This is a genomic window from Pseudochelatococcus sp. B33 (assembly GCF_053570585.1).
On the sequence record NZ_JBSEFH010000013.1, the window covers coordinates 1 to 113376 of the forward strand.

Here is a 113376-nt window from a genome sequence, read left to right on the forward strand (position 1 = left end):
CACCCCCGCCCGGCCGGGAGCGGGTGTCGAGATCATCGGAAGCTAGGGAGGGTGGGAAAGACATGCGTGGGTTGAGTTTTGGTGGAAGCAGCACGATCGAGTTCCTGGATGTGCCCGATCCCACGCCCGGCGAAGGGGAAGTCGTCCTTGAGATGAAGGCTTCCGGCATGTGCGGAAGTGACCTCAAGATGTACAAAGCTCCGCGGGGAACGCTGACAATCGCCCGCGTGGCGATGGCCAAGCCCGTCATCGCCGGCCATGAGCCCTGTGGCGTCGTCGCCGCGATCGGGCCGGGCGTGTCCAAGGAGCAGGCGCGGGTCGGCGACAGGATGATGGTGCACCATTATGCGGGCTGCACCGTCTGCGATCACTGCCGGAGCGGCTGGGAGCAGATGTGCGATCACCAGACGCCACTCGTCTACGGTATCGGCGCTCACGGCGGGCACGCGCCGTATATGAAGGTGCCCGCACGCACGCTCGTACCACTTCCCGACGAGCTTTCCTTTGAAGCCGGAGCGGCGATCTCCTGCGGCACGGGAACGGCGTTCCAGGGGCTCAAGCGGGCGGGCCTGTCGGGGGATCATACGATCGCGATTTTTGGGCAGGGGCCGGTCGGGCTGGCCGCGACTCAGCTCGCGGCCTTCATGGGCGTGCGCGTCATCGCGCTGGACCTGTCACCCGAGCGGTTGGCGCGGGCGCGCGAACTCGGCGCCCACCACGTCGTCCATCCACGCCAGGAGGATCCGGTCGAGGCGATCAAGGCGCTCACGGGCGGAAAGGGTGTCCAGGTCGCCATGGAGGCGTCGGCCTCGCCGGAGGCGCGCTCCGCCGCGCTCGGCGCTCTAGCGCCCTGGGGTACGCTGGTGCTGATTGCCGGCACGACCGGATTCCATGTCGATAATGTCAGCACCATCACCTCGCGCCAGCTGACCATTATCGGCTCGTGGACTTTCTCGAAGGTGGGTCAGGCGAGCTTTGCGCGCTACGTCGCCGAACGCGGCATCCCGGTGGACAAGGTCTTCACCGACCGGTGGCGTCTGGATCAGGGAGACGAGGCCTACCGCAACTTCGCTCAACAGAGCGGCGGCAAGGGCGTCTTCCTGATGTAGTTCATGAAGACAGGTGAAGACAGGCGGCCTCGTGCTGTCCGCGCCGCTTGCTCCGGGGAGTCCAAGTGGCGTCACGTGAACGCGGAATATGGAGACGAACATCATGAAGCATGAGGAAAAGATCGAACTGGGCCGGCAGATCCGGGCCGAGGTGCTCGGGCAGGCCTATGTTAGTCAGCCGGACTCCGATCCGTCCAAGTTCAAGCTGGCATTCCGGGAGTTCACGACAGAGACCTGCTGGGGCAATGTGTGGGTGCGGCCTGGGCTGGAGCGCAAGACGCGCAGCATGCTCAATATCGCCATGCTGGCCGCGATGGCTCGCTGGCACGAATTCGAGATTCACGTCCGGGGCGCCCTGAACAACGGGGTGAACGAGGACGAGATCATCGAGATCGTGCTTCAGGCCGGCGTCTATGCCGGCGTCCCGATAGCCGCGGAGGGGATGAAGGTCGCAGAGCGCGTGGTGACGGCCTACAAGGCGGAATAGCTGGTGTCCATGGGATGATCACGGCTCGGCCATGCGGTTTGCGCGGCTGCCGGAGGAGCGCCGCCCGCAACTACAACGCCGGAGCCGACGAGGGCGGCGCCGAGAACTGCATTTCTCGGCATCACCAGTGGCTCCCGTTGTCGAACTTCCATTGTGTTTTTCGGATGCGCTCTCCTGCTCCGGCTGACGCCGAATGCCGGACGGGCGTCGTTCCGGCGAAGGGCAATCGAGCTTTCCACCACCATGTGGGCCGCATACCCGTTTATGCCTAAACGGCGAGCTCTGATTGGAGAAATGCGGCCAGCAGAGTATAAAGCTATCTCTTTAATGGCGGTGCTAAAGAGCGAAGTCAGGCCGCTTCGCGAGGGGAAGTAGCATGGCAGTCTTGCGGTTCGGGCAGTCGATAACGCGGCGCGAAGATTACCGGCTCACACGCGGGGAGGGCCGCTACATCGCCGACCTGGCATTCCAGGATATGCTATATGCCGTCATGGTTCGCAGCCCGCACGCGCATGCGCGCGTCCTTTCCCTCGACGTCGATGCGGCGGCCGCTCATGAGGGCGTGGTGGCGGTTCTGACCGGAGCCGATGCCCTTGCAGACGGTTTCGACGGCAGAGCGGCGGCGACAAAGTTTTGCCGACGCGACGGGGCGCCGGCGGCATCGACGCCACGTCCTCTTCTCGTGGCCGACACCGTGCGTTTTGTGGGGGAGCCGGTAGCCGTCGTCGTCGCGACATCGCTGGCGCTCGCACGGGACGCGGCCGAAAGCGTCCTTGTCGAGTACGAGGAACTGCCCGCCGTCTCCACCATCGCCGAGGCGACTGCGGACGCGGCCCGGCCCGTTTGGGATAATGCCCCCGATAACGTCGCTTTCTATTGGTCGCATGGCGATCAGGAGTCGGTCGACGCCGCGCTGGCCGCTTCGCACCACGTCACGGAGGTTCGCTCGCGCGTTTCACGCGTCGCGGCGATGCCGATCGAGCCTCGCGCGGCCGTTGGCATAGTGGACGCCGAGCAGCAGTATACCCTCCACATGAGCCACCAGAGCCCGTACGCGATGCTGGCACCTCTCGCGGACGCGCTTGGGATCGACGCATCGAAGCTGCGCTTGATCGTGCATGACATTGGTGGCTCGTTCGGCATGAAGGGCGGGTTCCTGCGCGACGAGGCAATCGTCCTCTGGGCGGCCCGCCGCGTCGGGCGACCGGTGCGCTGGGTGTCGGACCGCTCCGAGGCGTTCCTGTCGGACGAGCATGGGCGGGACGCGGAAATACACACAACGCTCGGTCTGGACGAGGACGGCAACTTCACTGCGCTTAAGGTCGCCTATCGCGTCAATATCGGCGCGTATTTCGGTGCGCGTTCGGCCTCTCACGTGATGAACTTCGGGGGTATCGCGGGCGTCTACCGCACGCCGCTGATCTTCGGCGAGGCTTCGGGAATCCTGACGAATACGCAGCCGACCGCGCCCTATCGCGGAGCGGGGCGCCCGGACGCGACCTACGCCCTCGAGCGCGCCATCGATTGCGCGGCGCGCGAACTGGAGATCGACCCTTTCGAGCTTAGGCGTCGCAACCTGATCCCGTCCGAGGCGATGCCATTCCAGACCGGATTTCTCTACAAGTACGACTGCGGCGATTTCGCCCAGAACATGGAGAAGGCGGCCGAGGCGGTGGATTACGCCGGCTTCGCGGCGCGGCGCGAGGAGTCCTTGAGGCGCGGGCGGCTGCGAGGCATCGGCATCGCCAACCCTATCGAAGTGGCCGCCGGTCCGTTCGGCGCCGTGAGCACGGATTACGGCCGGATTGAAGCCGAGCCGGACGGCTGCGTGACTATCTATTCGGGCACGATGTCGACGGGGCAGGGGATCGAGACGACCTTCGCGAACATCGTCGCCCAGGGACTCGGCATTGCGCCGGAGAAAGTCCGCTACCGGCAGGGAGACACGGCGGCACTAAAGAAAGGGAAGGGGAACGGTGGATCGGCGGCGCTCGTCCTCGGCGGTTCGGTCATGACGCAGAACGTCGAACGCCTGATCGAGCGCGGAAGGGCGCTCGCTGCCGACCATTTCGGCGTTTCGCCCGAGGCCGTTACCTTCTCGGAGGGCGTCTTCAGGCTGCGCGAGACCAATCAGTCGCTGTCGCTTGCGGAAGCAGCGCAGATTGCCGCCGCCATAGCTCCGGGGGCGAGCAGCGGGCTGGCCGGCGAGAGCGCCTTCACGGCGCCCGCGCCGACCTACCCCAACGGCTGCCATATTTGCGAGGTCGAAGTGGACCCCGAGACCGGACTGGTCGAGGTCCTAAACTATGTCAGTGTCGAGGATGTCGGCACCGTTCTCAACCCCCTGCTTGTGGAAGGGCAGATTCACGGCGGTGTCGCGCAGGGCATGGGCCAGGCGCTGAAGGAGCAGATCGTCCACGAGGCCGGCTCCGCCCAACTCCTGACCGGCTCGTTCATGGACTACGGGATGCCGCTCGCAACAGACATCCCGAATATCCGGTGCGAGAGCGTCGAGGTTCCAACGACCATGAACCTTCTCGGCGTGAAGGGCGTGGGCGAGGCCGGGACGGTCGGCGCGCTCGCGGCAACGATGAACGCCATCTGCCACGCGCTCGCTCCGGTCGGCGTCCGACATGTCGATATGCCGGCCACGCCCGTCCGGATCTGGGATGCGATCCGCGCGGCAGCGGCGGAGGATAAGACGCTCCGGCCCGCGGCCGAGTGACTCCGCCTCAGCCATCCTCCACGATTTATACAAGGGCAGACCCGCGGCCCACGGTTACAAGGAGCATGTCAGGGCGGGGGCAAGCCCACGACCCGGATGGGCGGCAACCGGTTCAATACCGAGCACCGTGGTGCCCGGTATTGCGTCAGGGACGTGATGGTCTCGGTGGCCGAAGTTGCCTGGCACCGGACCCGGGAGCGTGAGTTCACCGGGTCGTTCTACGACAGCGCCCGCTACGTTGAGTTACTCGCAGATTTCATCGGCATTTTTGACGACATTACGGACGAACCTGCATACGCGGCGCTCACTCCGGATCCGGCGCGCTCGATGCGTCCCAGGCCTATATCGTCAGGCTCGACAGGATGTCGTCCGCGAAGGAAGGGCAGTGCGCAGCGGTGGCTGCGGTCACGGCGCGTGCGGAGTGATCCGCGCAGGGCAGGCGCTCGGCGGTGTCGTCCACAAAGGACAGGAAGGGCAGGGTACCGTCCCGCAATGCCTGGGCACGCATGTCGGCGGAAGGTTCCACCCCGGTGATGACGATATCGTCAGGCAGCACCGCGCACAACGCGCGCGAGAAGATGCCGTTGCCACAAGCGGCCCTGGCATGACACCCTCTGGATCAGACCAGATGACAAGCCACCCTGTAGCCGTCCGAAATGTGCTTCGCGGCGGGCTCCACCGTTCGGCACTTGTCCATGGTGAACGGGCAGCGCGTATGGAAGCGGCACCCTGCCGGCGGATTGATCGGCGAGGGGGTTTCGCCCTTGATGACCATGTTCGCGACGTCGTCGTCCGGATGGAGCGAGAGCGAGGCGGCGAGAAGCGCCTGGGTATAGGGATGGAGCCGCTTGCTGAACAAGGTCTCGGTCGGCCCGTATTCCACGAACTGCCCCAGATACATGACCGCGATCTGGTGCGCCATGTAGCGGACGGTAGCCAGGTTGTGGGCGATGATTACATAGGCGACCCCGGATTGCTCCTGAATGGACTTCAGAAGGTTCATCACCTGCGCCCGCACCGACACGTCGAGCGCGGATACGGGCTCGTCCAGCACGATCAGCTTAGGATCGGGGGCGAGTGCAGCGGCGATGGCGATGCGCTGCCGCTGGCCGCCGCTGAACTGGTGCGGATAGCGGGAAGCCATGGAAGGATCGAGACCAACCTTGGTCAACAGTTCCGCGACCCGGGCCTCGATCTCCCGCTTGCTCGGCTTCGAACGGACCGTGATGGCCTCGGCGACGATGTCGCGGACAATCATGCGCGGGTTGAGCGAGGACCAGGGATCCTGAAACACGGCCTGGATGCCAAGCCGTGAAGGCGAAAGCGTCGTCCGCGTGTCGTTATCGATCTTCCGGCCGTTGAAGCGGATCGTCCCGGAGGTCGGGCTGTCCAGTCCAAGCAGCATGCGGCTCGTCGTCGTCTTGCCGCATCCGGACTCGCCGACGATGCCCAGCGTTTCGCCGGGCGCCAGCGAGAAGGATATGCCGTCAACCGCGCGTACCCTTCCGATTTCCTTGGGAAACAACAGTCCCTTGGTGACCAGAAAGTGCCGGGTTACGTTCTCAGCTTCAATCACGGCTGTGTCCATGACGGATCCAATCTCCAACAGGCGGCAACATGATCCGGCCCGATCGTGTAGATATCGGGATAGGCTTGCCGGCAGCGATCCCGGGCGTATCTGCATCGCGGCGCGAAGCGGCATCCTTCGGGCATGTTCGAAAGCATCGGCGGCTGCCCTTCGATGGACTGGAGCCGGTCGACGCGCTTTTCGACATCCGGAACCGCCGCCAGAAGCGCTTCCGTATAAGGGTGCTGCGGATTGTCGAATATCTCTCGGACCGGCCCTTGCTCGACGATGCGCCCCGCATACATCACCGCAACGGAATCGCACATGCGGGCGACGACGCCGAAATCATGGGTGACGAAGATGATCGCCGTTCCCGTTCGTCGCTGCAGCTCCCGCAGCAGTTCCAGGTACTGAAGCTGGATCGTGACGTCGAGCGCGGTGGTCGGCTCGTCCGCGACGATGACGCTGGGTTCTCCGGCGATGGCGATCGCTCCGACGACGCGCTGTTTCATGCCGCCGCTCATCTGGTGCGGATAATCCTTCAGCCGTTGCTCGGGAGCGGCGATATTCACCTGCCGCAGGAGTTCGACCGACCTCGCGCGCGCCGCGCTGCCGCGCAGGCGGACGGCTTCCCGAACCTGGTTGCCGATAGTGAAGACCGGATTGAGCGAGGTCTGCGGATCCTGGAGGATCATCGATATCCTGCGGCGGCGTATTTCGCGCATCTCCCGGTCCGACTTCTGCGCGATGTCTTCCCCGTCGACGATGATCTGGCCGCTGACCACCCGGCCGCCGGGCCGCGGCAGGAGGCCGAGCAGAGACAGGCTCATCATGGTCTTTCCAGACCCTGATTCTCCGACGATACCGAGAGTCTCGCCGCGGCGAACCTTGAAACTGATGCCGTCGACCGGACGAAGCACGGCAGTGTCGGTGAATATGCAGCTGTGAAGGTCCCGGACTTCGATTGCGATGTCGTCGCGTGGCGTCTGGTACAGCATCGGCTAGCGGTCCTTCTGCTTGGGGTCGAGACGGGTGTGCAGCCAGTCGCCCAGAAGGTTCATCGACAACACTGTCAGGAGGATTGCCAGGCCCGGGAAGAATGCGACCCACCAGGCCTCGATGATGATGTCGCGGCCGTCGGCGACCATCAGGCCCCATGCCGACAGCGGACGCGGAATGCCCACGCCGAGGAAGCTCATGGTGGCTTCCAGCAGGATGACCTGGCCCACTTCGAGCGTCGCGATGACGATGATCGTGTTGGCGACGTTCGGCAGGATGTGGCGCACCAGGATCCGCCAGGTCGGCACGCCGGAGATCTTGGCCCGGGCCACGAAATCGCGGGAACGGATCGCCAGCACCTCTCCCCGGACGAGGCGGGTGTATCGATCCCAGTAGACCAGGCTGATGACGGTCACGACGGTATGAAGGCCCGGCCCGATCACCACCGAAAGCACCAGCGCCAGGATGATGGTCGGGATCGCCTGAGTGAGATCGACCATGCGCATGATGACATGGTCCCACCAGCCCCCGAGATAACCGGCAAGCAGGCCGAGGATCGTTCCGACCGTGCCGGCGACGGCGATACAGAGCGCCGCGACGACGATCGAAACGCGGGCTCCGTAGATGATGCGGCTCAGCACGTCGCGGCCGACCTTGTCGGTGCCGAGGATGTGCTCCCAGTTGCCCCCCGGCTTGATCTGCACTCCGTTCAGCATGGTCGGTTCCGCCCAGGCCGGCGGCAGCAGCCGGGCGCTCAGGTTTCCCGCTTCCGGGTTGTGGACGAAGGGCAGGTGGGCCCGCAGCACGTCGGCGAGAAGTGCCGGACCGACCAGCACCACGACAAGGATCAGGGCCGGAAGAACGGGATAGCGCGTCAGGCGGCGGAAAACGCCCCGCAGCCCGCTGGTCCGTTTCCGATGGGCCGCGATGGCCGCCTCCACCGCGGGATTGGGCTTGACCGGCGTTCCCGGCATCCGGCGATCGGTCACCTCAGTCATAGCGGATCCTTGGGTCGAGATAGGCATAGAGAATGTCGACGACGAGGCTCGAAGTCAGGTAGAGAACGGAAAAGAAGATCACGATCGCCTGCACCACCGGGATATCCCGCGCCTTGATCGCCTCGATGGAAAGCAGGCCGAGACCCGGCCAGGCGAACACGGTTTCGATGACGACGGCTCCGGAAATCCAGCCGCCGACGATCATTCCGAAATAGGTGAGCGGCGCGATGCTGGCATTGCGCAGGCAATGCTTCCAGATCACCTTCCATTCCGGCAGGCCCTTGATGCGGGCGAGCTTCACATATTCGGCGTTCAGTGCCTCGATCATCGACGATCGCGTGATGCGGGCGACTGCGGCCACCTGGAACAGGCCGAGAGCCACGGCCGGCATGATGGCATGGAGGAAGGATCCGCGGCCGGACGTCGGCAACCAGCCGAGATGGACCGCGAAGAGCCAGATCGCCATGGTGCCCAGCCAGAACGACGGCATGGACTGGCCGAGCAGGGCAAAGATCTTGGCACCGCTGTCGACCAATGTACCCTTTCTGACCGCGGAAATGACGCCGATCGGCAGCCCCACCAGCGATGCCGTCACCAGCGCGTACAAGGCGAGCTCCAGCGTTGCCGGCAGGCGCTGGAGGATCAGCATATCGACCGGTTGCCGCCATTTGAGCGACACGCCGAAATTCCCCTGCAGCATGTTGGCTAGGAAACTGAAATATTGCTCGACCAGGGGGCGGTCGAGACCCCAGATGTGGCGAAGTATCTCGCGGTCGGCATCCGTCGCCTCCGGCGGCAGCATGGTTTCGATGGGGTCGCCGATCAGCCGCGAAAGGATGAATATGATCACGCTGACGGCCAGCAGCGCGAACAACATATGCAGGAGCCGCATGGCGATGTAGCGCTGCATTCAATCACTCCGGATAAAGGTCAGAACGCGAAGGGTGTCCACTCGCCTCCTATGCGATCGGCGCATCGCCATAGATGGCCGGCGCCGGCGGCGTTGCACGTTGGATGCCTTTGAGACGGACGGGCTTGTTCACCACTGTGTGGGTCGCCATACAGATGTTACCGCTCGAATCGACGGCCAGCTCACGGGAGTCCACGGCCACGCCGCTGTTGTAGAGATCGGGCGGAAAGCTGCCCCGGTTCGGAATGAACTCATATCCGTGGTCGCCCGACCCGACGATACGCCGCTCAGTTTGCTGAAGCCGATCCATTTTTTCCTCCTCGGCCGACGGCCGGGCCGGGCGGTTCTTCGACCGCCGGCTGATAATCCTGAGGTCGGCCGCTCACTCCTCCGCCGACGAAATTCCTCATCGAAGACCTTAGGCGGCGGCTTCGGGAGATCGCAAATACAAATTGGCACGCGTCGCATAAGCCCCGCTTATGGCAGGAGGTCCGCGGCACCCGTCATAAGAACGGCCTATACCGGCTCATGCCAATTGTATTTTACTCCCGAAGCCAGCCCGCGGTACGCCTTGCTGTAAAGACAATCGGGAGAGAGTTGATGGCGGGGGAGCGGATGGACGACTTCGACGTGGTGGTCGTCGGAGGCGGAATTGCTGGATTATGCGCGGGCGTCCGCGCGGCGGAACTGGGTCTCGGGACGGTCGTCATGGAGAAGGCAAGCGATCCGTCCTATCCCTGCAGCAGTCGCATTTCCGGCGGCGTGTTCCATGTCGCGCATGAAGACATCCGAATGCCGCCCGACCATCTTTTCAGGGCCATCGAGCGGTCGACCTGCGGTCACGCCGATCCAGCGCTCGCCGCAACGCTGGCGAACGATGCCGGCAGCACCATAGACTGGCTGAGCCGTCAGGGCGTACGGTTCATCAACTCGGGACCGCATGCGCGCAACACGGCCATGGCCGCGCCGCCGCGACCCTTGGACGACGATCTCGACTGGCTTGAAAGCTGGAAGGGGCGTGGCCCGGACGTTCTTCTCGATACTCTGGCGAAGCGTCTGGAAGCTCTCGGCGGAAAGCTGATGCTGGGAAGCCGGGCCACGAAACTGCTCATGCGCGATGGCCGCTGCACCGGAGTCGCAGCGATGACGACTGCAGGCGAGCTGCGCCTTTCGGCAAGGTCCGTGGTTCTTTGCGACGGCGGCTTTTCCGGAGATGCCGGCAGGCTCGCGGCCGCCATCGCGACGCAACCGCACAAGGTGCTGCAACGCAATGCCGGGACAGCGAACGGAGACGGGCTGAGGATGGCGGAGACCGCCGGGGCGGGCATCACCTCTCTCCTCGGCTTCTACGGCCATGTTGTCAGCCGGGATGCCCTGACGAACCGGCAACTCTGGCCGTACCCGCTGCTTGACGAGCTGTGTGTTCGCGGCATCGTGGTGGATGCCGCCGGACAGCGGTTTTGTGACGAAGGGATTGGCGGTGTCTACGTTGCCAACAGGATCGCGGCCCTCGATGACCCGCTTTCCGCCGTGGTCATCAGCGACGACGCGACCTGGAACGACATCACTGTCCGCAAACACGTATCGATCCCCAATCCCAAACTCGAAAAGCTCGGCGGGACCATTCATCGGGCAAACAGTATCGACGAATTGGCCGAAAGGGCCGGGCTCCCGCTCGAGCCTCTTCGGCGAACGATCGAGGCGCACAACCGGGCGATCGCGACCGGTGACTGGCAGGACGTGCATCCGGCACGCTCGTCGGACCAGCACACGCCGCGGCCGATCCTCACGCCGCCTTTCCTGGCGATCCCCGCGGTCGCCGGCCTGACGTTCACCATGGGCGGAATTCGGATCGACGGCGATGCGCGGGTCCTCGACCGCGAGGGAAAGATTATCGAGGGACTTTATGCAGCGGGGTCCACGACCGGCGGGTTGGAAGGGGGCGAGCGCCATTCCTATGTAAGCGGGCTTGCGAAGGCTGCGGTCTTTGGAAAGCGCGCCGCCGAGCACATAGCCGCTTGCCTCGGCCGCCGGACAACCGAATCCGCCGCTCCCCCCACGAAGGCTTCCGCCGGCCCGCGCCGATATCCCACGCTGGCGTTCATCGTGCGCCACGGCGCGAGGCTGGCCGCCGCGATCGCCTGCCTCCCGCTGCTCGCGCTTGCGTGGGGTCTGTGGACCATTCCCGAACACGCCGTTGTCATGACGGTGGCCGCGCTTGCAGGCAGCGGCATCACCTATCTTCTCGCGCGGAGCTACGTGGAATTGGTCGCAGTCGTCGTCGACATGCTCCTGCCGCACTGACGCCTGTGTCGCTTAAAGCCGGACGTCGTCGGCGCATCCGCAGGACTTCAGCCATAACCTTCGCTGATGGTGGCCCATCCAAATTGTATTTGTCCGGAGGAACGGCTGCTGCGCAACTAGAGGCTGTCAGTGACTATGGATAGGGCCTGGACGTTCTCGCGCCCGGCAAAGGATTTCAGTGCGCCGATTGCAGCTATGCGAGTGCCCATGAGAAACAGCGAACGACTGCACCACACGCTTTATCCCTCCGGCCAAGCCGCCGCGGGCAAGCTCCTTCTGCTCCATCCTCTGGCCTCGAACGGCACGTTCTGGAACCGGATGATCGAAAAGCTGCCCGGTCACGTAGACGTGCTCACCGTCGATCTCAGGGGCCACGGGCAGTCGCCGCGGGTCTCGGGACATTGGCTGGCGGAAAGCCATGCGGACGATCTCAAGGATATCCTCGATCATGTCGGATGGTCGAAAACGGTGATCGCCGGCGCGTCGATGGGCGGCTGTGTCGCTCTTTCCTTCGTCGACCGCTATCCCGAGCGCGTCAGCGGGCTGGGACTGATCGACACGACCGCATGGTACGGTGACGGCGCGCCCGAGCGCTGGCGGGAACGGGCCCTGCGGGCCCGGCGAGGCGGCATGGCGGCTCTGAGCGAATTCCAGCTCGACCGCTGGTTTTCCGAGGAGTTCCGGCAAAGCGGGAATCCGGTGGTGGCGGAAATGCTCGACATCTTTCTTGCGAACGACGTGCCTTCCTATGAATCCGCCTGCCGGCTGCTCGGCGAATTCGACGGCCGGAGAGCGCTCGGCGCGATCGATTGTCCGACAACGGTTATCGTCGGCGAAAACGACTATGCCACACCTCCGGAAATGTCCCGTCAGATTGCCGCGGCCATTCCCGGCGCGCGTCTGGTGATCCTGCCGAAGGTCCGGCATTTCACGCCGCTTGAAGTGCCAGAGGAGATCGCGGCATGCCTGCTTCCGCTCGTGAAGACGCAAACCGCGGGCCGGAAGAGCCTGCGCAGTTAGGTTCTAGCCGTCCAAGCGTTGCCAATGCAGCACGCCACGGTCGGCGTGGGTCCGAACCAGCTTTATCACCAGCGCCGTGAGGTCGGCCATCTCATGCTCGCGGTTGCGCGCACATCCGAAACAGAGTGTCCGAACCAGCTCCGGTTCGACGATCCGCCTTGCCCGCAGCGTGCCCGCGGCAAGCTCTTCGGCGTAAAGTCCCACGGGACCGACCGTAGACCGGTCATTGCGGGCAATGACCTCCTTTTTTACCGGAATGGAACTTGCGGTCACCACATCGAGCGTCAGACCCCGCTCGGCAGCGGCCTCGTCGACCAGGCGCCTGCCGATCATGCCGGTGCTTTCGAGGACGAGCAGCAAGGTCGCCAGTTCCTCGAACCGGATGACATCGGAAGCAACCCCGGCGAAAAGCTTGGGAGCGGCTATGGCGAAGAGCGCTTCCCGGACCAGCGCGATCGACGCGATGGAGCGGCCCGGGTCGGGAGTGCCGTAGAACAGCGCGCAGTCCAGCTCTCCGAGAGCGACCATCCTGTGCAGATCGTCGCTGAAGGCTTCGCGGATATCGATTTCGAACCTGCCGGACCTGGTGCAGGCGTCGATAAGATCCGCGGCCAGGGCTCTCGCCGGCGTCGGCGCGATGCCGAAGGTGACATGGCGTTTCGCCGGCCCGCGGAAGCGCATGAGCGCGGGCTTTATGGCCTCCATTTCTGTCAGCACGGCTTCGGCCTTGGCGAGCAGAACCTCGCCCGCGGGCGTGAGCGAAATGCCGCGCGGATTTCGTTCGAGCAATTTGACGCCGAGTTCCTCTTCCATCTGCTTCAGCTGATAGGTGAGCGCCGGTTGCGAGATATGCACGTGGTTGGCTGCGGCCGTCACCGTGCCGCAGCGTGCGACCGCCACGAAATACCGAAGATGACGAAGTTCCATTCGATCGCTACCCAGGGTTTCCATATCAAGGTTGCCTTCACCAATGTCGAGCGGACATCGGAGGCTCCGGCCGACACGCAGATTGTGAGGAGAACCGGAATCCATAATTCGCATTTATGGCGTGGTCGTCAAATTGTATTAGCTGTGCCAGGTGTCCTTGCTACACTGAATGATGAAAACAAAAGGGTTGGGAGGACCGAATGTACGACAAGTTTCCTATTTCGCGGCGCAGCTTGATGAAGGCTTCGGCCGCCCTTGCCGTCGCCGGTTCGGGCGTGCTCGGCGCTCGCAAAGCCTCCGCAGCGGACGAGACCCGGCTCAAGGTCGCCTTGACCCCGCCGGCGACCCAGACGACCCTGGGCTTCATGACCGAGAACGAAGGCACCGGTCCGCTTCAGCCGATGTACGAGTTCCTGACGATGACGGACCACGTGAGCGGCGCTGTCATTCCAAATCTGGCGACCGAATGGCAGAGTTCGGCCGATACGCAGGAATGGCGTTTCACGCTTCGCTCCGACGTCACCTTTCATGACGGCAAGCCGTTTACGGCGAAAGACGTCGTCAAGAGCTGGGAGCTCCTGACGGCGCCGGATTCCCGCGCCACCAGCGCCTCGGTCTTCCGGAGGCTGATCGCTTCCGCGGACCGGATAAAGATCGTGAACGATCACGAGGTGATCTTCGAGCTTCAGGCTGCGGAGCCGGAATTGCCCTATTACCTGAGCCAGTCACAAGGTTTCCTGATCTATTCCAAGGACCATTGGGACAGCGTCGGCCAAGCCGGATATGCCGCCAAACCTGTCGGTACCGGTCCCTTCGAGTTCGTCGAGTTCCGCCAGGGGCAATATATCCTCTTCAAGCGCGTCGAGAATCACTGGCGGAAGACGCCCGAATTTGCCGAATTGCAGTTCCACTATATGCCCGAAGAAACGACAAGGCTCGCCGCATTGCTTGCCGGCGAAGTCCATATCGCCGAAATCTCCCGGTCACTGCAGACACAGGCCCTTGCGCGGGGCAAGAAGATCGTCACGAGTTCGCGTCCTGCGGCGAGCATCTCCGCGCGGTTCGGCGGCAATTACCTGACGCCCAAAGGGCCGCCCGGCCCGTTGACCGACAAGCTTGTCCGGCAGGCCATGAACCTCGCCGTCAATCGGGACGAAATCAATGCCCAGATCTTCGGCGGGCGTGGCACCGCAGCCGTCGTGGAGGGTTTCCAGTCCACGGATGCCGAGTTCGATCCCGCGTGGGAGCCCTATCCCTACGATCCGGAAAAGGCGAAGTCGCTGCTTGCGGAAGCCGGTTATGGCGACGGCTTCGAGTTCGACATGAGCGTCGTGTCGCCGGCCGGCTTTCCGGAACTGCCGACGGTCGTGGAGGCGCTCAGCATCTACTATTCGAACATCGGCCTCAGGCCGAACCTGGTCGAAATGGAATTTGCGGAGCAGAACAACCGGCAGCGGGCGGCGAACTTCTACAATACGGTCTATACCGGCAGGAATTCCATCAGGCCGCTGTTCCGCGTCATAGAATATTTCTCGTCGAAAGGCATCTATCATTTCTTCGAGGATCCCTATATCGAGGAGCGGATTGCCAGCTTCGGCGAAAGTGTCGACCCGGAGAAGCGCAGCGCCCTGCTGCGCGAGATTGGCGATTTCGTCTACAAGGCCTATGCGACCATCCCGCTGCTCTATCTCTATGCCGAGGTGGCCGTCGATCCGGAAGTGGTTGCCGAATACAAGGCGGATATGGGCGCTTTCGGCGCTTCAATCGGCCACGAATATACGAAGGCGGCATGAGGCGGCTGATGGCGGGGGCTTTTGAGACGACATGCGGACGGATGGAAGTGTGGCGACATTGACGACGAGAAAGAAGTTCCGGGAGCTCCTGCGCAACGATGGCATCATCGTTGCACCGGGCGCCTTCGACGCCCTCTCGGGACGTATGATCGAGGATGCGGGTTTTGGCTGCATTTATGTGGGCGGCTCGAATATCAATGCGGTCATGGGCTACCCGGACGGCGAGGCGACGCGGACGGAATATCTGGGCCGCGTGAGCGAGATTGTCGCTTCGGTCGGTGTTCCGGTTGTCGCTGACATCGAGACCGGCTTTGGCAGCGGAAGTCCCTTGGACCTCCACCGGACGGTCAGGGAATTCGAGCGCATAGGCGTGGCGGCGGTGCACTGCGAGGACCAGGTGACCGCGGTCAAGAACCAGGTGACTGTCGCAAAGAGCGGAAGCTTCAACGGCGCCTACGTGATTCCGCTTGCTGAAATGCTGAATAAAATCGAGGCAGCGCTGGATGCGCGGCAGGATCCCGACTTCGTCTTCATAGCGCGAACCGATGCACGGTCGCGCTATGGGCTGGACGAAGCCCTGGAACGAGGACGGGCCTATGCCCGTGCCGGGGCGGATATGGTGGTCGTCCAGTCTCTTCGATCGGCAGATGAACTGAAGCGGGCCGTCGATCATGTGGGGGCGCCGCTGCTGATCTATAATGGCGGCACCGCGGATCCATTGGATCTGCCGGCGCAGGAACTGGAGGCCATGGGGGTCAAGCTCGTGACCTTCGGCAGCGGTGTCCTGCGCGCGGCTGTCTGGGGGGTGCAGGAACTAGCCCGGGAACTCAAGGCCAACGGCACCGACAGGCGGCTGCGGGACCGGATGGTGAGCAAGGAACGTATCTGCGACCTGGTTGGCACACCGGCGCGGGATGAACTCCGGAAGCGCTATATGGATATCAAGTGACCAAGGCTCGTGTTGAGACAATTCGCTTTGAGACGAGGGGTGCGAGGCGGACATCGCAGAACTCAGAAATCTTGCGCTGGAAATGAAGAGATGAAGCAGTCTGGGTTTTGATGGGTGTCATTGGATTGTGTTCTCCACCGGCAGCGATGCCTGTCGCCGGATAACCTCGGCCTCGGCCATTTCCGCGCCATCGCCGCCGACGAGAACGGCGCGTTTCGGGCGCTCGTCAACAGTCTCAGCCTCGGCGCGGTCACGGTACTGCTCACCGGCCTGATCGCGCAGCGACATTCCTATACCGTGATGCGCACGCGCTTTCGTGGCAAGGGCTTTCTCGATGCGCTGACCGTCGTTCCCGACGCCCTTCCTGGCATCATCGTGGCGTGGAACCAGCCGTGGCTGCCGGTCCGACCTACGGCACGCCGCTGAGCCTGCTGATGGCCTATTGCTGCATCCTGCTGCCCTACACCGTAGCGCTACGCCAATGCCGCGTTCAGTCAGGTGGGCGACAACCTGGAGGCGGCCGTGGGTATTCGGCGCTTCGCCGCTGACGGCCTTCCGGCGCATCCCGCTGCCGCTGGTGCTGCCGAGCCTGATTACCGCAATGCTGCTCGTCTTCGCCATCGCGGCCGTGAACTCGTTGCGTCGATCCTGCTCGCGCCGGTGGGCATGGCGATGATCTCGACCTTTATCTGGCGGCAGCTCGATCAGGAAGCAGTGGGGCTCGGCATGGCGGTTGGTGCGCTGGGGCCTCACTTCGTTGGTGGTCATGGCGTCCGGATCGCGGACAGCGGCAGCATGATCGCTCATTGTCCCGCCAGCAATCTCAAGCTCGGCAGCGGCATCGCGCCTGTGCGCGAGATGCTGGCTCGACGTCTCTGCGTCGGGCCGTACGGCGTCCGACATTGCTGCCTTCCTCGCAGGGCATGGTGTAGGCATTGGCGTCGAGGCACCGTTTCGCATGCGGGCCGTGACCCATCTCGGCATCACCCGCCAGGACATCGACGCGACCATCGACCTTTTCGGGAGGCTTGATCTGGAATGACCAAAGCTTTGAAAGCGAACGCTTTCGCTATCGCACCCAGCATTGCCCTGGCTGACGAAATGCTGCAGAAGCTCGCGGTGCCAAGCAAACTGGAGATTTAACCCCTTGGGCGACCTGAAGAACTGGCTTTTCCTCTCCCGTCGGAGAGGCTTCTCTGCCTTCCAGTTCTCGCGCTTCCATGACCAGAGCGTGGTTGATCTGGCTCCACAACCGCATTGCCCGCCATTCGTGAAAGTAGCGCTGAACGGTCGAACAGGGTGGCAAGTCCTTTGGCAACATCCGCCACTGGCAATCCGTCGAAGCGATATAGAGGGGGCGTTCACCACCTCCCGGAGATCGGTCGTCCGCGGCCTGCCCAGTCGCCGAGGCGCAGGCAGAAGCGGATCAACGATCGCCCATTCCCGATCCGTCAGATCGCTTGCGTAACGCGTTGTCCGGCGTACATACCCGCGCCGGGTTCAATTCGGGCCATCGTGAACTCCATCGAAGCTTTGCAAACCCGAAGGAATCACAAGCCATTGAATTCTTTCCGAGACGGCCTCTTAGGGTGACTTTCCGGAAAGTGTGGAACTACCGGCAGGCCACGTGGAAAGCGCTTGCTCGGCAATAGCCTCCAGCATGTCGCGGCTAAAGCCGGCTTTGGCCTGCACCGCCATGCCGTGAAGGACAGCCATCACGAACGCCGCAAGGACGTCAGGTTTGGCCGTCTCCGGTAAGTCGCCCTCGGCCTTTGCCCGTTCGAAGCGTTCGCGAAGCTGCGTCTCACCAGCCGCGCGAGCATCTATCAACGCTTGTCGCACAGGTTCCGCCTCATCCGATCCCGCCAGGGCCCCATTGATACCGAGACACCCCGTATGGTCGGGATAACGCGTACTGAGGTCGGCTGCACTGTACAGGATATGCGCAGCAACATCCCGCGCTGTCGGGAGCTGGAGCCCCTCCGGAATGTAGTCCAAATATCGCTCGTAATAGCGAGCCAGGGCTTGGCGGAAGAGCGCTTCCTTATTGCCAAATGCAGAATAGAGGGCGGGCCTCTCTACGCCGGTAGCCTCGGTCAGGTCGGCGTAGGAAGCACCTTCGTAGCCCTTGCGCCAGAAGACGCATAGCGCGGCGTCGAGCGCTTTCTCCACGTCAAATTCGCGATGGCGTCCCATCAGCTCAACTCAGCCTTTTTCATAATGGTCATTATTAAACCACTTGACAGCCCCTGTCTACATTTCATACCAATCGTTATAGTAATGGTCGTTACGTAAACACAGCGCTATCGCTCGCTAAGGTCAGGCGGCGCTTGATCGTGTACGGAAAGGGTTCTCATGTCGAACATGTTGAAGGGCAAGGTTACTCTGATAACCGGGGGGTCTCGGGGCCTCGGAGCTGCGACCGCCTCGGCGCTGGCCGCCCAGGGGGCTGACGTTGCGATCAGCTATGTCGCGTCAGCGGAAAAAGCGGAGGGGGTCGTTCAGGAGCTGAAAAAGACAGGCGTGCGCGCCATCGCGATCAAGAGCGACCAGGCCGACCTGTCGTCCGCCAAATCCTTGATCGACGCCGTCGTCTCACACTTCGGCAGGCTCGACATCCTCGTGAACAATGCGGCCATCGCGGTTCAGGGCAAGAGGGTCGACGATCCCGAACTCAATGCCGATGAACTCGACCGGCAGTGGCAGATCAATGTGCTCGGTGCTGTTGCAACAACGCGAGCCGCAGCACGGAAACTCTCGGACGGTGGACGTATCATTTTCATAGGTTCAGCACTTGGCAGCCGTGTCGCATTCCCTGGCGCGGCGGACTACGCGGGCACCAAGGCGGCAATCGTCGGGTATGCGAAAGGTGTCGGGCGTGATCTTGGCCCGCGCAACATCACCGTAAACGTCGTGCAGCCAGGCATCATGCCCACGGACATGGCGGCAGCCGCTGCCCACAACTTGCCGGAAACGATAATGGATCTGCACGCAATCCGCCGGATCGCGACCTTGGAGGAGGTGGCAGCGGCCGTATGCTTCCTCGCAGGTCCAAACGCCGACTATATCAGCGGTAGCGTCCTGGATGTGGCCGGCGGAATCCAAATCTGAGTGTCGCAGATCAGGCCGACGAAGGTCAAAGCTCTTACACGCGCAATTGAAGGAAAAGAGATGACCAAGAAATTTGGTGCAAAGTCGACCGCCGATGAGGTTCTTTCCAGCGCTGAGCTGAAGGGAAAGCGATTTCTCGTTACGGGTGCATCGTCGGGCATCGGGCTCGAAACCGCCCGCTCACTGGCCTCTCATGGCGCTAGCATCGTCGGCGCAGTCAGGGACCTCGCTGAAGCTGAGCCGGCCACTGCACCGGTCCGTGACGCCGCCTCGGAGGGAGGCGGCAGCCTGGAGCTGATCGCGCTCGATCTGGCATCCTTGCAGAGCGTTCGTGCCTGTGCGGATAGACTGCTGGCTGACGGCCGGCCGTTCGATTCCATCATCGCCAACGCCGGCGTTATGGCAACGCCGTTCGGTCGGACGGTCGATGGCTTCGAAGTCCAGTTCGCGGTCAACTATCTTGGTCATTTTGCCTTGATCAATCGGATCGAGCCGCTGCTCGCCGATAACGGGCGCCTGGTGGTGCTGTCGTCCCAGGCGCATCGCGTCGCCGATGTTGACCTCAACGATCCGAATTTCGAGCATCAGGCATACGGCCCTTGGGTCGCCTATGGCCGATCGAAGACGGCAACCTCTCTCTTCGCAGTGGAATTCGACCGGCGGCATCGCGATCGCGGCATCCGGGCTGCCTCGGTGATGCCCGGGAATAGCCTCACTGCTCTCCCCCGCCATCTCGCGCAGGAAGACTTGCAGGGCCTTTTCGAGACCGTTGGCAAAGCGCGCGCCGAAGCGAGGCTTCCGCCAGCAGAGCTGAAAGAGATCCCGCAGGCGGCGGCAACATCAGTCTGGGCCGCAGTCGTGGCTGACAAAGACGAGATCGGCGGGCACTATCTCGAAGATTGTGCGGTCGCGCCGATCGATGACACGCCCAACCCGTTTGCCGACGGCGTAAGGTCATATGCGCTCGACGCTGACAAAGCCAGGCGGCTTTGGGCAAAAAGCGAGGAATGGATAAGCGCTGCCTCGTGAAGGTCACCGGTCAGGGCGTCGCGTCGGCAACGCCGGTCTGCGGGCCGGGTGCCCATGATCCGATCCGGCAAATCGGGCGATCCGCGCGTCATTGCGCCGGTACTTCGCTCCCCGTGGCGGAGACGACCGTCCCCTGCTTGCGCTCCTTGCCGAAGAACAGGGCATAGCCGGCCGGCAGCACGAGGATCGTCAACACGGTGGCAACCAGGATGCCGCCCATCATCGCATAGGCCAGCGGCCCCCAGAACACGCCGCGGGAAATGGGGATGAGCGCCAGAACGGCGGTCATCGCCGTCAGCATGATGGGACGGAAGCGCCGCACGGCCGCGCCGACGATGGCCTCCGAGCGTTCCATGCCTGCCGCGATGTCCTGATCGATCTGGTCGACCAGAATGATGGAATTGCGCATGATGATGCCGAGCAGCGCGATGACGCCGAGGATGGCGACGAAGCCGAAAGGCGCGCCGCTGATGAGAAGCGCGGCCGCCGCGCCGATAATGCCGAGCGGTCCGGTCACAAGCACCAGCATCGCCTTGCCGAAGTGCTGGAGCTGGATCATCAGCAGCACGATGATGACCGCCATCATGACAGGCGCCTTGGCGGCGATGGAGGCCTGGCTTTCGGCGGAGTCCTCGGCGCCGCCCTGTATTTCCACCCGGTAGCCGGGTGTCAGCCCGGCGCGCAGGTCCTGCATGTCGGCATACATCTTCAGGACGACATCGTTGGGCTGCACGTCATCGGGCAGGGTCGCGCGCACGGTGATGGTCGGCAGGCGGTCGCGGCGCCATTCGATCCCCTGCTCCATCACCGGCACCACCTTCGCCACCTGTGACAGCGGCACGAAGCCCCCGAAATCCGTCGGGATGTAGATCGACTCCACGGCCGACAGCAGACGCCGGCTGCCCTCCGGCTCACGCGCGACCACGGAAACGGTCTCCTCGCCATCGCGGAAAGCGCCGAGCGGCACACCGGACATCCCCGCCTGCAGCATCTGGCGGATGCGTTGCGAGGTGACGCCGAGCGCGCGGGCGCGGTCCTGATCCACAACCAGCCTCATCGAGGTCACGGGCTCCAGCCAGTCATCGTGAACCGATGCCAGTTGCGGATTCGCCATGAAGCGTGCCTTGACCTGATCGGCAATGCGCCGGACTTCGTCGCGATCCGGCCCGGTGACGCGCATCTGGACCGGCCAGCCGGTCGGAGGACCGAGGAAGAGGCGGTCGACCTTGCCGCGAATATCCGGAAAATCCTCGGCCAGAAGCTGGCGCAGCTTGGCGATCAGGCGCTCGCGGGCGGGCTCGTCCCTGGCCATGATGAGAAGCTGCGCGAAATTCGGGTTGCGAAGCTGCTGGTCGAGCGGCAGGAAGAAGCGCGGGGCGCCCTCGCCGATATAGGTGGCGATGAAGCGCTTGTCGTCATCATCCATGATGCGGGCTTCGAGCGCCTTCGCCTGCCTTTCGACCTCGAGAATGCTCGTGCCTTCCGGCAACCACAGGTCGACGAGGATTTCCGGCCGCGAGGATTGCGGGAAGAAGTTCTTCGGAATGAACTGGAAGGACCACAGGCTCACCGCGAAGGTGGCGAGCGTGAGCGCAAGCACGACGAGACGGTGATGCACGGCCCAGCCCACCGTAGCCCGCAGGCGGCGATAAAAGCGCGTGTCGAAGACATCGTGGTGATTGCCGGCGTGATGGCGCTGCCTGAGGAGCATATAGCCGAGCCAGGGCGTGAAATAGACCGCCACGAACCACGATATCACCAGCGCGATGCCGACGACATAGAACAGCGAGCGCACGTACTCTCCCGCCGTGGACGCGGCGAAGCCGACCGGGATGAAACCGGCGGTTGTGATCAGCGTGCCGGTGAGCATCGGGAATGCCGTCGAGGCATAGGCGAAGCTTGCCGCCTCCAGCTTGACGAGCCCCTCTTCCAGTTTCCTCTCCATCAGCTCCACGACGATCATCGCGTCATCCACCAGGAGACCGAGCGCGATGATGAGCGCGCCGAGCGAGATGCGCTGAAGCTCTATGCCGAGCTCGTACATGATGGCGAAAGTGGCCGCCAGCGTCAGCGGAATGGCGATGGCGATGACCAGCCCGGCGCGCCAGCCGATGGACAGGAAGGACACGACCAGCACGATGGCAAGCGCCTCGCCCAGCGCCTTCATGAACTCACTGACGGCCTCCGTCACCACCTCGGGCTGATTGGAGATCTGGTCGATATGCGCGCCATAGGGCAGTACCGCCTCGAAACGCCGGTATGTTTCCTCCACCGCCCGGCCGACATCCGTGACCTTGTAGCCGCTGGCCATCACCACGCCGACCTGCACGCTGTCCGCGCCGTTGAAGCGGAATTTTCGCGAGAACGGATCCTCCAGCCCGAGCGAGACGGTGGCGATGTCGCCGAGCCGGGTAACCTGGCCGCCGGTGCGCAGGCGCAGATCGCGTATGTCCTCCAGCCTGCTGACGTTTCCTTCAACTGCAATGCGCACCGATCGCGTGTCCGTCTCGACGAAACCCGCCGAATCCACCGCATTCTGCCCCGCAAGCGCGTTTCTCAGATCGTTGAGTGTCAATCCCCGCTCCGCCATCGCCGTGGAGGAGATGTCGATATAGATCCTCTCCGGCTGATCGCCGATGATGACGGCTTTCTCGACGCCCGGTGTCGACAGCAGCATGTCGCGGGCCTGAATGGCGAGTTTCTTCAGCTCGGGAAAGGTGAACCCCTCGCCGCTGAAGGAATGCAGGGTGATGAAGGTGTCCCCGAATTCATCGTTGAAATAGGGTCCGATCAGGCCCTCGGGCAGCTCGCCGGCGATGTCGTTCACCTTCTTGCGTACCTCATAGAAGCTGTCGGCAACCTGTTCGGCGTTGGTGTCGCCCTTGATCTGCAAGGTGATGATGGCGCTGCCGGCGCGCGTGTAGGAGCGAATGAAATCCAGATGGGGGGTTTCCTGCAGCTTGCGCTCGATGCGGTTCACCACCTGGTCTTCCATCTCCTGAATGGAGGCGCCGGGCCATGCGGCCTGAACCACCATGACCCGGAAGGTGAAATCCGGATCCTCCTTCTGACCCATGCGCATCAGCCCGAAGACGCCGGCCAGCAGAATGAAGACGAACAGGAAACGCGCCATACTCGCGTGCCTGATGGCCCAGCGCGAGAGATTGAAGGGCTGCTTTTCGTCGGTCGAAGTCGTCATGGGCGAAGTCGTCATCGGCATTGTCCGTTTCCGGTTGCTGCGTCCGGGCGCAGGCACCTGTCAGCAGCCGGGCAAGGGCGGTCCCATGGGCGGTCCCACGGGCGGTCCCGCAATCGGTCCGTCCCCGGCAGAAGAGAGAGCGGCGCCGTTTAGCGCAGAACCACGCCGGTCTCGGTCGCGGCGGACTGGTGCGTCCCCGCATCGGCGGGCAGCTTCACCTGCAAGTTCTCGGTCATGAACTGTGTTCCGGCCGTCACGACGATGTCGCCCGCAGTCAGCCCGCCGGCGATGCGCACGCCGTCAGCCGTGAAATCCGCGACGTCGACGGGACGCGCATGCACGGTCCTTGCCGCCCTGTCGACGGCCCAGACGACGGGAGCGCCGTCCTTCGTCGACAAGGCGCTGAGCGGAACGGATACGAGGGGGCTGGCGGCCTCGGCGGCCGTTCTGACGGTGGCCGTCATGCCGAGCAGAATGCGGGAATCATTGGGCACGCTGACGCGCACGGCAAAGGTGCGCGATTGGGGATCGGCGCTTCCGGCGACCTCCCGAACCCTGCCGTCGAGATTCAGCATGGCGTCGGACCAGAAACCGACTTTCACGGCCTTGCCCGGCGAGAAATGGGCGATGTCCACTTCGGGAACCGCAATCTGTACTTCCTTTTCGCCGTCGAGCGCCACGGTCACGACAGGCGTACCGGAACCGACGACCTGCCCGACATCGGCGTTGATGGCCGTCACGATGCCGTTCCCGACCGCCTTGAGTTCGGTGTAATTCACCTGGTTCTCCGCCTGGGCGAGCGCGGACTGCGCGGAATCGCGCATCGCCACGGCCTGCTGATAGGCGAGATCGGCCTGTTCGAACTGCGACTTGGCGACGACGTTGCGGGCCAGAAGCTGCTCCGCGCGGTTGCGGCTGATGGCCGCCGTCTCGACCTGCCGCTTGGCCGCCTCGAGGCTCGCAGCCGCGCTTTTCAGCGACAGCTCATAGTCCACGGCATCGAGCTGCGCCAGGACATCCCCTTCCTTGACGCTGTCGCCGATATCCACCAGCCGGCGGATGATCTTGCCGCCGACGCGAAAGCCGAGGTTCATCTCGGTGCGTGCCTTCAGCGAGCCGGAATAATGCAATTCGCGTCCATTATGCGCACCGGCGATCTCGATGACCTTGACCGGCCGCACGACCTGGGGCGCCTCGGCCTTTTCCTCGGAGCAACCCGTCAGCAGCAGCACCGAGAGCACGGCCAGGGACAGGCCGATGCGAACCTGCTTTCCGGAAATGATGGCCTCGATCGCGGACATCCGCCTACTCCACGTTAAGAAATCCCTTGCCGAACGGGGCCGTGACGACCCCGCCTATCCCTTCAATGCCTTCAAGGCAAATTCGATGATTTGTTCCGCCGTCGCCCGGTTTTCCTTGGCGCGGCATTGGGCGACCATCTGCGGGTGGCACAGGTTGACGGTCGCCGCGCCGAAGCAGCGCGCCGCGATGACGGCGTCCTGCTGCGCGAACTCACCTGCCTCTATGCCTTGATGAATGATGTCCGCGATAATCTCGTGCATGCGGTCGATATGCTGTTCGATCACATGCCAATCCCGCTCGATGGCGACGATAACCATCTCGTGGACCTTCTCTTCATCGATCATAGTCTCGAGCGTCATCTGGTATTGCGCCATCACGTGGCGGCGCAGCCTTTCGCCGGCGCTGAGCGGCAGACGGGAAATCGCCAGCGCCGCCTCATGGGAAGCCGCCAGCATCCGCCCGCAAATGGCTTGGTGGATATCGACCTTGGAATCGAAGAACCGATAGATGTTGGCCGGCGACATGCCGAGATCGCGGGCGATATCAGCGACGTTGGTCTTGCTGTAACCGTAATGGCGGAAAAGGCGCTCCGCGCTGTCGAGTATCCTCGACACGTTTTCCTGCCGGCTACTGTCCGTCCCGGTTGCGGGAGTGTCATCCATGGCCCAGAGCATCCATATTCACGACTGACGAATTTATAATTTCGTCAGTCATACATCGTCAAGGCTGCCATGTCAAACATCCACACGCCGAAAACTGGTCGAGGCGATCCCGGCGTCCGCGCATTGCTGCCTTTCGTTGAAACGCAGCAATGCTGTAATTTTTTGATTTAACGCGTTTTCTTCACGCAAACCGGCGCTCACTTTGCTTGAAAACGCTCTATCTCCTTGTTTCAACGTCATTCCGGCCGCAAAAGCGGTTCTCGCTTTTGCGGCCGGATTTGCTTCAGGTCGAGGCAGGTCCGCCCCGTTACTCCGCGGCTTGCGGGACCGGCGCCTCGACGTCATGCCTGGCGAGCGCGCGGTTGCCCGCCAGCCTGCGCATCAGCACGTAGAAGACCGGCGTCAGGAAGATGCCGAAGGCGGTGACGCCGATCATCCCGGCGAAAACCGCGATGCCCATGGCCTGACGCATCTCGGCGCCGGCGCCGGTGGAGACGACCAGCGGCACCACGCCCATCACGAAGGCGAGCGAGGTCATCAGGATCGGCCGCAGGCGCAGCCGGCTCGCCTCGACCGCGGCCTCGACCGGCGTCCTGCCTTCGAATTCGAGCTCGCGCGCGAATTCGACGATCAGGATGGCGTTCTTGGCCGACAGGCCGACCAGTACGACGAGGCCGATCTGGGTGAAGACGTTATTGTCTCCCCCTGTGAGCCAAACCCCGGTCAGCGCCGCGAGCAGGCCCATCGGGATGATGAGCAGGATCGCGATGGGCAAGGTCAGGCTCTCGTACTGTGCCGCCAGCACTAGGAAGACGAGAAGGATCGCCACGGGGAAGACGATCACCGCCGAATTGCCCGCCAGGATCTCCTGATAGGTCAACTCGGTCCACTCGAAGGCGAAGCCTTGCGGCAAGGTCTCCGCGGCGATGCGCTCCACCGCTTCCTGCGCCTGGCCGGAGGAGAAGCCAGGAGCCGCCCCGGCATTGATGTCGGCCGAGAGGAAGCCGTTGTAGCGCATCGCACGCTCGGGCCCCGAATCGGAGCGGACGTCCAGCACCGCGTTTAGCGGGATCATCTCGCCCGTGTTCGAGCGCACCTTCAGCTGGCCGATATGTTCAGGCAGGGCGCGGAAGGGCGCATCGGCCTGGACGCGCACGGTGTAGGTGCGGCCGAACCTGTTGAAGTCGTTGACATAGGTCGAGCCGAGATAGGTCTGCAACGTGTCGAACACCTCGTTCACCGGCACGCCGAGCTGACGGGCCTTGGTGCGGTCGATGTCGGCATAAAGCTGCGGGACGTTGACCTGGAAGCTCGAGAACATGCCCGCGATCTCCGGCGCCTCCGCGGCTCTCGCCATGAAGGCCTTGGTTGCCTCGTCGAGGGCGGCATAGCCGAGGCCGACGCGATCCTCGATCTGAAGCTTGAAGCCGCCGATGGTGCCGAGCCCCTGCACGGGCGGCGGCGGGAACATTGCGATGAAGGCCTCCTTGATGCCGGCGAACTCACTGTTGAGCTGCATGGCGATGGCGTCGCCGCTCAGGGAGGGGTCCTTGCGCTCGGCGAAGGGCTTCAGCCCCACGAAGACAACGCCGGCATTCGACGAGTTGGTGAAACCGTTGATCGAGAGGCCTGGAAAGGAGATCGCATTCTCGACGCCCGGATGCTTGAGAGCGATCTCGTCCATGCGGCGGATCACGTCCTCTGTGCGGTCGAGTGTAGCGGCATCCGGCAATTGCGCGAAGCCGACGAGATACTGCTTGTCCTGACCCGGCACGAAGCCGCTCGGCACCGCCCTGAACAGCACGCCCGTCAGGACGAGCAGCAGGACATAGACGCCCAGCATGATCGCGCGACGCGAGATCACCCGGCGCACGCCGCCGCCATAGGCCTCCGAGGAGCGCCGGAAGAAGCGGTTGAAGGCGCGGAAGAACCAGCCGAGCACCCGGTCCATGACGCGCGTCAGCCCATCCTTCGGGGCTTCGTGGCCCTTCAGCAGCAGCGCCGCCAGCGCTGGCGAGAGCGTCAGCGAGTTGATCGCCGAGATCACCGTCGAGATCGCGATGGTGAGCGCGAACTGGCGGTAGAACTGGCCGGTGAGCCCAGAGATGAAGGCGAGCGGCACGAAGACCGCGACGAGCACCAGCGCGATCGCGATGATCGGGCCGGAGACCTCCCGCATCGCCTTGTAGGTCGCTTCGCGCGGGGGAAGGCCGTTCTCGATGTTGCGCTCGACGTTCTCGACCACGACGATCGCATCGTCGACGACGATGCCGATGGCCAGCACGAGGCCGAAGAGGCTGAGCGCGTTGATCGAGAAGCCCATCAGGTACATCACCCCGAAGGTGCCGACGATCGAGACCGGAACGGCGAGGAGCGGGATGATCGAAGCCCGCCAGGTCTGCAGGAAGACGATGACGACGAGCACGACCAGCGCCACCGCCTCCAGCAGAGTGTGGATGACGGCCTCGATCGAGGCGCGTACGAACTGGGTGGTGTCGTAGACGATGCTGTAGTCGACACCCTCCGGCATGTTCTGCTTGATTTCGGCCATCACCGTCTCGACCTGGTCGGCGATCGCGATGGCGTTGGAGCCGGGCGCCTGGAAGATGGGCACCGCGACGGCCGACTGGCCGTTCAGCAGCGAGCGCAGCGCGTATTCGGCCGCACCGAGCTCGATGCGGGCGACATCCTTGAGGCGCACGACCGCGCCGTCAGCGCCGGTCTTGACGATGATCTCGCCGAACTCCTCCTCCGACTCGAGGCGCCCCTGCGCATTGACGGAGAGCTGGAAATCGAGGCCGGGCGCGCTCGGCGACGCGCCGATCACGCCGGCGGCGGCCTGCACATTCTGGGCCCTGATTTCGCGCACGACGTCGCCCGGGGACAGGCCGTGCTCGGCAACCTTCTGCGGATCGAGCCAGACACGCAGCGAATAGTCGCCCGAGCCGAAGAGCTGGACCTGGCCGACGCCGTCGACGCGCGCCAGCCGGTCCCTGACGTTGAGCAACGCATAGTTGCGCAGATAGGTCATGTCGTAGCGGCCGTTCGGCGAGATGATGTGCACCACCATCGTCAGGTCGGGCGAGCTCTTGATCGTGGTGATGCCGAGCCGGCGCACCTCCTCGGGCAGGCGCGGCTCAGCCTGGCTGACGCGGTTCTGCACGAGCTGCTGGGCCTTGTCCGGATCGGTACCGAGCCGGAAGGTGACGTTCAGCGTCATCACGCCATCGGTCGTCGCCTGGCTCGACATGTAGAGCATGCCTTCGACGCCGTTGATCTGCTCCTCGATCGGCGTCGCCACGGTTTCCGCGATCACGCGCGGGCTGGCGCCGGGATACTGCGCGCGTACGACCACGGTCGGCGGCACGACCTCGGGGTATTCGGAGATCGGCAGGGCCCTGATCGATAGCAGCCCGGCCAGGAATATCAGCACGGAGAGGACCGCCGCAAAGATCGGCCGGTCGATGAAGAACTTGGAGAGGTTCATGGGGCGTCCCCTTTTCGAGCGACGTATGCTTGCCAGCTGCGGTCCCGCTTCGCGGCGTCCGCAGCTGGCCACGGATTCAGCATCGTGTGGTTCAGTGTCGTGTGGTTCAGCGTTGCGAGAGTTCGGTCGCGGGCTTCTTCAGCTCGCTCTTCTCGGCCATCGGCACCGGTTCCGGCGCGACTGTCGCACCGGGCCGGACATGCTGCAGCCCGTTGACGATGATGCGCTCACCGGGCTTCAGCCCGGCATTGACCACACGCAGCCCGTCATGGGCCGGGCCGAGCGAGACCTCGCGCCAGGCGGCCGTCGCGTCGTCGCCGACGACGAAGACGAACTTCTTGTTCTGGTCGGTGCCGACCGCGCGCTCGTTGATGACGAGCTGCGGCTCGGCCCTGGCCTGCCCGAGCTGCACCCGGACGAACTGGCCGGGCATCAGCCGCCCGTCGGGATTGTCGAGAAGGGCGCGCACCCGCACCGTGCCGCTGGCGCCATCGATGCCGTTGTCGACGAAATGCAAACGGCCGCTGAACTGCGCCGCCTCGGTCGTCGCCGTGGTGAGCCTCACCGGAATCTGCTCCAGCGCACGCGAACCATCCGGCAGCGAGGCGAGCGCGTCGAGCACGCTGCGCTCGTCGGCATTGAAAGCCGCATAGATCGGATCGACCGACAACAGGCTGGTCAGCACCTGGTCGCCGGCGGCGATGAGATTGCCGACGGTGACGTCCAGCCGGCCGATGCGGCCGCTGATCGGGGCGCGGATCTGCGTGTAGTCGAGGTTGAGCTGCGCCGTGCGGCGGGCCGCCTCGGCGGCGCGGAGATTGGCCTCGGCCTCGCGCAGGCCATGCACGCGGGTGTCGAGGTCACGCTGCGAGAGGTTGCGGGTGGCGAAGAGCTTCTGGCCGCGTTCGTGCTCGCTCTCGGAGAGCGCGACGCGCGCCTGGGCGCTGAGCACCTGCGCTTCAGCGCGTTCGAGCTCGGCGAGATAGGGCGCCTGGTCGATGCTGACGAGCAGATCGCCCTGCTTCACCAGATTGCCCTCGCGGAAATGCACAGCCTCGACGACGCCTGAAACACGCGAGCGCAGCTCGACGCGTTCGAGCGCCTCCAGCCGGCCGGAAAACTCGGCCCAGGGCACGATCTCACGCGCCTCGACCGTGGCGACGGAGACCGGCACGGCGGGAGCAGGAGCGGCGGGGGTGTCCCCCTGTGCGAGGTTGCCGGGGAGGGCAAAGGCGGCGATGGCGGTCAGTGCGACAGCGACGGTGAGGGCAGCCACAAGGCCGCGACGGTTCGTTCCCTGAATCATGGGGGGCGGTCCTTCTTCGAGAATGACATGGGATAGTCGGAAAGGGAGACCGTTAGGACGGCGCGGTCCGCTCATAGAAGGCGGCGATCTCGCCGCAGGTCTTGCAGAGACATGAACCCTTCTCCGGCACGTCCGCATAGGCCTGCGGCCAGCGCGTCGGCGCAGCGAGCTCGACATGGCGGACGGCGACACCCGCGCGGGCGAGCCGGGCAGCATATTGCGCCGCCTCGTCGCGCATCGGGTCGTCCTGCGCACTGATCAGCAGCGCCGGCGGCAAACCGGCGAGACGCGTCGCCTGCAATGGCGCGGCGTAGGGATGAGCGGCGCGCTCGGGCGTGCCGAGATAATCGGCCCAGCCGTCGGCCCAGCAGCAGCCGACCGGGCCGGCCTGAGCGCCGCGCAAGGAAGCGGTGCCGAGGCAGGCGTCGAGCATCGGCGAAAGCAGGATCTGGCCGGCGAGCGCCGGGCCGCCACGGTCTCGCGTCATCATGGCGAGCGCGGCGGCGAGATTGCCGCCGGCCTCTTCGCCGGCGACGTAGATCGGCGCACCGCGCGTCGCCCAGCGGCTCCGTCCACTGGCGAGGGCCTCGAGCGCTCCATAGATGAGTTCGAGCGTCTCGGGGAAACGATGGGCCGGTGCGAGCGGATAGGAGAGCGAGAACACGACCGCGCCGGCCTCGGTCAGCGCCGCTGCGACGGCTTGCCCTTCCGCCGGCGAGCCGCTGTTGAAGTGGCCGCCATGCAGATGCAGCACGAGGCCGGCGTTCTCCGGCACCTCGGCGGGAACATAGAGGCGCCCGGAGAAGCTTTCTCCACGGACGCTCAGGCTCTCTTCCCGCCAGAAGACGGAGAGAACCGGCTGAAGCTTCTGCGTGGCGATCGGGGGCATGGCACACCTCGTTGTTGCGTTGCAGCGCAAACTAGGGAATCGACGTTTCGGAATAAATAGGCTATTCGCTTATTCATTGTTCACCCAGAGAAACAATCTGAGGTTCACATGGACCAGTTGGCAGCGATGCGAGCCTTCGTACGGGTGGTCGAGGCGGGAACGTTCACCCGCGCGGCCGATCTCCTCGACACGCCGAAGCCGACCGTCACCAAGCTGATCCAGCAGCTTGAAGGACATTTGCGCACCAAGCTGCTGAATCGCACCACGCGGCGCGTGACGGTGACCATGGACGGCGCGGCCTATTACGAGCGGGCGCTACGTCTCCTGTCGGAGCTCGACGAACTTGACGCCAGCCTGACGCTGGCGCAGGCGCGACCGAGCGGCCGGCTCAGGGTCGACTGCAGTTCGGCGCTGGCGACATCGATCATCATCCCGGCGCTGCACGAGTTCAACGGGCGCTACCCCGACATCCAGCTCGATCTCGGCCTGAGCGATCGCGCGGCCGACCTGATCGGCGACAATCTTGATTGCGCGGTGCGGGCCGGGGAGATCACCGACCAGAGCCTGATCGCCCGGCGGATCGGCGAGATACAGCTCATCACCTGCGCCACGCCCGACTACCTTGCCCGCTTCGGCACGCCGCGCCATCCGCACGACATCGAGGACGGCCACCAGATCGTCGCCTATCGGCCGGCGCTCGGCGGCAGGGTCCTGCCGCTGGTCTATCAGAACCACAGCGAAACGATCGAGGTCACCGGGCGCTACACCATCGCGCTCAATGACGGCATGGGCTATCTGGCTGCCGGCCTCGCCAGCCACGGCATCATGCAACTGCCGACCTTCATGGCCCGCGAGCCGATCGCCGATGGGCGCCTCGTCCCGTTACTACTGAATTGGTACACGGCCCCGAAGCCACTGTACATCATCTATCCGCCGAACCGGCACCTCAGCAACAAAGTGCGCGTTTTTGTCGATTGGCTGGCAGAACTTTTGCCAAAGATGAGTTCGTTCTCAGCCGAGGCGCCGGATCTCCGATCTGTCCATGGTCACTAGCAGCCTCTGGGGTCGAGACTCAACGCAACCAGATACGACAAGCTCGAGAGGAACGATCTCGCATCTCTGCGCCTCGCTGCGCTTGTCTCATGCTGGCTGCGTTGAGTCTCGACCCTGATGCATGATCGGCTTTACGGCATCTTTTCGGATTTCGCAAAGATTGGCATATTCATAGCCAGATATTAGGAACACGGGCCGGCAACCAGCTGCCTGGCGGGAAAATCTGACGTCTGAACAAATAGATAGAGCGGATAACTTTGCTCCGTTCAGAACGCCCCTCCAGCGGTGGAAAGGGAGAAGCATTGTGGAATGGGTGCAGGCGTTCAGGTCGTTCGTCAATGCTGTACAGCAGGGCAGCCTTTCTGGCGCGAGCCGGCTGCTCGGCTGCTCGCCGGCGTCCGTGTCGCGCCATATCACCTCGCTGGAGGACCAGCTGGGCACACAGCTTCTCAAACGCTCGAGCCGCAACCTTGCGCTCACGGAGGCGGGCGAACTCTACTACAGCCAGGTCGAGCAGATCCTGCAGCAGCTTTCGGACGCCAATCGCGCCATCAGCGAGTTCCATACCAAGCCCCAGGGAATACTGAAGGTGCACGCCCGCATGCTGGTGGGGCAATTGATGATCCTGCCTCATCTGCCGAAGTTCCTTCAGCAATACCCGGATATAACCCTCGACCTGATGCTCTCCAATAACATCGCTCCGGTGATGGAACAGGGGACGGACCTCGACATCCGCATCGGGCGGCTGGAAGATTCCTCCCTCATCGCGCGCAAGCTCGTCTCAAGCGAGCGGATCGCCTGCGCCACGCCGGATTATCTGGCGAGGCATCCACCGATCAAGATGCCATCCGATCTCAGGAACCATAATTGTCTCGCTTACCGCATCAACCTCGGAACCCCCGTCTGGCGTTTTCTCGACACCGACCGGCGCATTGAGGAAGTGCCCATCAAGGGCGCCCTCCAGACGGATTCCGGGTTTGCGCTTCTGGAAATGGCACGTGCCGGGGTCGGCATCGCGCTCATGCCCGACTGGTCGGTTTACAAGGATCTCGAAACCGGCAGGCTGGTGCGGCTGCTCCCGGAATATCGCGTAAGCCACCTTGAATTCGAGAACGGCGTCTATGCCGTCTTCCCGAAATCGCGCCGCACCTCGGTGAAGCTCAGAATGTTCGTCGATTTCCTCGCCGAGGTGTTCCGCCGCGAGCTGGGTGACGCCGTGCCCTCCAAACCACCGGCTGTCGCGGCCCAGAAGTGATGATCGGTCTCACTTTGCATTTTATCGAGTGTATGCGGCGGTATCGGCAACATCTTTACGAAATCTGCAACAAAGGTTTGCATGACCCAAGGTTTTCACCCCGCTTTTCATTCGATAGTTTGATAGCGGCAGAAACGCCCAAAAAGGGAATGGCAACTTCAAGGGAGGAGAGGCGCCGTGTTTCCACCCAACCTGATGACATTGTCGATCGATACCGGTTGCGCCCGTCGCGGGGCTCGCGGCGCCGGTGTCCATCCGTAATCTGCCCGCGCCTTCCAGCCTGAGCGTCGGCTTCGGTCGTATCGAGGCGCGTATCGCCGTCTGGATGGCGGCGCCCGCCAATCAGGTCACGGCAGTGAGCAGGCCGGACGGCGCGGGCAAGACCGGCCTTTTCAACGCGATTTCGGGTGGCGAACAGCGAACGCCGGCGACCGGTCGCCCGCTCTTCGCCCATCCGCACTTGCCGATGGTTGACGAGACTTCGCTCGGCCTTGCCCGCGGGCTGGCTGCGGAAGTCTGCGACATTCTCGCCCGTGTCGAAGCCGGGCGGAATTGCTCCATGCCGTAGTAGAGCGGGATGTATCGCTCGCGCTGCACCATGCCAGCTACGGTGAAAGCGGCAGGCTCGTTCAGGAGGGGCGCAGCGACCCCGCTGGACCGCGAAAGCCTTTCCGGGCGTTTCCTGGCAGCGCTTCGGCGCATGCCCACTGATAAGGACATAGACCGATGGAATTGCAGACCTGTCGCCTCGAAGTCACGGATTTCATTGCAACTATGACGCTGGATCGCGCGCCGGTGAATGCCCAGAACCGCCGGATGCGGGACGAGTTTATCTGGCTGATGGACAGCCTGAGCGATCGTGACGATGTACGCGTGGTGGTGGTGACGGGGGCCGGCAAGGTTTTTTCCGCGGGCGCCGACATCAAGGAGCGCCGCGACCTCGTGCAGCAGCCGGGTGACTACATCAGCCACAATCGCGTGACGCGCGAGTTCTTCTACGCCGCCGCCGACTGCATGAAGCCGGTAATCTGCGCCCTCAACGGGCCGGCGATCGGCGCCGGTTTCGCCCTCGCGCTCTATTGCGACATCATTATTGCAGCCGACGACGCCTGGGCGAAGATGCCGGAGATCGACGTCGGACTCGCCGGCGGCGGCAAGTTGATGACGGAGCATCTCGGCCGCTCCTGGGCGCGACTCATCTATTTCACCGGGCGGCAGGTCCCGGCGGCCGAGCTCTACCGGCTCGGCGTCATTTCCGGCTGCGTACCACGTGAAAAGCTGACGGATGAGGCCCTACAGATCGCCCGCGAAATCGCGGCGAAGAGCCCGATGACCGTCAAGCTCATCAAGCGCGGTTTCGGCACTGTCGAGAACATGCCCCCGCGCGACGCCTATCGTTACGAGCAGACGATAACCCACGACCTCGCCTCGACCGCCGACACCCGGGAGGCGCAGGCGGCCTTCCTCGACAAGCGGAAGATTGATGCGGAAGGTTGATCATGGCGGCCAGCCCTGCCTCGAGGAGCTTTCAGACGTGTCATTGCATTGTGCCATTCTCGACGATTACCAGCAGATCGCTCTCTCCAGCGCGGATTGGAGTGCGCTCGACGGGAAGGTGGCGATCGACGTCTTCTCTACCCATACCGGAACGGGTGAGGCTGCCGTGTCGCGGCTCAGGGATTATGACATCGTGATCGCCATGCGTGAGCGCACCGTGTTCGACGCGTCGCTTCTGGAGCAACTCCCGAAGCTGAAGCTCCTGGTGACGACGGGCATGGCCAATGGCTCCATCGACATGCGGGCAGCGGCGAGGCTGGGCATCAGCGTCGCTGGCACGGGCGGTCTGGTGGGGCCTGCGGCCGAGCTCGCCTGGGGGCTTCTTCTTGCGCTGATGCGCCACCTCCCGGACGAAGTGGCGAACTTTCGCGCCGGCGGCGAACGGTGGCAGCTCACGGTCGGCCGCGAGCTCGACGGGAAGACGCTGGGGATCGCGGGTCTCGGCAAGCTCGGGCGACGGGTTGCCGGCTATGGCAAGGCCTTTGGCATGAATGTGGTGGCCTGGTCCAGATCCAATACCGCAGAGAAGAGCGCCGAACTCGGTATCGGCTTGTCACCGTCCCTGGACGATCTGTTGGGCGCCTGCGACATCGTGAGCCTGCATCTACCGCTGACGCAACAGACCACGGGTCTGATCGGCAGACGCGAGATCGGGCTGATGAAGGACGGTGCGGTGCTCCTCAATACATCGCGCGGCCCCCTGGTGGATGAGGGAGCGCTGATCGAGGCGCTCCAAAGCGGCAAGCTTTCGGCGGCCGGCCTCGATGTCTTCGACAGGGAGCCCCTGCCGGCGGACCATGCGTTTCGCCGTCTGCCGAACGTCGTTGCCACGCCGCATCTCGGCTACGTCACGGAGGAGACCTACCGCATCTATTTCCGTGACGCCATTGAGGACATCGCCGCCTGGCTGTCGGGAAACCCCGTGCGGATCATCAACGATCCCGTTGCCGCGAGCCTGCGGCGATAGCCCGGCCGGTCCAACGGAGGAGGATCGGCAATGAATGCTGCGGACAAGAAGACAACTGCGCCCGTGCGTTATGAGGTTCAGGACGGCGTTGCTTTCATTGTCATCGACAATCCACCGGTCAATGCCGGCTCGGCTGCGGTTCGCATCGGCCTCAGGGATGCCGTTCTACGGCTCGCGGCGGATGCCTCGGCAGGCGCGGGTGTGTTGATCGGCGCGGGGAAAACATTCATTGCCGGCTCCGACATCAAGGAGTTCGGCGCGCCGTTGCAGCAGCCGGAGCTGCCGGCGGTGATCGCCGAAATCGAGCAATGCCCCAAGCCCGTCGTCGCGGCGATCCATGGCGCGGCGCTCGGCGGAGGCTTCGAGCTGTCGCTTGGCTGCGATGCGCGCGTGGCGGTGCCCGAGGCGCTGGTCGGGCTTCCCGAGGTAACGCTCGGCATGATTCCGGGTGCGGGCGGAACGCAGCGCCTGCCGAGATTGACCGGCATCGTCAAGGCGATCGACCTCGTGGTGTCGGGGCGGCGTATCAAGGCGACCGAAGCGCTGACGATCGGAATCATCGACAGGCTGATCGATGCGGGCGACATGCGGAAGGAGGCCGCGGCATTCGCCCTCTCGCTGAAGGGCGCCAAGCGGCGTCTCGGCGCGCTATCCGTACCGGCGGAGGATCCCGCGGCAATCGCGGCCGCGGAAGCTGCGGCGCTCAGAAGCGGGAGGGGCCGCGAGGCCGTGCGCGAGGCGGTCGCTGCGGTGATCCGCGCCGGCACGACCCCATTCAACGAGGCGCTTGCCGAGGAACGGCGGGTTTTCCAGCTCTTGCGGACGCGGGAAGAGGCGGCGGCTCTGCGCTACAATTTCTTCGCGGAGCGGGCTGCCGCCCGCGTGGAGGGCAGCTCGACCCATCCACCGCGCGCAATCCACGATATCGGCGTCGTCGGCGCCGGGACCATGGGCGCGGGTATCGCCGCCGTCTTCGCGGCGGCGGGTTTCGCCGTGACGCTCGCTGACAGGGAGGTCGACATACTCGATCGGGCGGAAGGCCGGATCGCCCAGGCGATCGGTGATCTCGTCCGCTCCGGCAGGCTGGCGTCCGGCGAAGCCGCGACGGCGATGGGCCGCGTGGCCTATACCGCCGACATCGAGGCGCTCTCCGATGCCGACCTGATCATCGAGGCCGTGTTCGAGGATGTGGGGGCCAAGACCGCCGTCATGCAGACTCTCGGGAAACTTGCCCGGCCAGGGGCGGTCATTGCCTCCAATACATCCTATCTCGATCTCGACATGCTGGCCGCGGCGAGCGGGCGGGCGGGCGAGGTGATCGGTCTGCACTTCTTCGCACCGGTCCATCGCATGCGGCTGGTGGAGGTGGTGCGCGGCGCGAAGAGCCTGCCGGAAGTGGTCAATACCGGCCTTTGGGTGAGCAAGGCGATCGGCAAGCTGCCTGTCATTGCCGGAGTGGGCGAGGGGTTCATCGGCAACCGGATCTATGCGCGCTATCGCGCCCAGTGCGAGTTCATGCTGGAGGAAGGAGCGCTGCCCCAGGAAGTGGATGCTGCGATGGAAGCCTTCGGCTTCGCCATGGGCCCGTTTGCGGTTTCCGATCTTTCCAGCCTCGATATCGCCTGGGCGATGCGCAAGCGCAGGGCGCCGACCCGCGATCCACGCGAACGCTACGTGAGCATCGCCGACCGGCTCTGCGAGATGGGCAGGCTCGGGCGCAAGACCGGCCTGGGCTGGTACGACTACGCCGACACGGGGTCAGGGCGCGGCAAGGCCGATCCGGCGGTGACTGCGATCGTGAAGGAAGCGGCGGCGGCTCATGGCCTGTCGCGGAGCTTTTCCGAAAAGGACATCCAGCGGCGGGCGCTCGGTGCGATCGTCAACGAAGCGGCGCTGGTGCTTGAGGACGGCATCGCCCGTTCGGCGGCCGATATCGATCTCGTGCTCGTCAACGGTTACGGCTTCTCGAAATTCCGTGGCGGTCCGCTTTTCCTCGCCTCGCGCCTGCCGAAAAGCGAGGTCGATACAATGCTTGAGGAGGTGGCGGCCGCTTCCGGCTTCGGCTTCCGCCCCGGCAACGTCCACAAGATGCTCGAAGACGTCAAGTAGCTCAATGTGTTCAGGGGCGGGGCCGGCGGCCGGATTTTTCCAACACGGCTTCGACGAAACCTTCGATTGCTGCCACGTAACGCGCCGGATGTTCGAGAAACGGAGAATGCCCAGCCGGGCCCACGACCTCAAGTTCGGCGTGACGGATCGTCTCGTAGATCTCCAGCGACTTTTCAGGCGGCGTCAGGGGGTCCTCACGGCCGACGAGCACAAGGCAGGGCGGTTTCACCGCATGCAGCCACGCACGGGAATCCCACCCCCGGCAGGTGACGAGGTCAGTCGCAAAGATCTGCGGGTCGCGCGCCTCGACCATCCTGCGGGCCTCCGTCCGGGCCTCGGCCGAGGCCCGGGGTGAAACCTGGCCGTTCGCATAGTGGTCGACGCAGCTCGCCCAGTCGGTTCGCACCTTTTCGGTACGGGCCGGATCAGCGGTGAAAGTGGTGCCGGAACTGGCGATCACCGCCGCGAGACAACGGTTGGGATGCTTGTACGCATATAATTGCGTCGTGGCGCCGCCAAGGGAATGGCCAAGAATGACGATGCGTTCCGCCCCCAGTTGCCTTCGGAAGTCCTCGATGAAATCGACCGATGCCTCGACGCTTGTCAGGCAGGGGCCGGGGGTTTTGCCGTGCGCAGGCAAATCGATGGCAATCGGATGCACCGCGCGAAAGCGCCCGAGGATGGGGCGCCAGACATCCGCCGCTCCGCCCGAGCCGTGAACAAGCAGGAGCAACTCCTGGGTCTTTCCCGGCGTTTCCTGTTCCAAATAACGGGTCTTTCCGAGAAATTTCTCCACAATTCCCATGGCTGAGGCTCCTGACCAGAATCGTCGCCGTGCGTCGCCCGCCTTCCCGTGAAACGCTGCCGGCAGATATCGGAAGCAGGCGAGTTGACATCCTTTTCCAAAGCGTGCAGTCTCCTTTAATCCTAAAGTCCTATCAATTGTACTAAAGGCTTTTATGGGAATGCGCCAGCCGAAAATCCGCCAACAGAAGCAGGGGTTTCGGAGGGAGAGTTGTTCGCCGAGAACAGCACGAAAGCATCACGAGATCAGCTGATCCGTCTTGACGGCAGGAGGACCGTACGGAATGGAAGCCCAACATATTGCCAGCATTTCCCGGTTCGGGGCTGCGCCGGCCGGCGCGGCATCGCTCGAAGCGCCGCCGCCGCTGCTTCAGTTCGACCGATTGGCCAAATCCTACAAATCCCGTGACGGCGTCACCGTTGCTGCAGTGAACGGGGTCTCCTGCAGCATTGCCGAAGGGGAGTTCATCTCGATTCTTGGCCCTTCGGGCTGCGGCAAGAGTACGCTTCTGATGATGGCGGCGGGGCTTTTGAAGCCGTCGGACGGGCGTGTCCTTTATCGTGGGCGTGAGATTGTCGAGCCGGAATCGGAAGTCGGCATTGTTTTCCAGAGCCCGGTTCTCTTCCCGTGGCGGGATGTCCAGACCAATGTCGAACTGCCGGCTGAAGTGCTCGGCATGGATGCCAAACAGCGGGCGGAGCGGGCGCGGCATCTCCTCGATATGGTGCGGCTGAACGGCTTCGAGCGCAAGTATCCCTCCGAGCTCTCGGGCGGCATGCAGCAGCGTGTCGCGATCGCCCGCGCCATGATGCTCACCCCCTCGCTCCTCCTGATGGACGAGCCTTTCGGGGCGCTAGACGCGATGACGCGCGAACAGATGAACCTCGAAGTGCAGCGGATCAGCATCGAACTGGGTACGACGGTTTTCTTCGTCACCCATTCGATCCCGGAGGCGGCTTTCCTGTCGGACCGGGTGATCGTCATGAGCGGGCGGCCTTCGACGATCCGCGATATCGTCACCATCGATATTCCCCGGCCACGGCGGATCGACCTGATGGCATCCGATCAATTCGGCGTCTACGTCAACCGTCTCCGCGCGCTTCTCCATTGAGGGTATTGACATGAGCCGCGTCGTTTCAACCGAGGTCACCCCTTCGAACGGCACAAAATTCGACATGGAGCGACTGCTCGCCAACGATACGCTGATGGCGTGTCTGGCATTGCTGGTCTTCATGGCGCTATGGGAGGCCAGCGTCATCCTCTTCAACGTCCAGCCCTACATTCTGCCGGCGCCGTCGGCGATTGCGGGGCGGGTCATCGAGGATCTGACCGCCGGCCATATTCTGAGGCATTTCCCGATCACTTTCCTGGAAGTCTGCCTCGCCTTCGTTCTGGCGTCGGTCACGGGCCTGATTGCCGGAACGGCGATCGCGCTGGTGCCGATCGTCGAACGGACCGTCTTCCCTCTGATCCTGTCGATCCAGACCGTGCCGAAGGTGGCGATCGCGCCGCTCTTTCTGATCTGGTTCGGTTTCGGCATCCAGTCGAAGATCATCACCGGCGCGCTGATCGCGTTCTTTCCGATCCTGATCAATATCGTGGCCGGATTGAAGGCAGTGGACGGGCAGCAGCTGCTCCTGATGCGCGCCCTGAGGGCGACGCCGTCGCAAACTTTCTTCAAGCTCCGGCTTCCGAGCATGCTGCCGTACCTGTTCGCGGGGCTGCAGATCGGCCTCGTTTTTGCAGTCATCGGCGTCATCGTCGGCGAATTCGTGGGTGCGACCCGGGGGCTCGGCGTGCTGATCATCATCCGCCAGGGCACCATCGACGTCGCCGGCATGTTCTCGGTGCTGATCTATCTCTCGTTCATGGGCGTTGCGCTGAGCGCGATCCTGCGGAGGGTGGCGCGCCGCTACACGTTCTGGGAGCGCCCGAGGAACTGAGCATGACAACGGCCTGATCATAACAATGCCGCCGGTCCCGCCAGAGAGGCCGCGGCCGTCACTCTGGGAGGAGATGTTTCATGGCATGGCAGAAAGCAGTTTCGTTGCTGGCGGCAGCCCTCATGGCGCTGGCGCTCGGAACAGGCGCCGCGCCGGCGCAGGAAAAGAAAAAGCTGGTGTTTCTCGGTGCGGGCAGCGTGCCCAACATCGTCTATATGCCGGTTTATGTGGCTGACAAGGCGGGTTTCTTTGCCGAAGAGGGGATCGAGGTCGAAACCCGCTACGGCCGTGGAGGACCGCTGACGGTGCAGGTCGTTGCGGCCGGCGATGCCGACGTGGCGCATATCGTCTGGCAACCATTGATTTCCGCCTATGAAAAGGGGGTGCGCGGGCGGTTCATCTACCAGACTTTCACCCGCTCCAGCTTTTTCGCGGCGGTCGAGCCGGATTCGCCGATCAAAGATGCCAAGGATCTCGCCGGCAGGAATATCGGCGTGGTCAATATGGCAAGTCCGGGCGTCTTCTTCGCGAGATCCATGGTGAAAAGCGCCGGTGCGGACCCGGCCTCGATGACTTTCGTGCCGGTCAACGTTGGCGCCCAACCCCTGGCCGCGCTTGAGACCGGACAGGTCGACGCACTGTCCTTCTGGGACGCCGTCTACGCGGATTACGAGGCTCAGGGCGTCAAGCTCCGCTATATCCAGCATCCGCTGATCGGTGATGTCGGAAATGGCGGCTTCTTCGCGATGGACAACACGATCGCCGAAAAGAAGCAGGAACTCCAGGCTTTTACCCGTGCTATCGCCAAGGCGACCGTTTTTATCCTTAACAATCCCGAAGAGGCGCTCAGGATGTATTGGCAGGTCAATCCTGACGGCAAGCTGCCGGGTTCGGAAGCGGAAGCGCTGGAAAAGGGCACCATCGCACTGAAGTTTGTGTCCCATTCCTGGGACATCAGCAAGCGGCCGGCGCAGGAATACGGTTACATCAACAAGGATGAGATCCAGTCCTTCATTGATCTTCTGCATCAGGAAGGCGAACTCGCGAACACTGTCGATGCCGCCAACCTCCTCACCAACGAGTTTGTGGAGGGTGCGAATAACTTCGACATCGAGGAAATGCAGACGAGAGCGGTGAACTGGAAGGAATAGGCTCGTCACCTTACTCCTGGCGCGGCCTTACAGCCGCCGGCCGAAGGCCGGCTGCTGTCTGTCGGCGGGGCCGGATTTGCAGTCTCCACGCACGCCGAAGTACCTTTAAAATCTATGTGCTAGTTAATTGACATATTGACCTTTGAGTTGTAGCGTCAGACCAAGATCAAAAAAATCCGGGAGAAAACATTGAAGCTTCATTGGTCCCCGCGATCGCCTTTCGTGCGGAAGGTGATGATCGTTCTCCACGAAACCGGGCTTGTCGATCAGGTCGAGTGTGTCCGTACGGTCGTTGCCATGTCCGCACCTCCGAACGCGGCCCTGTTGCCCGACAACCCGCTCGCCAAAATTCCGACTCTGGTCCTGGATGACGGCAAGACGCTGTTCGATTCCCGCGTCATCGCCGAGTATCTCGATGGCCTGCATTCCGGCCCGAAGCTCTTTCCCGAGGATCGTGAAGGCCGCTTCAGGCATCTGCGCTGGATGGCTTTTGCGGACGGCCTCACGGATGTCCTGCTGCTGTGGCGCAACGAGCGCATTCGGCCGGAAGGCACGCAGCATCCGGTCATCCTGGCGGCCTTCGAAACGAAGGTCCGCCACGCCTTCGCGGCCTTCGACAGGGAGGCTGCCGCGCTTTCGGCCGACGCATTCGGCATCGGTCATATCGCGCTGGTCTGCACGCTGGGGCAGATGGATTTCCGTTTCGGGGGCAGCCGCTGGCGCGAGAGCAACCCCGATCTTGCCGCCTGGTACGAGGCAATTCGCAAGCGCCCGTCCGTCGCTGCGACCGAGGTCAGGGACGACGGCTCGGGTCCGCCCGAAGTGCCGTGGGCCGCGGGTCCCGCGCTCGTTTTCGCGTGACCGGGAGGGCCGTTTGCGGCCGCCTGCCCTTCCTGATTGTTTCTCATTTGTTAAGGAGTTCTCGTGGCTCGAATTCCCTTTCCCGATGAGGGCGTCATGACGCCCGAGCAGCGCAAGGTCTTCGATGCCGTCGTGGCGGGGCCACGCGGGGCGCTGATCGGACCGCTTCGCGCAGCCTTGCATCGGCCGGACCTGGCCGAGGTCTGGCAGCAGTTTGGCGCCATGCTGCGCTACGGAACGAGCTTGCCGTTGCGCCTGTCCGAACTCGCCATCCTGGTGACAGCGCGGCGCTGGAACAGCCAGCTCGAATGGCACGTGCATTCCGCCACGGCCCTGAAGGCCGGGCTCGATCCCGATGTCATCAGGGCTCTGAGCGTAGGCGAAACGCCGGAGTTCGGCGAAGAGGACCAAGCGGCGATCTACGAATTCGCCCGCGAGCTTCAGATGACCGGCGAGGTGAAGGAGAAAACCTATGCGCTTGTCCGTGACCGGTGGGGGCCTCTCGGTGTGGTCGAACTGACGACGCTGATCGGCTATTACACGCTCGTGTCGATGACGCTGAACGCGCATCACATCCCGCTGCCCGACGGAGCCGAGGCGCCGCTGCGGCCATGCCACCCCCCGGGCCAGCAGTCCGACTTCGACGTCACCCTGACCGATATCGCGGCCTCCACGCTGCGTCCGTCGATGGAGAAACGGACATGACCGGTGAATTCGATCCGGTCCCGGCCCGGATGCCGACCCCTCCGAAGCGTCCGCTGCCGCCTGGCGCCTGCGATACCCATACCCATGTATTCGGCCCTTTCGACCGGTTCGCGGTGCCTGTGCCTTCGAGCTATGCTCCACCAATCGCGCCACCGGAGGTCCACCAGGACATGCTCGATCGCGCGGGCTTCGACCGCGCGGTGATCATCCAGCCGGCCCCTTACGGCACCGACAATGGCGCGTTGCTCAGCGCGCTTCGGGGCCGGCCCCATGTGCTGCGCGGCGTGGCGGTTCTTGCCGCTGACGTCACCGAGGACCAGATGCATGTGCTCCACGCGGCGGGTGTGCGCGGCCTGCGTTTCAGCGAGATGAAAGACCCGCGAAGCGGCGGGCGCTACAAAGGCAGCATCGGCATAGACGATTACATCCGGCTCGCACCCCGCATGCGCGAATTCGGCTGGATTCCGCATGTATGGGCCAAATGCGCCGACCTTGCCGAATTCCTGCCGACGGTTCTGGAATCCGGCTTGCCTTTTGTCGTCGACCATCTTGCGGCGATCGATACGGCCAGCGGTGTCGACGATCCGGCTTTCAGATCGGTCCTGCGCCACCTCTCCGAGGGGAGGATCTGGGTGAAGCTCTCGCTCTGCCGCAACTCGACCCGGGCGCCCGGCTATGAGGACGAGCGGCCGTTTCACGACGCGCTGATCCGCGCCAATCCCGATCGCCTGTTGTGGGGCTCGGACTGGCCGTTCGTGCGGATGTACGAAAAATCGCCCGATGTCGGGCAGCTTGTCGACGTCTTTGACGCCTGGGTCGGAGACGATGACCTGCGGACGAAGATCCTCGTCACCAATCCGGCCGGGCTCTATGGCTTCGGTGACGTTGCCGCCGGCGCGGCCGGCGCGACGAGGGCGGGGGAGGGCGCGAAATGACGACCCGTCTGGATGAGCGTCTGGCCGGCCTTGCTCCCGACTATCTGATCGTCGGCGGCGGTTCCGCGGGTTGCGTGCTCGCCGCGCGGTTGTCGGAGGATCCGGGAACGCGGGTGCTGCTGGTCGAGGCTGGTCCGGACGTGTGCGAGGACTCCATGCCGGATGCGATCCGCTCCAGCTATCCGAGCAAGGCGTTCTTCACGCGGGAATATTTCTTTCCCGACTTCTTCGCCCGTTTCGGCGACGTGCCATCGGCATGCGGGCGCGAGCGGCCGCTGGCGCGCTACGAGCAGGCAAGGGTGCTCGGCGGCGGCTCCACGATCAACGGGCTTTGCGGGAACCGCGGTGCGCCGTCCGACTACGACGAATGGGTCGAACTGGGCGCCGAAGGCTGGGGCTGGTCAAATGTGCTGCCCTATTTCCGCGCGCTTGAACGTGACCTTGATTTTGCCGGGGACTTCCATGGCGCCGATGGCCCCGTTCCGCTGCGGCGTCTGAAGGAAAGCCAGACTGCCGGCTTCGTCCGGCGTACCGTCGCGGTGCTGAAAGCGCAGGGCTTTACGGCACTGGAGGACCAGAACGGCGAATGGCGTGACGGTGTCATGCCTGTCGCCATCACCGCCAACGAGGCGGAAAACCGCGCCTCTGTTGCAATCTGCTACCTGACGGCGGCCGTGCGCAGGCGGCCCAACCTCACCATCGTCACGGACTGCCAGGTCGCGCGGCTGGTGTCCGACCAGACCGGGATCATCGGCGCGGAGCTCGTATCGGGCGGAGAACCGCTGCGGGTCCTTGCGCGGGAGGTGATCGTTAGCTGCGGCGCCATCAACACACCGGCGCTCCTGATGCGCAGCGGTCTCGGGCCGGCGGCGGCGCTGCGGGAGGCCGGTGTTGCCGTCCACCGCGATATACCGGGGGTCGGAAAACACCTCATGGAGCATCCGGCGATCGGCATCAGTTGTTTTGTGAAACCCGGCCAGCGTCATCTGGACCAGACCCGCCACCATACGCAGGCGCACCTGCGTTTTTCGTCCGGCGTCGAGGGTTGCCCGTCTGGCGACATGCATATGGCGGTGCTCGCGCGTTCGGCATGGCACAGGGTCGGCGGCCAACTCGGCACCTATTACCTCTGGATCAACAAGGCGTATTCCCAGGGGCAAGTGCGGTTGAGATCGGGGAACCCGGATGCTCCGCCGGATATAGACTTCCGCCTGCTTTCCGATCCGCGGGACCTGAAGCGGATGCGCGAGGGATTCCGAAGGATCGCGGCTCTGGCGCTCGATCCGGGTCTCGATGACGTCCGGTTGGACGTGTTTCCGACGGCATTCTCGGACCGGGTGCGCAATGTCTCGCTCCCGGGCCGCTGGAACGCCTTCCAGACGGCTGTGCTCGCGACGATCCTTGATTTCGCGCGTTTCGCGCGCCCCTATCTGATCCGCAGGCTGATCGCTCCCGTCGACATCCGCAGCCTGCTCGCAGATGACGTCATCCTCGACGACTATCTCCACCGGACGGTCGTGGGCGTCTGGCATGCAGTCGGCACCTGCCGGATGGGGCCCGCTGACGATCCGCTCGCGGTCACCGACAACGAGGGCCACGTTCATGACGTGCCGGGCCTGCGCGTCTGCGATGCCTCGCTGATGCCGTCGGTGCCCTGCGCCAACACCAATATTCCAACCATCATGATCGCTGAACGGGTCGCGGACCTGATCAAGGCCGAGACAAGACGGGCACAGGCGGACCAGGGGCGAAAACGGGAGGTTTCCATATGACGAGGGATGTTCTGTTGTTTCTCGATGGCAAGTGGGTTCCCGGTTCCGGCGGCAGGCGCTTGCCGGTCGTCAATCCGGCCACCGAGGCGGTGGTGGGGTCCGTCGCGGTGGCAGAGCAGGCCGATCTCGACATCGCGCTTGCAGACGCGGCGAAGGGGTTCGATGTCTGGCGGCGGACCTCGCCTGTCGAGCGTGGCAAGGTGTTGCGCCGCGCCGCCGAACTGCTGCGCCAGCGTGTCGACGAGATTGCCCCGGTTCTCACCAGTCAGCAGGGCAAAACCCATTTCGAAGCGGCGTATGAGGTGAATGCCAGCATCGAATCCTTCGAGTGGTTTGCGGAAGAGGCCCGCCGCGCCTATGGCCGCGTCATCCCGCCACGCATCGAAGGCGTCTACCAGCTCGTGCTGAAGGAGCCGGTAGGCCCCGTCGCGGGCTTCGTGCCATGGAATTTCGGCATGGGACAGGCCGCGCGCAAGGTGGGAGCAGCCCTTGCCGCTGGCTGCTCGATCATTCTCAAGGGGCCGGAGGAAACGCCGAGCGCCTGCGCCTTCCTCGTTCAGGCGCTGGTCGACGCCGGGCTTCCGACCGGCGCCGTCAGTCTCGTGTTCGGCGTGCCGGCGGAGATTTCCGAATATCTCATTCCGCATCCCGTGGTGCGCAAGGTGTCGTTCACCGGCTCGACGGCGGTCGGCAAGCATCTCGCCTCCATGGCCGGCCGATACATGAAGCGGATCACGATGGAGCTCGGTGGCCATTCGCCGGTGATCGTCACAGATGACGTGGATATCGAGCCTGTCGCGAAGATCCTGGCCGGCGCGAAATTCCGCAACGCCGGTCAGGCCTGCGTCTCGCCCACGCGTTTCCTGCTCCAGAAGGCCATCTACGAACCCTTCGTCGAGACCTTCGTGAAGCTGGCTTCCGAGGTGAAGGTCGGAGATGGATCCAGCGAGGGCGTGCAGATGGGACCGCTGGCGAACGTCCGCCGCCTGCAGGCGATGGAAGCGCTGATCGGCGATGCCGTCGATCGCGGGGCCAGGATCAGGCTCGGCGGAAAACGCATCGGCAATATCGGCAACTTCTTCGAGCCGACGGTGCTGACCGACGTCCCGCTCGACGCGCGCATCATGAATGAGGAGCCTTTCGGACCGGTGGCTCTTATGCAGCCCTTCACGGATATCAATGAGGCGCTGGTCGAGGCGAACCGTCTCGACTACGGTCTCGCCACCTATGCCTTCACCCGCTCGAACGTCGACGCCAGCAAGATCGCGGCGCAGGTCGAGGCAGGCATGGTGTCGATCAACAATTTCGGCCTTGCCTATCCGGAAATCCCGTACGGCGGCATCAAGAACAGCGGCTACGGGTCCGAAGGCGGCAGCGAGGCGATCGAGGCTTTCCTGTCCACCAAGTTCGTGTCGCAGGCGCCACTCTAGGGATTACGCAGGCTTCGCGTTTTCGTAAGCCGCTCAAATGATTCCGGCTTTTTGTTTCCTCGCGTTTTCGAACCGAAAAAACGGCATCCGCCTTTCGTGAAAACGCTCTAACGGCAGTCACTTTCATGGGTCAGACAGTTGTTCAGAAAATCATCGCACGGGCGGCAGGCCGCGAGAGCGTCGAGCCGGGCGAATACGTGAGCGTCTCGCCAGACTACACCTGTTGTCAGGACATTTCCTGGCCCGCGCGCAAGAAGATTATGGAGGACGCGGGCGTCGACCGGATGGCGCGGCCGGACAAGCTGGTGATGGTGGTCGATCACACCACGTCCGCCGGCATGGGGACGATCTATTACAGGAACCACAAGGAGATGCGCGAATTCGCAGCCAAGCATGGCGCGAATTTCTACGCTGCAGGCGCCGGTCTGCGCCATCAGGTGCTGGTGGAGGAAGGGTTCGCGCGGCCGGGGCTTCTGGTTTTCTCCGACGAACCGAACATTGCGAGCATCGGAGCCGTCGGCGCGCTGAATCTTGCGGTTTCGACCGAGGTCGTCGTCACCGCGGTGCTGAACGAAAACTGGATGGTGGTGCCGCGTCCGGTGAAGATCTCGCTGACCGGTACGCTTCGGCCGGGCGTGCAGATCCGCGATTTCGCGCAGATCCTGATCCGCGATTTTGCCCAGACGGACGTGCTCAGCCAATCCTGCATCGAATATGCGGGGCCGGGTGTCGCGGCGTTGAGCCTCGACGAGCGTCAGACGCTGCTCGCCTGCACATACCACGCCGGCCCCGATACGGCGCTCATGCCCGTCGATGAAAAGGCGCTGGAATACGCCAGAGCGAGGGCCGTCGGGCGGCCGTTCGAGCTCTTCACTGCCGACGCGGACGCGCAATATGTCTTCGAGGCAGATTACGATCTCTCGGCCGTCGAGCCGATGATCACCGTGCCGCCGGAACTCCACACGGTCGCGCCGGTACAGGAGCTGATCGGCATGCGGATCGACCAGGCCGCGATCGCCTCGTGCGCCAACAGCCGCATGGAGGACCTGAGAATTGCCGCGCAGATGCTCGCGGGCTGCAGGATCGCGCCGCACGTGACGATGTACATCACGCCCGGAAGCCGCGAGATCTATGCCCAGGCGGGCCGCGAGGGACTGCTCTCGATCTTCGCCGAAGCGGGCGCCACCGTGCTCGCGCCCGGCTGCACCACCTGCTGGGGGTACGAGGGCGTCCTGAATGACGGCGAAATCTCGGTCTCGACGCATCAGATGAACTATCACGGCCGCAACGGCAGCCGCGAGGCGCGCGCCTATCTCGGCAGCCCCTATCTCGTCACGGCTTCGGCGCTCGCCGGTTCGATCGTCGATCCGCGTGACTATGTCCTGCCGACCGGGAGGGCCGCATGAGCACCATCAGGGGAAGGGTCTGGAAGTTCGGCGACAATGTCAGCGCCGATAACGGCATCATCCAGTATTCCAAGGTTCCCGACCTTGGTTCCTACGATATTCCGGCGCTCAAGCAGATGCTTTTCGTGCTGCTCGATCCCGATTTCCCGTCCAAGGTCCGGCCGGGCGACATCATCGTCGCGGGTCGTAACTTCGCCCATCACAGCCATCCGCATGCCTGCGTGGCGATGCTCGAATCCGGCATCCGGGCGTGCATCGTCGACTCGACCGATTCCGCCCTCATCCGCAAGGGCCTGAATCTCGGGCTGCCGATCGTGCCCTGCCAGGGCGTAACCGGGATAGTCGAGACAGGCGACGAGCTCGAAGCCGATCTGGAAGCAGGGTTCGTGCGCAATATCCGCACCGGTGCGCGGCTCGGTTTCCGCCCCTATTGCGAAAGCATGCTGCAGGTTTGGCGTCTCGGCGGGCTCGCTCCCGCCCTGCGCGAACGTGTGGCGGCCGCCAACGCCGTTCTCCAGCGAGATTTGACATGAGCGCTTCCAGGATCGTCATCGCCGCAGCCATTCCGCCGGAGCTGCGCGCCGTGCTGGCCGCCGACCACGAACTCGTCGAATTGAAGCGCGGCCCGGAAGTCCTGCCGGGTCACGATGTCGCTGTCACCACCAGCATTGCCGGGGCAGACAGGGCGTTGATGGATCAGCTTCCCGACCTGAAGCTGATTGCCTGCAACGGCACCGGGCTCGAGAATATCGATCTCGATGAGGCGGCGCGGCGCAACATCATCGTGCGCCACACGCCGGACGAGGTGACCGACGATACGGCCGACTTCGCCATTGCCCTGATCTACGCCACGTCCCGGCGCCTCGCCGAAGCCGACCGCTTCATGCGGGCAGGGCGCTGGGCGAGGGAGCGCATGACGCCCTCGCGACGTGCCTTCGATCGCACCATCGGCATCGTCGGTCTTGGCAAGATCGGCCGGACGATTGCCCGGCGTGCGACGGCTCTCGGGATGACGGTGCTCTATACCGGCCCCCGCAGGAAGCCGGACGTTCCCTACGAATATGTGCCCGATATCGGCATCCTGGCCCAAAAGGTCAGCATGCTGGTGTTGAGCTGCCCGGGCGGCCCGGAGACCCATCATATCGTCAACGGCGACGTGCTGAGGAAGCTCGGCCCCGAAAGCACGCTTATCAATGTTTCGAGGGGAAGCGTCGTCAACGAGGACGATCTGTTGCGGGCGCTGGAGGACAAGGCGATCGCCGGCGCGGGGCTTGACGTCTTCGCCTCCGAACCCGGATTCGATCAACGCTTCCTGGCCTTCGAGAATGTCGTGCTGGTGCCCCATTATGCGGCGGTTACCACGGAGACGCGCTTCGGAATCGCCAATGCGCTCGCAGGCGCCATACGTGATCTGCGCGCCGGAAAGCCGGTGTCGAATGCCGCTGCCAGGAACGAAAACACATGATGGGCCAGCTTTCGCATATCCGGGTGCTCGATCTGAGCCGCATCATGGCGGGTCCGTGGGCCGGGCAGATCCTGGCGGATCTTGGCGCGGACGTCATCAAGGTCGAGCGGCCGGGAGCCGGGGACGACACGCGTGCCTGGGGGCCTCCTTTCCTGAAGGGCCTTGGAGGGCGGCAGTCCGACGCCGGTTATTTCCTCTCGGTCAATCGCGGCAAGCGCTCGGTGGCGCTCGATCTCTCGACGCCGGAAGGCCAGGAAGCGGTTCGCAAGATCGCGGCGCAGTCGGATATCGTGCTCGAAAACTTCAAGGTCGGCACGCTGGCGCGTTACGGACTTGCCTATGAGGATCTGAAGAAGGTCAATCCGGGGATCATCTATTGCTCGATCACCGGTTTTGGCCAGGACGGTCCGCGCAAGGACCATGCGGCCTATGACTTCATGATCCAGGCGCTCGGCGGGCTGATGAGCGTTACTGGCGAGGCCGACGACCGCCCCGGCGGCGGACCGCAGAAAGTGGGCGTTCCGATCGTCGATATCATGACCGGCATGTACGCGGCGATTTCGGTGCTTGCGGCGCTGAGCCGCCGCGAGCAGACGGGTGAGGGAAACTACATCGATATCAGCATGCTCGACGTGCAGGTGTCGTTTCTCGCCAATCAGGCGATGAACTACCTCGTGTCCGGCCGGCCGCCGGTGCGCACAGGCAACGGCCATCCGAACATCCAGCCGCAGGACGTCTTCCGCTGCCGCGACGGCCATATCGTGCTCGCGATCGGCAATGACGGGCAGTTCGCCAGGCTCTGCGCGGTGCTGGACGAACCGGATCTCGCCCGCGACGACCGTTTCGCGACCAACGCGCAGCGGGTCATCCATCGCCCGGAGCTGACGTCGATCATCCTGAAGCGGCTGGCCGGCCGCGACATGGCGGATTGGTGCGAACGGCTGGCGGCGGCCGGCGTGCCGGCCGGGCCGATCAACACGATCCCGATGGTTCTGGAGGATGAACAGGTCCGCCACCGCCAGATGGTGGTGAAGGTGCCGCATCCGGTGGCGGGCGAGGTTTCGCTGATCGCGAGCCCCATGCGTTTCCGCAACGCGCCGATCACCTACGACCGGCACCCGCCGCTCGCCGGTGAACATACCGACGAAGTGTTTCGGGAGCTTCGCCTGGCTGAGTCCGGAGAGGCCGGCCGGCGCCCGGATGGGAAGAAAACGTGAGTGCGATGCCCGAGCATGTGTTCGGCAAGATGGGCCGGAAAGAAAACGGGCCGGTCCGGACGCTGGTTTTCGAGAATGTCGAAGCTGGGGAACAACAATGGCTATCACCTATGAAGCGGTGAGGGATCTGACGGCCAATCTGTACGAATGGTCGCTGAAGCGGATTCCGGACGATACGAAGCTGGCGCTTGAGGCCGCTATCGCCACGGAAACCAACGACGGCGCCAGGAAGGTGCTCGCCATGATGCGCCGCAGTGCCGACCGCGCGGAAAACACCGACCGCTTCGTCTGCTCGGACTCGGGTGTTCCCGTCTACTTCATCAAGATCGGCAGCGGCGCCCGTTTCGAAGGGGACGTCAAGCGCGCCATCAAGGAAGGCTTTGCCCGCCTCGTTGAGACGATCGAACCGCCGATCCTGAAGCACGTCACCAATCCGCTGACGCTGGAGCGCAGTCACGCCGGCAAGGATATGCCGATCATCACCTGGGACGTGATCGATGGCGCCGATTACATCGATATCACCTGCGCGCCGAAAGCGCTGGGATCCGGCCGCTGGGCGGACCTGGAGATCTTCAGCTTCCCGAGCCTCGAGGAGATCGAGAAATACATTCTCGAAGTGGTGGTGCGGTCCGGCTCGCAGCAATGCCCCCCGGTGGTGGTCGGCGTGGGCATCGGCGGGACTTTCGATTACTGCACCAAGCTCGCCAAGATGGCGACGCTCCGCCCGATGGGCTCGGTCAATCCCGAACCGATGCTGGCGGATATGGAGGAGCGGCTGTTGAAGGCCATTAACAGGCTTGGCTTTGGGCCGATGGGCACCGGCGGCGATACGACGGCGCTCGCCATCCATATCGACTACGCTTCCGGCCACGGTTTCACGCCGGTGGCGGTGTGCTTCAACTGCTGGATCAATCGGCGTACACGGGCCCGGCTCTATAATGACGGCCACGTCGAACGCGTCGAGTAGGAGGCTGGAATCATGTCGAAAACGCATCACGTCAAGCTTCCGGTGACGGCCGAACAGGTGCGGGAGTTCGCCCTGGGCGACCTCGTCGTCATCGACGGCGAGATCATCATGACCGCCGGTGTGCCGACCCATAACCGGATCATCGAACATATCGAAGGCAGGCGCGATCTGCCGTTCTCGCTCGATCATGCCGCTTTCTTCCATCTGCCCAGCTACAACATCGACACGCCGGAGGGGATGAAAATCCTCTACATGAATCCCACGACCAGCACGCGGTTCAACCCGCTGATGCCGCGGATCATCCGGCACTTCAACCTGCACATCGTCTGCGGCAAGGGCGGGCTCGATGCGGAAAGTGCGCGGGCCATGAAGGAAGTCGGCTGCGTCTATCTGTCGATCCTCGGCGGGGGCGCCACGCTCCATTCGGATGCGATCCGGGAGCTGGTCGACGTCGGCTGGACCGATCTCGTATCGCATTACCGCCTGGTCAAGCTGCGTGTCGAGGGGCTGGGCCCGCTGACCGTCGGCATCGATGCCCATGGCAATAACGGCTATGAGAAGCTCGAAGCACAGGCGCGGGCGATGCTGCCCGAGTTGATGGCTGAACTCAACGCCACGCGCCTGAAACCTGCCACCGGTTCAAAATAGCGGAAGTTGAGGAGGTGCAACATGATGGTGTGAAATAGAATAGAAGTAATTTTATTTCATACGTATAAGTATAAGAAAGAAAAAATATCCTTGGTATCAAGTGTGTCTCAGAAACACCCGAACCGCGGCACGCTACCGGCGGTCTCCGTCGCCGTTGAGCAAAGCAAGGCTTTTCCGAGGGAGGAAGAAATGAAACTGACAACTATAATGTTTGCTGCCGCCGCTCTGGCGGCGGCGTCGTCCACGCAGGTTTTGGCGCAAGACTATCCGAACGTCAACATCCGTTTCGGCCATTCGGTGTCCGCGACATCGGTCAGTTCGCTCGCTGACGCCTGGGTGGCGGAGGAGATAGCCAAGCGCTCCAACGGCAAGGTCAAGTTCAATATGTTCTGGGCGGGCGCAGCCGGATCGCCCGCCGAGATCTTCGATCTGGTCAGCACCGGCGCGCTCGATGCCGCCGCCGTCACCCCGAGCTGGTACGCGGCGAACCTGCCTTTTTTCGCGCCGTTGAGTTCGCTGCCCTTCGCCTACCCGGATATCGCCTCGGCGCAGAAGGTGGCGAATACGCTCTATTCGGAAATGCCCGCCCTGCAGGATGAAGCGAAGTCCAACAACCTGCACGTCCTGCGCTTTGCACTGAACAACAATTATCATCTGATGTGCGCCCGGCCGCTCAGAACCGTCGAGGATTTCAAGGGCCGGAAAATCCGCAGCCAGGGCGATTTCCTGCCGCTGGTTCTGGACGCCCTGGGCGCTACGCCGGTCAATGTGCTGCCTGGCGAATTCTACGAAGCCTTGCAGCGCGGTTCGGTGGATTGTATCGCGCTTCCCTGGGACTTTCTTGTGTCGAACCGTCTCTATGAAGTCGCGAAATACGCCTCGAACGTCAATTTCGGACCGGTCGTCGCGCATGTCAGCATGATGAATCTCAACAAGTGGAACAGCCTGACACCGGACGTGCAGAAGCTGATCGCCGATGTCGAGAAGGAGGCCGAAGCCTACGATCTGGATGTCGTGACCAGGTCGGAGACGAAGTCGCTTGAGACGCTCAGGGCAAACGGCGTCGAGATCATTGATTTTCCGGATCAGGCCAAGGTCGAGGCGCTGATTCCGGATCTTCTGGCCGTCTGGGCCGAACGCATGGCCAGGAATGGCAACGGCGAGAAGGCGCAAGCCGTCGTCGCGCGCTGGAAAGAAGTGCGCTGACTCCCACCCCCGCCGCGGCGGCATCATGCCGCCGCGCACGCCTTCATCTATCCCTTGGTCCCTTTTTGCAGGGAAATTCCGTGTCCGGTGGAGCCGAGCTCCTCGCGAGTTGGGTGGGGTGTTTTCGATGTCGGATCCTAATTTGATTGCGGGCGGCTTCACCATCGTCATGCTTTTGCTGATGGCGCTTGGCGTTCCCGTTGGAATTTCTCTCGGCACGGCGGGTCTCGGCGGCCTGATGCTGATCGGCGGTTCGCCGCTGGCGCTGGGACAGCTCTATTCGGTTTCCTACAGCGTAACGGCGAATTACGCCTTCGCGGTTTTGCCGACCTTTCTGTTCATGGGCAATTTGGCCATGGCGAGCGGCATGGCCGCGGAACTGTATCATGCGGCCGACCGATGGCTCGGACACAAGCGCGGCGGGCTCTATCTCGCGACGATCTGCGGCGCGACCGGTTTTTCCGCGATTTGCGGCTCGCCCCTTGTCAACGCGACGGTCTTTACCCGTCTGTCCTTGCCGGAGATGCTGAGGCTCGGCTATTCGAAATCTCTTTCCGGCGCGTGTATCGCCTCGGCCGGCACCCTGGCGGCGCTGATCCCGCCCAGTATCGGCATGGTCGTCTACGGCATTCTGACCGAGCAATCGATCGGCAAGTTGATGATCGCCGGCATCGTGCCCGGCATCATAACGGCTGCCGGTTACTGCATCATGGTGTCGGTCATGGTGCGGATCAATCCCGCGCTTGCGCCGGCGAAGCGTATGCGCGCGCCGATGCACGAAAGAATGCGCGCGCTTGGCAGCACCTGGTCTATCATTCTGCTGTTTCTGTTCATCATGACGGGAATCTACGGCGGCTTTTTCTCGCCGTCTGCCGCCGGGGCTGCCGGCGCCTTCGGCGCGCTCATCATCATCGCTGCCCGCCGGCGACTGACCTTCAGCTTGCTGAACGCCACGATCATGCGATCGGCGGAAACGACGGCGATGCTCTTCATCATCGTCATCGGCGGCATGATCTATTCGCGCATGCTCGTGCTCAGCGGCTTCGTCACGAATATCGTCGATTTCACCGAGGGGCTGGAACTCAGTTCCACCATGTTGCTCCTGATCATCGGCCTCATGTACGTGGTGCTCGGCTGCTTCATGGAAGGGCTTTCGATGCAGCTGGTGACGATCCCGTTCGTCTTTCCGATCGTGATGGCGGCGGGCGTGGACCCGATCTTTTTCGGGATCATGGTCATCGTGCTGATCGAGATCGGCGCCATCACGCCGCCGATCGGGCTGAACCTGTTCGCGACCGTAGGCGCGGCAGACGGCATGCTGAAGATCGAGGATATAGCCCGCGGCATCCTGCCCTTCGTGACCTTCAACATCATTCTCCTGGTAATTTTCATCTTCTTCCCGCAGCTTGTGCTGTGGGTTCCCAACAATATGAGCTTCTAGTGTATTTCCGCTTTTTCCGAATCGCAGAAAGGCTCTATCTTCATGTTTAAGCAGGAGCTTTTCCAAAAAGCGGTATCCACTTTCGGGGAACATGGTCCAAGTTTTTGATTTTGAGCGAATGCTGATCGGGACGCGCTCCGGATGATAATGGGAGCTTTCAGGGAGGAGCTACTATGGACAGAGTACTTCATGCCTTGAACAAGGCCGCTCTCTACGTGGGCGGTCTCAGCATTCTCTGCATCACGCTTCTCGGAGGCGCCGACATCCTGAGCACGTTCATTTTCGACCAGCCGATCCATGCCGTCTACGAAGCGACACAGACGCTCATGGTGATGTCGGTATTCCTGGGGCTCGGGATGGTGCATCTCAACCGCTCCTACATCTGTGTGGATCTCGGTTTCGATGCCATGCCCCGGCTTGGAAAGCGTTTCAGCGAACTGGTTTCGCTGTTGCTGATGCTGTTGTTCTTCGGGGCTTTGGCGTGGCGCGGCTGGAGTCAGGCGCTCAGTAGCTGGAGGATTGGCGAATACTCGACCGGCATCATAGCATTCCCGATTTATCCGGCACGTTTCGCGCTTGCGATCGGCAGCACGATTGCGGTCGCCTGCTGCATCGTCGATCTCCTGAAAGGCGGGCGTTTCCGCAAGCCGCAGGATCTGGCCGCGCGGGAAAAAGGCGAACTTTCCGCCAGCTAGATCAGACAATCCCGTCACATCGGCAAATGCTCTGGAGCGCCTGATATCCAGGCTGAATCGCGTCGCTTCCGATGCTCGCCACGCCATGTTCGCCGGTCACGTCAGCGGAGCTTCAGATCCAGCCGGACAAGATCGCCGCGATAGACAGCAATACCGATGAAGACCAGCGTTCCACTCACATCCACCGCCGAGCGATGGATGATCGCGACCGGCGCATTCAGCGGGATATTCAGGAGATGCGATATCTCGCTGTCCGCCGTGCCGATGGTCAGCGTCTGCCGGGCATCCGTCACTTCGACGCCGGCGACATCGGCGATCAGGCGCATCGAGGTCTTGGTGGTGAGGGCGTCCTCGGAAATGCGTTCCTCAAGCCGCTGGTCGATATAGACCTCGGCGACCAGGAAGGGCGTGTCGGCGCGCCAGTGACGGCGCCGCAAGTGCCAGTAGGAAGGAGCCTGGGTGCCGATCGGATGGATAAGGCCGACGACCTCCTGCGTATGCTGGCGCGACAGGACTTCAATTGTAGCCCCCTCGCGGGCGTTCAGAAGGCCGGCCCAGTTTGTCTCAACCTGACACCAGAGTGCCTCCTGCGGGCGGAAGGTGACGAAGGTGCCCTTGGCGCGGTGGCGCTCGATGAAGCCGTCGCTCTCGAGGATCGACAGCGCCTGGCGGATGGTGGCGCGGGCGACATTGAACTCGGCGGAGAGCTGATCGACTGTCGGAATCTGCTGGCCCAATTGCCAGATGCCGGTTTCGATCCGCCGCCGAAAAAGGGTCGCCAACTGGATATAGCGCGAGACGCTGCTGCGGTTGAGGTCGACCGGGGCAACGCCGGCTGCAGTTGATGTTCTCACGGTATCAATTCTCCGGGCATGGTCATTCTGACACGCACTGGCACGCAACAAACGGGTGGTCCGGCCATTGCCTGTCTTGCATCTATTTCAGAAGCTGCTCAAAAGTCAAATAGTCAATCAATTGACATTTAGCAAGCCGACCGCGGAATGCCTCTGGGATTCCGGAGCCGCACCGGAGGCCGTCAGTGCATATCCTCCAGGATCATGCCGGAACCTTTCCATCCCGTGGCGACCGCGCCGGCATTCAGATTCCCGCTGAGAACCGTGGGGAAAATCGAGGCATCGACGATACGCAAGCCTTGCACGCCGTGCACCCGAAGCCTTGCGTCGACGACGGCACGCGTTTGATCGGGGCCCATGCGGCAGGTGGAGCAGGGATGATAGACGGAGGCGCTGCGGCGATGCAGATCGTCCACCATGTCGTCATCGGTGACGCATTGGGGACCGGGAAGAATCTCCTCGACGATCAACGGGGCCAGAGCGTCGGTCGCGGCGAGCTTCCGGAGGAATTTCACACCTTCGAGCATTTCCGCGATATCGCTATTGGTCGAATAGGCGTTCGGCTCGATCTTCGGTGCTGCGTGCGGATCGCTGGAGCGGATAGTGATCCGGCCGCGGCTCGTCGGCCGACAGTTGGAAACGGAGAGCGAGAAGGCCGGAAAGGGATCGGGAGACAGGAAAGGGCGCTCGCCCGGCCGCGGAATGACGGTCGAGAACGGCTGGAAATAGAGCTGGATGTTCGGCTGCCTGCGATCGGGGCTGGTGCGCACGAAACCGCCCCCCTGATTGATGCTGGCTGCGAGCGGGCCGGAGCGCGACAGCAGATATTTCGCGCCGACCTTCAGCTTGCCGATGAACGGTCTGAGGATCTGGTTGAGCGTCGGCACACGCGAGCGATATGTGTATTTTATCGCAAGATGATCCTGCAGGTTCGCGCCGACATTCGGGTTGTCGTGGACGACAGGTATGCCGAGCTGCGTGAGCGGCGTTGCCGGGCCGACGCCGGAAAGCTGCAGAAGCTGAGGGCTGTTGACCGAGCCGGCGCAGAGAATGACCTCCCGGTTGGCGATCGCCCGCTCGGTTTGGCCATTGCGAAGATATTCGACGCCCACCGCGCGTTTTCCCTCAAAAAGGATGCGGCGCGCATGGGCTTTCATCTCGATCTTCAGATTGGCGCGCTTCATGGCCGGGCGGAGAAAGGCCCGGGCGGCGGACATGCGGAGGCCGTCCTTGGTGGTGATCTCGTAGACGCCGATGCCGTCCTGGTCGGCGCCGTTGAAATCCGGATTGACGGACAGGCCGGCTTCCTTGCCCGCCTTGACGAAGGCATGCGTGAGCGGATGGACGAGCGGCGTCTGATCGGAAACGTAAAGCGGCCCGGAGCGGCCGCGCCATTCATCCCCGCCGATTTCCGCATGTTCGATGGCCTTGAAGGCGGTCAGCATGTCGGCATAGCCCCAGCCGGGATTGCCTTCCTCACGCCAGTCCTCGAAATCCTGCCGGTTGCCGCGGATCCAGACCATGGAATTGACCGAACTCGATCCGCCGAGGATCTTTCCGCGCGGCCAGTGATCCCTGTTTCCGGCAAGGCCAGGATCGGGTTCGGCATGATAACTCCAGTTCACGCGATGATCGAAGAAAGTCTTGCCAAAGCCGAGAGGCATCTGGATGTAGAAGTGCATATCCGTTCCGCCGGCCTCCAGCAGCAGCACCGTATGGCGGCCGTTTTCCGTCAGCCGGTTTGCGACGACCGAGCCGGCCGAGCCGGAGCCGACCACCACAAAATCGAAACTTCCCATTTGAAGCGCTCCTCCTCATTTTTCCTATTGGTGTAGTGACGCATCCTATAAAAGTCAATCATCTGTTCTTTAGGACTTAAAGCGATGGGCTGCGTCACCCTGCCTCTCTTGAGGAGCGACGCTCGGAAATCCGCGCGGTTCGATGGCAAGTCGTAAGATCCTATGATACAAACTATTGACCATATGCCTCAAGCCATCGGAAGGAGGGGATATTTGGCCACCATTCTCTATTCTCGCGCGTCGCCTTACGGGGCGAAGGCGCGCATGGCTGCCCGCTTCGCGGAATATGAGGCGCAGGCTGTGCTGGTCGATACCTTCAATCCCGAGCCGGATTTCTTGAAACGAAATCCGCTTGGAAAGATACCGGTCCTGACAAGCGACGATGGGCGCGATATCTACGATAGCCGCGTGATCACGCAATTCCTTGATGGGCATTCCGGCGGCAAGTTGTTTCCGCGCGACGATGCGGAACGACTTGCAGCCTTGCATCTGGAGTCGCTTGCCGACGGGATCAGCGACTGCCTGCAAGCCATCATGTCGGAGCATCGCTTCCGCCCGGATGAGAAGAAGCACGCGCCCTGGATCGATTGGCTGTGGTCCAAGGTCGAGCGATCGCTCGATGTCCTGGCGGGAGAGCCGCCCGCTTTCGAAAGGGGACTGCATGCCGGCCATATAGCGCTGCGCGCCATGCTCGGTTATCTGGCTGTCCGTTTCGCCGGGCAGTGGGAGAAGGGGCGGGAAGACCTTGCCGCATGGGCGAAAAACTTCGACGCCGCCTATCCGCAACTCGCGGAGCTCCTGCCACAGACGCCGGTCGTCACGCCCTCCGCGCTATCGGAAGCCTGACCTGTTATCCGACGCAAAAACAGCATATGGTGAGTTTGAAGGCAGTCCTGGACCCGACGCTCCGCTGTCTTGACGTTGCCATGGCCTGATCGAGGCATCAGAAACGCGGTCATTGGCTACCCCAGCCTTATCGTCTGATCGCCCGGACGGATCATGGATGTCCTGTGCGTAACGGCGATGATCGTGAGTTGATCGGCGAAGCTGCGCAGACAGTCCATCACCTGGCGTTCGGTTTCCTCGTCGAGAGCCGAACTTGCCTCGTCAAGGATGAGAATGCCCGGTTCGCCGTAGAGGGCGCGGGCAATGGCAATTCGTTGACGCTCGCCGCCGGACAACTTCAGTCCCCTTTCGCCCACCACGGTGTCGAAACCGTCCGGCATGGCCTCGATCCGCGACAGGATCGAGGCTTGTTCGGCCGCAGCCCGAAGGCGGTCTCGATCGAACGGACGTCCCAGCACGATGTTGGTGGACAGGCTATCGTTGAGCAGCACCACGTCCTGCGGCACAACGCCGACATAGGAGAACCAGTTCTCGCTGGTCACGCGGGCGAGGTCGATGCCATCGACAAGGATCTGTCCCTCGGTGGGGCGCAGCCCCTTCAGGAGCAATTTCAATACGGTCGACTTGCCTGATCCGGTCTCGCCGGTCAGGAAGAAGGGCGTCCCTCGCCGGGCAATGAATGACAGGTTCGAGACGCCGCGTCCGTTCGTATAACGGTAGCTGACATTCTCAAAAGCAACCGTTCCGTTTGCCGGTCGATAAGGGATGGGGTCTTCGGGCTCGCGCTCCTCCGCGGCCATCCACATCGCAGCCAGAGGCCGGAAACGAGCCGCCGCCTCGACACTTTCCTTGATCATCATGCCGATCAGATGGAAGGGCTCATTGAGCTGGAGCAGCAGCGTGTTGAACAGCACGATATCGCCAATCGACAGGAGCCCTGCGTCATAGCGGGGCACGAGAAGCAGGAACGTGATTGCGAGTTGCAGCGTCGCCACGATCCCCAGGGCTCCGCAGAAGACGCTGCTCGCCAGGGCATAACGGCGCCAGTTGGCGAAGGTTTCTCCCGCGCTGGCGGCAAAACGCGCTGTGATCCAGCTCTCGCCTCGGGTCTGACGCAACGTATCGATAAGCGCAACCGCATTGCCGACGAGACGAGCGTTTTCCTGGCTCCTCGCCATCGCGGCATCGAGGAAGGGAGACACCCGTCCGATGCGGATATAGTCCAGCGCTATCACGATGATCCCGTAGACCAGGACGATCAGCGCCGTTTCCCAGCTGACGAGGCTCGCCAGGAGCATGGCACTGAAGATGATCTGGATCACGCCCGGTAGCAGACCACCGATGCCGAGCTGGACAACGATGTTGAGGGTCTGCTCGCCTTCACGCCGGGCATTCCCGATTTCGACGGCGTTGTGTTCCACGAAAAACTCGGGTGTCTTATGCAACAGGCGAGCAAAGAAAGACGAGTTCGCAATGAAACCGAGGCGTTCGGCGCACATGAAGACAAGAAAGCGCGCCGCTTGCCCGAACGCTATCGCGGCGCCGAAAAGCAAAGCGTAGAAAAGCAGTGTGCGCAGAGCGCCATCTGCGCCTGATCCGGCCGCCAGGGCATCGATGGCGCGGGAGAACAGATAGGGCGCCGCGATTGCGGCGAGCGCACCGGCAATCGCAGCCGCGACAACCATGAGAGTCGTCCAGCGTGCGTCGCGCCAATAGGTCAGCAGCAGCGTCCTCAGGATCGGGACGATGGCGATACGGTTTGCGGTCATGACGGCCTGTGATGCTTTGCGGTGTCGAGGGCTATAAAATCACCTTGAAGCAATACTATGGCCATAAAGAAAGCGGCCGCTCATGGGCCGCTTGCTCAAGAGCCGCTTTCGGCCAGGCGAGACGCCACGCCGAGTGACGCAATCGTGCGACAACGCACGCTATGCGGTGAACGTCGACGGACAGGTTGTTCGGCGACCTGTCAAGGCGTATTACCGAACTGGATCTGGACCTTCATCGATCGGGCGCGATCCGAAGCGATGTCGAGCGCCTGTCTGATGTCGTCGAGGGGCAGGCGATGAGTGATCAGAGGCCGGAAGTCCAGGACTCCCGCGCAGATCATTTCCACCGCTTCGCCGAATTCCGCGTCGAAACGGAATGTGCCCTGCAATCCGATTTCCTTGACGACCAGCCGGCCAAGCGGGGCGGTCACGTCGCCGGACAGCATGCCGACCTGCACAAGCGAACCGCGCGGCCGCAGGGCATCGATGGCGGTGGCCACGCCATCAGGGTGGCCGGAGCATTCGAAAGCCAGATCGAAGTGGTCGGCATCAGGTTTCAGGCCACCGGCAACGTTCAAGGTCTCGTGCGCGCCGACGGCGCGAGCAATGGCCAGCGCCCTGTCGTTGATGTCGGTTGCCGTGACGTGAATCGCTCCGCCAAGCCTCGCGAGCATGACGATCAGCAGCCCGATCGGACCTGAGCCGGTGACGAGAACGCGTGTGCCGAGCATCGAACGGCTGTGCTTGACCGCATGGAGGCAGACGGCGAGGGGCTCGGCGAAAACGGCGTCCGCCAGCGGGACATGGTCCGGCAACGGGTGCAGCTGGTCCTCATGACAGATGAGATATTCGGCAAAACCGCCCTGTACATGGGGCGTCCGCATGGCGCTGCCGATGAAGGTGCCGTTCGGGCAGTGCACCGCGTCGCCGCCGATGCAGGTCGGACAGCGCCGGCAAGGGCGGCTGGGGTTGATCGCCACCCGCTGGCCCTCGTGGAATCGCCCCACGCCTGCGCCCAGGGCGTCCACCGTGCCCGCAACCTCGTGCCCCAGGGTCAGCGGCTCACGCAGCGCGATCGTGCCGTTTTTCCCCTGCCGGTAGTAGTGCAGGTCCGAGCCGCAGATGCCGCCGACGTCGATTCGCAGGCGCAGTTCGCCCGGGCCGGGTGCGGGCAACGGACGCTCCTCGATGCGCAGGTCGCCCGCCGCGTGGAGAACCGAGACTTTCATTGACATTCCTCCCATTCGTGATTGTGCCACCGGCGGAACATTTTCCTATGCAGTCACATCTGACAACATATATGATGCATGATGCTTGACGCAAGGAAGCTCTCTCTCTAGTCTTTGCGCTAACGGGATCGGTGTGGCGCCGGTCCCTCGAGAGGAGGAATGCTGTCCCCAAGGGACAGCGAATAAAAAGGTCAATGCCTTGACAAACAAGCCGATAACACCCGAGCAGATTGCCCGGCTGCGGGAACGCGCGCAATTCGTACGCCTCGAAACGATCCGCCTGATCAGCATCGCCAAGGTCGGGCACTATTCTTCGGTCTTTTCCTGTGCCGAGATATTTGCGTCGCTCTATTATGACGTGATGAACATCCGCCGGGGCGACCCCGCTTATCCGGAGCGCGATCGTTTCCTGATGGGCAAGGGCCATGCCGCGGTCGGGCTGTTTCCGATCCTGGCGGACTACGACTTCTTCCCCAGGGAATGGCTCGACAGCTACACCCGTCTTGGCAGCCCGCTGGGCGATCATCCGGACATGCGCAAGGTGCCCGGCATTGACTTCAGCTCCGGCTCGATCGGCCACGCATTGTCCAACGGCGTCGGCATGGCGCTTGGTGGCCGGATAACGGGCAAGGATTTCAATGTATTCGTCCTGCTGGGCGACGGCGAGATGCAGGAAGGCCAGGTCTGGGAAGCCGCACTGCTGGCGGGCAGCCGGCGTCTTTCCAGCATCATCGCCATTGTCGACCGCAACGGCTACCAGCTCGACGGCAAGGTGGACGATGTGGTCGCCATCGAGCCCCTCGACGAAAAATGGCGCAGCTTCGGTTGGGAAGTACACGTCGTCGACGGTCACGACGTCGAGGAACTGACGCTGAAGCTGCGTGAGGTCAAGGCGGACCGGTTCCGCGAGCGTCCGTGCTGCGTCATCGCCAGGACACTGAAGGGCAAGGGGATCGGCTATATGGAAACCGAACCCGGCTGGCATCTGGGTTATCTCGGCCCCGAGGACGAGGCACGCGCCCGTGAGACCATCCTCGCCAGTGCCCGGCATGAGAAAGGTGCCCACCCATGAATGCGCCGAACACCCAGTCCAATCCGTCCCTGCTGAGTGAAAACTCCTGGCAGTATCGCGATCTCAATACGCGCGCGCCGAGCCTGTCGGTTCTCTCGGATACGCTGATCGAATTGGCCGAGGCGGGACATCCGGTGGCCGCAGGCACCGCCGATCTGCAGCATTCGAACGGTCTTGTCAGCTTCGCCCGCCGCTATCCCGAGCGTTTCGTGCAATTCGGCATTTCCGAGCAGAACATGGTCTCCGCTGCGGCCGGCATGGCGACCACGGGGCTGATCCCCTATGTCGCGACCTTCGCCTCGTTCCTCGGCCTGCTCGCGTGCGAGCAGATCCGCATGGACGTGGCCTATTGCGCCCAGCCCGTGCGCCTGATCGGCCATCATACCGGCATATCGCTCGGCTTCTACGGCACATCGCACCACGCCACAGAAGACATCTCCACCATGCGGGCCATTGCCGATCTGGCGGTGATCTCGCCCGCCGACGGTGCGCAGTTCCGCCAGCTCATACGGGAGTCGGTCTCCTATCCGCAGCCGATCTATTTCCGCATCCACCGCGGCCACGATCCGGTGGTCTACGATGCTGAGGAGACGTTCGGGATCGGCAAGGCCAAGGTCCATGCCATCGGCAGCGATGTGACGATCATCGCCTGCGGCATGCCCGTCCATGGCGCCAGGGCGGCAGCGGAGGCGCTGAACGCACAAGGCCATTCGGTCGGCCTGATCGACATGCACACCGTCAAGCCGCTTGACGTCGAGGCGGTGCTGGAGGCGTCCCGAAACTCGCGCGTTGTCCTGACTGTGGAAGAGCATAACATCCTCGGCGGTCTCGGCGCGGCAGTGGCCGAGGTGATGGCGGAGAACCCGCAGAAGGCGCGTCTCGTGCGCCACGGCATCAAGGACGAATACGCGCTGATCGCACCGCCGACGCACCTCTACCGTCATTACAAACTCGATGCGGCGGGGATCGAGGAGGTCGCAAGGGGATTGATCTGAACACGCCGGGCCCGCCGGTCGTCGTCATGGCCGCGGGCGGGCACAGCCGAGACAACGAACCGGCCCTGAAACCGGATGGTGCGACGGGGAGGGAGAGGCTTATGGAGATCGACGGTACGACGCGGGTCGTCGTGCATCTGGCATATCCGTCCGGGCATCTGAAAACGCCGCAACTCTTCAATGCGCGCGTCGCGGAGCGGGGGATCGGCGCGGTCCTGGTGCCGTGGCAGGTCCATCCCGACAACCTGCGTCAGGTGGTGGACGCCCTGCGGCTGAGCGAAAGCGTCGCGGGGATGATCGTCACCATTCCGCACAAGGAGGCGGTTGCACGGCTCTGCGACCGGCTCGACGGTCCGGCGGAGCGGCTCGTGGTGGCCAACGTGGTGCGCAAGGCCGAAGACGGTGCGCTGATCGGGCGCATGCTCGATGGCGTGGCATTCGCCGAGGGGCTGCGCAATGCCGGCCACCGGCTCGCCGGCGCGCGCGTCCTGATGGCCGGCGCAGGGGGCGTTGCGATCGCGATCGCGGACGCGCTGCTCGCGGCGGGCGTGACGGAATTGCGCGTCACCAACCGCACGCAGGCGCGCGCCGAGAAGCTCGTCTCCGCGCTGGCGGCGGACTACCCTGGCCAGACGGTGGGCCTCGGCACCCGCGATGCGGACGGCGTGGATATCGTGGTGAATGCCACCGCCCTGGGCATGCACGACGATGATGAACTGCCCGTGTCGCCCGATGCTTTCAAGCCCGGCGTGGTGGTGGCGGAAGTCGTGATGTCGCCCGAGGAAACGCCGTTGCTGCGCGCGGCGCAGGCGCGCGGCGCCACCCCCCATCCCGGCCGGCATATGCTAAGCGGCCAAATCGATTCCTTCATCGATTTCGTTCTCGGTCCCGAGAGGCCGACTGCCCGAGCGGCCGATTGAGTGAGGGGTACAGCGGCAGACAGGATTTTGAAAGGACAGGACATGATCATCATGGGTGCGCCCCGCCGCTATGTTCAGGGGGCGGACATTATCGACACTATCGGCGCCGAACTGAAGGCGATCGGCCATTCGGCCGTTTTGCTGACCGACGCAAGGGTCGGCGGGATCGTCGGCGACCGCGTCGCGCAAAGCGCCGCCGCGGCGGACGTGGCCGTCACTCCCCTGAATTTCGCCGGCGAGATCACCTATGCGGAAATCGCCCGTCTCGCCGGGGAGGCCAGGGACAAGGGCTTCGACATCGTGATCGGGGCCGGCGGCGGCAAGACCATCGATACCGGCAAGATCCTGAGCCGCGAAATCGGCGCCAAGTTCGTTTCGCTGCCCACGGTTGCCTCCAATGACAGCCCGACCAGCCATATCGCCGTGATTTACGACGAGAACCACAAGCTGGTGGGGGTCGAAAAGAACAGGGGCAACCCCGAACTTGTGTTCGTCGATACGGCCATCATCGCCAAGGCGCCGCTGACGTTGCTGTCGGCCGGCGTGGGGGATGCGCTGGTGAAATGTTTCGAGGTCGAGCAATGCATCGCCTCCGGAGGCCAGAACGTTTTCGGCGCCAGATCGCCGCTATCGGCGCTGGCGCTGGCCCAGGCTTGCTACAGGACCGTGCGCGCCCACACCGCCAAGGCTTTCGAGGCCGCGCGCCGCGGCGAGCCGGATGACGATTTCGAGGCGCTGGTCGAAGCAGCCGTTCTGATGAGCGGCCTCGCGTTTGAAAGCGGAGGGCTTTCAGTGTCCCACGGCATGACGCGCGGCCTGTCCGCGGTGCCCGCGATCGCCAACGCCCTGCATGGTCATCAGGTCGCGTATGGCCTCCTGGTGCAGCTGGTCCTGGAAAAGCGCGACGATGCGTTCCTGGCCGATATACGCGATTTCTACAAGACGGCGGAACTGCCGCTGAAGCTTGCCGATCTCGGTCTTGAGAAAGGCAGCAATTCGGCCCTGGGGATCATTGCCGACGCGTCCGCCGGGGCGGCGCACATGAAGAAATTCATTTATCCGGTGACGGCGGAAGGTATTCTTGCCGCTATCCGCACCATTGAATCCTGGTGAAACCGCGATGGCCGAGCAATTCCTGTCATCGCTTCCCAGAGGATTGGCGCCTTTTGCCCTGACGGATCGCGTCGCGTTGATCACCGGCGCGGGGCGGGGGATAGGCTTCTCCTTCGCCACCGGCCTTGCGCTCGCCGGCGCCCATGTGGTGATCAACGACCTGCACCACGCTGCCGCCGAGGCAGCGGCCGAGAAAATCCGCGCGCAGGGGGCAAGTGCCGAGGCATCCGTCTTCGACGTGACGGACCGGCAGGGCGTGGCCCAGGCCGTGGACGGCATTGTCGAGCGCAACGGGCGGCTCGATATCCTGATCAACAATGCAGGCATCCTGATCCGCAAGCCCATCGAACTCCACGACATGGACGACTGGAACCAGGTCATCAACGTCAACCTGTCGTCGCTCTATAACGTCTCCCGCGCATGCGTGCCCCATATGCGGCAGCGACACTACGGCCGCATCATCAATACCGCTTCCGTCATGGCGATCAGCTCGCGTCCGGGGGTGATCTCCTATGTCGCGGCGAAACATGGCGTGGTCGGGCTGACACGGGGACTGGCGGCGGAGCTCGGTCCCCACAGAATCACCGTCAACGCCATCGGGCCGGGTTACATTCTGACCGAGATGAACGCCAAGGTTCTCGGGCACGGCGATTTCGAGGAGACCGTCAACCAGCGCACGCCGCTTGCGCGCTGGGCGCATCCCGACGAATTGCAGGGTGCGGCGATCTTCCTTGCTTCCGACGCCGCGAGCTTCGTGACCGGGCATCTCCTGATGGTCGACGGCGGCATGACCGCCAATGCTTTCCTGACGGAAAGCGAAGATCTCGGAAAGGCAAGCTGATGGATGTCGGACCGCGCGTCACGCGCATCGATCTCGTCACGGCGCGCATTCCGTTGCCAGCCCCCGTGCAGCTCGGCACGCAGACCATCGTGCATCGCGACTACGTCGCGCTGCGGATGGAGCTGGAGGATTCCGCCGAGGGCTTCGCCTATGGCTATGACCGCGGTTTGCCGCTCTTCGACATCGTCCTGAAGGCGGTATCGGCCTATCTCGGCGAAGCGTCCTCCGACCGCAACCGGCTGATCCGTCAGGCACTGGGGCCGACGCCCGCACCCAGGGCGGCGATGACACGCGGGGCAAGTCTGTGCGATCTCGCTCTTTGGGACGCATGGTGCCAGAGCCGCCGATTGCCGCTGTGGGCAGTGCTCGGCGCGCAGCGCGGGCGTGTGCCGGTCATGCCGGTGATCGGCTACGGCATGACGCCAGAGAGGGCTGTGAGCGAGACGGCAGCGCTTGCCGCGCGCGGCTTCCGCCAGATCAAGCTGATGATCGACGGCGGCGACTTCGCGCGTGACCGGTCGGTGATGGAGGCCCTGGCCGGCGCGCTGCCCGGTGGGGTGAGTTTCGGCATCGACGCGCATTGGTCATGGAACAGTGTCGAGCAGGCGCTGCCCTGGTGCCGGCTGGCCGAGCGGCTGGGTGCCGTATTCGTCGAGGACCCTTTCGCGCCGACGCAGGCCGAAGCCGTTGCCGAACTCTCGTCGCGCCTCGATGTCCCGCTGGCGGTGGGCGAGGACACAATCGACATCTACGGGTTCAAGGCCCTGTCGGCGGCCGGCGGGATCCTGCGGGTCGATGCGACCGTCAGCGGCGGCCTGACGGGCGCCATCGAGGCGATCGCGCTGGCGCGGGCCTATTCGCGGCCCGTGATCCCGCATGTCTTTCCGCTTTTGCATGCCCAGCTTGGGCTGGCATTCGACACGGTCAGATGCGTCGAGATGATCATGCCGGAACTCGGCGCCGATCCCATCGATCGCTGTTTCCGCGAGACGCCGCGGCTCGATGCCGGCGACATCGTCGCACCGCAGGCTCCGGGCACCGGGCTGGCACTGGACTGGAACAAGATCGAACCCTTCGTCATTCGCCGGGAGGAACTCAAGGCATGAGCATCAATTCGTCCCGCTGGGGACATTCAACACTCGATCACACCGGCTTCATCACCGATGACATCGAAGCCTCGGTGAAATTCTGGACCGAGGTCATGGGGTTCGAAGCCAAGCCCATCGGCGAGCGCGTCCAGCCGTGGATCGGGACCTTCATGGGCGTGCCCGGGGCCAACGTGCGCCTCGTCCACCTTTACGGGCACGGCGGCCATATCGAGTTCATCGAGTTCCTCACGCCCAAGGGCGAACCGGTCCGGCCGGCGGGCAACGCGCCGGGCGCGGCGCATATTTGCCTGCGGTTGAAGGACGTCGCGGGACTGCGCGAGGACATCCTGGCCGCTGGCGGCTCCGATCAGGGTGACATGGTGGCCATCGGCGAGGGCATCGCGGCGGGACTGCGCGGGCTTTACATGCGAGATCCGCAAGGCATCCTGATAGAACTCGTGGAACTGCCGGCCGATGCCGCTTGAGCAGATTGCGGGGTGACGCGCTTTTGCAGATGGTCTATAGCGTTTTCGAGCGAAGTGGATACCGGTTCGCGTGAAGAAAACGCGTCAAACCAAAGAGTTAGAGAATTTCAGCGTTTCCATGAAACAATGAAGTACTCTGAGCACGGCAGTATGGTCGTGAGGAGAGGGATATGGCTGTCAAGCCGATGGTTCGTGAAAACCTGTCGACGCAATTATATAACAACCTGCGCACGGCTCTGATGGATGGCCAGTATTCTCCGGGCGAACGGCTGACCATCTCCTCGATCGCCGAAGAATATTCGGTGTCGATCACGCCGGTGCGGGAGGCCATCTTCCGCCTCGTCAGCGAGAAGGCGCTGGAAACCCGCGCCGCGACATCGGTGCAGGTGCCCGAGCTGTCGGTGGAGAGCCTGCGCGAGATCCAGAGCATCCGGGTCGAACTGGAGGGGCTGGCCGCGGCGCAGGCCGCGCTCAAGATCGATGCCCAGCAACTGGCCGAACTCGAGGAACTCAACGCGCGTTTCATCGCCAGTGTCGAGACGAGCCCGGCAACGGCGAGCTTGCTGAACCGGGATTTCCATTTCGCGGTCTTGCGCCTGTCGCGGATGCCTTACGTCGAAGGGATCTGCGAGAACATGTGGGTGCTGATGGGGCCGTTCCTGCGGACATTCCATTCGCGGATGCCGCTGCGCGAAATCCGGGGGGAGAACCACCGCCATTTCGATCTCCTCAGGGCGCTGCGCGCCCGCGACGCCGAGGCAAGCAGGCAGGCAATGCAGGCGGATATACGCTGGGGCGAGGAAATGCTGCGCACCATCGAGGCCGAGAGGAAGCAGGAAACGGCTTGAGCGGCACGGCCGGCAATTGTCGGGGCGCACGGCCGGCGAAAGCATCTGCCGCTGTTGAATAAAGGCCGTGCGATCGGAAGGACGTTTCGGGACGGTGATCCGGCCGAATGTCGTCTCAATCGGGGGACAGGCCGGCGCCGGCCATTCATTGCTCATTTTTGATCCGGGGCGGCAATCCCGCCCCTGTGCCTGCTTGCGCCGGCCGTCGGCCTTCGCGCGCATTTTCGAGGGTCTTCAACAGGGGAGCGATAAGGTGAAACTTTATTGTGGCATTACCTCGCCCTATTCGCGCAAGGTGCGCGTAGCGGCGGCAGAACTCGGCGCCGCGCTCGAGCTGGTCGAGACGAACGCGCTGGCTGAGACATCGGATTTCGGTCTTGTAACGCCGGTCAATCGCGTGCCGGCGCTGCTCACCGACGCGGGGCGACTGGTCATCGACAGCCCGGTGATCTGCGAATATCTCGATGCGCACTTCGGTCCGGCTCTGCTGCCACCGTCCGGCGCGGAGCGGTGGGACGTCCTGCATCTGCAGGCCCTCGGCGACGGCCTGATGGATGCGGCCGTGCCGTGGCGCTATGAAAATCAGCGTCCCGCGGTGCAGCAATCGCCCACCCGCATAGCGCTCTACCGCCGTTCCGTCCATCAGGTCGTGGCTGCCTTGGCGAAGGATCTCGGCACGCGCGGGCATGGGCAGCTTTGGTCGGGCGTGAATGTGGGCACGATCTCCGTCGCCTGCGCGCTGAGCTATTTCGAGTTCCGTTTCCCCGACGAGAGTTGGCAGCATGAGCATCCCGCCCTGAAACAATGGCTGGAGCGTTTCGCCGATCGCGCCTCGATGAAGGCGACCCCTTTCGCCCAATGACGGAAAGTGGGCCGGCGTCCGTCCGGGACAGGAATCGCAGAACATTTGCGGCCCCGGCGCGGCCCGGGAAGCGCCCTGATCGTCCAGGCTCATCGCATCATATGGTGCAGGAGCCAATTGAAGACTTGACGCAGCGCAAATGTGATGCATGATGCATGATACCTATCGGTGATGCCGCTGCATAAGACGAAAACACAAGCCAGTCATCGGTCCACCATCGCAAGATGCCCCAATAGGACCAGAGTCGCGAAAGCGACCTTCATGGGAGGAAAATAATGAAGCTGAATTTCACGCGTGCGGTGTTGCGCACTGCCGTCCTGGCAATGTCGCTGGTGGCCGCAGCCATGCCGGCCTGGGCGGCCAGTCCGACGCTGCTGCGGATGAACCTGGTCGTCTCCAATCAGGATCGGACCTTTCCCCTGTGGCAGGAGTTTGCCAGGGAGCTTGAAGACAAGTCCAACGGCACGCTGAAGGTCGAGATCTTCCCGAGCGAGGGTCTCGGCAAGACCGTCGACATGATCGAGGCCATCTCGCGCGGGGCGCCTGTGCTGCAGGATGGCGATCCGAGCCACCTGGCGAACCATGTCCCCGACTTTTCGATTTTCATGGCGCCTTATCTGCTGAAACACCCTGACGACATCGAGAAGGTGTGGAATTCGCCCCTGGTGGCCGAATGGGAAAAGAAGTTGCAGGAGCAGGGGTTGCGCTTGGTGACGCTGGTCTATTTCGGCACCCGTCACCTGCTGTCGAACAAGCAGGTCCATAGCCGCGACGATACGCGCGGCATGAAGCTGCGCAACGCACCGACCAAGATGTGGAATGAAGTATCGCGCGTGCTGGGCGGCAACCCGACCAATACTGCATGGTCGGAGGCCTACAGCGCGCTTGAACAGGGCGTGGCCGATGGTGCCGAGGCGCCGCTCGCGCTGTTCTATTCCTCTAAGCTGTTCGAAACCCGCCCCTACATCTCGCTCACGGGCCATCTTGTCGCGACCACGGCGATCATCATGAGCCAGAAGGTCTACGACAACCTGCCCGAGGACGCGAGAAAGGCGATCGACAGCGTCGGCCGCGCCGAGCCTGCCAAGCGTGTGCCCAGGATTCTGGCGATCGAGGAGGAGTTCCGCAAGATTCTGGAAGAACACGGCCGCGTCTTCAACGAGGTGGATCGCAATAGTTTCCTTCAGGCGGCCAGCGAAACTCCCACGCACTTTCCGGAATGGAGCGAAGGGACCTATGATCAGATCCGCGCTCTGACGGAGAAGTAGGGATCGCCCGTTTCACCCCGCCCGGCAACGGATCCACCGGCTGCGCCCCTGGTCTTTGGCCGCCTTCGACCTTCCCGCGCCAGCCTCGCCTTCCTTTGCCGGGCGACCCTGCATCGATGTTTGAGCGGGTTAGCCATGACCAAACGCAAGCCCATGTATGTCGTTCGCTACGTTCTTGGCAGTATCGAACCGGTTATTTCATCCGTGGCCTTCACGGTGATGCTGACGGTGATCTCGGCCAACGTCATCCTCCGCTTCACCACGGGCAATTCCCTCGTGTTTACCGAAGAGATCGCCTATCTCTCCTTCGGCTATTCGATATTCTTCGGTGTCTCGATGCTGTTCCGCATACGCGGAATGATCGCGGTGGATCTGCTGGTCGACGCCCTGCCGCCGCGATTGCAGCATCTTGCCAATATCGTCTGCTATGTGATCCTTGTCATCGTGAACGGTTACGCCGCTTATCTGGCCTATAAACTTGCGGCCAGCAGCTGGGTGCGCAAGACCGCCTTCCTCGAAATCCCCTATTTCTACGTGAATCTCGCACCGTTGATCGCCTTCGGGTTGATGACCGTCTACAGCCTCTGGTTTCTTGCTCTGCTGTTCCGTGATGAGGAACTGCCCGGGGTCGCCCTGGAAGAGCAGGTCTGAGGCAAGAGCAATGACGCCCGTCCATATCATTCAGCGGCTCGTCGGCGCGGGCCAATTGTGGGGCCGGACCTGAGATGACCTTTCTTTCATTCGTTCCGCTGCTCGCGATGTTCGGACTGTTCCTGCTCCGAGTGCCCGTCGCCCTGGCGTTGGTTGGATCCGCAGCACTTTACTTCACGTTCATCAACGATCTGATGCCGACCGAGATGATGGTGCAGAACTTGATGGCGACGACGGAGGCCTTCTCCTATCTGGCCATCCCGCTGTTCACCTGCGCGGGTGTGGTCTTCAACTATTCGGGCATCACCGAGAAGATCATCAAGCTTTCCGAGACGCTGGTCGGCCATTGGCGCGGCGGCATGGGGCAGGTGAACGTGCTGGTCAACGCGCTCCTGGGCGGTCCCTCCGGATCGGCCAACGCCGACGCGGCCATGTGCACCAAGATGATCGTCCCGGAGATGACCAAGCTCGGCTACGACAAGGCGTTCTCGACCGTGGTGACCGCGGCTTCGTCCTGCATCGCGCCGATCATCCCGCCGGGGATCATTCTGATCCTGTATGCGCTGGTCTCCGACGTGTCGATCACGCGCATCTTCTTTGCCGGATACTTGCCGGGCATCCTGATCTATATCGCACTGGCGATCACGGTCGCGATCATCGCGCGTCGTCGCAACTACCGCGCCTCGCGCGAGACGCGGGCAAGCGGGCGCGAGATCGTGGTGCAGCTGCTCGACTCGAGCTGGGCGCTTTTCCTGCCATTCGGTATCCTGATGGGGCTGCGCTACGGCCTTTTCACGCCGACCGAGGCGGGTGCGGTCTGTGTCCTCTACTCGATCTTCGTCGGCGCATTCGTCTATCGCAAGCTCAAGCTGCATCATCTGCCCGCGATCATGCTGGAATCCGCGCTTGCGACGGCCGGCGTGATGTTCCTGATCTGCGCCGCGAACGCCTTCTCGGCCTATCTGACGTGGGAAGGCATACCGGGCATGGTCGCCTCCGGGCTGACGTCGTCGATCTCCGACCCGCTGGTGATGCTGATTGTCATCAACCTGATCCTGCTTGCGGTGGGCGCCTTCTTTGAAGGAGGCTCGGCCATGATCCTCATGGCGCCGCTCTTCGTGCCGGTGATCACCGGCATGGGGATCGATCCCGTTCACTTCGGGATCGTGATGTCGATCAACCTGACCATTGCCGGTTTCACCCCGCCCGTCGGCACGATGATGTTCATCACCATCTCGATCGCCAACGTCAGGATGACGGACTATATCCGCGAAAGCTGGCCATTCCTCTTTGCGTTGTTGGTGGTACTATTCCTGGTGACGATCTTTCCAAGTATATCGCTGATCGTACCGGAGCTCTTCCTTTAGATTGGCCTGACAGCTTTGGATCTGATGACATGAGGTGGCCGTCCATCAGAGTGATGATGTGAAACAGGGTCCGATGGCGTTGACCCCCAAGCATCAAGCGAGGGGCAACCATGGACTATTATGCCCTGGGGTCTATCTCCGTGCGCGCGGAGGAACCCCTTCCCATGGTTTACCGCTCAGGCACGGGCGCATCGGGCGGGCGCAGCATCAGCATTCCGTAACCATAGGCGCGGTGGCGGCCGATGCCCTGCGCCAACGCCCTGGCGAAGGCTTCCGGATCGGTCACGGTCAGCGTGCCATGCATCGTGGCGTCCGGCCCCTCGATCCCGCGGCTCTCGCGCAGAACCCGCTGGCGCTGGAACCGGACGAGCCGGGCGGTCTCGAGCCGGGCGCCTGGAAGGCGCTCGGTCAGCCAGTCGCGATAGACGGCCTCGCGGGTGCGGCCGGCGTCAGCCATGCCCTTCGGGTTGTCGGCGTGATCACGGAAGGCTTCCGAGACGAAGGCATCGCGCTCGCGCACCCGTGTTCCCTCGGTCAGCCGCCGTACCGGACGCAGCCGCACGTCGAACCCCAGCCGCTGGCCCGCCCGCGCGTCCGGCATGGGTTTGGCGCGCAGCAGGTCCAGCATCACGGCCTCCAGCATGTCGGGCGGGGCGACCATGCGGGCCGTGTCGGTCAGCGCTGCCGCGTCGCGGTCGGCATAGGCGTAGAGCGACCAGTCGCCCCGCCCCGGATCGAAGAGGCGGAAGGGCTGCAGCACACCCTTGCCGAAGAGGGCGGAGAGCAGAAGGTGCAGCACCGCCCCATCATCCTGCGTGCCCCCGGGGCCGAAACCGCGCCCCTTTGCCCAGAGGGCGAAGGCGCGGGGAGGGATCGGCAGGTGAATAAGATGCAGCATCAGGATTGTCCGGCGGGGGTGATCCGCCCCTCCGCCACGCGGCGGGTGCCGCCGTGCAGCCCGCTTCGCCAGTTGCGGCGGTCCGCGATCTCTTGGCTCTTGCCGGCGGCGGCGGGCCAGAGCGCGCGCATCTCACCATTCCCCGGCACGGCGATCAGCGCGGCGCGGGCATCCACCGCCTCGACCCACCTGTTAGCCTCCTGCGGGGCGAGCAGATAGTCCGCCGGCAGACAGCCCTTGCGACCGAGGAACAGCGGGCGCGCCGGACGGTCGAGTGCGGCGGCGATGTGGTCTAGCGTGGGGGCTTCATCTGCGGGGGAGAGATTGAGCACCACCGTCATGCGGGTGTCCGCGTGATAGTCGCGATAGCGGATGTGCGGGCTGTCATAGGTCGCGGCCCCACCGGCACGCTCCTCGATCCTGCCGCGCGTGGTCCAGCCCCTGTCATTGGCGCCGAGCTTCACGGTCTGGAAATCGGTCATCCGGCCGAGAGGCGGTTCCGCCTCGCGCCGCGCGCCGAAGACGAGCCGCTCCTGAAGCCGGTCCAGGAGGTCGGTTTGGTACCGCTCATAGCCCAGCGCGTTGGCGAGAAGCCCGGTGATCGCCGAGGCGGCGGGAAAGTCCCGCGTCGCGCCGCGGGAGTCGATCGCCGTGCCGCCGAAACTCGCGAGCGGCGCGTTGAGCCGCAGCACCAGCCAGCGCATCATGCGGCCTCCAGAATCGTGTCACGCACCCATTGCATGATCTCGGGCAGGGAACCGCGCGCCGCACTGGGCGGGACGGTTTCATCGTCGTTGCGCAGCGACAGGAAACGGCGGGCCTCGCCGGTCTGGTAAGCGGCGTCGAAGGCGGCGAGCTGCTTTTTCAATTCCTTCTCCGCCGCCTCGGTGCTTGCTTCGGTCGGCGTGCGGAACGCCTCGGCCAGGGATCGCGGCTGACGGTCTCCGGCCTCGACCAGCAGTGTCGTCGCATAGCCGTAGGGCGCGGTGGAGCCGAGCTTGGCGCCGGGCGTGACGGTGGCGATCAGGCCCACGAGCCGCGCCGCCACTTCCGCCGCCATGCTCCGGTCGGCGGCGAGCCAGTCCTTCGCCCGCGCTCCGGTCAGGTTCGAGACCAGCCCCGGCATGTCGATCACGACATAGCCGTAGAAGAGGCCCGAGGTCAGTTCTGACGCGCCGATATGGTCGGCTCCGGTTTCGTCTTCGGCCAGATCGTCCACCACGGCGAAATAGTCGCTTTCGCTTTGTTCGGCATGGGTGGTGAAGGCGTGGGCGACATGGATCGGTGCGTCGATGTTAGCCTCCGTGTCGGAGGTCACCATGCGCCCGAACAGCGCCGCCGTGAGGCCGCCGGGCAAGAGCGCGCCTTCGCGCATCGCCTTCATCGTGTCCTTGAAGGGCTTCGCCCGGGTGAATTCCTCAGCGGCTTTCTTCGCGGCTTCGGCATCCTCTGCAGCCTGGGCGATCTCGGCGAATTTTTCCGCAAGGAAGCGCAGTTCGGGCTCCCCGAACAGCAGCGGCTGGCGGTTGCTCTTGCCCTTGGCCGCGTCCTTGCCGTAGATGGCGATCTGGAAGGCGGGCTCGATCGCGTCGAGGATGTCGGTGGCGACCCTGCCTTCCAGCGGCACGCGGAGCCGCTTGGTCACCAGTTGGCGCGAGCGCACGGCCTCTTCCGCCCCTTCGATGCCGTGGATCGAGAAGATGCCGTTATCCACACGCCAGTGCCGCTTCAGGCATTGCGACGAGATGCGGGTGCGGGGCGCCCCGCCATAGGGCAGACGCTTCGCGAGCCCGCTGTCGTCGCGGTTCAGAAGGACGGCGGAATAGCTGTGCAGGCTGTGGATTTGCAGGAAACGCGGCTCAGGCATTGGAATCCTCTTTTCGGGCAGCCGCGTCGGCGGCGTAATAGTCTTTGGCAAGGCGGCGCAGCGGATTGCCCGGTGCGGCCCGATCGGCGTTGGGGAAGAGCAGCAGCTTCGCCAGTTCCCGCGTATCGAAACGGGCATCCTTGTTGGCCAGCACCCGCACCAGCCGCATCAGCGCCTCCCGCCGCTGGGGAAGAGGGGAGTTCAGCACCTTCGCCACCCGCAATTCGCTGACGCCGGCCTCGAATAAAGCCCGTCCCAAGGAGGTGTCCGCATCGTGGGCGCTGCGTTTTTCCGGGTTGGCGCCGGTGGAGGTCAGCAGCGCCAGCGCGGTGATCACCCATTCCCAGTCCAGGTCCTTGCCGGCCTGCGCCGCCAGTCCCTGCCCGTGGTAGATGCGCCAGAAACTCGCCACCCCGTCGCCGGGAGAGGCGCGGCGCAGTTCGGCCAGCGGGCCGGGCGGCAGTTTCGCAAGCGCCACGCCAAGGCCGAAGACTGCATCGCCGAGGCTTTTTGCTGTTGAGGCTTCAGGTTCAGGCATCGGCCGTTTCCTGTTGGGGAAAGATCAGACTGCGGTCGTTGACGAGAGCACTCTTGCTGCCCCAGAGCGCGCCGTAAAACGCCCCCGGCGCCCGGACTCGCGCCCGCCAGCGGTGTTGGCTGGGACAGGGGATGAATTCGGCGGCCTCGGTCAGCAATTGGTCGGCATATTTGATCAGATGGCGCAGATAAGAAGCCTTCGCAGCCTCGCCCTGTTCATGACGTTTCTGAAGTACGTCGAAGAAGTTCGCATCTGCCTCGGCTTCCAGCCGCCGGATATAGGGTTCGGCATGGGCGTAATCGTCCTTACCCGGCTTTTTCGGCGCGCCGCCTATGGTGACGACAGCGCAGGCGAAACGCAGAGCGGAGGAAATCTGTGCGATTTCCTTCTGTTGAAGGTCGGCGACCTGGCCGAGCGTCTGGCGGCGCTCGGCACTGGCAAGTGCTCGAATCAGACCGCGCCGCACGGGCACGATGCGCTCGTGAAAACCTTCGGTCTTGCCCTGTCCGCGTGTTATGCCGCGCGCAACCAGCATCATGTCGCCCTCACCCGGCTGAGCCTCCATCGCCGGGGGCAGGCGGAAAATTCGCGTCTTCCCGTCGCCGAAAAGAAGCCGGCACAGGACCCTGTAGGAATAGCCGCGCGCGTTCAGCGAGAACGCCTTGCCCTCGGCATCGTTCACCGGCGCCCAGAAATCGCCGGTCACGCCGTTGCTCGCCTTGGCATCGATCCGCGCTGCTGAGGTGCCGATACCCCGCACGATGAAGCCGTCGCCCTGCGGCGCGAAGCGGATGCGGCGGCAGATTTCGATGAACCACGGGTCGAGACGTGAGAGCCGCAAGCTCGCCTTGCCATCCCAAGGTTCCAGCCACAGCAGAGCAAGGCCCTCGTCATCATAGAGTTGATAGATGTCCGGCTGTTTCTCCCGCAGCGCCAGCATGGCGCGGATGTCGCGGCGCAGATGCGCACCCGGTCCGCCTGTGATGGGAGCGAGGCCCAGAAAAGGGCGGGCGGAGAACCCGCCGTTCATGCGGGCGATGCCGTACATGGTCGCGCCCAGAAATCCCTCCATCGTCTGCAGGCTGATCAGGGCGAAGAGCCATTCGTCGAGCTCGGCCTCTGTCGCGACCGCCGATTTCAGGTCGAAGTTCTTGGCGGTGATCAACACATCCAGCGCATCGGGCGTGGGGATGGTGTTCTTCAACACCGACAGGTTTCCCTCCGGCACCGGCGGTTGCAGGAAGGCGGGTTTCGACAAGTCGGCAACCACCAGACACCACGGCTCGTCCGCCCCGTCGGTCAGGGCCAGCAGCACTTCGGCCCAGCGTCCCGCATCTTCCGGTATTTCCTGTTCATCCGCGCGGTAGAGCGCGATGGCGGCAAGGTAGGCGAGGAACATGTGCCAGGCATGGCGCTGATGCGGGCGCAGGCCGGAGAAGCTTTCCACTTCGTCCCGCATCAGGGCGGCGAGGGTTTCAGAGAGGGTGAGGCGGCGCAACCCGCCACCGATGATGACGCGGATGATGGTCGTGGAGAGAACGTTGTATATCATCTACCCCCGCCTGTGCGAGGAAGCATCCATCTACCCAATACACTACTATATCTATACGGGCTTATCCCCGCATAGAACTCGCGTGGGGTGCTGATTTGTTGCTTATTTCCCCAGGTGATACTTCGCTGTCCGGTCGATCCCATCGGAAGGCCGCCTGCTCGAATGATCATGGGCATCAGCATACGGCGACGTCGCTGTGCATCAAGCCAGTAAATAAAGTATATAAATAATGGTCAATTTGACACGTGAGAGAGTCCGAACCTGTCATACACCAGCCCCGCCGCGTCGAAGGCAAGGCAGCCCGGCCCGCTCTCGCGCCATTCCTTTCCGCTCGCATCGGCCAGCCCGTCGATGGGCCAATGTCCGGGGACGGAAATCTGCGTGACTGTTGCTCCGAACGGGCCGACAGTGCCGTCGGCGAAAGGCACCTGCACCCGGTCGGCTCCGATCCGGGTCAGGATTTTCACATCCTCGGGAAAGCAATCGTCAGCGGTGCCGTCAAAAGCGCGGCTGCGGTCGATCAGGTTCAACCGGGCGATTTGTCCCTTGGCGATCCTGGAGCCGATCATCCGGCCGCGTGCCGCCGTCCATTCCGTTCCCAGTTCCTCCGCCAGACGGTCGAGCGTTTCCGGATCGGTCCCGGCCTCGACCAGCTTCCGGTTGTCCTCGGGAATGGTCCATGTGGCGCCCGTGCCGATCAGGCGGCGCACCGCCTCAAGCCCCGTGATATCCGGATAGACACCGCCACCCTCCCGGTTCGCGCCAAGACCGAAGCGCAGGAGCCCCGCCACGGGTTCCAGCAAGGCTGGCAGCAGCACAACGCAGCGGGCATTGCCGAAACCCGCTGGCCGATCCTGCCGGGCGTGGCGATGCAGTCGCCCGATCCGCTGTAGAAGAATGTCGATGGGACAAAGGTCGGTGATCAGATAATCCGCATCGATATCAAGGCTTTGCTCCAAAGTCTGACTCCCGCAGACGATCCGCCCGCCGGCGGGTGAGCTTTTGCCCATGGCCTCTTCCACCGCCGCATCCAGCAGGTGGCGATCCTCGGCGGCGAAACGGCCGTGGTGGGGGCAGGGGATGCCGTTCACCGAAAGAAGCGGCGCGGCCGGGTCCAGCGCCTCGATGGCGTGCTGGACGGCCACGACCTGATCGACGGTGTTGCGGATCACCAGCACCCGCGCACCTTTCCGCGCGGCGTCGAGCGCTGCGCACGCGATGGCCTCCGGGTCGGCTATCAGCGGCGTGGAGGTCACTTCAACCGTCTTCTGACGGTCCGGTCCACCGGGGGCGATATGGGTTTCCTTGCGTCCCTCGGTCCAGCTCAGGGCCGGATAAGCCGGGTGGCGGTCGGGTTTCGCCTGTGGACCGCCCAGAAACTTTGCCCGGGTGGCGGCGCCGAGGGTTGCCGACATCAGCAGCGCATGGCCGCCGCGCGCGACGTGGTCGCAGACGACACACTCCACAACGGCACTCATGTAGCTGTCGGAGGCGTGTACTTCGTCAATCACGAGATAGCTGCGCGCCAGCGTGGCGGCGCGAAGATGCGCCCATTTCACCTGCAACCCGGCCAGCATGACCTGATCGACCGTGCCCACCGCCACCGGCGCGGCGAGGAAGCGGCGCGGCGTCTCGGCCGACCAGCGCGCCTCGCGTTGGGCGGCGTCGGGGTCATCGCTCCATTCCACGCGCCAGTCCGGCAACGCCCAGCCTTCGGCCTCGCCTGCCTTCAGATAGCCGGGGAGGGCCAGAAAGCATTCCGCCCGGAAGGCTTCGCGGGCGGCGCGGTTGATCCGATTGTGGATCTGGGTGGCTGCGGCGCGGGTCGGCACGGCGAAATACAGCCCGTCCACAAGCCCGGCGGCGAACAGGCGGAGAAAGCGCAGGAATGCCGCTTCGGTCTTGCCCGATCCGGTTTCCGATTCCAGCACCGCGAGGCGGATGTGGAGCGGCAGATCGGCCAGCGCCTTTTGCATCGGGCGTGCATCAGCCTTCTCAAGCCAGCCGAAAAGTCGAGTGAGAGGGGCTTCCACGAAAGCGTCCCGCAGCGCCGTCACATCCACCCGGATACGACGCAACACCTCGGCTGCATCTTGAGGAGCGGCGTTCTGCCGGTCCAACGGGAAATCATCTTCGCGCGATCCGATCTGATCGGCCAGCGCCACAAGCCCCGCGAAGAAATGCTGAAGCTCAGGGCTGTGAGGCAGTTCCGGCCCCGGCCCGAAAGCCAGCGGATAACGGGCGCGGCATTCCCTTCCCACGACGGTCGCCGCCTGAACGGGGTCATAACCGTCGCGCGGTTTCCAGTCTGCAGCGTGGGCAATTTCCCCGCCGTTGATCGGTCTGCCGTGATGGGCGAGCGCGGCAAGAAGCAACCTGTCCGCAGCCTCTCCCCAATTCGCCATTTCCGGAAGTGCCAACGCCCTCGCGACGGCCTGCCCCTCGGGCGAAAATACCTGCCAACCCTGCGCCGTGTGTCCGGCCTTGAGTCCCGGGTTCATTGCCCTGGCCTGAAACGCGCTGCTGAGCTTGCCCAGATCGTGCAGATAGGCCAGCACACAAAGCCGCTCAATCGTCACCAGATCGGGATCATGACCGATCGCCGCAGCCAGCCGTGCGCGATAGAGCGGCAGGCGGATCAGCGCGGCGAAACACGCCGCCACGTCGGCCATATGATCCGTAAGCGGCAACCATATGGCCGGGACGGCGGAATATTTCCCCCAGGCGAAAGGTGGCAAAGCCATTGGAGTGTTGGGGTTCTGAAAAGTGGTGGACGACATTTTTTATGCTTTCAGAATAAAAAGAAAACATGATAATTATATCATTGTAGTCACAAATTGGAATGTGACCGAATTTAAAATTTCTGCGGAGAGTGATTGTTTGTTATTGCCTGATCCGTAGTGAAATTCTGAAATGGTAAGCTTATAAAAGGGGAATGTGCCGCGATTTTTATGCCTGAGATATTAAAAAATATAACGATATTTCCATTTTTGTCTGAATAGACAGTTGCACTGCATGTCGGTATCGCTGGTCGCCCCCGCAACCAACCTCACAAAGAAGGAGAGCGCCCCAAGCGTGGCTGTCGGCCTCTTCACGCGGCGACCTCCGGTTCCTGCGTAACGGGTCGGCTTTCGACTGTGTTACGTAACCGGCTGGCGTGCCTCGCGGGGGGCATGCCGAAGATCCGCGCATAGTCGCGGCTGAACTGCGAGGGGCTTCCGTAGCCCACGCTGAAGCCCGCGCTGGCCGCATCCATGGCGTCGCTGACCATGAGCCGCTGGGCCTCCTGCATACGCAGATGCGTGCGGAACTCAAGCGGGCTCATCGATGTGATCGCCTTGAAATGGGCATGGAAGGTCGAGCGGCTCATGCCTGCGATCTCCGCTGCCTGTTCGATCGGGCAGACGTCCCGGAAATGGGTTCTGATCCAGACGATCGCGCGGGCGATCTGGTTGAGCCGGCTGTCAGCCTGCGCCATCTGCCGGATGATGTTGCTGCTGGCTCCCGTCAAAAGACGATAGAGGATTTCGCGGATCGTCAGCGGGGCGAGCGCCTCGATGTCTTCCGGCGTGTCCAGCAGGCCCACCAGGCGTAACGCGGCACCGAGCAGCGCGGGCGTGGTCTTGTTCAGTGTAAGTCCCGCGGCAACCTCTCCCGCGTCGGGATGCCTTGCCGGATGGTGGATGGCGAGTTCGCCGAGCACAGCCATGTCGAGATCGATTTGCAGGCACAGATATGGCCGGTCCGCAGTCGCTTCGATGACTGCCCCCATGACAGGCAGGTCCACCGACGCGATCAGGTAGCTTGCCGGATCGTAGATAAAGGCGGTCGTTCCCAGCACGGCCCGCTTGCGCCCCTGCGCAACGAGGCAAAGCGTTGGCTTGTAGATGACGGGCATAGGCATCGTGGGCGTCGACGAGCGCAACAGCTTCACCCCGGGCAGCGGACACGGATGCGTGCCGTTCTCCGGGGCGTGGCGACCGATGATGTCCGTCAGGGCGGTAAGCTGTTCCATGTCCCACTTATCCCACGCGGGCAGGACGCTGAAAAGAAGGAAACGGTCACCTTCGGACAATCGTGCAAGCGTTTCGGATATATCGTCTACCGCCGACACGGCGGGATCGGCCAGATTCCAGGGCAGGAAAACAGCGACGTGTTCGCTTTCATCGGAGAGAGCCCATCCATGTCAAAGACCACTGCCCTTAACCACTATCGGTTGCTGGGACGATCCGGCGTGCGTGTTTCGCCCCTTTCGCTCGGCACCATGACCTTCGGCTCCGACTGGGGCTGGGGAGCGGACGGCGCGGAGGCGAAGCGCATTTTCGACGCTTACGTCGATCGCGGCGGCAACTTCGTCGATACGGCGGTCAACTATACCAATGGCACGTCCGAGCGAATCCTCGGCGGCCTGATCAGGGACAAGCGCGAGCGCATCGTGCTCGCCACCAAGTTCACCATGGCGCGCGACCATGGCAATTCCAATTCCGGCGGCAATCATCGCCTCAATCTCGTGCGCTCGGTCGAGGCCAGCCTGCGCCAGCTCGACACCGACTGCATCGACCTCCTTCATGTGCATGCGTGGGACTTCACCACCACACCCGAAGAGGTGATGCGCGGCCTCGACGATCTCGTCCGGGCCGGGAAGATCCTTTATGTCGGCATCTGCAACACGCCGGCCTGGCGCATCGCGCAGATGCAGACCATCGCCGATCTGCGCGGCTGGTCGCCGTTCGTCGCTTTGCAGATCGAATACAGCCTCGTCGAGCGCACGGTCGAATATGAGCTGATACCGATGGCGCAGGCGATGGGCCTCGGGGTTCTGCCATGGTCGCCCCTGGGCGGCGGCATCCTCACGGGCAAGTACAGCCGTTCGGACCTCTCGGACGAGAATGAGGCCAACGTCTCCCCGACGCGCAAGGGTATCATCGCCTCGACCGGCCACCTGACCGAACGCGCGCTGGATATCGCCGATGTGGTGGGCGAAATCGCCGGGGAAATGGGCGCCACGCGGTCTCAGGTCGCGCTCGCCTGGACGCTGCGCAATCCTGCAGTGGTCTCTCCGATCATGGGCGCACGCACGCTTGCTCAGGCAGAGGACAATTTCGGCGCGCTGAACATCATCTTCACCGACGGACAGCTCGAACGCCTGGAGCAGGCCAGCGCCCCCGCACCGATCTTTCCCGCGCGCTTCATCTCGCGGCCAATGGCGCAGCAGCTCATGTTCGGCGGCACGACAGTCGAGGGCCGCAGGTAAGTCTTGCACGATTTGAGGATCAAACCCGATGACCAGTCATTCCGTAAAGCAAGCGAGCGTTGCCGCAAGCGCGCTATTAATCTTGGCGCTTGCTGTCCAGAGCCAAATCGCGTCGGCGCAGTCCCCGGCTCTACAAGCGGACCGGCTGTCCCCGGCCGACCCCGCGCGCGGGTCGAGGGACGTCCTGATCCTCGCCAATCAAACGGAGACAAAGATGCATCAACACCCCTATGTCGGCATGTGGGTCACTGCGGACGGACACATTCGCCAGGAACTTCTTCCCAATGGACGGTACGACGAGGCACGCGGCACTCGGAAAAGTGCTTACCGGGGTCGCTATGAGATAGCCGGGAACCACATCAATTACTGGGATGACACTGGCTTCATCGCGGACGGCATCTTCGTGACCAGGGACGAGCTTCACCACGGCGGCATGGTGTTCTTCCGTGAAAAGTGACCAGCATGCCCAGCGTCGGGACGAGAAGGCTCTCCCGGTTCCTGGTGGCCACCCCGCATTGAAAGGATATGTGGATGAAACTTGGCCTTCCTTTTATGCGCAGCCCACTCATCGCTTTGGCGCTTATCGTCAACGCCACGGCTGCGCAGGCGAACACGGAAGACAGTCAGAGGGAAGAACATAACGAGGCGATCGTACGCGAGGCGTTCGAAGCTTGGTCGTCCGAAGGCGGCAACGTGTTTGGGATCCTCTCGCCTGACGTCAAATGGACCATCCTCGGCTCTGGGCCGGTCGCAGGCACGTACAAAGGCGTAGAGGAGTTCCTTCGGCGCGCGTCGCTTCCTCTGGTTCAAAGGTTGGCTACGCCGCTCAGGCCGACAGTGCATCACATCTGGGCGGCCGGGGACATGGTCATCATCCGCTTCGATGCGTCTTCAACAACCACCTCCGGCAGGCCTTACAACAATCAATTCGTCTGGATCTTCAGGTTGGACAACGGGAAGGTTGTGGAGGCCGAAGCGTTTCTCGATCTGGTCGCCTATCAGGAGGTGGTGGACAATAACCAGCCTCGCGCGCAGTAGGCCGAAGTCTGCAGGTGGCTGTAAAAGCAGGCAGCAGGCCTGGCTGCGCGGCGTGCGTGGATGTCTCACGCGAACGTCACGTCGGTCAGGTGTTGGGACGTCTCCCAGAGGCGAGCCGCGACGACGGTATCCAGCGCCTGCCTGGGCGGTTTCTCCTCGGCCGGACAGCCGCGCGTCCAGCCCAAAGGATGAGCATGATCCATCATCGCGACATCGCTACTGCCATGAAGCTTGCCTTGATCGATGGACGGATACATCGTCAACATCGCCGATGAGGCGCCCACCTCGATCTATGGGCTCGTCGCGCTGGTCGGCGGAACAATGGAGCCGTCTTCGGTACCGCTCGGCAATCCATGGCACCTCCACTTGGATGTCTCGCTCACGCGCAGCCCCGGTTTCCAGCCGATCGTGCGGACCGTCTATCAGGCAGCACAGGAAAACCTGATGTGACGCGCGCCGGCGACCGTTGAGCATCCAGGGCATATCCGGCCCTTCACAAGCGCCCTCGACGGCATTTCCTTGCTCATATCAAGAAGGCGCTCCAGGCAGAAACTGCAAAGAGCGACCTCCTGAGCACCTGATCCATAAGAAGCGCAGTCATAATATGTCATCGCGCAGACAGGCTTTGCTATGGCCCCGCGAGACCTCTCTCAACTCCGGCACTTCCCGCGAACAGGCCGGCAGGGCATAGGGACAGCGTGTATGAAATACGCAGCCGGGAGGCGGCGCGACCGGCGTCGGAACGTCTCCTTTCAGGATGATGCGCTTCCTCCTCGCCTCCATATCCGGAATCGCGGAGATGAGGGCTTCGGTATAGGGATGCTTCGGCTCGCGGACGATGCTTTTGCTCGGACCGATTTCCATGAGCCGGCCCAGATAAACGATCGCGATGCGATCCGACAGATATTCCATGATCGCCAGATCGTGGGAAATGAACAGCATGGTGAGGCCGTGCTGCTCCTTCAGGTCCTCCAGCAGCCGGATGATCTGCGCCTGAATAGACACGTCGAGCGCCGAAACCGGTTCGTCCGCCACGATGAAGCGGGGACCGACCGCGAGGGCGCGTGCGATGACGATACGTTGACGCTGGCCGCCCGATAGTTCGGCCGGTCGCCGGCGCATGAAGTCGGCCGGCAGAGAAACGTCCGCAAGCAGTTTCTCGACGCGGTCGGCAAGCTCGGATCCTTTGGCAAGCGACTGGACCCGTAGCGGTTCGGCCACGACATCGGCTACGCTCATGGTTGGATCGATTGATGCATAGGGATCTTGGAATATGATCTGTGCGGAACGGCGGAAATTGCGCAGCTTCGCAGCGTCGAAGCGCAGAACGTCCTCCCCCGCAAAGGTGATCTGGCCGGACGTCGGCTCAACCAGCCGCAGCACGGCGCGGCCGATCGTCGTCTTGCCCGACCCCGACTCGCCCGCAAGACCAAGCACCTCCCTCTGAGCGATATCGAATGACACGTCCTCGATGGCGTGTACATGGCCTACCACCCGCGAGAACAGGCCTTGCTTGATGTCGAAATATTTCTGCAGGTTCCTGATCTGCATCATTGGAGAAGTCGTCATGCTTCAGCGGTCCGAAGTTCGCGCCAACGATGACAGCGCACCCGCCAGTTTTCCGCCGCGCGCTCGAGCGAAGGCGGTCGCCTATCGCAGAGACCCGGGACACTGTGCGGGCAGCGTGGATGAAATGCACAGCCCTCGGGGAGCTTCGCAAGGTTCGGGACGTTGCCGGGGATCGGCTCGATCTTGCGGTCCGTTGCGCCCAACTCGGCGCGGGAGCGCATGAGCGCGGCAGTGTAGGGCATGCGCGGATGCCGGAAGACCTCCGGCAAGGGGCCCTCCTCCACGATCTGGCCAGCATACATCACAAGAACGCGCGACGCGATCTGGCTCACCAATCCGAGATCGTGCGAGACGAAAAGAATTGCCATATGCGTCTGTTCCTGAAGAGATTTCAGGATGTCGATGATCTGCGCCTGGATAGTGACGTCCAGCGCCGTCGTCGGCTCGTCGGCGATCAGCAAAGCCGGTTCGCCACTCAGGGCCATTGCGATCATCACGCGCTGGCGCATCCCGCCGGACAATTGATGCGGATAGCTGACCAGGCATTTCTGCGGACTTGGCACGCCCAGCCTGGTCAGCAGTTCCAACGCGCGCGTCCGCGCTTCAGACCGTGGCATGGAACCGTGCGTGCGCAGCGCTTCCACGATCTGGTCGCCGATGCGGTGCACCGGATTGAGCGAAGACATCGGCTCCTGGAATATCATCGCGACATCGTTGCCGCGCAGCCGGCGCAACTGCCGCTCGGAGGCGCCGACGACGTTGAGGTGCGAACCGTTCTTGCGGCGGATACGGATTGCGCCGCTGACGGAGACCTTTTGCAGCGGATGCAACCCGAGCAGGGTAAGGCCTGTCGTGGACTTGCCGGAACCCGACTCGCCCACGAGCGCCAGCACCTCGCGTCTGCCGATGGAGAAGGAGACGTCCCTCACCGAATGCACGTTCACAGCCTTGGCATGGAAGACGACATCTACGCCTTTCACTTCGACGAGCGGCGTATTGGGATCGGTGGCGGTCATTCAATATTCGTTCCAATAAGATAGAAGCCGAATACGGTCAGGGCGACCGCTGCGCTGGGCGCGAGGCTCATCATCGGGTTGATCGCGAGATAGTCGAACCCCGTGCGAACCATAGCCCCCCAGTCGGGAGTCGGCGGTGGAACGCCCAAGCCCAGAAAGCTGAGACTTGCCGAGGTGAAGATGGAGTAGGCGACGGTCAGGGCGAACTGGGCGGCGATGATGCGCAGAATATTCGGCCAGATATGGGCGCGGATGATCCAGAATGTACCCGCTCCCGCCGCTCGGGCCGCTTCGACGAAGACGGATTCCCGGATGGCGAGGGCTTGACCCCGGGCGAGCCTGGCAACGCGCGGCCAGTTGACGAAGCCCAGGACCAGCGTGAGGTTGAGAAGTGTCGGTCCCATGACTGCGGCGATGATGAGCGCCAGCACGAGGCCGGGCAGAGCCACGAAGAGGTCTATGAACTGCCGCGCAACCAGATCGACCCGCCCGCCCAGATAGCCCGCGGCAAGCCCTATCGGCAGGCCGACGATGAGAGCGATGATGGATGCACCGATGCCGACGATCAGTGACGAGCGGCCGCCATAGAGCAGTCGTGAGAAGGTGTCCCGGCCGAGATCGTCCGTTCCGAGCAGATAGGTGGAATCGGGCGGGCTCAGAAAAAATACGCTGCTCTGCGTTGGGTCGAACGGCGCCAACAGGGGAGCAAGCGCGACAACCACGACGATGGCGAGAACAATCACACTGCCAGCGAGTCCCAGCGGGGTCGAAAAAAGCGTCTTCATCCCTGGCACCGCCTGTGCGCGGCATCGCTTGCTCCGCGGATTGGGACTGTTTCGACAGGAATATGGGCTGCCCTGAACATTGAGCGGGCTCCTCGACCGTTAATGCATGACGAAGAGAGCAGCCGCTGACTCGCCGGAGTCGTCGATCATGATCGCCCGTGGCTCACCATGCCCGCGCCATGCGTCCGCTTCGGCCCCGCGAAACGCGCCGTCTGTCAATAGCTCGAATTGCCGCATTGGTTGTCTGACTCCGTGTTCCCCAACTGTATTGTTGTCTTATGGCATACCAACGTTGTTGCTGGCTGCACGTGCTGTCAAGCCGCGACGATGGTGGCTTGTTTCAGTGGCCGCCGCCACGTGTCGACCGTGGCAGGTAGGCCGCTTCGATGCGCCTGATTGCATCTTCGTCAAGCTGGACCGACAGGGCGGCGACGGCTTCGTCGACATGCTCCAGCCTGGTTGGCCCGACGATCGGGGCCGTGACGCCCGGCTGCGCGAGTGTCCAGGCCAGCGACGCCTGCGCGGGGGTTATCCCTTGGGCGGCGGCAACCCCCGCCACGGCGTCGAACACGGCATAGTCTGCATCCCGATGATAGTATTTCAAGGTGTATTCGTCGGTCCGGTGACGTTCGGTTGCAGCTTCGGAGTTGCGCCGGTCAGCACAGAGGAAACCCCGTGCCATGGGGCTGAAGGGCGTGACTGCGAGGCCCCTGTCGCGGCAGAACGGCAGCAACTCCCGTTCCGCTTCCCGATGGCAGGCATTGTATTCGCATTGCATGGAGCGAAAAGCGGCCAGCCCCCGACTGTCCGCCAGCGAGACGCAGCGAACGAAGCTCCAGGCGGGCATCTGCGCCGCGCCCACGTAAAGCACCTTGCCCGATTTCACGATGGCATCGAACGCATCGATCATCTCATCCAGATCGGTGTCCGGGTCCCAGACATGCGTCTGGAAGAGATCCACGTGATCGGTTTTCAGGCGCCGTAGGGAAGCGTCGATGGCATCGAACAGGTGCTTTCGCGAGAATCCCCGGCCGTTGACATGCTTCGCCATCGGGCTGCCGGCCTTCGTTGCCAATACGATCTCGTCGCGGCGCGCATATTCCCATAGCCGGTTGCCCAGGATCGTCTCGCTCGCCCCCGCGGAATAGTAGTCGCATGTATCGACGAAATTAATGCCCGCTTCCAGCGCGCGCCGAATGATCGGGCGGGCTGCCTCCTCGGGGAGAACCCACGACCGCCAGGCAGGGTCGCCAAACCCCATGGCGCCGAGGCCTATCCTCGATACCTTGATGTTCGTGCGGCCGAAACGGACATACTGCATCGACAATTCCCTTGTGATCTCATATAAGATGGTATACCATCTTATGGCATAGTCAAGTTTGAAATCCCACCTAGTCCTGGTTTCTCCGTGAGCCCGCAAGGAAGCCGACTGGACTGTCAGAAAGAGGTCGAGGTATGGAACAGTTGTTGCGGAAGATCGTGGTCAGCACGGAGCACATTTTGCTCGAAGGAAGCAGGAGGGTCGAAAAGCCCTGGCGGATGGCGGCAGCGGCGGCCGTGCTGACCAATCCCTGGGCGGGACGCGGATTCGTGGCTGACCTCGCCGTTGAAATACATGACATTGCTCCGAAGCTCGGCACCACCCTCGTTCCGCTTCTGCTTGAGGCAATAGGCGGTGCAGATAAGGTCGAGGCCTATGGCAAGGCGGCGGTCGTCGGCGTCAACGGCGAGGTCGAGCACGCGTCCGCCCTGATTCACACGCTGCGGTTCGGAAACCAGTTGCGAGAGGCTGTATCCGGAGTCTCGTTCCTGCCCTTCACCAACAAGCGGGCGGCTGCGGGGTGCTCGATAGATATTCCGCTCAAACATATCACGGCCGAAGGTCAGCGTTCGCATTTCCTGACCGCGACGCTATCGATCGCGGACGCGCCCGGCCCCGACGAGATCGTGGTAGCGATCGGCGCATCGACGGGCGGCCGCCCCCATGCACGGATCGGCGACAGGTACGAGGACATGAAAGCGATGGGCGTCGATCAGACGGGAGCCGTGCCGGCCTGATTTTGCTCGGGCCGCGCCGATGAAATTTGCGAGCAGCATCCGTCGGGCCGGGTTTCCTGCTATTCCGGAGCGTCGAAACCGGGGCTGTCAGCTGTTCGCGCGTTCGGCCCGTCCTGTTCCTGCTCCTGCTTCTGCAGAAGTTGATCGGCAAAGCTGGCCGAGCGGGCCACATAGCCCCGGCACGCCTCCGCGGCTGCAGGCCCATCGCGATGCTCCAGGGCTTCCACGATCAGTTTCATCTGTGCCATGGAGCCGATGAGACGTTCTCTGGGCGCTACGCGGATGGTAGCCTGCCGGAGGAGGTTGATGCGTGTACGCAAGGTGTGGACCAGCGAGAAGGCCGTCTCGTTGCCTGCTCCAGCAAACAATATTTCAAAGAAGCGGTTAATTTCGCTGCTGTATGCCTCGGCATCCGTGAGCGAGACGCGTTCGACGCGTTCATACGCCTCGCGGATCGCCTTCATATCGTCCTCGCTCGCCCGTTCGGCAAAGTGGCGGGCCGCTTCTGCCTCCAGGGCCATGCGGACTTCGTAGATTTCGAGAGCCTGCTTTCGGTCCAGCACGGAAACGAACATGCCTTTCGTGCCACGGCTTTCGACGAGCCGTTCCGACTCCAGATACCGCAGCGCTTCGCGAATGCTGCTGCGGCTGACGCCTACCTGCTCGCACAGATCCCGTTCGACCAGCCTTTGTCCCGGCTTGAGATGGTTGGAAAGGATGGCGTTGCGCAGCGTCCTGAGCGTGCGCTCTCTGAGTGGTTCGACTTCCTTTTTGACCCAAAGCGAATTTCCGGTCCTGGCCATGGTCCCTCCCAGCAAATCAGCATGGCCTCTGCCGGGCCTTGCCGCAGTTGTCATATGCCTGTCCTAACAAACACGTCATCGGGGACAAGCCATTTCATGTTGAACCTCAACGGGTACGGCCTCAAAAAAATGATGGCAGGATGGCCTAGCCGTCCTGCCTCGGGGCCTTTCCTGTTGAGGCCGAGCGCTTCTCAGGCGGTTTTCCAGACATCGCGGAAGCGCGGAATCTCGTCCGCGACCCAGACGAAGTTGCGCACAGTGTTCTGCATGGCGCCGAATTCGATCGAGAAGAAGAGCGGGATATAGGGGAGGTCGTGCGTCATGAGCGCCTGCGCCTGCTTGTACAGCGGGATGCGCTCGGCGTTGTCCGTCAGATTGCGGGCTTCCGCCAGGAGGCGGTCGACCTCGGGGTTGGAATAGCGGCTGGTGTTCGCGCTGGACTTGCTGTCGAACAGATAGGTGAACAGCCCGTCCGGATCCGGGCGCTGGGTCCAGCGGATCGGCAGGAAGCTGATGGCGCCCTGGATGAGCTGGGGGTACCAATCGCTGACGGAAGCGGGCGTTATCTTGACCTTCAGTCCCACGGCATTCATCTGTTCCTGCGCGAGCTGGCTGACCTGCTGGTAGATCGGAACGGGCTGCGTGGCCAGCGGCAGCTCCGTATCGGCGAGCGAGCCGATCTCGGCAACCAGCGCCTTCGCTTTATCCGGATCATATTCGTAGGATTTCAGGTCGGGGTCGTGCCACCAGAGTCCCGGCGGCGTGAAGCCTTCCGCGATTTTGGCCTGGCCGCTGGTGATGATGTCGACCATGCGCTGGCGATCGATGGCATGGGCCATTGCCTGCCGCAGTTTCAGATTGTCGAAAGGCGGGCGGTCGACGCGCATCTGGAGGGCGAGCCAGCGGCTTCCGGGGCCGGGCGCGAGATCGATGTTGGGAGCCTCTCCGAGCGTGCGGACGTCGAGGGGCGAGAGCCCGCTGACGAAGTCCACCTCCTTGGTCAGAAGCCGAGGCACGCTGACAGCGGCATTGGAGATCAGGATGAATGTCACGCCGTCCAGATAAGGCTTGCCGTGTTCCCAATAGTCGGGGTTCTTCTCCACGACGATCCGCTGGTTCTGTATCCAGGACTTGAAGACGAAGGGCCCGGTGCCCACCGGGTTCCGCCCCAGATCGGTGCCGTATTTCTCGGCTGCCTGCGGCGAGATCATGAAACCTTCACGCTGCCCCAGCATGCCGAGCAGACTTGGCGCGGGGCCCTTCAGGTTGAGGACCAGCGTATTGTCATTGGGTGCCTCGATGCTTGCAATCACCTCCGTCAGTTGAGAGCGCGACGGCGAATTGACCTCTTCGTCCAGTCGGTGTTCGAGATTCCATTTCGCAGCGGCGGCATTGAAATCGGTTCCGTCGTGGAACTTGACGCCGCCGCGCAGATGCAACGTCAGCGCTTTTCCGTCCGGAGCGGTTTCCCATGATTCCGCAAGCTCCGGAATGATGGTGAAGTCTGGTGCCAGTCCGACCAGCGTGTTGTAGATCAGGTAGAGCGGCTGCCGCTCCGAGAAATTGATCTGGAAGGTCGGATCGAGCGACTTGGCGTCGTTCTGCATCGCGACAGTAAGCGTTCCTCCCGAACGTGGGGTCTCCTGGGCCAACGCCGCTGAAATTCCGCCTAACGGCATTGGAACAGTCGAAAGGAGAGTAAGCTTCAGAAAGTCCCTGCGTAGCATGTCTGTTCCCTCTTAGTTGTTGATCAGGACAACCGAATCTGGGGATTCGCCACCGCATAGAGGACATCGGCGAGCGCGTTCATCAGAACTACGCCGGCGATGGTGATCATGCCAATGGCAAGCATTACGGGATAGTCGCGGGTGATGATCGAGTTCACGAGCAGGTTTCCCATGCCCGGGATCGAGAACATCGATTCGGTGACAACGGCCCCGCCCATGAGCTGACCGAGGCTGAGGCCGACATAGGTTATGACGGGCAAGATGGCGTTCGGCATTACGTGTCTGAAGGATACCGCCGTCTCGCCCAGGCCCTTGGCCTTGGCTACCTTAACGAACAGCTGCTTGGAAACCGTCTCGTATTCGGCGCGATAAATGAGCGTGAAGGAGCCGTAATAGTAGGCTGAAAGCGTCAGTATGGGCAGAAAGATATGGCGGAGATGGGTGAGCAGCCCTTCCGACCACGGCGCCCATCCGATGGTCGGGAACCATCCGAGCTTGACCGAGAAAAGGAAGACAAGGCTGAGGCCGAGGGCGAAATTTGGCAGGGTGATGCCGACCATGGCGAAGGCCGTCGCAACCGGTCGTATGAGACGGGTGCCGAAAGTCAGGCTGTTCACGCCGACGGCAATCAGGCCGGCGAAGAAGATCGCCAGAAGTCCCAGTTCGAGGGTCACGGGAAGGCTGGGAAGGATGATCTCGGCGACGGTCTGGTGCGTGGAGTAGGACCGCCCCAGATCGCCGCGCAATGCGTTGCCCATCCATTCGAGATACTGGACCGGGAGAGGCCGGTCGAATCCGAGGCGTGTGTTCAACTCGGCTATGCTCTCGGCGGTGGCGTCCTGCCCCAGCATAAGGGCGGCAGGACTGCCGAGAAGTCCGGCAACGCTGAAGAACAACAGTGCGGTAATCAGCAATGCGCTCGGAATTGCCCACAGCAACCGCCTTGTCAGGATCAGGAGCATGCGTCCTCGCCAGCCGTTTCACCTGTCAGCTTCGCGAGCAGGAAATTGCACGGGGCGGCGAACTCCTCGGCTGCCACGGGTCCGAAGAAGCGGGCGCGCAGATAGCCGTGGATCATGCGCGGGGCGGTCCGCAGCACGACTTCGTTGCCGGCCGACGCCAGCCGGTCGGCATAGGCCCGGCTGTCGTCCGCAAGGCAATCGAATTCTGCAAGATGGACGTGCGCCGGCGGCAGGTTCCGTAGATCCATCGCCTTCAGGGGCGCCGCATAGGGGTCCGACGTCGGGCGGCCGGAACCGAGATAGGCATTCCAGGCGCGATCGATCGATGCGGTCGTAACAGGCGCGTCGGCATAGAGCCGATAGGCGGGAGCACTCAGGTCATCCGTCAGGCATGCATAGTTCAACGCTTGCGCCCGAATGACAGGTTCGCCGCGATCCCGTGCCATCAGGCAGACAGCGGCGGCCATGTTGCCGCCGGCGCTGTCTCCCCAAACGGCGAGCCTGCGCGGATCAATGCCATGCCTGGCTCCATTTCGCGAAAGGTACAGCAGCACGGCGTAGCAATCTTCGACCCCGGCCGGAAACGGATGCTCCGGCGCCAGGCGGTAATCGACAGATACGACTATGCAGGACGTATGGTCCGCTATCCCCCAGGCTATGGGGTCGCCGCTGTCGAGATTACCCTTCGTAAAGGCTCCCCCATGCAGGTAGACGATGCAGGGGGAAGAGGCGGCGTCGGACGATGAATAGATTCGTACCGGAACGCGGCCATTCCTTCCTGCGCCGGGACACTCGAAAGCGGTGTCGGTAATTTCCATGCCCGCAGGATAGGGCCGCTGCATCTTGCGCGCATAGTCCTCCCACCCCTTCCGAAGGACCTCGGGATCGGTCGACTTCGGCAGCGCATGCTTGGCCGCCAGCAACTCGTTCATGTCGGGATGGGCATCCGATTCACGCCAAAGCATTCGACACTCCCCAGCATGTCCAGAGCGCGTTCCGATCGGACGGAATCGTCTGATCGATGAGAATTCGCTCAAAATCAAAAACCTAGAGCATGTCAGTTTCCGTGAAATGATGGCATGCTCTAGAAGACTCCGTAGCCCGCCTGCGAGCGCGACCGCTCCGAAGTCGGCGCCCAGGTCCTCACTTCAAGCCCGTAAAGATAATGGAGGTCCCCGGCGTCGATCGGTACGCCGTTGGCCAGCGCGTCGGCAAAGTGGCCGGTGAAGTCGATGGATCGAACGCCCTGCCCCGGGCGCAACGCCGCGAGCAGCCCGTCGATCGAGGGGCCCGGGTCTGCAACCGCAAGGGCGCCCATACGTCCGCGTCGGCCGCCGGCGATTTCCTCGATGTCGCGCAGAACCCGCTCCCGCATGCCGGCCGGGACGACGCCCGCGACACCCGACAGGGCGCTGCGCAGGAGGTCCCCGGTCTCTCCCTCGAAACTCCCGTGGATGAATTCGCATTCGGCCCGGCCCGGGCCGCCGCGCACGATCATCCACCCGGCAGCAGGAAACCCGTCGGGCAGGAAATCGTCCGCCTCCGCGCGATAGGAGAGAAGCCCGGAAAGCCGCCGCTGCGCGAGCAGATGGGCGAGCGAGGGAAGGAGGCCGAGGCCAAACACGCCGTCCGCAGCGACATGGCCGATGGTCGCGCGGCGCGCGTCACAGGTCGCCAGATCGATTACCGGTGCGCCGATTTCGAGAAGGTGCCGTCCGAGAGCCTGAACAGTCCGGCCCGCGCTTGCGTCGCCCTCATGCCGGCATTGTCCGGCCATGAGCGACTCCCCTATGGCGTCTTCCGCCAGACGAAGACCTCTTATCGCCTGTCCGCCGACAGCTTCCGACCATGTCAGCAGGCGGACGCCACGTTCCGCGATGCCGAAGGGATAGCCTATGCCGCGCAGTGCCCAACCGCCGACACGCGCGATCTCCGATACAGAGGATAGAACCGCGCTCATGCGACATCCGCCTTCTGAGGCACATGGGGTTGGAGGGGAAACTTCCAGTCGTCGACGGTGCCGCCGCTGATATCCTCCGGCAAGGGCATGCCCTGGAAGAATACCCCGCGGACATAGCGGATGCTGAGCGGGGTCGTGCATTCCATCCCCAGGACGGACAGGAAGAAGCGGATGAGATGCGCGGGGATGAAGTCGCGGTCGATCAGATTGTCGCGGATTTCGGCATAGGGCACGCCTGCCAGATACTGGACACGGGCCGCACCATAATAGAGATCGGGCCTATCCAGCAGAACCTCGGCGAGAGGCGTCTCGGCGGGGTAGCTCGCCAGCACGCAGCTCAGATGCTGGATGCAGCCGATATGATCCGTGAATGACTCGAACTCCTCGTGTGGATCGAGAATGCGTTCGCCCCGCCGCTGTTCACCATTGTCGGCGGAATGATACCAGAAGTGCCGGCGCGTCCCGGATGGTCGCAGGTCGTAGCGAAGCGCCCAGCCATAGTTCTCCATGAGCAGGCGTCGAAGCTCGCCAACCGAGGTCTCGGGCCGGACGTCCCGGTCCCGCCACATGCCCGCTGGCAGATAGGCGGCAGCGGAATCGGCGAATGCCGGGTAGAGATCGATCAGCAGCGAATTGAACTGCTCCGCCGTCTCCATGTCGAAACGCGCATCCACCCGTGCCGCAAGCTCGCCCCAGTCATCGAAGCCGGCCGTCCCCGGTGCAGGGAGCAGCGACCGGAGGGCATCGAGGTTCTTCGCAAGCCCGGCGGGAGGGACAACGTAGTCCTCGCATTGCAATTCGATGGAGACGTAGTACGCCGACGCCTTGCGCAACATCGCGTCCATGCGCTCGACACTGGGCGCATCCGGCTTGCGGGTCGCGGCGTAGGCAAGGGACAGTTCCCGCACCAGCAGCCAGGCTGCCACCCATTCAGGCCAGCGTTGCAGCGCCACGCACATGCCCTGCCCGGAAGAGTTACCCACGCCGATATAGCGCGCGATATCCGGAGAAAGCTGCGCAGCTTCCGGATTGCGCGCCGCAGCCACGCCGTTGACGAGATCGATGGAGACCTGCCGCACCATGTAAAGACCGAACAGATCTGCAAAGAAAGGGTGGCGGAAGGGGTGGCCCTTCGGGAAACCATCCACGGAGAGGGTTCCCTGACGTCCACTGCCGAGATAGCCGCCGTTGCGCAGGATATAGCCGGTTCCGCTGCCGAGCACGGCAGGATCGGGCTGCTCGCCGGCGATCAGTGAATCCACCACATGGTCGAAATACCGCACGCTGCGGTTGGCAGGAGTCCATCCGGTCACGTCCGAACGCGTACGCATGGCGGACGCGTCGCGAAGATCGAAGGTGCGGAATTCCTCGGCTATCCGATCTTCACAGGGGTTACCAACAAAGATCGCGCCAAACATGTCGCGCTTGGCGCCGTCGGAGCGCCTGCCCGCCTTTTCTATGCCATCCCAGGCATAGGTTCGGGCTATGTAAGTGATGGGGTAGCCGTTGGCGTCGATCCTGTAGACGCCGTAGCCGTCTCCTTCCCGGTCGCAACTGAATCGCTCCCGCCTGATGGTCCAGCGCTGCAGGATCATGTGGCGGGCCAGAACGTTGGCGAAGCTCAACCGCGTCGCCTTGATCGCGCCGAGACGGGGACCGGTCATCAGCCCTGCCGCGTCCCGCATCCTTTCCAGAACCGCCTGCGCTCCGTCGGTCCCCGTGAAGGTGCGGAGCGTGTCGCCAAGGATTGGGGGAAGATCGGTAACACCCTGTCTCATGTCTGCGATGCTATGGTATACCATATGGCGCTGTCAATATGGATTCCTGCACTTTGTTACGCTCCGAGGCTTCCGGCGCGACGGAAAAGCGGAGACTCGCAGCGGTGCATCGCAGGGTGGTACGCCGCCGGGAGGGCCCCGAAGGCGTTATTCCGGTTTTCAGGATTTCTGATTACGGGAAAGCGCATTCAAGGCGACAGCCGCTGCGGCATTGACATGCCGGATACAGGCCGTGCGCGCCGCTTCCTCATCCCTGGATGCCAGTGCCTCGTACATGGCCCGCATTTCGCTGATAGCGTCGAAGGTACGATTGATCTGCACCATCGTCATATGGCGGAGAATGGCTATCTTGGCGAAGATCTGCTTCAGCATCTGTTCGATGATCTGGTTGCCGCAACGGGTGACGATAATGTCATAGAACTCCCGCTTGAGGTCGTTCACGCGCATGATGTCGCCGTCGGCGCATGCTTTTTCCATGCCCCGCAAAGCTCTCTCAAGCAAAGCCAGATCCTCGTCCTGCATGTGCTGGAGAAAGAGTTCGACAGCCTTGACTTCGAGGACAAGGCGCACCGTGTATATCTGTTCCGCCTGGTCACGGCTTATGGTGACGACGGTCGGCCCGTGATTGGGGATGTTGACAACCAGCCCTTCAGCCTCGAGCGTCCGCAAAGCTTCGCGTATGGCGGTTCGGCTGACACCCGTCAGGTCGCACAGCATGCGTTCGACAAGACGTTGGCCGGGCTCAAATTCCCCGCTGATGATGGCCTTGCGCAGCGCATCGCAGACTTTGTGCGTGAGCGATTGCTGTTCCCTGTCGATGCGCAGGGAATAGCCGGCATTCTGATCGGTCAGATTGTCCAACACGGCGGTTCCTATATGCTATCCATCGGTCTTGTTTTTTCCGGTCTCCGCAGCCGGATCGACGACGGCACCCTTCACATGCAGTTTCAGCTCGGCCGACTGGCCCATCGCCGTGGGCATGGCGAGGTCGAGCATGCTGCGCGTCTTCCTGCTGACCCGAGCACAGCGTGGCGCACTTCCAACCCGGTCGCGAACTGTTCACTTTCGCTCATTCTTCCTCTTTTCCGGCGTCTTTCTCCGTTGTCCCGGCGGACCATTGCTTAGCTGCCGGACGGCTGTATGACAATATGAAAGAAGTCAGATGACGATAAGAGCGACGGTGACGGTGGCTGAGACGCGACTCATCATGCCGGAAAATCAGGAACATGGTTCGTGGCTATCCCGATCCCGACCGCTTCGTTCAACGGTAGAAACGGCCGAGCGCCAATCCACTTTACTCAATAGGTATACCATGAGATGGTATTCTTGAATACCGAGTTCCCGATCAAACAAACCGAAAGGCGCCACTCTCGCGCCGGCAGGCGGCGAAGCAGCGGAGACTGACATGGATATGCTTTTCGTTCATCCCCGGATCGGACAGCAAGCGGCGACGTTCCTGGCGCGCCAGCACAAGCTCCTGATTGATGGCAAGTGGGTCGCGGCCTGCATGGGCAGGGTCTTCGACACCTATGATCCCGGCACCGGAAAGGTCATCGCACGCATTGCCGAAGGCGACGCGGCCGACATCGATCTCGCCGTCAAGGCGGCGCGCCGCGCTTTCGAAGATGGACCCTGGAGCCGCATCGCGCCGAGCGACCGTGGCCGGATGCTCTGGAAGCTTGCCGATCTGATCGAGCAGAACGCCGATGAACTTGCCGAGCTCGAGTCGCTGAATAATGGCAAGCCACTCGCCGGTGCGCGTTCGCGCGACGTGCCGCTGGCCGCCGACATGTTCCGCTACATGGCGGGGTGGGCAACCAAGATCACCGGTGAAACGCTGAGCATTTCGACGCCGGGCGACTTCCATGCTTTCACCGTCCGTGAGCCGGTCGGCGTCGTCGGGCAGATCATTCCGTGGAACGGACCGATCGGCATGGCGGCGTGGAAGCTCGCACCGGCGCTCGCCACCGGCTGCACCGTGGTGATGAAGCCGGCCGAGCAGACGCCATTGACCGCGCTGCGCCTCGGCGAGCTGATTCAGGAAGCCGGCATTCCCGACGGCGTCGTCAACATCGTCACGGGCTTCGGCCCGACCGCGGGCGCCGCCATCGCCGCGCATCCCGACATCGACAAGGTCGCCTTCACGGGTTCGAGCGAGGTCGGCCGCATCATCGTCCAGGCCGCGGCGGGCAACCTGAAGAAAGTCTCGCTCGAACTCGGCGGCAAATCACCCGTGATCGTCTTCCCCGATGCCGACATGTCCATTGCGGTGCCAGGCGCTGCCCAGGCGATCTTCGCGAATAGCGGTCAGGTTTGCACAGCCGGCTCGCGGCTTTTCGCGCACAAGAAAGTCTTCGATCAGGTCGTCGACGGTATCGCGCGGGAAGCCGGCAGGATCCGGATCGGGCACGGCCTGGACGAAGGCACGCAGATGGGGCCGGTCATCTCGCAGGTTCAGCTCGACCGGGTCACCGGCTATATCGAGCAGGGCAAGGCTGCGGGCGCCACGGTAGCGGCGGGCGGCACGCGCGTCGGCAATGAGGGCTATTTCGTTGCGCCGACGATCCTGACCGGCACGAAACCGGAGATGGCCGTGGTCCGCGAAGAGATCTTCGGACCGATGCTATGCGCGATGAGCTTCGACGACGACGACCTCGATCGCATCGCCAAGCAGGCCAACGACACGATCTACGGTCTCGCCGGAAGCATCTGGACGCGCGACATCAGCATAGCGCACAAGATGGCACGGCGCATTCGCGCCGGCCGGATCGGCGTCAACACACACGGTTCTGTCGACGCGGCGCTGCCGACCGGCGGCTTCAAACAATCGGGCTGGGGCCGCGAGAAAGGCCATGAAGGTCTACACCTTTACACCGAAATCAAGTCGGTAATCGTATCGCTCTAGAACGATCTATCTCTTTGTTTTTACGCGATTCCGGACGCAAAACCGGTTCCCGTTCTTGCTGGAATTGCTTGAAGGTTTGGATCTGTAATTTGTTCTGCGTGGGCGGAGCCGCCCTTGAGGGTTTCAAGGATCTGTCCGCACGGCCAGCAACAAAGCGATCGCTTCCCCCGGCCTCGGGGAGGTGGCTCGCTTCAGTCACCGCATCAATATTGAGCGACCGATACCGAGGTCCGGCGCAATTTCGCCGACCATCCGGCCGCTCGCTTCGACAGACCTGATGGCCTCGGTACGAAACTCGGCCGGAGTGCCAGCGTCCGGACCTCTCATCCGTCATGGATTGATCTCCCAACAATTTTCAGGAGTCCGATCTCTCCTTTTAAAGGAAAAGTCCACCGCCTCGCGATGGACAGGTGCTATCAAATACTATAGCATCGCAGTGCATGTTGCAGTTTAGGCGCTGTTATGGCGCATATTTAGCTTGAAGAGCGGTCGGAAAAGTTGGGGTAAGTCCAAAGCAATGTGAAAGCAGTGGTAGGAGGGAAGCGAGATGGTGATCGACCGGGCTATCTTTTTCAATTCCATACGGCCATTGTTCGGCACCCTGAAGCAGTCCCAAGTAGATGGCATGAACGCTATCCTGAACGGTTGGGAGCGTCGTGCGCCTGATGGCGACGTGCGCTGGCTCGCCTATATGTTCGCCACCGCCTTCCATGAAACTAACCGAACCATGCAGCCCGTTCGTGAAGCCTATTGGCTATCGGAGCAATGGCGTAGCCGCAATCTCCGTTATTATCCCTATTACGGACGCGGCTACGTGCAACTCACCTGGCGCGAAAATTATAGACGTGCCGGCGAGTTCATCGGCGCCGATCTCGTTCGGACCCCTGATCTTGCGATGGATGCCGGAAACGCCGCCGTCATCATGTTCGTTGGCATGGAAGAGGGCTGGTTCCGGAGTGACGCGCGAGGCCGGCATACGTTGCGACGCTACTTCAGCAATACCGCCAACGATCCTGTCGGCGCGCGCGAAATCATCAATGGTCGTGAAGTGAAGGTAATCAATGGCCGAAGCGTGTTGATTGCCAGTTTGATCGCCCAGTACCATGATGCATTCAAACGCGCGATAACCTTTGCGACGGTAGGTGTCGTCCGGGAAGAAAGCATCTTTCTGGAGTCGGTGGCGGAGGAGCGCTTTTTCTCACCGCCTGACGACCTCGTATCGCTCGACCTGAATAGCGAGGGTGCCGCGGGTCCGCTCTCTGGGGAGGAGCCGCAGGGAACTTCGCTGATGGAATACACGGTCGGGATCGTCACGGCTTTCCTTGACAATAACGCAATAAGTCATAAGGAGGTGCCCGGCTTCCTCATCAGTGTCCATCAGGCGCTGGCTGGGCTTGTCGCGCCGCCGCCGGGCGGCATATCGACGAACGACTGGACGGAGGAGTTTACCGGGACCGCAACCGACGACGATGCAGCAGCCGAGATGCCGGCTTCTCCAAGGAAACGTCGCAGGAAAGTGCAGAATGACGAGGGGAGGGCCGTGGAGCAGGAATGAGCCATGGCAGCAACAGCCGGCGGCGACAGACGGCGATGCGATCGGACAGGGCAAACGCCTCTTCCTGATCGTGGGTGACATAGAGCGTGGTGATGCCCGGACGGCTGTCGAGCACCGACATCGGCTCGTCCGGCAGCAGCACCTCGGGATCGCTGGCAAGCGCCCGCGCCAGAGCAGCTCTTCGAGCGCGCGTTGAGGGAGGCTTCGCGTAGGGTGGCGCCGTATCCGGCGCCGGAGGCCGTGCGCCCGGTCCGATGAAGCCTGCCGGGACCGCTTGCCGTCGGACAGGCGTGGATAGCGGGTGCGCTCTCCTACTTTTCCTGCGAGTGCAGGCCCTGCGGACCGGCGCGGTAACGGGTGAGCGTGCGGTCGGCGTGGACAAGCCGCCACGACAGGGCTTTCTGGGCGTAGTCACGCACGCGCGCGGCATGGGCAGGGTCGTCGGCGCGGTTGATGAATTCGTGCGGATCGTCCTTCAGGTCGAAGAAGAGCGGCGGCAGGGCGGCGAAGTGGACGTATTTGTAATCCTCGTCCTGCACGACGCAGAGGCTGCTTTCGTTCATGCCGACGCCGAGCCGGTCCTGCGGGCGGGAATAGAAGATGTCGCGAAAGTCATACTCGTAGTGCATCTCCGTGCGCCAGTCCCCGGGCCGGTCGCCCGCGAGGAGCGGCAGCAGCGAACGGCCGTCGCAGGCGGGCGGGATCTCGCCGCCGAGCCATTCCAGGATGGTCGGCATCACGTCGATGCTCTCCGTGAAGGCCGCGTCGATGACCCCGCCGCGCTCCCGCGTCTGCGGGTCCTTGATCACGAGCGGAATCCGGAAGCTCGCGTCGAAATAGCCGATCTTGCCCAGGAGATGGTGGTCACCGAGCTGCTCGCCGTGATCGCTGGTGAAGACGATCAGGGTGTCGTCCCACTGGCCGGTTTCGTCGAGATAGGCGAACACCTCGCCGAGGCAGTCATCGATCTCCGTCATCAGGCCGCAGTAGGTAGCGCGCATCTGGCGGATGTCCGCCTCGTCGAGCGTCGCGCCCGATCCTTCCGCGCCGTGGAAGAAGGAGCCGCGCTCGATGCTGTCGATGTAGAATTTGAGGAGCGGATGCTGGGCGGCCTCGACCTCGGGGCTCGCCGCGCGCACGGGCGCCGGCATGTCCTCGGCCCGGTACATCGCGTGATAGGGCGCGGAGGCGACGAAGGGCGGATGCGGGCGGTAGTAGCCGAGATGCAGGAAGAACGGCTTGCCGTTGCGGCCCTTGAGATAGGTGAGGGCGCGCTCGGTGAAATAGGCCGAGTCCGACAGCGCGTGCGGGATGCGCGAGGGAAGCGCGGTCGCGCCCGGCACGGCGTCCACGCCATCGGGCAGCCAGATGTCCTCCCGCCTCTCGGGCAGCGCGAAGCCCTGTTGCGCCACCCAGCCGAAATAGCCGTCCATATGGGGCTCGAAGGCACCGACCGAGCGGAAGCCGTCCATGATATCGCCGAGGCCGAGGAAGCGCGGGTCGCGCGGCGAGGTGGTGCGCGGGTCGGGTGTCGTCGTGGTGTAGCCGACGAGCGCCGGGTCATAGCCGATGCCGCGCAGCGCCTTGCCGAGGTTGAAGTGGCGCGCATCGAGCGGCACCGTATTCTGCACGGCGCGGTGGTTCATGAGATAGAGGCCGGTCAGCAGGCTGGCGCGGGCGGGACCGCACGGCACGCAGGTGGTGACGTGGTTGCGGAAGGTGACGCCCTCCCGGCACAGGCGGTCGAGGTTCGGGGTCCGCAGGAACGGTTCGCGGCCCACGGCCCGCAGGAGATGGGGCACGAAATCGGCCCGCCACTGATCGACCACGATCAACAGAACATTTTTGCATGCCATCGCGATTCCTCCGTCGACCGGAGGGTTTAGGCAATCGCGGCGACACGGGCATGACAGCGGGGCCGCCCGTCACGTGCCGTGTTTCTCGATGAATGCCTCGATGGGAAGGTCACGGAAATCATGCAACGCCGCCTTCAGCCGCTCGTGGGGCCAGTCCCACCAGGCGAGCGCCATCAGACGCTCGGCGACCGCCGGCGAGAAACGCCGCTTGACGGGACGGGCGGGTACGCCGGCGACGATGGTATAGGGATCGACGGGCTTGCTCACCACGGCGCCCGCCGCGACGACGGCTCCGATGCCGACATCGTTGCCGGGAAGGATGATCGCCCCATGCCCCAGCCACACGTCGTGCCCGAGCGTGACGTGGTGGTCGCGCCGCCAGTCGAAGAAGGTGTCGTCGTCGCTGTCGGCGAGGCCGTACATGCGCGAGCGATAGGTGAAATGGTGCTGACTGGCGCGCCAGGTGGCGTGATTGCCGGGGTTGATGCGTGTCATCGCTGCGATGGAGCAGAACTTGCCGACCGTCGCATAGGCAATGTCCGCATGGGCGGCGGTGTAGCTGTAGTCGCCGAAGTCAACCTCCGTCAGCGCGCTGCCCGCGCCGATCTCGACATACCGGCCAAGGGTGCATCGGGTGACGGAGGCGCCAGGGTGGATCAGCGGCGTCTCGCCGAGTTCCCTGCCCGCCGGCAGACCATCGTTGCCGCTGTCCATTGTGTCCTCATGCAGGGGCCAATCCGGAAGATGTGCTGAGCGCCCCGAAACCGATACCCCGTCTCCGCCGGCGCGGCGACGAGGTGATCTGAATCAGTGCAGCCGCGCTATCCCTTTGTTGACGCATCAAATTTATCCGAAGAACGGTGCCTGTCTGGTTTGACGCGGCAGGTCACGCCGTGCGGCGAGGGTCCGCATTTGCAGCGCGCCTCGCGGTAGACGAATATTGTGTAGGGAGAGTGACGATGATGCGAATGGGGCGGCTGCGGGCGTGACCAGCCCCCGGCTGGCCCTGGGTGCGCAACCTCCAGGTGTTCAGCCATACCCCGCCGGGTCTGCATCACCGCCCGTGAACCGCGGTCAGAGGTCGCTGTTGCGTGCGAGCGCGTCCAGGAGCTGGCTCGTATTGTCGACGGAAAACTGAACCCGTTCGCCCGGCCAGACGCTTTCCGAATAGGCGATCGGCGTTCCTTTCATGTCGACATCGACCTTTTTCGAGACGATGACCGGTTTGTCGATGGACAGATCGAGATGGCGCGCTTCTTCCGGTGTCGGCATCCTGACCAGAATATCGGTGCGCAGGCGGATATAGTCCGGAATGCCATATTCGGCGAGGATGAGGCTGACGCTTCGCCCGTTGCGCCGCGCCTTGTCGAAACCGGGGAAACGGCGGACGGGATAATAGGCATTCGAGAAGTTTATCGGTTCCTCGTCAGCAAAACCGCGCCGGACGATATGGTAGACCGGCTCGCCGCGCGGCAGCCGCAGGGCCTCCGCGACACTGGCGGAAGCAGGGATCTCCTCCTCGCGGATTGCCTGTCCGAAGGGTTCCTTGCCCTGATCGAGCAGGTTTTGCGAAAAGCGCGTGCGCTCGGAAAGGCGATACTCAAGGCGTCCGTCCCTCACGAAAGTGCCTCTGCCTTGCTCGACCTGCACCAGGCCGCGACTTTGAAGGCGGGAAATGGCCCGGCGGATGGTATGGCGCCCGACGCCGAAACGCTCCATCAGGTCCGCCTCCTTGGGAAGCTGTGTCTTCGGAGACAACCGGCCGGTCAATATATCCTGGGCAATATCGTCCTCGACCTGCTGCCACTGCCCGTGAGACGGTTTGCTCGTCATTCCTTCTCCCGATTGATTCGACTTGATTCAAATTCATCCGGATATTCAATACCTTTCGAATGACTTGGTTGCAATCGTCACCCTGTTTCCGTCGCTGTCATTCCCCCGAAAAACCCGGCAGGTAGAATAGAAACCAAGACTGTGAAGCCAGGCAGGCTTCACACGGCTGTTATCAAGCAGCGCTAGAAGGCATTCGAATGATGAACCTATCATCCGAATGATGAGGAGCGGAAAATGATCGAGATCAGTCGCCGCCAGTTCGTGGCCGGCGTCGCGCTGTCCGCGGGGGCGAGCCTGATGGCAAGCCCGCGGGCGCATTCCGCGGATGCGGCGGTCGAAGTCTCCAGCCCCTGGGGTGCCGACAAGCCGTTCCAGAAGGTCGTCGATGCCTTCAACGACAAGCAGCTCGGCGTGACCGTGACCAATCGCTTCGATGGCGACTACGAGGCGGCGGTCGCCAAGGCTGTCGCCAGCACTGCCGCCGGCCGTCCGCCGGCGATGATGATCACGGGCTGGAAGTTCGGCTATTTCGCCAGGCGGACCCTCGGCGTGCGTGATCTGCACGAGATCGACGCTGCCCGTGCCGAGGCGATCCTCGCCAACTTCCGCCCGTCCGTGCTGCCGCTCGTGACCATCGACGGCGCCGTGATCGGCCTGCCCTGGGCGATGTCCACCCCGATCACCTTCATCAACAGCGCGCTGTGGCAGGAAGCCGGCCTCGATCCGGCGCTGCCGGACAATCCCGATACGCAATGGCTTTACGACAGCGCCCGCAGGCTCGACGCCGCGCTCAAGGGCAAGCATCCCGCCTACCGCTCGGCGCTTGCGCTCTCCAACAACGAGTGGACGAGCCAGTCCTTCATCCAGAATGCCGGAGGCTACATCATCGATCCGGACGGCAAGCTCGCCCTCGACAGCCCGGAAGCCGTTGCCGGCATGACGGAATATTGTGCCCCGGCGCATGAGGGGCTGTGGATCCCGGTCAGCGGCAAGGAGCAGGATGCCGCCTTCGAATCCGGCGCGCTGGCCGTCTGCACCACGAGTTCGACGCGGGCGGCGACTTTCCCCTTCGGCCACGCGAAAGCGGTTACCGCCAAGTTCCCCGGTCTTGCCGGCCATCCGCGCAAGCTCAACAGCGGGGGTAACTTCCTGGCCATTTACGCCCGCAACAAGGAACAGGCCGAAGCCTCGCTCGCCTTCCTCGAATTCTGCGCTTCGAAGGAGGGACAATCGATCTGGGCGGAGGTCGGCTATCTCAACACCTCGATCCACGACGTGCCGCTGATCAACGACTTCATGACGCCCGCCGCCGCCCAGCTCACGGACGGCCTGACGGCCGAGACGATCTGGCCGGGCAAGCGTGGTCTCGAAGGGCAGGAGGTATGGCGCAAATGGGTCTCGCGCATGCTGCTGGAGGAAGTGACGGTGCCCGAGGGGCTGAAAGGCGCGCATCAGGAACTGGACGTGCTGATCTCGGCGTAATCGGTCCCGCCACGCGCGCCGGCCTGAGAAAGCTGGCCCCCTATTTCTTCGTGGGGCCGGCCGTCCTGTCCGTCGCCGTCTTCCTCTACGGCCCGCTCATCGCCTCGGTGGTGCTGTCGGTGCTCGACTGGAACCTGCTTTCCTCGGAGATCGGCTTCGTCGGGACGAGGAATTACGCGGCGATGCTCAACAGCGTCGATTTCAGGCTGTCGGCCTGGAATACGTTGCTCTATTGCGCCATCCTGATCCCGGCGCAGATCGTGCTGCCGCTCCTGCTGGCGGTGATGATCCATGCCGTGCGCCATTCGCCGCTGCAGGGCCTCTATCGCGGCAGCCTGTTCCTGCCGACGATCGTCGCCTATTCCGTCGCCGGGGTGGCGTGGTCCTGGATGCTGAATCCAGTCAACGAGCTGTTCAGCTATTTCGGCTTTCCGAAATCGCGCTGGCATACCGATCCGGATCTGGCGCTGCTGTGCGTCTGTCTCGTCACCTTCTGGAAGACTTTCGGGCTCAACATGCTGTTGTGGCTGGCGGCGCTTGCCAATATCCCGCCGGAGCTGCGTGAGGCTTCGCAGCTCGACGGAGCGGGGCCGGGCCGCCATTTCTTCACCATCAGCCTGCCGCTGATGACGCCCACCGCTTTCTTCATCAGTGTCACGACGCTGTTTCACGTCCTCGATGACATTGTCGGCGTCATCGACGTGCTCACCCATGGCGGTCCGGCGGGGCGAAGTTCGAGCCTGCTTTATTTCCTCTGGCAGCAGGGGCTACAATTCTTCCAGTTCGGGCAGGCAAGCGCGGTCGCCGTCATCATCATCGCCGTCGTGCTGGCCGCCACCTGGCTGCAGTTCCGCCTGGGTGAAAACAAGGTCCATTACGGATGAACGCGGTTTTGCTGCCCCGTGCGTTTCACCGGCTGGTGCTCCACGGGGCGTTGCTGGTCACAAGTCTGGCGACCGTCTTTCCGCTGGTGTGGATGCTCACCGCGGCTTTCACGCCGAACGACATGATCACCGCGCGCGCCATCCGGCTGTGGCCGGAAGAGCCGACGCTTGCGAACTTCACGGATGCGGCGGGCCGCCATCCGATCTGGACATGGCTCTGGAACTCGATCATCACCGCCACGCTGATCACGCTCGGAAAACTCGTCCTTGCCGTTCCCGCCGGCTTCGCCTTCGGCCGGATGGTCTTTCCGGGGCGGCAGACGCTGTTCTGGTTCGTGATCGCGACCATGTCCTTTCCCGCGGTGCTCGCCATCATTCCGACCTATATCGCCGTGGTGAAGCTGCAGGCGTTCGACACCTACGGCGCCATGATCATTCCGTCGATTCCCTATATCGGCTTCTATGTCTTCTACATGCGGCAGGCGTTCCGGTCGCTGCCGGCCTCCATGTTCGAGGCGGCGCGCATGGACGGCGCCGGGCTGTGGCGGCAATTCACGCAGATCGGCATCCCGAACGTCCTGCCGGCAATCGCGGCGCTGTCGGTGATTTCCTTCATGGGCGCGTGGAACATCTATCTCTGGGGCCAGCTCGTTCTCGAAGACCGGTTCAAGAAGACGCTGACGACCGGGATAGCCGCCTTCGCCGATCTCGAGGGCACCGACCGCGTGTGGGGGCCGTTGATGGCGACCAGCCTGCTTTCGGTGGTGCCCGTGCTGCTGGTCTTCCTGCTCGCGCAGCGTTTCATCGTCGAGGCACTGGCGCCGGGCGCGGACGAGCGATAGGCGGGGCGATGCATCGGGTCGTCGTCATCGGCGGGGTCCATCACGACCGCATCTGGCAGCTCGAAGACCCGCTGCGGCGAGGCGGGCGGCTGCGGTTTTCGGAGCGCAGTATCCGGATCGGCGGCGGCGGTTTCCATACCGGCTGCCAGTTGCTCGAACTCGGCGCGGCCGTGACCCTGGTGACGCCGCTGATGCAGGACGAGCGGGGCCTTTCGGCGCTCGCGGCGCTGAAGGAGGCGGGCTTCGACACCGCCCACGTGACGATGACACCGGGCGAGACGGTGCCACTCGAGATCCTGCTCGAGCCCGACGGCGAAAGGACCATCCTCGCTCCCGCCAGGGGTGCCCGCAAGCTGTTCTCGGCGAAGGGACCGCTTGCGGGCGACGCCGCCTATATCAACGCGCTCCGGCTTGACGAGGCGCTCGTCGCGACGCTCCGCGACATGCCGCTCGTGGTGTCGCAATTGCCGTTGCGGCCCGCCGTGCCGCGGCCGGTCGACTATGTCGTCTCATCGCGCACCGATGCCGGCGACGATCCGCGGTCGGTGTGGCCGCGTGCCGCCGCGATCGCCGGCCCGCGGCTGAAAATGCTGGTTCTGACCGATGGGGCGCGCCGCATCACCCTCCATGACGGGCATCGGACAACCGAGGTCGAGACAGCGCCCGCAGTGACAGGCGTCAGCACCGTCGGCGCCGGCGACCGCTTTGGCGGCGCTTTCCTCCTGGCGCTGCTCGATGGTCTCGACGCAGCCTCGGCGGCGGTCGCGGCCAGCCGGATGATCGCCGACTGGCTGCGCCGGCGGCAGTTCCCCTGAAAGACCGCGCATACTCGCACGGGCCCGCCGGCAGGTCCTGTCTTGACCGACTACACATAACTGTCATCCAAAACTGCTACCAAAAAACATCCGAATGATTTAAGATTCATCCGAATGAAAAGGGCAGAAACAGAATCTTCCGGCCGCCCCCAAAGGGGGCAGTGGCGGGCTGTCGAGGAGCGGATCAGCCGGGATATCGCGTCCGGCGTCTTCGCCCCCGGCTCGCGGCTGCCGAACGAAACGGAGATCATGCAGCGGTTCGGCGTGGGCCGTCATACGGTGCGGCGCGCGATCGCTGGGCTGGTCGCGGCTGGAAAGGTGCGGGTGGAGCAGGGGCGGGGCACGTTCGTGGAAGAGTATTCCGTGATCCGTTACAGCATCGCGCTGCGCACGCGCTTCAACCGCAACCTGAAGGGGGAGGGGCGCGTCCCGTCTGGCCAGCCGATCGAAGACCTGGAGATGCCGGCTCCGCCCGTGATTGCTGCCGCCCTGCATATCCGGGAGGGCGCGCCGGTCTACATGATCCAGCGCCGGGGTTTCGCCGACAGCATACCGATCAGCTACGGCCGCAACTACCATCCGGTGGCGAGATTTCCCGACATCCACCTCCGCCGGCGGGAGAGCGCGTCGATGACGCAGATCTACAAGGATTACGGCATCACGGATTATGTCCGCCACAGCACCACGATCTTCACCCGTCTGCCGACTGCCGAGGAAGCCCGCCTGCTCGCACAGCCGCCGGAACAGCCGGTTCTCGCCATGCAGAAGGTCGACGTCGATCTGGAGGGCCGGCCGATCGCCTATTCAGACGGTGTCTGGGCGGGCGGGCGCATCCAGTTCGTGATCACGCATGACGACCAGCCGGACGAAATGCACGTCGACACGACATCGCACGAAAGGAAAGGCAATGACTGAATCAGGGGCCGGCGATCCGGTCATCGGGCATTATCGGCATGACGAGGCGCTCGGCATTCTCGCCGCCAGCCGGCCCGATGCCATCAAGTCCTGTGCGGACGAGGTGCTGACCGATCTCGGCGAGGTCTCCGTGCTTGCCAACCGCACGGGGCTTGCGATGCTGCCCTTCATCGACACCGTTCGCAACACCGCTTTCCATCTCGGCGAGGTGCTGGTGGCGGAGGCCTATATTCGTGTGCCGGCACGCGGTGCGGAGGGTTACGGCGCCGTCACGGGCCGCGATCTCGAACACGCCATGGCGATCGCCGTCCTCGATGCCGCCATCGCGGCCGGACACCGCACGGATGTCATCGTCGCGTTTCTCGACGGCGAATGGCGCCATCAGCAGGACAATGACCGTGAACGGCTTCGCAAGGTCGAGGCGACCCGCGTCGACATGGAGACCTTCTGAGCCATGAGCCTTGCCATTCTCCCGACGGCCGAGGATAGCCGCGCCAATGCCGTCTTCGAGGCACTGATGTGGGCGCTCGCCCGGCCGGGCCTCGTCCGGCGCGTTCCCGTTGCCGGTTTCGCGGCGCTCGCCGAAAGCCTGATCGATCGCGAATGCAGCTTTCATGTCCGGGACGACACGGCGCTGGCCGTACGGCTTGCCGAAACCGGTGCGCGGGCGGTCTCCCTTGCCGAGGCCGACTATGTCTTCGCACCTGCCGGTTCGCAGGACGACGTGACGGCGCTGGCCGGGCTGCGTGCCGGCACGCTCTCCTATCCGGATGAGGCGGCGACACTGTTCGTGCCGGCGCGCTTCAGCCAGGAGCCAATCGACCGGGAGCCAATCGACCGGGGGCCAGTCGATCGGGGGCCAGTCGATCGGGGGCCAAGCCTGCGCCTTTCAGGGCCGGGCATCAGGGAAGCGGCCACGCTGCAAGCGGGCGGCATCGATCCCTCCTTCTGGCCGATGCGCGAGAACGCGCTCCGCTATCCGCTCGGTTTCGATCTCTATCTTGTCGATGGCGACCGGCTGATCGGCATTCCCCGTTCCACGAAAGTCGAGGTGTTGTAATGGCCTACATGGCAACCCGCGGCGGCGAGCGCGCCATCGAGCAGGCCGAGAGGCTGTATCGCGAGGATCTCGGCCCGATCGGCCGCGACAGGGTCGAGGCAGTGCGTGACGGTCTTCCCTATCTCGTCGACCGTCTCATGGGGGAGGCCTCGCTTTACGATCGCGACCTCGCGGCGCTGGCGCTCGTCCAGTCCGGCGGCGATCTCTACGAGGCTCTGCTGCTCCTGCGCGCCTATCGCACCACACAGCCGCGCCTTGCCGTGGCGGAGCCCGTCCGGCAGGCGGATCTCTTCACGGTCCGGCGCATTTCCGCCGCTTTCAAGGATATTCCTGGCGGGCAGATCCTCGGACCGACGCTCGATTATTCCCATCGTCTCCTGCAGGTCGGCGTCCTGAACGGCGAGGATTATCGGCCCGCGCCCGTGGAGCCGGCTGCAAAGCCCGCCCCGGCCATCCAGCCTTCGCTCGCCGAATGGCAGAAGGCGCAGGAACTCATTCCCGACTATCCGGCCGCATCCGTCGAGCCCGACGACATTCCGGACATCACCCGCGAACCGCTGCTCTTTCCCGTCAGCCGCGCCCACAAGCTGCAGAGTCTCGCCCGCGCGGACACCGGGGGCACGCTGGCGCTCGGCTATTCGACCATGCGCGGCTACGGAACGGTGCACCCGACGGTCAACGAATTGCGTCTCGCCGAGGCCCCGGTCAGGATGCGCCATCCGCGCGGCACCGTCTTCAGCGCCGGGCGCGTGCGCGTCAGCCAGACGGAGGTGATCTCCAAGGCGGGCGGCGACCTGCAGCTCGGATTTGCCGCCACCTTCGGCTGGAACGAGGTGAAGGTGATTGCCGCCGCGACGCTGGATCTGGCCTCGAGCCAGCCCGATCCGCATCCGGCCTCGAATGAGGAATTCGTGCTCTACCACACCGAGGCGGTCGAAAGCTCCGGTTTCTGCGTGCACTTCAAGCTTCCCCACTATGTCACTTTCCAGTCCCACCTCGACGCGCTGCGTCGCGTCAAGGCGGACCGGCAGCAGGCCGTCGCCGTCGCCGCCCAAG

The 113376-nt window shown here is 63.3% G+C and carries 104 protein-coding genes and 3 pseudogenes (1 of these 107 only partly in view); 63 read left to right on the forward strand and 44 right to left on the reverse strand.

Translation table 11 applies throughout. From position 1 onward, the window contains the following. The first annotated feature begins 62 nt into the window (after positions 1 to 62). The 4 genes and pseudogenes from ACUSIJ_RS15295 to ACUSIJ_RS15310 all read left to right on the forward strand — a co-directional run. Positions 63 to 1109, forward strand: a complete 1047-nt coding sequence (locus ACUSIJ_RS15295) for a zinc-dependent alcohol dehydrogenase family protein (protein ID WP_449309273.1) — start codon at positions 63 to 65, stop codon at positions 1107 to 1109. A gap of 103 nt (positions 1110 to 1212) precedes the next feature. Next, positions 1213 to 1596 carry a carboxymuconolactone decarboxylase family protein gene (locus ACUSIJ_RS15300; RefSeq protein ID WP_449309274.1) on the forward strand — a complete coding sequence of 128 codons (384 nt, stop codon included), beginning with the start codon at positions 1213 to 1215 and terminating at the stop codon, positions 1594 to 1596. Positions 1597 to 1972: 376 nt separating this feature from the next. Beyond that, entirely contained in the window at positions 1973 to 4321 is a 2349-nt protein-coding gene (locus ACUSIJ_RS15305) for a xanthine dehydrogenase family protein molybdopterin-binding subunit (protein ID WP_449309275.1), read from the forward strand. 96 nt (positions 4322 to 4417) lie between these two features. Next, a pseudogene (locus tag ACUSIJ_RS15310) lies at positions 4418 to 4627 on the forward strand (RES family NAD+ phosphorylase); the annotation flags it as partial. A 34-nt stretch (positions 4628 to 4661) separates the two neighbouring features. Here the strand turns inward: ACUSIJ_RS15310 and ACUSIJ_RS15315 are convergent. The 6 genes from ACUSIJ_RS15315 to ACUSIJ_RS15340 form a co-directional block, all read right to left on the reverse strand. Next, entirely contained in the window at positions 4662 to 4877 is a 216-nt protein-coding gene (locus ACUSIJ_RS15315; protein WP_449309276.1) for a hypothetical protein, read from the reverse strand. A 63-nt stretch (positions 4878 to 4940) separates the two neighbouring features. Beyond that, positions 4941 to 5909 carry an ABC transporter ATP-binding protein gene (locus tag ACUSIJ_RS15320; RefSeq protein WP_449309277.1) on the reverse strand — a complete coding sequence of 323 codons (969 nt, stop codon included), beginning with the start codon at positions 5907 to 5909 and terminating at the stop codon, positions 4941 to 4943. Further along, complete coding sequence (locus ACUSIJ_RS15325; RefSeq protein ID WP_449309278.1) at positions 5894 to 6886, reverse strand: ABC transporter ATP-binding protein; 993 nt, start codon at positions 6884 to 6886, stop codon at positions 5894 to 5896. Before ACUSIJ_RS15325 ends, ACUSIJ_RS15320 begins: the two co-directional genes overlap by 16 nt. Before the next feature lie 3 nt (positions 6887 to 6889). Further along, entirely contained in the window at positions 6890 to 7885 is a 996-nt protein-coding gene (locus ACUSIJ_RS15330; protein ID WP_449309279.1) for an ABC transporter permease, read from the reverse strand. Beyond that, on the reverse strand, positions 7878 to 8795 hold the full coding sequence (locus ACUSIJ_RS15335) for an ABC transporter permease (protein WP_449309280.1): 918 nt from the start codon (positions 8793 to 8795) through the stop codon (positions 7878 to 7880). Before ACUSIJ_RS15335 ends, ACUSIJ_RS15330 begins: the two co-directional genes overlap by 8 nt. Positions 8796 to 8844: 49 nt before the next feature. Then, a complete protein-coding gene (locus tag ACUSIJ_RS15340) occupies positions 8845 to 9105 on the reverse strand; it encodes a hypothetical protein (protein WP_449309281.1) in 261 nt (86 codons plus the stop codon). Positions 9106 to 9395: 290 nt separating this feature from the next. Here ACUSIJ_RS15340 and ACUSIJ_RS15345 point away from each other — a divergent pair, with 290 nt between their 5' ends. Both ACUSIJ_RS15345 and ACUSIJ_RS15350 read left to right on the forward strand, forming a co-directional pair. Beyond that, positions 9396 to 11099 carry an FAD-dependent oxidoreductase gene (locus tag ACUSIJ_RS15345; protein ID WP_449309282.1) on the forward strand — a complete coding sequence of 568 codons (1704 nt, stop codon included), beginning with the start codon at positions 9396 to 9398 and terminating at the stop codon, positions 11097 to 11099. A 207-nt stretch (positions 11100 to 11306) separates the two neighbouring features. After that, positions 11307 to 12119 (forward strand): alpha/beta fold hydrolase, encoded by an 813-nt coding sequence (locus tag ACUSIJ_RS15350; RefSeq protein ID WP_449309283.1) that lies wholly within the window; start codon positions 11307 to 11309, stop codon positions 12117 to 12119. A gap of 3 nt (positions 12120 to 12122) precedes the next feature. On the opposite strand, the gene ACUSIJ_RS15355 is transcribed toward ACUSIJ_RS15350, so the two are convergent. Then, on the reverse strand, positions 12123 to 13151 hold the full coding sequence (locus tag ACUSIJ_RS15355) for a LysR family transcriptional regulator (protein WP_449309284.1): 1029 nt from the start codon (positions 13149 to 13151) through the stop codon (positions 12123 to 12125). A gap of 95 nt (positions 13152 to 13246) precedes the next feature. On the opposite strand from ACUSIJ_RS15355, the gene ACUSIJ_RS15360 reads away from it, so the two are divergent. From ACUSIJ_RS15360 to ACUSIJ_RS15375, 4 genes are all read left to right on the forward strand, one after another. Continuing rightward, positions 13247 to 14839 (forward strand): ABC transporter substrate-binding protein, encoded by a 1593-nt coding sequence (locus tag ACUSIJ_RS15360; protein WP_449309285.1) that lies wholly within the window; start codon positions 13247 to 13249, stop codon positions 14837 to 14839. 49 nt (positions 14840 to 14888) lie between these two features. Continuing rightward, entirely contained in the window at positions 14889 to 15788 is a 900-nt protein-coding gene (locus ACUSIJ_RS15365) for an isocitrate lyase/PEP mutase family protein (RefSeq protein WP_449309286.1), read from the forward strand. A 120-nt stretch (positions 15789 to 15908) separates the two neighbouring features. Continuing rightward, positions 15909 to 16214, forward strand: a complete 306-nt coding sequence (locus ACUSIJ_RS15370) for a hypothetical protein (protein ID WP_449309287.1) — start codon at positions 15909 to 15911, stop codon at positions 16212 to 16214. A 96-nt stretch (positions 16215 to 16310) separates the two neighbouring features. Continuing rightward, positions 16311 to 16820, forward strand: coding sequence for a hypothetical protein (locus tag ACUSIJ_RS15375; RefSeq protein WP_449309288.1), 510 nt, complete (start codon positions 16311 to 16313; stop codon positions 16818 to 16820). A 148-nt stretch (positions 16821 to 16968) separates the two neighbouring features. Here the strand turns inward: ACUSIJ_RS15375 and ACUSIJ_RS15380 are convergent. Beyond that, positions 16969 to 17243, reverse strand: a pseudogene (locus ACUSIJ_RS15380) (transposase); the annotation flags it as partial. Positions 17244 to 17372: 129 nt separating this feature from the next. Beyond that, on the reverse strand, positions 17373 to 17984 hold the full coding sequence (locus tag ACUSIJ_RS15385; protein ID WP_449309289.1) for a TetR/AcrR family transcriptional regulator: 612 nt from the start codon (positions 17982 to 17984) through the stop codon (positions 17373 to 17375). Positions 17985 to 18143: 159 nt separating this feature from the next. Between ACUSIJ_RS15385 and ACUSIJ_RS15390 the strand changes: the two genes are divergently transcribed. Beyond that, entirely contained in the window at positions 18144 to 18899 is a 756-nt protein-coding gene (locus ACUSIJ_RS15390; protein WP_449309290.1) for an SDR family NAD(P)-dependent oxidoreductase, read from the forward strand. Positions 18900 to 18959: 60 nt separating this feature from the next. Then, positions 18960 to 19928: an SDR family NAD(P)-dependent oxidoreductase gene (locus ACUSIJ_RS15395; RefSeq protein ID WP_449309291.1), complete on the forward strand. Its 969-nt coding sequence runs from the start codon at positions 18960 to 18962 to the stop codon at positions 19926 to 19928. A gap of 88 nt (positions 19929 to 20016) precedes the next feature. Here ACUSIJ_RS15395 and ACUSIJ_RS15400 read toward each other — a convergent pair whose 3' ends face one another. The 7 genes from ACUSIJ_RS15400 to ACUSIJ_RS15430 form a co-directional block, all read right to left on the reverse strand. Continuing rightward, entirely contained in the window at positions 20017 to 23127 is a 3111-nt protein-coding gene (locus tag ACUSIJ_RS15400; RefSeq protein WP_449309456.1) for an efflux RND transporter permease subunit, read from the reverse strand. A 149-nt stretch (positions 23128 to 23276) separates the two neighbouring features. After that, positions 23277 to 24428 carry an efflux RND transporter periplasmic adaptor subunit gene (locus tag ACUSIJ_RS15405; protein ID WP_449309292.1) on the reverse strand — a complete coding sequence of 384 codons (1152 nt, stop codon included), beginning with the start codon at positions 24426 to 24428 and terminating at the stop codon, positions 23277 to 23279. 54 nt (positions 24429 to 24482) lie between these two features. Beyond that, a complete protein-coding gene (locus ACUSIJ_RS15410) occupies positions 24483 to 25091 on the reverse strand; it encodes a TetR family transcriptional regulator (RefSeq protein WP_449309293.1) in 609 nt (202 codons plus the stop codon). Positions 25092 to 25163: 72 nt separating this feature from the next. Next, complete coding sequence (locus ACUSIJ_RS15415; protein WP_449309294.1) at positions 25164 to 25331, reverse strand: hypothetical protein; 168 nt, start codon at positions 25329 to 25331, stop codon at positions 25164 to 25166. Between the two features lie 67 nt (positions 25332 to 25398). Then, positions 25399 to 28578 (reverse strand): efflux RND transporter permease subunit, encoded by a 3180-nt coding sequence (locus ACUSIJ_RS15420; protein WP_449309295.1) that lies wholly within the window; start codon positions 28576 to 28578, stop codon positions 25399 to 25401. 106 nt (positions 28579 to 28684) lie between these two features. Next, on the reverse strand, positions 28685 to 29884 hold the full coding sequence (locus ACUSIJ_RS15425) for an efflux RND transporter periplasmic adaptor subunit (protein ID WP_449309296.1): 1200 nt from the start codon (positions 29882 to 29884) through the stop codon (positions 28685 to 28687). A gap of 52 nt (positions 29885 to 29936) precedes the next feature. Continuing rightward, positions 29937 to 30773, reverse strand: a complete 837-nt coding sequence (locus tag ACUSIJ_RS15430) for an alpha/beta hydrolase fold domain-containing protein (RefSeq protein WP_449309297.1) — start codon at positions 30771 to 30773, stop codon at positions 29937 to 29939. Positions 30774 to 30881: 108 nt separating this feature from the next. On the opposite strand from ACUSIJ_RS15430, the gene ACUSIJ_RS15435 reads away from it, so the two are divergent. The 6 genes from ACUSIJ_RS15435 (at position 30882) to ACUSIJ_RS15460 (ending at position 37714) form a co-directional block, all read left to right on the forward strand. Beyond that, positions 30882 to 31826, forward strand: coding sequence for a LysR substrate-binding domain-containing protein (locus tag ACUSIJ_RS15435; protein ID WP_449309298.1), 945 nt, complete (start codon positions 30882 to 30884; stop codon positions 31824 to 31826). A 304-nt stretch (positions 31827 to 32130) separates the two neighbouring features. Then, positions 32131 to 33081, forward strand: a complete 951-nt coding sequence (locus ACUSIJ_RS15440) for a LysR family transcriptional regulator (RefSeq protein WP_449309299.1) — start codon at positions 32131 to 32133, stop codon at positions 33079 to 33081. Between the two features lie 247 nt (positions 33082 to 33328). Further along, positions 33329 to 33649 carry a hypothetical protein gene (locus ACUSIJ_RS15445; protein WP_449309300.1) on the forward strand — a complete coding sequence of 107 codons (321 nt, stop codon included), beginning with the start codon at positions 33329 to 33331 and terminating at the stop codon, positions 33647 to 33649. Positions 33650 to 33807: 158 nt separating this feature from the next. Further along, a complete protein-coding gene (locus ACUSIJ_RS15450; RefSeq protein WP_449309301.1) occupies positions 33808 to 34578 on the forward strand; it encodes an enoyl-CoA hydratase/isomerase family protein in 771 nt (256 codons plus the stop codon). A 37-nt stretch (positions 34579 to 34615) separates the two neighbouring features. Next, the gene (locus tag ACUSIJ_RS15455; RefSeq protein WP_449309302.1) at positions 34616 to 35605 is read left to right on the forward strand and encodes a D-2-hydroxyacid dehydrogenase family protein; all 990 of its coding nucleotides are present in this window, start codon (positions 34616 to 34618) and stop codon (positions 35603 to 35605) included. 30 nt (positions 35606 to 35635) lie between these two features. Next, complete coding sequence (locus tag ACUSIJ_RS15460) at positions 35636 to 37714, forward strand: 3-hydroxyacyl-CoA dehydrogenase NAD-binding domain-containing protein (RefSeq protein WP_449309303.1); 2079 nt, start codon at positions 35636 to 35638, stop codon at positions 37712 to 37714. Positions 37715 to 37724: 10 nt separating this feature from the next. Here ACUSIJ_RS15460 and ACUSIJ_RS15465 read toward each other — a convergent pair whose 3' ends face one another. Further along, positions 37725 to 38519: an alpha/beta fold hydrolase gene (locus ACUSIJ_RS15465; protein ID WP_449309304.1), complete on the reverse strand. Its 795-nt coding sequence runs from the start codon at positions 38517 to 38519 to the stop codon at positions 37725 to 37727. Positions 38520 to 38802: 283 nt separating this feature from the next. On the opposite strand from ACUSIJ_RS15465, the gene ACUSIJ_RS15470 reads away from it, so the two are divergent. The 17 genes from ACUSIJ_RS15470 to ACUSIJ_RS15550 all read left to right on the forward strand — a co-directional run bounded on the left by ACUSIJ_RS15470 (position 38803) and on the right by ACUSIJ_RS15550 (position 56361). After that, entirely contained in the window at positions 38803 to 39630 is an 828-nt protein-coding gene (locus tag ACUSIJ_RS15470) for an ABC transporter ATP-binding protein (protein ID WP_449309305.1), read from the forward strand. Positions 39631 to 39640: 10 nt separating this feature from the next. Continuing rightward, positions 39641 to 40462: an ABC transporter permease gene (locus ACUSIJ_RS15475; protein ID WP_449309306.1), complete on the forward strand. Its 822-nt coding sequence runs from the start codon at positions 39641 to 39643 to the stop codon at positions 40460 to 40462. An 80-nt stretch (positions 40463 to 40542) separates the two neighbouring features. Next, a complete protein-coding gene (locus ACUSIJ_RS15480; RefSeq protein ID WP_449309307.1) occupies positions 40543 to 41613 on the forward strand; it encodes an ABC transporter substrate-binding protein in 1071 nt (356 codons plus the stop codon). A gap of 189 nt (positions 41614 to 41802) precedes the next feature. Next, positions 41803 to 42474 (forward strand): glutathione S-transferase family protein, encoded by a 672-nt coding sequence (locus ACUSIJ_RS15485; RefSeq protein WP_449309308.1) that lies wholly within the window; start codon positions 41803 to 41805, stop codon positions 42472 to 42474. Between the two features lie 63 nt (positions 42475 to 42537). After that, positions 42538 to 43179 (forward strand): carboxymuconolactone decarboxylase family protein, encoded by a 642-nt coding sequence (locus tag ACUSIJ_RS15490; RefSeq protein ID WP_449309309.1) that lies wholly within the window; start codon positions 42538 to 42540, stop codon positions 43177 to 43179. After that, positions 43176 to 44114, forward strand: coding sequence for an amidohydrolase family protein (locus ACUSIJ_RS15495; RefSeq protein ID WP_449309310.1), 939 nt, complete (start codon positions 43176 to 43178; stop codon positions 44112 to 44114). Before ACUSIJ_RS15490 ends, ACUSIJ_RS15495 begins: the two co-directional genes overlap by 4 nt. Continuing rightward, positions 44111 to 45886: a GMC family oxidoreductase gene (locus tag ACUSIJ_RS15500; RefSeq protein WP_449309311.1), complete on the forward strand. Its 1776-nt coding sequence runs from the start codon at positions 44111 to 44113 to the stop codon at positions 45884 to 45886. The genes ACUSIJ_RS15495 and ACUSIJ_RS15500 overlap by 4 nt, the downstream gene beginning before the upstream one ends. Continuing rightward, complete coding sequence (locus ACUSIJ_RS15505; protein WP_449309312.1) at positions 45883 to 47316, forward strand: NAD-dependent succinate-semialdehyde dehydrogenase; 1434 nt, start codon at positions 45883 to 45885, stop codon at positions 47314 to 47316. Before ACUSIJ_RS15500 ends, ACUSIJ_RS15505 begins: the two co-directional genes overlap by 4 nt. A 125-nt stretch (positions 47317 to 47441) precedes the next feature. Further along, positions 47442 to 48722, forward strand: a complete 1281-nt coding sequence (locus ACUSIJ_RS15510; RefSeq protein WP_449309313.1) for a 3-isopropylmalate dehydratase large subunit — start codon at positions 47442 to 47444, stop codon at positions 48720 to 48722. After that, positions 48719 to 49255, forward strand: a complete 537-nt coding sequence (locus tag ACUSIJ_RS15515) for a hypothetical protein (protein WP_449309314.1) — start codon at positions 48719 to 48721, stop codon at positions 49253 to 49255. The genes ACUSIJ_RS15510 and ACUSIJ_RS15515 overlap by 4 nt, the downstream gene beginning before the upstream one ends. Then, positions 49252 to 50187: an NAD(P)-dependent oxidoreductase gene (locus ACUSIJ_RS15520; protein WP_449309315.1), complete on the forward strand. Its 936-nt coding sequence runs from the start codon at positions 49252 to 49254 to the stop codon at positions 50185 to 50187. The genes ACUSIJ_RS15515 and ACUSIJ_RS15520 overlap by 4 nt, the downstream gene beginning before the upstream one ends. After that, positions 50184 to 51404: a CaiB/BaiF CoA transferase family protein gene (locus ACUSIJ_RS15525; protein ID WP_449309316.1), complete on the forward strand. Its 1221-nt coding sequence runs from the start codon at positions 50184 to 50186 to the stop codon at positions 51402 to 51404. Before ACUSIJ_RS15520 ends, ACUSIJ_RS15525 begins: the two co-directional genes overlap by 4 nt. Positions 51405 to 51501: 97 nt before the next feature. Further along, entirely contained in the window at positions 51502 to 52371 is an 870-nt protein-coding gene (locus tag ACUSIJ_RS15530; RefSeq protein ID WP_449309317.1) for a fumarate hydratase, read from the forward strand. 12 nt (positions 52372 to 52383) lie between these two features. Continuing rightward, positions 52384 to 53019, forward strand: a complete 636-nt coding sequence (locus tag ACUSIJ_RS15535) for a fumarate hydratase C-terminal domain-containing protein (RefSeq protein ID WP_449309318.1) — start codon at positions 52384 to 52386, stop codon at positions 53017 to 53019. Between the two features lie 189 nt (positions 53020 to 53208). Continuing rightward, positions 53209 to 54225: a C4-dicarboxylate TRAP transporter substrate-binding protein gene (locus ACUSIJ_RS15540; RefSeq protein ID WP_449309319.1), complete on the forward strand. Its 1017-nt coding sequence runs from the start codon at positions 53209 to 53211 to the stop codon at positions 54223 to 54225. A 127-nt stretch (positions 54226 to 54352) separates the two neighbouring features. After that, positions 54353 to 55666, forward strand: coding sequence for a TRAP transporter large permease (locus tag ACUSIJ_RS15545; protein ID WP_449309320.1), 1314 nt, complete (start codon positions 54353 to 54355; stop codon positions 55664 to 55666). A gap of 173 nt (positions 55667 to 55839) precedes the next feature. Beyond that, entirely contained in the window at positions 55840 to 56361 is a 522-nt protein-coding gene (locus tag ACUSIJ_RS15550) for a TRAP transporter small permease (RefSeq protein WP_449309321.1), read from the forward strand. 101 nt (positions 56362 to 56462) lie between these two features. Here the strand turns inward: ACUSIJ_RS15550 and ACUSIJ_RS15555 are convergent, their stop codons facing one another. Continuing rightward, entirely contained in the window at positions 56463 to 57215 is a 753-nt protein-coding gene (locus ACUSIJ_RS15555) for a GntR family transcriptional regulator (RefSeq protein WP_449309322.1), read from the reverse strand. 182 nt (positions 57216 to 57397) lie between these two features. Next, a complete protein-coding gene (locus ACUSIJ_RS15560) occupies positions 57398 to 59014 on the reverse strand; it encodes a GMC family oxidoreductase (RefSeq protein WP_449309323.1) in 1617 nt (538 codons plus the stop codon). A 213-nt stretch (positions 59015 to 59227) separates the two neighbouring features. Between ACUSIJ_RS15560 and ACUSIJ_RS15565 the strand changes: the two genes are divergently transcribed. Then, on the forward strand, positions 59228 to 59860 hold the full coding sequence (locus tag ACUSIJ_RS15565; RefSeq protein WP_449309324.1) for a glutathione S-transferase family protein: 633 nt from the start codon (positions 59228 to 59230) through the stop codon (positions 59858 to 59860). A 116-nt stretch (positions 59861 to 59976) separates the two neighbouring features. Here the strand turns inward: ACUSIJ_RS15565 and ACUSIJ_RS15570 are convergent, their stop codons facing one another. Next, a complete protein-coding gene (locus ACUSIJ_RS15570; protein ID WP_449309325.1) occupies positions 59977 to 61545 on the reverse strand; it encodes an ABC transporter ATP-binding protein in 1569 nt (522 codons plus the stop codon). Positions 61546 to 61829: 284 nt separating this feature from the next. After that, a complete protein-coding gene (locus tag ACUSIJ_RS15575) occupies positions 61830 to 62858 on the reverse strand; it encodes an L-idonate 5-dehydrogenase (protein WP_449309326.1) in 1029 nt (342 codons plus the stop codon). Positions 62859 to 63057: 199 nt separating this feature from the next. Here ACUSIJ_RS15575 and ACUSIJ_RS15580 point away from each other — a divergent pair, with 199 nt between their 5' ends. The 12 genes from ACUSIJ_RS15580 (at position 63058) to ACUSIJ_RS15635 (ending at position 74368) form a co-directional block, all read left to right on the forward strand. Then, a complete protein-coding gene (locus ACUSIJ_RS15580; protein ID WP_449309327.1) occupies positions 63058 to 63930 on the forward strand; it encodes a transketolase in 873 nt (290 codons plus the stop codon). Beyond that, positions 63927 to 64925, forward strand: a complete 999-nt coding sequence (locus ACUSIJ_RS15585) for a transketolase family protein (protein WP_449309328.1) — start codon at positions 63927 to 63929, stop codon at positions 64923 to 64925. Before ACUSIJ_RS15580 ends, ACUSIJ_RS15585 begins: the two co-directional genes overlap by 4 nt. A 101-nt stretch (positions 64926 to 65026) precedes the next feature. Beyond that, positions 65027 to 65845: a shikimate dehydrogenase family protein gene (locus ACUSIJ_RS15590; protein WP_449309329.1), complete on the forward strand. Its 819-nt coding sequence runs from the start codon at positions 65027 to 65029 to the stop codon at positions 65843 to 65845. Between the two features lie 51 nt (positions 65846 to 65896). Beyond that, a complete protein-coding gene (locus tag ACUSIJ_RS15595) occupies positions 65897 to 66958 on the forward strand; it encodes a glycerol dehydrogenase (protein WP_449309330.1) in 1062 nt (353 codons plus the stop codon). Between the two features lie 7 nt (positions 66959 to 66965). Continuing rightward, positions 66966 to 67799: an SDR family NAD(P)-dependent oxidoreductase gene (locus ACUSIJ_RS15600; protein WP_449309331.1), complete on the forward strand. Its 834-nt coding sequence runs from the start codon at positions 66966 to 66968 to the stop codon at positions 67797 to 67799. Continuing rightward, positions 67799 to 68905 (forward strand): mandelate racemase/muconate lactonizing enzyme family protein, encoded by a 1107-nt coding sequence (locus ACUSIJ_RS15605; RefSeq protein WP_449309332.1) that lies wholly within the window; start codon positions 67799 to 67801, stop codon positions 68903 to 68905. Before ACUSIJ_RS15600 ends, ACUSIJ_RS15605 begins: the two co-directional genes overlap by 1 nt. Then, positions 68902 to 69372: a VOC family protein gene (locus tag ACUSIJ_RS15610; RefSeq protein WP_449309333.1), complete on the forward strand. Its 471-nt coding sequence runs from the start codon at positions 68902 to 68904 to the stop codon at positions 69370 to 69372. The genes ACUSIJ_RS15605 and ACUSIJ_RS15610 overlap by 4 nt, the downstream gene beginning before the upstream one ends. 170 nt (positions 69373 to 69542) lie before the next feature. Next, positions 69543 to 70220, forward strand: a complete 678-nt coding sequence (locus ACUSIJ_RS15615; protein ID WP_449309334.1) for a GntR family transcriptional regulator — start codon at positions 69543 to 69545, stop codon at positions 70218 to 70220. Between the two features lie 253 nt (positions 70221 to 70473). Continuing rightward, positions 70474 to 71082 carry a glutathione S-transferase family protein gene (locus tag ACUSIJ_RS15620; RefSeq protein ID WP_449309335.1) on the forward strand — a complete coding sequence of 203 codons (609 nt, stop codon included), beginning with the start codon at positions 70474 to 70476 and terminating at the stop codon, positions 71080 to 71082. 275 nt (positions 71083 to 71357) lie between these two features. After that, on the forward strand, positions 71358 to 72350 hold the full coding sequence (gene dctP, locus ACUSIJ_RS15625) for a TRAP transporter substrate-binding protein DctP (RefSeq protein WP_449309336.1): 993 nt from the start codon (positions 71358 to 71360) through the stop codon (positions 72348 to 72350). 135 nt (positions 72351 to 72485) lie between these two features. Then, on the forward strand, positions 72486 to 73001 hold the full coding sequence (locus ACUSIJ_RS15630) for a TRAP transporter small permease (RefSeq protein ID WP_449309337.1): 516 nt from the start codon (positions 72486 to 72488) through the stop codon (positions 72999 to 73001). A gap of 74 nt (positions 73002 to 73075) precedes the next feature. Further along, complete coding sequence (locus ACUSIJ_RS15635; protein WP_449309338.1) at positions 73076 to 74368, forward strand: TRAP transporter large permease; 1293 nt, start codon at positions 73076 to 73078, stop codon at positions 74366 to 74368. A gap of 169 nt (positions 74369 to 74537) precedes the next feature. On the opposite strand, the gene cas6e is transcribed toward ACUSIJ_RS15635, so the two are convergent. From cas6e to ACUSIJ_RS15670, 7 genes are all read right to left on the reverse strand, one after another. Beyond that, a complete protein-coding gene (gene cas6e, locus ACUSIJ_RS15640) occupies positions 74538 to 75266 on the reverse strand; it encodes a type I-E CRISPR-associated protein Cas6/Cse3/CasE (RefSeq protein WP_449309339.1) in 729 nt (242 codons plus the stop codon). Continuing rightward, positions 75266 to 75973, reverse strand: coding sequence for a type I-E CRISPR-associated protein Cas5/CasD (gene cas5e / locus ACUSIJ_RS15645; RefSeq protein ID WP_449309340.1), 708 nt, complete (start codon positions 75971 to 75973; stop codon positions 75266 to 75268). Before cas5e ends, cas6e begins: the two co-directional genes overlap by 1 nt. Beyond that, on the reverse strand, positions 75970 to 77133 hold the full coding sequence (cas7e, locus tag ACUSIJ_RS15650) for a type I-E CRISPR-associated protein Cas7/Cse4/CasC (protein ID WP_449309341.1): 1164 nt from the start codon (positions 77131 to 77133) through the stop codon (positions 75970 to 75972). The genes cas5e and cas7e overlap by 4 nt, the downstream gene beginning before the upstream one ends. After that, positions 77126 to 77671 (reverse strand): type I-E CRISPR-associated protein Cse2/CasB, encoded by a 546-nt coding sequence (locus ACUSIJ_RS15655; RefSeq protein WP_449309342.1) that lies wholly within the window; start codon positions 77669 to 77671, stop codon positions 77126 to 77128. Before ACUSIJ_RS15655 ends, cas7e begins: the two co-directional genes overlap by 8 nt. After that, positions 77664 to 79223 carry a type I-E CRISPR-associated protein Cse1/CasA gene (gene casA / locus ACUSIJ_RS15660; protein ID WP_449309343.1) on the reverse strand — a complete coding sequence of 520 codons (1560 nt, stop codon included), beginning with the start codon at positions 79221 to 79223 and terminating at the stop codon, positions 77664 to 77666. The genes ACUSIJ_RS15655 and casA overlap by 8 nt, the downstream gene beginning before the upstream one ends. 233 nt (positions 79224 to 79456) lie before the next feature. Continuing rightward, the gene (cas3, locus tag ACUSIJ_RS15665) at positions 79457 to 82003 is read right to left on the reverse strand and encodes a CRISPR-associated helicase Cas3' (protein WP_449309344.1); all 2547 of its coding nucleotides are present in this window, start codon (positions 82001 to 82003) and stop codon (positions 79457 to 79459) included. Positions 82004 to 82314: 311 nt separating this feature from the next. Then, entirely contained in the window at positions 82315 to 83238 is a 924-nt protein-coding gene (locus ACUSIJ_RS15670) for an AraC family transcriptional regulator N-terminal domain-containing protein (protein ID WP_449309345.1), read from the reverse strand. Between the two features lie 168 nt (positions 83239 to 83406). On the opposite strand from ACUSIJ_RS15670, the gene ACUSIJ_RS15675 reads away from it, so the two are divergent. The 3 genes from ACUSIJ_RS15675 to ACUSIJ_RS15685 all read left to right on the forward strand — a co-directional run bounded on the left by ACUSIJ_RS15675 (position 83407) and on the right by ACUSIJ_RS15685 (position 85515). Next, positions 83407 to 84477 (forward strand): aldo/keto reductase, encoded by a 1071-nt coding sequence (locus ACUSIJ_RS15675; RefSeq protein ID WP_449309346.1) that lies wholly within the window; start codon positions 83407 to 83409, stop codon positions 84475 to 84477. 28 nt (positions 84478 to 84505) lie between these two features. Further along, the gene (locus tag ACUSIJ_RS15680; protein WP_449309347.1) at positions 84506 to 84934 is read left to right on the forward strand and encodes an Atu4866 domain-containing protein; all 429 of its coding nucleotides are present in this window, start codon (positions 84506 to 84508) and stop codon (positions 84932 to 84934) included. Positions 84935 to 85008: 74 nt separating this feature from the next. After that, the gene (locus tag ACUSIJ_RS15685) at positions 85009 to 85515 is read left to right on the forward strand and encodes a nuclear transport factor 2 family protein (protein WP_449309348.1); all 507 of its coding nucleotides are present in this window, start codon (positions 85009 to 85011) and stop codon (positions 85513 to 85515) included. Between the two features lie 65 nt (positions 85516 to 85580). On the opposite strand, the gene ACUSIJ_RS15690 is transcribed toward ACUSIJ_RS15685, so the two are convergent. Further along, positions 85581 to 85772: a hypothetical protein gene (locus ACUSIJ_RS15690; protein WP_449309349.1), complete on the reverse strand. Its 192-nt coding sequence runs from the start codon at positions 85770 to 85772 to the stop codon at positions 85581 to 85583. On the opposite strand from ACUSIJ_RS15690, the gene ACUSIJ_RS15695 reads away from it, so the two are divergent. Further along, the gene (locus tag ACUSIJ_RS15695) at positions 85759 to 85965 is read left to right on the forward strand and encodes a hypothetical protein (RefSeq protein WP_449309350.1); all 207 of its coding nucleotides are present in this window, start codon (positions 85759 to 85761) and stop codon (positions 85963 to 85965) included. The two genes, ACUSIJ_RS15690 and ACUSIJ_RS15695, sit on opposite strands and share 14 nt — an antisense overlap. Positions 85966 to 86112: 147 nt before the next feature. Here ACUSIJ_RS15695 and ACUSIJ_RS15700 read toward each other — a convergent pair whose 3' ends face one another. From ACUSIJ_RS15700 to ACUSIJ_RS15715, 4 genes are all read right to left on the reverse strand, one after another. Next, entirely contained in the window at positions 86113 to 87084 is a 972-nt protein-coding gene (locus ACUSIJ_RS15700) for an ABC transporter ATP-binding protein (RefSeq protein WP_449309351.1), read from the reverse strand. After that, entirely contained in the window at positions 87081 to 88100 is a 1020-nt protein-coding gene (locus tag ACUSIJ_RS15705; protein WP_449309352.1) for an ABC transporter ATP-binding protein, read from the reverse strand. Before ACUSIJ_RS15705 ends, ACUSIJ_RS15700 begins: the two co-directional genes overlap by 4 nt. Then, positions 88097 to 88885 carry an ABC transporter permease gene (locus ACUSIJ_RS15710; RefSeq protein WP_449309353.1) on the reverse strand — a complete coding sequence of 263 codons (789 nt, stop codon included), beginning with the start codon at positions 88883 to 88885 and terminating at the stop codon, positions 88097 to 88099. Before ACUSIJ_RS15710 ends, ACUSIJ_RS15705 begins: the two co-directional genes overlap by 4 nt. A gap of 340 nt (positions 88886 to 89225) precedes the next feature. Next, positions 89226 to 90206 carry an aldo/keto reductase gene (locus tag ACUSIJ_RS15715; protein WP_449309354.1) on the reverse strand — a complete coding sequence of 327 codons (981 nt, stop codon included), beginning with the start codon at positions 90204 to 90206 and terminating at the stop codon, positions 89226 to 89228. A gap of 134 nt (positions 90207 to 90340) precedes the next feature. On the opposite strand from ACUSIJ_RS15715, the gene ACUSIJ_RS15720 reads away from it, so the two are divergent. Continuing rightward, entirely contained in the window at positions 90341 to 90943 is a 603-nt protein-coding gene (locus ACUSIJ_RS15720) for an amino acid synthesis family protein (RefSeq protein ID WP_449309355.1), read from the forward strand. Between the two features lie 59 nt (positions 90944 to 91002). Here ACUSIJ_RS15720 and ACUSIJ_RS15725 read toward each other — a convergent pair whose 3' ends face one another. From ACUSIJ_RS15725 to ACUSIJ_RS15755, 7 genes are all read right to left on the reverse strand, one after another. Further along, a complete protein-coding gene (locus tag ACUSIJ_RS15725) occupies positions 91003 to 91746 on the reverse strand; it encodes a GntR family transcriptional regulator (protein ID WP_449309356.1) in 744 nt (247 codons plus the stop codon). A gap of 191 nt (positions 91747 to 91937) precedes the next feature. Then, complete coding sequence (locus ACUSIJ_RS15730) at positions 91938 to 93353, reverse strand: ABC transporter substrate-binding protein (protein WP_449309357.1); 1416 nt, start codon at positions 93351 to 93353, stop codon at positions 91938 to 91940. A gap of 143 nt (positions 93354 to 93496) precedes the next feature. After that, positions 93497 to 94435 carry an ABC transporter permease gene (locus ACUSIJ_RS15735; RefSeq protein WP_449309358.1) on the reverse strand — a complete coding sequence of 313 codons (939 nt, stop codon included), beginning with the start codon at positions 94433 to 94435 and terminating at the stop codon, positions 93497 to 93499. After that, on the reverse strand, positions 94426 to 95367 hold the full coding sequence (locus ACUSIJ_RS15740; RefSeq protein ID WP_449309359.1) for an alpha/beta hydrolase: 942 nt from the start codon (positions 95365 to 95367) through the stop codon (positions 94426 to 94428). The genes ACUSIJ_RS15735 and ACUSIJ_RS15740 overlap by 10 nt, the downstream gene beginning before the upstream one ends. 152 nt (positions 95368 to 95519) lie before the next feature. Continuing rightward, positions 95520 to 96395: a hypothetical protein gene (locus tag ACUSIJ_RS15745; protein ID WP_449309360.1), complete on the reverse strand. Its 876-nt coding sequence runs from the start codon at positions 96393 to 96395 to the stop codon at positions 95520 to 95522. Further along, a complete protein-coding gene (locus tag ACUSIJ_RS15750) occupies positions 96392 to 98173 on the reverse strand; it encodes a hypothetical protein (protein WP_449309361.1) in 1782 nt (593 codons plus the stop codon). The genes ACUSIJ_RS15745 and ACUSIJ_RS15750 overlap by 4 nt, the downstream gene beginning before the upstream one ends. Before the next feature lie 159 nt (positions 98174 to 98332). Then, positions 98333 to 99034, reverse strand: a complete 702-nt coding sequence (locus ACUSIJ_RS15755) for a GntR family transcriptional regulator (protein ID WP_449309362.1) — start codon at positions 99032 to 99034, stop codon at positions 98333 to 98335. Positions 99035 to 99584: 550 nt separating this feature from the next. Here ACUSIJ_RS15755 and ACUSIJ_RS15760 point away from each other — a divergent pair. Both ACUSIJ_RS15760 and ACUSIJ_RS15765 read left to right on the forward strand, forming a co-directional pair. Further along, complete coding sequence (locus ACUSIJ_RS15760) at positions 99585 to 101078, forward strand: aldehyde dehydrogenase family protein (protein ID WP_449309457.1); 1494 nt, start codon at positions 99585 to 99587, stop codon at positions 101076 to 101078. A gap of 547 nt (positions 101079 to 101625) precedes the next feature. Then, complete coding sequence (locus ACUSIJ_RS15765; protein ID WP_449309363.1) at positions 101626 to 102633, forward strand: glycoside hydrolase family 19 protein; 1008 nt, start codon at positions 101626 to 101628, stop codon at positions 102631 to 102633. 28 nt (positions 102634 to 102661) lie between these two features. Here ACUSIJ_RS15765 and ACUSIJ_RS15770 read toward each other — a convergent pair. The 4 genes and pseudogenes from ACUSIJ_RS15770 to phnF (ACUSIJ_RS15785) all read right to left on the reverse strand — a co-directional run. Further along, positions 102662 to 102817: pseudogene (locus ACUSIJ_RS15770) on the reverse strand (ABC transporter ATP-binding protein); the annotation flags it as partial. A 127-nt stretch (positions 102818 to 102944) separates the two neighbouring features. After that, positions 102945 to 104489 (reverse strand): phosphoric/sulfuric ester hydrolase PehA, encoded by a 1545-nt coding sequence (pehA, locus tag ACUSIJ_RS15775; protein ID WP_449309364.1) that lies wholly within the window; start codon positions 104487 to 104489, stop codon positions 102945 to 102947. A gap of 69 nt (positions 104490 to 104558) precedes the next feature. Beyond that, on the reverse strand, positions 104559 to 105203 hold the full coding sequence (locus tag ACUSIJ_RS15780) for a chloramphenicol acetyltransferase (protein ID WP_449309365.1): 645 nt from the start codon (positions 105201 to 105203) through the stop codon (positions 104559 to 104561). Positions 105204 to 105563: 360 nt separating this feature from the next. Further along, positions 105564 to 106322 carry a phosphonate metabolism transcriptional regulator PhnF gene (gene phnF / locus ACUSIJ_RS15785; protein WP_449309366.1) on the reverse strand — a complete coding sequence of 253 codons (759 nt, stop codon included), beginning with the start codon at positions 106320 to 106322 and terminating at the stop codon, positions 105564 to 105566. 234 nt (positions 106323 to 106556) lie between these two features. On the opposite strand from phnF (ACUSIJ_RS15785), the gene ACUSIJ_RS15790 reads away from it, so the two are divergent. From ACUSIJ_RS15790 to ACUSIJ_RS15825, 8 genes are all read left to right on the forward strand, one after another. Then, complete coding sequence (locus tag ACUSIJ_RS15790; protein ID WP_449309367.1) at positions 106557 to 107804, forward strand: extracellular solute-binding protein; 1248 nt, start codon at positions 106557 to 106559, stop codon at positions 107802 to 107804. A gap of 50 nt (positions 107805 to 107854) precedes the next feature. After that, positions 107855 to 108688 carry a carbohydrate ABC transporter permease gene (locus ACUSIJ_RS15795; RefSeq protein WP_449309368.1) on the forward strand — a complete coding sequence of 278 codons (834 nt, stop codon included), beginning with the start codon at positions 107855 to 107857 and terminating at the stop codon, positions 108686 to 108688. Next, complete coding sequence (locus ACUSIJ_RS15800) at positions 108685 to 109530, forward strand: carbohydrate ABC transporter permease (protein ID WP_449309369.1); 846 nt, start codon at positions 108685 to 108687, stop codon at positions 109528 to 109530. Before ACUSIJ_RS15795 ends, ACUSIJ_RS15800 begins: the two co-directional genes overlap by 4 nt. An 8-nt stretch (positions 109531 to 109538) precedes the next feature. Next, a complete protein-coding gene (locus ACUSIJ_RS15805) occupies positions 109539 to 110345 on the forward strand; it encodes a PfkB family carbohydrate kinase (protein ID WP_449309370.1) in 807 nt (268 codons plus the stop codon). Positions 110346 to 110459: 114 nt separating this feature from the next. Then, positions 110460 to 111260: a phosphonate metabolism transcriptional regulator PhnF gene (gene phnF, locus ACUSIJ_RS15810; protein ID WP_449309371.1), complete on the forward strand. Its 801-nt coding sequence runs from the start codon at positions 110460 to 110462 to the stop codon at positions 111258 to 111260. Then, the gene (locus ACUSIJ_RS15815; protein ID WP_449309372.1) at positions 111253 to 111711 is read left to right on the forward strand and encodes a phosphonate C-P lyase system protein PhnG; all 459 of its coding nucleotides are present in this window, start codon (positions 111253 to 111255) and stop codon (positions 111709 to 111711) included. The genes phnF (ACUSIJ_RS15810) and ACUSIJ_RS15815 overlap by 8 nt, the downstream gene beginning before the upstream one ends. Positions 111712 to 111714: 3 nt before the next feature. Continuing rightward, the gene (gene phnH, locus ACUSIJ_RS15820) at positions 111715 to 112320 is read left to right on the forward strand and encodes a phosphonate C-P lyase system protein PhnH (RefSeq protein ID WP_449309373.1); all 606 of its coding nucleotides are present in this window, start codon (positions 111715 to 111717) and stop codon (positions 112318 to 112320) included. After that, a protein-coding gene (locus ACUSIJ_RS15825) for a carbon-phosphorus lyase complex subunit PhnI (protein WP_449309374.1) crosses the window boundary here: on the forward strand, positions 112320 to 113376 show its 5' portion. It continues 74 nt past the right edge of the window; 1057 of the gene's 1131 nt are visible here — the first part of the coding sequence; it begins with the start codon at positions 112320 to 112322; its stop codon lies off the right edge, out of view. Before phnH ends, ACUSIJ_RS15825 begins: the two co-directional genes overlap by 1 nt.

Bases quoted from the DNA above. Each gene is read 5' to 3' on its own strand.
- ACUSIJ_RS15295 (WP_449309273.1), top strand. From the start codon at position 63: ATGCGTGGGTTGAGTTTTGGTGGAAGCAGCACGATCGAGTTCCTGGAT.
- ACUSIJ_RS15300 (WP_449309274.1), top strand. From the start codon at position 1,213: ATGAAGCATGAGGAAAAGATCGAACTGGGCCGGCAGATCCGGGCCGAG.
- ACUSIJ_RS15305 (WP_449309275.1), top strand. From the start codon at position 1,973: ATGGCAGTCTTGCGGTTCGGGCAGTCGATAACGCGGCGCGAAGATTAC.
- ACUSIJ_RS15320 (WP_449309277.1), bottom strand. From the start codon at position 5,909: ATGGACACAGCCGTGATTGAAGCTGAGAACGTAACCCGGCACTTTCTG.
- ACUSIJ_RS15325 (WP_449309278.1), bottom strand. From the start codon at position 6,886: ATGCTGTACCAGACGCCACGCGACGACATCGCAATCGAAGTCCGGGAC.
- ACUSIJ_RS15330 (WP_449309279.1), bottom strand. From the start codon at position 7,885: ATGACTGAGGTGACCGATCGCCGGATGCCGGGAACGCCGGTCAAGCCC.
- ACUSIJ_RS15335 (WP_449309280.1), bottom strand. From the start codon at position 8,795: ATGCAGCGCTACATCGCCATGCGGCTCCTGCATATGTTGTTCGCGCTG.
- ACUSIJ_RS15340 (WP_449309281.1), bottom strand. From the start codon at position 9,105: ATGGATCGGCTTCAGCAAACTGAGCGGCGTATCGTCGGGTCGGGCGAC.
- ACUSIJ_RS15345 (WP_449309282.1), top strand. From the start codon at position 9,396: ATGGCGGGGGAGCGGATGGACGACTTCGACGTGGTGGTCGTCGGAGGC.
- ACUSIJ_RS15350 (WP_449309283.1), top strand. From the start codon at position 11,307: ATGAGAAACAGCGAACGACTGCACCACACGCTTTATCCCTCCGGCCAA.
- ACUSIJ_RS15355 (WP_449309284.1), bottom strand. From the start codon at position 13,151: ATGGATTCCGGTTCTCCTCACAATCTGCGTGTCGGCCGGAGCCTCCGA.
- ACUSIJ_RS15360 (WP_449309285.1), top strand. From the start codon at position 13,247: ATGTACGACAAGTTTCCTATTTCGCGGCGCAGCTTGATGAAGGCTTCG.
- ACUSIJ_RS15385 (WP_449309289.1), bottom strand. From the start codon at position 17,984: ATGGGACGCCATCGCGAATTTGACGTGGAGAAAGCGCTCGACGCCGCG.
- ACUSIJ_RS15390 (WP_449309290.1), top strand. From the start codon at position 18,144: ATGTCGAACATGTTGAAGGGCAAGGTTACTCTGATAACCGGGGGGTCT.
- ACUSIJ_RS15395 (WP_449309291.1), top strand. From the start codon at position 18,960: ATGACCAAGAAATTTGGTGCAAAGTCGACCGCCGATGAGGTTCTTTCC.
- ACUSIJ_RS15400 (WP_449309456.1), bottom strand. From the start codon at position 23,127: ATGACGACTTCGACCGACGAAAAGCAGCCCTTCAATCTCTCGCGCTGG.
- ACUSIJ_RS15405 (WP_449309292.1), bottom strand. From the start codon at position 24,428: ATGTCCGCGATCGAGGCCATCATTTCCGGAAAGCAGGTTCGCATCGGC.
- ACUSIJ_RS15410 (WP_449309293.1), bottom strand. From the start codon at position 25,091: ATGGATGACACTCCCGCAACCGGGACGGACAGTAGCCGGCAGGAAAAC.
- ACUSIJ_RS15415 (WP_449309294.1), bottom strand. From the start codon at position 25,331: ATGACGTTGAAACAAGGAGATAGAGCGTTTTCAAGCAAAGTGAGCGCC.
- ACUSIJ_RS15420 (WP_449309295.1), bottom strand. From the start codon at position 28,578: ATGAACCTCTCCAAGTTCTTCATCGACCGGCCGATCTTTGCGGCGGTC.
- ACUSIJ_RS15425 (WP_449309296.1), bottom strand. From the start codon at position 29,884: ATGATTCAGGGAACGAACCGTCGCGGCCTTGTGGCTGCCCTCACCGTC.
- ACUSIJ_RS15430 (WP_449309297.1), bottom strand. From the start codon at position 30,773: ATGCCCCCGATCGCCACGCAGAAGCTTCAGCCGGTTCTCTCCGTCTTC.
- ACUSIJ_RS15435 (WP_449309298.1), top strand. From the start codon at position 30,882: ATGGACCAGTTGGCAGCGATGCGAGCCTTCGTACGGGTGGTCGAGGCG.
- ACUSIJ_RS15450 (WP_449309301.1), top strand. From the start codon at position 33,808: ATGGAATTGCAGACCTGTCGCCTCGAAGTCACGGATTTCATTGCAACT.
- ACUSIJ_RS15460 (WP_449309303.1), top strand. From the start codon at position 35,636: ATGAATGCTGCGGACAAGAAGACAACTGCGCCCGTGCGTTATGAGGTT.
- ACUSIJ_RS15465 (WP_449309304.1), bottom strand. From the start codon at position 38,519: ATGGGAATTGTGGAGAAATTTCTCGGAAAGACCCGTTATTTGGAACAG.
- ACUSIJ_RS15470 (WP_449309305.1), top strand. From the start codon at position 38,803: ATGGAAGCCCAACATATTGCCAGCATTTCCCGGTTCGGGGCTGCGCCG.
- ACUSIJ_RS15475 (WP_449309306.1), top strand. From the start codon at position 39,641: ATGAGCCGCGTCGTTTCAACCGAGGTCACCCCTTCGAACGGCACAAAA.
- ACUSIJ_RS15480 (WP_449309307.1), top strand. From the start codon at position 40,543: ATGGCATGGCAGAAAGCAGTTTCGTTGCTGGCGGCAGCCCTCATGGCG.
- ACUSIJ_RS15495 (WP_449309310.1), top strand. From the start codon at position 43,176: ATGACCGGTGAATTCGATCCGGTCCCGGCCCGGATGCCGACCCCTCCG.
- ACUSIJ_RS15500 (WP_449309311.1), top strand. From the start codon at position 44,111: ATGACGACCCGTCTGGATGAGCGTCTGGCCGGCCTTGCTCCCGACTAT.
- ACUSIJ_RS15505 (WP_449309312.1), top strand. From the start codon at position 45,883: ATGACGAGGGATGTTCTGTTGTTTCTCGATGGCAAGTGGGTTCCCGGT.
- ACUSIJ_RS15510 (WP_449309313.1), top strand. From the start codon at position 47,442: ATGGGTCAGACAGTTGTTCAGAAAATCATCGCACGGGCGGCAGGCCGC.
- ACUSIJ_RS15515 (WP_449309314.1), top strand. From the start codon at position 48,719: ATGAGCACCATCAGGGGAAGGGTCTGGAAGTTCGGCGACAATGTCAGC.
- ACUSIJ_RS15520 (WP_449309315.1), top strand. From the start codon at position 49,252: ATGAGCGCTTCCAGGATCGTCATCGCCGCAGCCATTCCGCCGGAGCTG.
- ACUSIJ_RS15525 (WP_449309316.1), top strand. From the start codon at position 50,184: ATGATGGGCCAGCTTTCGCATATCCGGGTGCTCGATCTGAGCCGCATC.
- ACUSIJ_RS15530 (WP_449309317.1), top strand. From the start codon at position 51,502: ATGGCTATCACCTATGAAGCGGTGAGGGATCTGACGGCCAATCTGTAC.
- ACUSIJ_RS15535 (WP_449309318.1), top strand. From the start codon at position 52,384: ATGTCGAAAACGCATCACGTCAAGCTTCCGGTGACGGCCGAACAGGTG.
- ACUSIJ_RS15540 (WP_449309319.1), top strand. From the start codon at position 53,209: ATGAAACTGACAACTATAATGTTTGCTGCCGCCGCTCTGGCGGCGGCG.
- ACUSIJ_RS15545 (WP_449309320.1), top strand. From the start codon at position 54,353: ATGTCGGATCCTAATTTGATTGCGGGCGGCTTCACCATCGTCATGCTT.
- ACUSIJ_RS15550 (WP_449309321.1), top strand. From the start codon at position 55,840: ATGGACAGAGTACTTCATGCCTTGAACAAGGCCGCTCTCTACGTGGGC.
- ACUSIJ_RS15560 (WP_449309323.1), bottom strand. From the start codon at position 59,014: ATGGGAAGTTTCGATTTTGTGGTGGTCGGCTCCGGCTCGGCCGGCTCG.
- ACUSIJ_RS15570 (WP_449309325.1), bottom strand. From the start codon at position 61,545: ATGGTTGTCGCGGCTGCGATTGCCGGTGCGCTCGCCGCAATCGCGGCG.
- ACUSIJ_RS15575 (WP_449309326.1), bottom strand. From the start codon at position 62,858: ATGAAAGTCTCGGTTCTCCACGCGGCGGGCGACCTGCGCATCGAGGAG.
- ACUSIJ_RS15585 (WP_449309328.1), top strand. From the start codon at position 63,927: ATGAATGCGCCGAACACCCAGTCCAATCCGTCCCTGCTGAGTGAAAAC.
- ACUSIJ_RS15590 (WP_449309329.1), top strand. From the start codon at position 65,027: ATGGAGATCGACGGTACGACGCGGGTCGTCGTGCATCTGGCATATCCG.
- ACUSIJ_RS15595 (WP_449309330.1), top strand. From the start codon at position 65,897: ATGGGTGCGCCCCGCCGCTATGTTCAGGGGGCGGACATTATCGACACT.
- ACUSIJ_RS15600 (WP_449309331.1), top strand. From the start codon at position 66,966: ATGGCCGAGCAATTCCTGTCATCGCTTCCCAGAGGATTGGCGCCTTTT.
- ACUSIJ_RS15605 (WP_449309332.1), top strand. From the start codon at position 67,799: ATGGATGTCGGACCGCGCGTCACGCGCATCGATCTCGTCACGGCGCGC.
- ACUSIJ_RS15610 (WP_449309333.1), top strand. From the start codon at position 68,902: ATGAGCATCAATTCGTCCCGCTGGGGACATTCAACACTCGATCACACC.
- ACUSIJ_RS15615 (WP_449309334.1), top strand. From the start codon at position 69,543: ATGGCTGTCAAGCCGATGGTTCGTGAAAACCTGTCGACGCAATTATAT.
- dctP (WP_449309336.1), top strand. From the start codon at position 71,358: ATGAAGCTGAATTTCACGCGTGCGGTGTTGCGCACTGCCGTCCTGGCA.
- ACUSIJ_RS15630 (WP_449309337.1), top strand. From the start codon at position 72,486: ATGACCAAACGCAAGCCCATGTATGTCGTTCGCTACGTTCTTGGCAGT.
- ACUSIJ_RS15635 (WP_449309338.1), top strand. From the start codon at position 73,076: ATGACCTTTCTTTCATTCGTTCCGCTGCTCGCGATGTTCGGACTGTTC.
- cas6e (WP_449309339.1), bottom strand. From the start codon at position 75,266: ATGCTGCATCTTATTCACCTGCCGATCCCTCCCCGCGCCTTCGCCCTC.
- cas5e (WP_449309340.1), bottom strand. From the start codon at position 75,973: ATGATGCGCTGGCTGGTGCTGCGGCTCAACGCGCCGCTCGCGAGTTTC.
- cas7e (WP_449309341.1), bottom strand. From the start codon at position 77,133: ATGCCTGAGCCGCGTTTCCTGCAAATCCACAGCCTGCACAGCTATTCC.
- ACUSIJ_RS15655 (WP_449309342.1), bottom strand. From the start codon at position 77,671: ATGCCTGAACCTGAAGCCTCAACAGCAAAAAGCCTCGGCGATGCAGTC.
- casA (WP_449309343.1), bottom strand. From the start codon at position 79,223: ATGATATACAACGTTCTCTCCACGACCATCATCCGCGTCATCATCGGT.
- cas3 (WP_449309344.1), bottom strand. From the start codon at position 82,003: ATGTCGTCCACCACTTTTCAGAACCCCAACACTCCAATGGCTTTGCCA.
- ACUSIJ_RS15670 (WP_449309345.1), bottom strand. From the start codon at position 83,238: ATGGAACAGCTTACCGCCCTGACGGACATCATCGGTCGCCACGCCCCG.
- ACUSIJ_RS15675 (WP_449309346.1), top strand. From the start codon at position 83,407: ATGTCAAAGACCACTGCCCTTAACCACTATCGGTTGCTGGGACGATCC.
- ACUSIJ_RS15680 (WP_449309347.1), top strand. From the start codon at position 84,506: ATGACCAGTCATTCCGTAAAGCAAGCGAGCGTTGCCGCAAGCGCGCTA.
- ACUSIJ_RS15685 (WP_449309348.1), top strand. From the start codon at position 85,009: ATGAAACTTGGCCTTCCTTTTATGCGCAGCCCACTCATCGCTTTGGCG.
- ACUSIJ_RS15695 (WP_449309350.1), top strand. From the start codon at position 85,759: ATGGACGGATACATCGTCAACATCGCCGATGAGGCGCCCACCTCGATC.
- ACUSIJ_RS15690 (WP_449309349.1), bottom strand. From the start codon at position 85,772: ATGTATCCGTCCATCGATCAAGGCAAGCTTCATGGCAGTAGCGATGTC.
- ACUSIJ_RS15700 (WP_449309351.1), bottom strand. From the start codon at position 87,084: ATGACGACTTCTCCAATGATGCAGATCAGGAACCTGCAGAAATATTTC.
- ACUSIJ_RS15705 (WP_449309352.1), bottom strand. From the start codon at position 88,100: ATGACCGCCACCGATCCCAATACGCCGCTCGTCGAAGTGAAAGGCGTA.
- ACUSIJ_RS15710 (WP_449309353.1), bottom strand. From the start codon at position 88,885: ATGAAGACGCTTTTTTCGACCCCGCTGGGACTCGCTGGCAGTGTGATT.
- ACUSIJ_RS15715 (WP_449309354.1), bottom strand. From the start codon at position 90,206: ATGCAGTATGTCCGTTTCGGCCGCACGAACATCAAGGTATCGAGGATA.
- ACUSIJ_RS15720 (WP_449309355.1), top strand. From the start codon at position 90,341: ATGGAACAGTTGTTGCGGAAGATCGTGGTCAGCACGGAGCACATTTTG.
- ACUSIJ_RS15725 (WP_449309356.1), bottom strand. From the start codon at position 91,746: ATGGCCAGGACCGGAAATTCGCTTTGGGTCAAAAAGGAAGTCGAACCA.
- ACUSIJ_RS15730 (WP_449309357.1), bottom strand. From the start codon at position 93,353: ATGCAGAACGACGCCAAGTCGCTCGATCCGACCTTCCAGATCAATTTC.
- ACUSIJ_RS15735 (WP_449309358.1), bottom strand. From the start codon at position 94,435: ATGCTCCTGATCCTGACAAGGCGGTTGCTGTGGGCAATTCCGAGCGCA.
- ACUSIJ_RS15740 (WP_449309359.1), bottom strand. From the start codon at position 95,367: ATGAACGAGTTGCTGGCGGCCAAGCATGCGCTGCCGAAGTCGACCGAT.
- ACUSIJ_RS15745 (WP_449309360.1), bottom strand. From the start codon at position 96,395: ATGAGCGCGGTTCTATCCTCTGTATCGGAGATCGCGCGTGTCGGCGGT.
- ACUSIJ_RS15750 (WP_449309361.1), bottom strand. From the start codon at position 98,173: ATGAGACAGGGTGTTACCGATCTTCCCCCAATCCTTGGCGACACGCTC.
- ACUSIJ_RS15760 (WP_449309457.1), top strand. From the start codon at position 99,585: ATGCTTTTCGTTCATCCCCGGATCGGACAGCAAGCGGCGACGTTCCTG.
- ACUSIJ_RS15765 (WP_449309363.1), top strand. From the start codon at position 101,626: ATGGTGATCGACCGGGCTATCTTTTTCAATTCCATACGGCCATTGTTC.
- pehA (WP_449309364.1), bottom strand. From the start codon at position 104,489: ATGGCATGCAAAAATGTTCTGTTGATCGTGGTCGATCAGTGGCGGGCC.
- ACUSIJ_RS15780 (WP_449309365.1), bottom strand. From the start codon at position 105,203: ATGGACAGCGGCAACGATGGTCTGCCGGCGGGCAGGGAACTCGGCGAG.
- phnF (WP_449309366.1), bottom strand. From the start codon at position 106,322: ATGACGAGCAAACCGTCTCACGGGCAGTGGCAGCAGGTCGAGGACGAT.
- ACUSIJ_RS15790 (WP_449309367.1), top strand. From the start codon at position 106,557: ATGATCGAGATCAGTCGCCGCCAGTTCGTGGCCGGCGTCGCGCTGTCC.
- ACUSIJ_RS15800 (WP_449309369.1), top strand. From the start codon at position 108,685: ATGAACGCGGTTTTGCTGCCCCGTGCGTTTCACCGGCTGGTGCTCCAC.
- ACUSIJ_RS15805 (WP_449309370.1), top strand. From the start codon at position 109,539: ATGCATCGGGTCGTCGTCATCGGCGGGGTCCATCACGACCGCATCTGG.
- phnF (WP_449309371.1), top strand. From the start codon at position 110,460: ATGAAAAGGGCAGAAACAGAATCTTCCGGCCGCCCCCAAAGGGGGCAG.
- ACUSIJ_RS15815 (WP_449309372.1), top strand. From the start codon at position 111,253: ATGACTGAATCAGGGGCCGGCGATCCGGTCATCGGGCATTATCGGCAT.
- phnH (WP_449309373.1), top strand. From the start codon at position 111,715: ATGAGCCTTGCCATTCTCCCGACGGCCGAGGATAGCCGCGCCAATGCC.